The organism is Serratia sp. CY33802 (genome assembly GCF_052169095.1).
Lineage (GTDB): Bacteria > Pseudomonadota > Gammaproteobacteria > Enterobacterales > Enterobacteriaceae > Serratia > Serratia bockelmannii.
The window spans coordinates 1-115,343 of record NZ_JBJNLL010000009.1 but is presented as its reverse complement, the minus strand read 5'-3'; the positions used below and the strand labels follow the sequence as shown (position 1 = coordinate 115,343).

General features: G+C 60.9%; 96 protein-coding genes and 2 tRNA genes (1 of these 98 running past the window's edge). 50 read left to right on the top strand and 48 right to left on the bottom strand.

The window, feature by feature from the left end:
* Both glgB and asd read right to left on the bottom strand, forming a co-directional pair.
* Window positions 1-1,730, bottom strand: partial view of a 1,4-alpha-glucan branching enzyme gene (gene glgB / locus ACJ8HA_RS21405; RefSeq protein ID WP_025304568.1) — the 5' portion only. It extends 457 nt beyond the left edge of the window; only the first 1,730 of its 2,187 coding nucleotides appear in the window; the start codon lies at window positions 1,728-1,730; its stop codon lies off the left edge, out of view.
* A 443-nt stretch (window positions 1,731-2,173) separates the two neighbouring features.
* The gene (gene asd / locus ACJ8HA_RS21400; protein ID WP_016930397.1) at window positions 2,174-3,277 is read right to left on the bottom strand and encodes an aspartate-semialdehyde dehydrogenase; all 1,104 of its coding nucleotides are present in this window, start codon (window positions 3,275-3,277) and stop codon (window positions 2,174-2,176) included.
* A gap of 193 nt (window positions 3,278-3,470) precedes the next feature.
* On the opposite strand from asd, the gene ACJ8HA_RS21395 reads away from it, so the two are divergent.
* Window positions 3,471-4,064 carry a YhgN family NAAT transporter gene (locus tag ACJ8HA_RS21395; RefSeq protein WP_004930825.1) on the top strand — a complete coding sequence of 198 codons (594 nt, stop codon included), beginning with the start codon at window positions 3,471-3,473 and terminating at the stop codon, window positions 4,062-4,064.
* Between the two features lie 30 nt (window positions 4,065-4,094).
* Here ACJ8HA_RS21395 and gntK read toward each other — a convergent pair whose 3' ends face one another.
* The 4 genes from gntK to ACJ8HA_RS21375 form a co-directional block, all read right to left on the bottom strand.
* Window positions 4,095-4,622, bottom strand: coding sequence for a gluconokinase (gntK, locus tag ACJ8HA_RS21390; RefSeq protein ID WP_016930399.1), 528 nt, complete (start codon window positions 4,620-4,622; stop codon window positions 4,095-4,097).
* 101 nt (window positions 4,623-4,723) lie between these two features.
* Entirely contained in the window at window positions 4,724-6,040 is a 1,317-nt protein-coding gene (gntT, locus tag ACJ8HA_RS21385; RefSeq protein WP_016930400.1) for a gluconate transporter, read from the bottom strand.
* Window positions 6,041-6,380: 340 nt separating this feature from the next.
* Entirely contained in the window at window positions 6,381-7,376 is a 996-nt protein-coding gene (gene gntR, locus ACJ8HA_RS21380) for a gluconate operon transcriptional repressor GntR (protein WP_049294955.1), read from the bottom strand.
* Window positions 7,377-7,669: 293 nt separating this feature from the next.
* Window positions 7,670-8,365 carry a pirin family protein gene (locus ACJ8HA_RS21375; RefSeq protein WP_025304570.1) on the bottom strand — a complete coding sequence of 232 codons (696 nt, stop codon included), beginning with the start codon at window positions 8,363-8,365 and terminating at the stop codon, window positions 7,670-7,672.
* A gap of 389 nt (window positions 8,366-8,754) precedes the next feature.
* Between ACJ8HA_RS21375 and ACJ8HA_RS21370 the strand changes: the two genes are divergently transcribed.
* Entirely contained in the window at window positions 8,755-9,270 is a 516-nt protein-coding gene (locus ACJ8HA_RS21370; protein ID WP_025304571.1) for a GNAT family N-acetyltransferase, read from the top strand.
* Window positions 9,263-10,444, top strand: coding sequence for a P1 family peptidase (locus ACJ8HA_RS21365; protein ID WP_099817016.1), 1,182 nt, complete (start codon window positions 9,263-9,265; stop codon window positions 10,442-10,444). Before ACJ8HA_RS21370 ends, ACJ8HA_RS21365 begins: the two co-directional genes overlap by 8 nt.
* A gap of 61 nt (window positions 10,445-10,505) precedes the next feature.
* Here the strand turns inward: ACJ8HA_RS21365 and iolE are convergent, their stop codons facing one another.
* Genes iolE through iolD form a run of 4 tightly spaced genes read right to left on the bottom strand, consistent with a single transcriptional unit; the run spans window position 10,506 to window position 15,382 of the window.
* Entirely contained in the window at window positions 10,506-11,402 is an 897-nt protein-coding gene (iolE, locus tag ACJ8HA_RS21360; RefSeq protein ID WP_019455194.1) for a myo-inosose-2 dehydratase, read from the bottom strand.
* A gap of 59 nt (window positions 11,403-11,461) precedes the next feature.
* Window positions 11,462-12,346 carry a sugar phosphate isomerase/epimerase family protein gene (locus tag ACJ8HA_RS21355; protein ID WP_049205585.1) on the bottom strand — a complete coding sequence of 295 codons (885 nt, stop codon included), beginning with the start codon at window positions 12,344-12,346 and terminating at the stop codon, window positions 11,462-11,464.
* Between the two features lie 31 nt (window positions 12,347-12,377).
* Complete coding sequence (locus ACJ8HA_RS21350; RefSeq protein WP_025304575.1) at window positions 12,378-13,400, bottom strand: Gfo/Idh/MocA family protein; 1,023 nt, start codon at window positions 13,398-13,400, stop codon at window positions 12,378-12,380.
* A 41-nt stretch (window positions 13,401-13,441) separates the two neighbouring features.
* Window positions 13,442-15,382, bottom strand: coding sequence for a 3D-(3,5/4)-trihydroxycyclohexane-1,2-dione acylhydrolase (decyclizing) (gene iolD / locus ACJ8HA_RS21345; RefSeq protein ID WP_025304576.1), 1,941 nt, complete (start codon window positions 15,380-15,382; stop codon window positions 13,442-13,444).
* 545 nt (window positions 15,383-15,927) lie between these two features.
* Here iolD and ACJ8HA_RS21340 point away from each other — a divergent pair.
* Together ACJ8HA_RS21340 and ACJ8HA_RS21335 are read left to right on the top strand one after the other, a co-directional pair.
* Entirely contained in the window at window positions 15,928-17,859 is a 1,932-nt protein-coding gene (locus tag ACJ8HA_RS21340) for a bifunctional 5-dehydro-2-deoxygluconokinase/5-dehydro-2-deoxyphosphogluconate aldolase (RefSeq protein ID WP_442515505.1), read from the top strand.
* Window positions 17,860-18,062: 203 nt separating this feature from the next.
* Complete coding sequence (locus ACJ8HA_RS21335) at window positions 18,063-18,899, top strand: MurR/RpiR family transcriptional regulator (protein ID WP_004930856.1); 837 nt, start codon at window positions 18,063-18,065, stop codon at window positions 18,897-18,899.
* Window positions 18,900-18,937: 38 nt separating this feature from the next.
* Here the strand turns inward: ACJ8HA_RS21335 and iolB are convergent, their stop codons facing one another.
* Entirely contained in the window at window positions 18,938-19,759 is an 822-nt protein-coding gene (gene iolB / locus ACJ8HA_RS21330) for a 5-deoxy-glucuronate isomerase (protein ID WP_025304578.1), read from the bottom strand.
* A gap of 77 nt (window positions 19,760-19,836) precedes the next feature.
* Window positions 19,837-21,342, bottom strand: a complete 1,506-nt coding sequence (locus ACJ8HA_RS21325) for a CoA-acylating methylmalonate-semialdehyde dehydrogenase (RefSeq protein WP_025304579.1) — start codon at window positions 21,340-21,342, stop codon at window positions 19,837-19,839.
* Between the two features lie 556 nt (window positions 21,343-21,898).
* On the opposite strand from ACJ8HA_RS21325, the gene ACJ8HA_RS21320 reads away from it, so the two are divergent.
* Both ACJ8HA_RS21320 and ACJ8HA_RS21315 read left to right on the top strand, forming a co-directional pair.
* Window positions 21,899-23,341, top strand: coding sequence for a sugar porter family MFS transporter (locus tag ACJ8HA_RS21320; RefSeq protein WP_147823712.1), 1,443 nt, complete (start codon window positions 21,899-21,901; stop codon window positions 23,339-23,341).
* A gap of 31 nt (window positions 23,342-23,372) precedes the next feature.
* Window positions 23,373-24,209, top strand: coding sequence for a TIM barrel protein (locus ACJ8HA_RS21315; RefSeq protein WP_025304581.1), 837 nt, complete (start codon window positions 23,373-23,375; stop codon window positions 24,207-24,209).
* A gap of 35 nt (window positions 24,210-24,244) precedes the next feature.
* Here ACJ8HA_RS21315 and fetB read toward each other — a convergent pair whose 3' ends face one another.
* The 3 genes from fetB to ACJ8HA_RS21300 all read right to left on the bottom strand — a co-directional run bounded on the left by fetB (window position 24,245) and on the right by ACJ8HA_RS21300 (window position 26,161).
* Window positions 24,245-25,018: an iron efflux ABC transporter permease subunit FetB gene (fetB, locus tag ACJ8HA_RS21310; protein WP_025304582.1), complete on the bottom strand. Its 774-nt coding sequence runs from the start codon at window positions 25,016-25,018 to the stop codon at window positions 24,245-24,247.
* Window positions 25,005-25,682 (bottom strand): iron efflux ABC transporter ATP-binding subunit FetA, encoded by a 678-nt coding sequence (fetA, locus tag ACJ8HA_RS21305; protein ID WP_442515504.1) that lies wholly within the window; start codon window positions 25,680-25,682, stop codon window positions 25,005-25,007. The genes fetB and fetA overlap by 14 nt, the downstream gene beginning before the upstream one ends.
* A 191-nt stretch (window positions 25,683-25,873) precedes the next feature.
* Window positions 25,874-26,161: a FaeA/PapI family transcriptional regulator gene (locus ACJ8HA_RS21300; RefSeq protein WP_099817019.1), complete on the bottom strand. Its 288-nt coding sequence runs from the start codon at window positions 26,159-26,161 to the stop codon at window positions 25,874-25,876.
* A 1,106-nt stretch (window positions 26,162-27,267) separates the two neighbouring features.
* On the opposite strand from ACJ8HA_RS21300, the gene ACJ8HA_RS21295 reads away from it, so the two are divergent.
* From ACJ8HA_RS21295 to pdxR, 9 genes are all read left to right on the top strand, one after another.
* Window positions 27,268-27,804 (top strand): fimbrial protein, encoded by a 537-nt coding sequence (locus tag ACJ8HA_RS21295; RefSeq protein WP_049209131.1) that lies wholly within the window; start codon window positions 27,268-27,270, stop codon window positions 27,802-27,804.
* An 88-nt stretch (window positions 27,805-27,892) separates the two neighbouring features.
* On the top strand, window positions 27,893-28,444 hold the full coding sequence (locus ACJ8HA_RS21290; protein WP_442515503.1) for a fimbrial protein: 552 nt from the start codon (window positions 27,893-27,895) through the stop codon (window positions 28,442-28,444).
* Between the two features lie 79 nt (window positions 28,445-28,523).
* Entirely contained in the window at window positions 28,524-31,025 is a 2,502-nt protein-coding gene (locus ACJ8HA_RS21285) for a fimbria/pilus outer membrane usher protein (protein ID WP_080440189.1), read from the top strand.
* A gap of 30 nt (window positions 31,026-31,055) precedes the next feature.
* Window positions 31,056-31,799 carry a fimbrial biogenesis chaperone gene (locus ACJ8HA_RS21280; RefSeq protein WP_442515502.1) on the top strand — a complete coding sequence of 248 codons (744 nt, stop codon included), beginning with the start codon at window positions 31,056-31,058 and terminating at the stop codon, window positions 31,797-31,799.
* A gap of 11 nt (window positions 31,800-31,810) precedes the next feature.
* A complete protein-coding gene (locus tag ACJ8HA_RS21275) occupies window positions 31,811-32,422 on the top strand; it encodes a fimbrial protein (protein ID WP_060448478.1) in 612 nt (203 codons plus the stop codon).
* Complete coding sequence (locus ACJ8HA_RS21270; RefSeq protein ID WP_049209137.1) at window positions 32,400-33,344, top strand: fimbrial protein; 945 nt, start codon at window positions 32,400-32,402, stop codon at window positions 33,342-33,344. Before ACJ8HA_RS21275 ends, ACJ8HA_RS21270 begins: the two co-directional genes overlap by 23 nt.
* An 8-nt stretch (window positions 33,345-33,352) precedes the next feature.
* Window positions 33,353-33,883, top strand: coding sequence for a fimbrial protein (locus ACJ8HA_RS21265; RefSeq protein ID WP_230203414.1), 531 nt, complete (start codon window positions 33,353-33,355; stop codon window positions 33,881-33,883).
* Window positions 33,884-33,992: 109 nt separating this feature from the next.
* The gene (locus tag ACJ8HA_RS21260; RefSeq protein WP_043139025.1) at window positions 33,993-34,616 is read left to right on the top strand and encodes a helix-turn-helix transcriptional regulator; all 624 of its coding nucleotides are present in this window, start codon (window positions 33,993-33,995) and stop codon (window positions 34,614-34,616) included.
* Between the two features lie 79 nt (window positions 34,617-34,695).
* The gene (gene pdxR / locus ACJ8HA_RS21255) at window positions 34,696-36,189 is read left to right on the top strand and encodes a MocR-like pyridoxine biosynthesis transcription factor PdxR (protein WP_442515501.1); all 1,494 of its coding nucleotides are present in this window, start codon (window positions 34,696-34,698) and stop codon (window positions 36,187-36,189) included.
* On the opposite strand, the gene ACJ8HA_RS21250 is transcribed toward pdxR, so the two are convergent.
* Window positions 36,186-37,100, bottom strand: a complete 915-nt coding sequence (locus ACJ8HA_RS21250; RefSeq protein ID WP_043139032.1) for a DMT family transporter — start codon at window positions 37,098-37,100, stop codon at window positions 36,186-36,188. The two genes, pdxR and ACJ8HA_RS21250, sit on opposite strands and share 4 nt — an antisense overlap.
* Window positions 37,101-37,397: 297 nt before the next feature.
* Here ACJ8HA_RS21250 and ACJ8HA_RS21245 point away from each other — a divergent pair, with 297 nt between their 5' ends.
* Genes ACJ8HA_RS21245 through ACJ8HA_RS21235 form a run of 3 tightly spaced genes read left to right on the top strand, consistent with a single transcriptional unit; the run spans window position 37,398 to window position 43,770 of the window.
* Complete coding sequence (locus ACJ8HA_RS21245) at window positions 37,398-38,636, top strand: SrfA family protein (protein ID WP_025304595.1); 1,239 nt, start codon at window positions 37,398-37,400, stop codon at window positions 38,634-38,636.
* Complete coding sequence (locus ACJ8HA_RS21240) at window positions 38,636-41,581, top strand: virulence factor SrfB (RefSeq protein WP_442515513.1); 2,946 nt, start codon at window positions 38,636-38,638, stop codon at window positions 41,579-41,581. The genes ACJ8HA_RS21245 and ACJ8HA_RS21240 overlap by 1 nt, the downstream gene beginning before the upstream one ends.
* Window positions 41,578-43,770, top strand: coding sequence for a virulence factor SrfC family protein (locus tag ACJ8HA_RS21235; RefSeq protein ID WP_442515500.1), 2,193 nt, complete (start codon window positions 41,578-41,580; stop codon window positions 43,768-43,770). The genes ACJ8HA_RS21240 and ACJ8HA_RS21235 overlap by 4 nt, the downstream gene beginning before the upstream one ends.
* Before the next feature lie 33 nt (window positions 43,771-43,803).
* Here ACJ8HA_RS21235 and ACJ8HA_RS21230 read toward each other — a convergent pair whose 3' ends face one another.
* Window positions 43,804-44,703 carry a LysR substrate-binding domain-containing protein gene (locus tag ACJ8HA_RS21230; RefSeq protein ID WP_025304598.1) on the bottom strand — a complete coding sequence of 300 codons (900 nt, stop codon included), beginning with the start codon at window positions 44,701-44,703 and terminating at the stop codon, window positions 43,804-43,806.
* Window positions 44,704-44,844: 141 nt separating this feature from the next.
* On the opposite strand from ACJ8HA_RS21230, the gene ACJ8HA_RS21225 reads away from it, so the two are divergent.
* From ACJ8HA_RS21225 to ACJ8HA_RS21205, 5 genes are all read left to right on the top strand, one after another.
* The gene (locus tag ACJ8HA_RS21225) at window positions 44,845-45,855 is read left to right on the top strand and encodes an aldo/keto reductase (protein ID WP_025304599.1); all 1,011 of its coding nucleotides are present in this window, start codon (window positions 44,845-44,847) and stop codon (window positions 45,853-45,855) included.
* Window positions 45,856-45,908: 53 nt separating this feature from the next.
* Window positions 45,909-46,706 (top strand): SDR family NAD(P)-dependent oxidoreductase, encoded by a 798-nt coding sequence (locus ACJ8HA_RS21220; protein WP_025304600.1) that lies wholly within the window; start codon window positions 45,909-45,911, stop codon window positions 46,704-46,706.
* Window positions 46,707-46,742: 36 nt separating this feature from the next.
* Window positions 46,743-47,159, top strand: coding sequence for an SRPBCC family protein (locus ACJ8HA_RS21215; RefSeq protein WP_197769831.1), 417 nt, complete (start codon window positions 46,743-46,745; stop codon window positions 47,157-47,159).
* A 145-nt stretch (window positions 47,160-47,304) separates the two neighbouring features.
* Window positions 47,305-47,721, top strand: a complete 417-nt coding sequence (locus ACJ8HA_RS21210; protein WP_049205612.1) for a VOC family protein — start codon at window positions 47,305-47,307, stop codon at window positions 47,719-47,721.
* Between the two features lie 137 nt (window positions 47,722-47,858).
* Window positions 47,859-48,086 (top strand): hypothetical protein, encoded by a 228-nt coding sequence (locus ACJ8HA_RS21205; protein ID WP_440481210.1) that lies wholly within the window; start codon window positions 47,859-47,861, stop codon window positions 48,084-48,086.
* A 17-nt stretch (window positions 48,087-48,103) separates the two neighbouring features.
* Here ACJ8HA_RS21205 and ACJ8HA_RS21200 read toward each other — a convergent pair whose 3' ends face one another.
* Window positions 48,104-49,303, bottom strand: a complete 1,200-nt coding sequence (locus tag ACJ8HA_RS21200; protein WP_164064071.1) for an NAD(P)/FAD-dependent oxidoreductase — start codon at window positions 49,301-49,303, stop codon at window positions 48,104-48,106.
* A gap of 300 nt (window positions 49,304-49,603) precedes the next feature.
* On the opposite strand from ACJ8HA_RS21200, the gene pitA reads away from it, so the two are divergent.
* Window positions 49,604-51,106, top strand: coding sequence for an inorganic phosphate transporter PitA (pitA, locus tag ACJ8HA_RS21195; protein WP_025304605.1), 1,503 nt, complete (start codon window positions 49,604-49,606; stop codon window positions 51,104-51,106).
* Window positions 51,107-51,179: 73 nt separating this feature from the next.
* Here pitA and uspB read toward each other — a convergent pair whose 3' ends face one another.
* A complete protein-coding gene (uspB, locus tag ACJ8HA_RS21190; RefSeq protein ID WP_016930435.1) occupies window positions 51,180-51,515 on the bottom strand; it encodes a universal stress protein UspB in 336 nt (111 codons plus the stop codon).
* A 433-nt stretch (window positions 51,516-51,948) separates the two neighbouring features.
* On the opposite strand from uspB, the gene ACJ8HA_RS21185 reads away from it, so the two are divergent.
* The 10 genes from ACJ8HA_RS21185 (at window position 51,949) to ACJ8HA_RS21140 (ending at window position 63,087) form a co-directional block, all read left to right on the top strand.
* Complete coding sequence (locus ACJ8HA_RS21185; protein ID WP_025304606.1) at window positions 51,949-52,722, top strand: SDR family oxidoreductase; 774 nt, start codon at window positions 51,949-51,951, stop codon at window positions 52,720-52,722.
* Between the two features lie 103 nt (window positions 52,723-52,825).
* Window positions 52,826-53,734 (top strand): LysR family transcriptional regulator, encoded by a 909-nt coding sequence (locus tag ACJ8HA_RS21180; protein ID WP_025304607.1) that lies wholly within the window; start codon window positions 52,826-52,828, stop codon window positions 53,732-53,734.
* 267 nt (window positions 53,735-54,001) lie between these two features.
* Complete coding sequence (uspA, locus tag ACJ8HA_RS21175) at window positions 54,002-54,439, top strand: universal stress protein UspA (protein WP_004930988.1); 438 nt, start codon at window positions 54,002-54,004, stop codon at window positions 54,437-54,439.
* Between the two features lie 199 nt (window positions 54,440-54,638).
* Window positions 54,639-55,982 (top strand): NADP-specific glutamate dehydrogenase, encoded by a 1,344-nt coding sequence (gene gdhA / locus ACJ8HA_RS21170; protein ID WP_021505207.1) that lies wholly within the window; start codon window positions 54,639-54,641, stop codon window positions 55,980-55,982.
* Between the two features lie 329 nt (window positions 55,983-56,311).
* Window positions 56,312-57,298, top strand: coding sequence for an autoinducer 2 ABC transporter substrate-binding protein (locus ACJ8HA_RS21165; RefSeq protein WP_025304608.1), 987 nt, complete (start codon window positions 56,312-56,314; stop codon window positions 57,296-57,298).
* Window positions 57,299-57,403: 105 nt separating this feature from the next.
* On the top strand, window positions 57,404-58,903 hold the full coding sequence (locus tag ACJ8HA_RS21160; protein ID WP_442515499.1) for a sugar ABC transporter ATP-binding protein: 1,500 nt from the start codon (window positions 57,404-57,406) through the stop codon (window positions 58,901-58,903).
* The gene (locus ACJ8HA_RS21155; RefSeq protein WP_015379367.1) at window positions 58,896-59,885 is read left to right on the top strand and encodes an ABC transporter permease; all 990 of its coding nucleotides are present in this window, start codon (window positions 58,896-58,898) and stop codon (window positions 59,883-59,885) included. The genes ACJ8HA_RS21160 and ACJ8HA_RS21155 overlap by 8 nt, the downstream gene beginning before the upstream one ends.
* 1 nt (window position 59,886) lies before the next feature.
* Window positions 59,887-60,840: an ABC transporter permease gene (locus ACJ8HA_RS21150; protein WP_025304610.1), complete on the top strand. Its 954-nt coding sequence runs from the start codon at window positions 59,887-59,889 to the stop codon at window positions 60,838-60,840.
* A 10-nt stretch (window positions 60,841-60,850) separates the two neighbouring features.
* Entirely contained in the window at window positions 60,851-62,488 is a 1,638-nt protein-coding gene (locus ACJ8HA_RS21145; protein WP_038873847.1) for an FGGY-family carbohydrate kinase, read from the top strand.
* Window positions 62,488-63,087, top strand: a complete 600-nt coding sequence (locus ACJ8HA_RS21140; protein ID WP_442515498.1) for an SIS domain-containing protein — start codon at window positions 62,488-62,490, stop codon at window positions 63,085-63,087. Before ACJ8HA_RS21145 ends, ACJ8HA_RS21140 begins: the two co-directional genes overlap by 1 nt.
* A 28-nt stretch (window positions 63,088-63,115) precedes the next feature.
* On the opposite strand, the gene rsmJ is transcribed toward ACJ8HA_RS21140, so the two are convergent.
* The 4 genes from rsmJ to ACJ8HA_RS21120 all read right to left on the bottom strand — a co-directional run bounded on the left by rsmJ (window position 63,116) and on the right by ACJ8HA_RS21120 (window position 66,914).
* Window positions 63,116-63,862, bottom strand: coding sequence for a 16S rRNA (guanine(1516)-N(2))-methyltransferase RsmJ (gene rsmJ / locus ACJ8HA_RS21135; RefSeq protein WP_173889072.1), 747 nt, complete (start codon window positions 63,860-63,862; stop codon window positions 63,116-63,118).
* An 8-nt stretch (window positions 63,863-63,870) separates the two neighbouring features.
* The gene (prlC, locus tag ACJ8HA_RS21130) at window positions 63,871-65,913 is read right to left on the bottom strand and encodes an oligopeptidase A (RefSeq protein WP_025304614.1); all 2,043 of its coding nucleotides are present in this window, start codon (window positions 65,911-65,913) and stop codon (window positions 63,871-63,873) included.
* A 118-nt stretch (window positions 65,914-66,031) separates the two neighbouring features.
* Window positions 66,032-66,493 carry an HIT family protein gene (locus tag ACJ8HA_RS21125; protein ID WP_025304615.1) on the bottom strand — a complete coding sequence of 154 codons (462 nt, stop codon included), beginning with the start codon at window positions 66,491-66,493 and terminating at the stop codon, window positions 66,032-66,034.
* 16 nt (window positions 66,494-66,509) lie between these two features.
* Window positions 66,510-66,914: an ASCH domain-containing protein gene (locus ACJ8HA_RS21120; protein ID WP_049209147.1), complete on the bottom strand. Its 405-nt coding sequence runs from the start codon at window positions 66,912-66,914 to the stop codon at window positions 66,510-66,512.
* A 135-nt stretch (window positions 66,915-67,049) separates the two neighbouring features.
* On the opposite strand from ACJ8HA_RS21120, the gene ACJ8HA_RS21115 reads away from it, so the two are divergent.
* The gene (locus ACJ8HA_RS21115; RefSeq protein ID WP_004931012.1) at window positions 67,050-67,892 is read left to right on the top strand and encodes a 23S rRNA (adenine(2030)-N(6))-methyltransferase RlmJ; all 843 of its coding nucleotides are present in this window, start codon (window positions 67,050-67,052) and stop codon (window positions 67,890-67,892) included.
* A 130-nt stretch (window positions 67,893-68,022) separates the two neighbouring features.
* Complete coding sequence (gene gorA / locus ACJ8HA_RS21110; protein ID WP_025304617.1) at window positions 68,023-69,375, top strand: glutathione-disulfide reductase; 1,353 nt, start codon at window positions 68,023-68,025, stop codon at window positions 69,373-69,375.
* A 77-nt stretch (window positions 69,376-69,452) separates the two neighbouring features.
* Here gorA and ACJ8HA_RS21105 read toward each other — a convergent pair whose 3' ends face one another.
* The 3 genes from ACJ8HA_RS21105 to ACJ8HA_RS21095 form a co-directional block, all read right to left on the bottom strand.
* Window positions 69,453-70,019 carry a DinB family protein gene (locus tag ACJ8HA_RS21105; RefSeq protein WP_025304618.1) on the bottom strand — a complete coding sequence of 189 codons (567 nt, stop codon included), beginning with the start codon at window positions 70,017-70,019 and terminating at the stop codon, window positions 69,453-69,455.
* A 69-nt stretch (window positions 70,020-70,088) separates the two neighbouring features.
* A complete protein-coding gene (locus ACJ8HA_RS21100; RefSeq protein WP_164100058.1) occupies window positions 70,089-70,940 on the bottom strand; it encodes a PhzF family phenazine biosynthesis protein in 852 nt (283 codons plus the stop codon).
* A 33-nt stretch (window positions 70,941-70,973) separates the two neighbouring features.
* A complete protein-coding gene (locus ACJ8HA_RS21095) occupies window positions 70,974-71,603 on the bottom strand; it encodes a LysE family translocator (protein ID WP_043139101.1) in 630 nt (209 codons plus the stop codon).
* Window positions 71,604-71,742: 139 nt separating this feature from the next.
* Here ACJ8HA_RS21095 and ACJ8HA_RS21090 point away from each other — a divergent pair, with 139 nt between their 5' ends.
* The 3 genes from ACJ8HA_RS21090 to ACJ8HA_RS21080 all read left to right on the top strand — a co-directional run bounded on the left by ACJ8HA_RS21090 (window position 71,743) and on the right by ACJ8HA_RS21080 (window position 75,529).
* Window positions 71,743-73,092 (top strand): aminotransferase-like domain-containing protein, encoded by a 1,350-nt coding sequence (locus ACJ8HA_RS21090; protein WP_148123817.1) that lies wholly within the window; start codon window positions 71,743-71,745, stop codon window positions 73,090-73,092.
* A 161-nt stretch (window positions 73,093-73,253) separates the two neighbouring features.
* A complete protein-coding gene (locus ACJ8HA_RS21085; protein WP_442515497.1) occupies window positions 73,254-73,748 on the top strand; it encodes a molybdopterin-dependent oxidoreductase in 495 nt (164 codons plus the stop codon).
* Complete coding sequence (locus ACJ8HA_RS21080) at window positions 73,745-75,529, top strand: ATP-binding response regulator (protein WP_025304623.1); 1,785 nt, start codon at window positions 73,745-73,747, stop codon at window positions 75,527-75,529. The genes ACJ8HA_RS21085 and ACJ8HA_RS21080 overlap by 4 nt, the downstream gene beginning before the upstream one ends.
* Here ACJ8HA_RS21080 and ACJ8HA_RS21075 read toward each other — a convergent pair.
* From ACJ8HA_RS21075 to ACJ8HA_RS21060, 4 genes are all read right to left on the bottom strand, one after another.
* The gene (locus tag ACJ8HA_RS21075) at window positions 75,519-76,370 is read right to left on the bottom strand and encodes a helix-turn-helix domain-containing protein (protein WP_025304624.1); all 852 of its coding nucleotides are present in this window, start codon (window positions 76,368-76,370) and stop codon (window positions 75,519-75,521) included. The genes ACJ8HA_RS21080 and ACJ8HA_RS21075 overlap by 11 nt on opposite strands.
* Window positions 76,371-76,825: 455 nt before the next feature.
* Entirely contained in the window at window positions 76,826-79,930 is a 3,105-nt protein-coding gene (locus tag ACJ8HA_RS21070; protein ID WP_442515496.1) for an autotransporter outer membrane beta-barrel domain-containing protein, read from the bottom strand.
* Window positions 79,931-80,048: 118 nt separating this feature from the next.
* Window positions 80,049-83,072, bottom strand: coding sequence for an autotransporter outer membrane beta-barrel domain-containing protein (locus ACJ8HA_RS21065; RefSeq protein WP_442515495.1), 3,024 nt, complete (start codon window positions 83,070-83,072; stop codon window positions 80,049-80,051).
* A 478-nt stretch (window positions 83,073-83,550) separates the two neighbouring features.
* A complete protein-coding gene (locus ACJ8HA_RS21060; RefSeq protein ID WP_038630005.1) occupies window positions 83,551-84,189 on the bottom strand; it encodes a TetR/AcrR family transcriptional regulator in 639 nt (212 codons plus the stop codon).
* Window positions 84,190-84,453: 264 nt separating this feature from the next.
* Here ACJ8HA_RS21060 and ACJ8HA_RS21055 point away from each other — a divergent pair, with 264 nt between their 5' ends.
* Window positions 84,454-85,671 (top strand): Tm-1-like ATP-binding domain-containing protein, encoded by a 1,218-nt coding sequence (locus tag ACJ8HA_RS21055; protein ID WP_043142954.1) that lies wholly within the window; start codon window positions 84,454-84,456, stop codon window positions 85,669-85,671.
* A gap of 94 nt (window positions 85,672-85,765) precedes the next feature.
* Here ACJ8HA_RS21055 and spy read toward each other — a convergent pair whose 3' ends face one another.
* Window positions 85,766-86,257, bottom strand: coding sequence for an ATP-independent periplasmic protein-refolding chaperone Spy (gene spy / locus ACJ8HA_RS21050; protein WP_442515494.1), 492 nt, complete (start codon window positions 86,255-86,257; stop codon window positions 85,766-85,768).
* Window positions 86,258-86,793: 536 nt separating this feature from the next.
* Between spy and pdeR the strand changes: the two genes are divergently transcribed.
* Entirely contained in the window at window positions 86,794-88,788 is a 1,995-nt protein-coding gene (gene pdeR, locus ACJ8HA_RS21045; RefSeq protein ID WP_442515493.1) for a cyclic di-GMP phosphodiesterase, read from the top strand.
* A 16-nt stretch (window positions 88,789-88,804) separates the two neighbouring features.
* On the opposite strand, the gene ACJ8HA_RS21040 is transcribed toward pdeR, so the two are convergent.
* Window positions 88,805-89,671, bottom strand: coding sequence for a crotonase/enoyl-CoA hydratase family protein (locus ACJ8HA_RS21040; RefSeq protein WP_025304631.1), 867 nt, complete (start codon window positions 89,669-89,671; stop codon window positions 88,805-88,807).
* Window positions 89,672-90,012: 341 nt separating this feature from the next.
* Here ACJ8HA_RS21040 and yhjD point away from each other — a divergent pair, with 341 nt between their 5' ends.
* The 3 genes from yhjD (at window position 90,013) to ACJ8HA_RS21025 (ending at window position 93,552) form a co-directional block, all read left to right on the top strand.
* Window positions 90,013-91,032, top strand: coding sequence for an inner membrane protein YhjD (gene yhjD / locus ACJ8HA_RS21035; RefSeq protein WP_025304632.1), 1,020 nt, complete (start codon window positions 90,013-90,015; stop codon window positions 91,030-91,032).
* Between the two features lie 329 nt (window positions 91,033-91,361).
* Window positions 91,362-92,684, top strand: coding sequence for an MFS transporter (locus tag ACJ8HA_RS21030; protein WP_016930463.1), 1,323 nt, complete (start codon window positions 91,362-91,364; stop codon window positions 92,682-92,684).
* Window positions 92,685-92,784: 100 nt separating this feature from the next.
* Window positions 92,785-93,552 carry a CDP-diacylglycerol diphosphatase gene (locus tag ACJ8HA_RS21025; RefSeq protein ID WP_025304633.1) on the top strand — a complete coding sequence of 256 codons (768 nt, stop codon included), beginning with the start codon at window positions 92,785-92,787 and terminating at the stop codon, window positions 93,550-93,552.
* Here ACJ8HA_RS21025 and ACJ8HA_RS21020 read toward each other — a convergent pair whose 3' ends face one another.
* A complete protein-coding gene (locus ACJ8HA_RS21020) occupies window positions 93,553-95,592 on the bottom strand; it encodes an AsmA family protein (protein WP_049205996.1) in 2,040 nt (679 codons plus the stop codon). It lies immediately after the preceding gene.
* Between the two features lie 90 nt (window positions 95,593-95,682).
* Window positions 95,683-96,474 carry a cyclic-guanylate-specific phosphodiesterase gene (pdeH, locus tag ACJ8HA_RS21015; protein ID WP_043142934.1) on the bottom strand — a complete coding sequence of 264 codons (792 nt, stop codon included), beginning with the start codon at window positions 96,472-96,474 and terminating at the stop codon, window positions 95,683-95,685.
* 238 nt (window positions 96,475-96,712) lie between these two features.
* Between pdeH and ACJ8HA_RS21010 the strand changes: the two genes are divergently transcribed.
* Together ACJ8HA_RS21010 and ACJ8HA_RS21005 are read left to right on the top strand one after the other, a co-directional pair.
* Window positions 96,713-97,648 (top strand): sugar kinase, encoded by a 936-nt coding sequence (locus ACJ8HA_RS21010; protein ID WP_167324677.1) that lies wholly within the window; start codon window positions 96,713-96,715, stop codon window positions 97,646-97,648.
* Between the two features lie 235 nt (window positions 97,649-97,883).
* Window positions 97,884-98,585, top strand: a complete 702-nt coding sequence (locus tag ACJ8HA_RS21005; RefSeq protein WP_043142927.1) for a LuxR family transcriptional regulator — start codon at window positions 97,884-97,886, stop codon at window positions 98,583-98,585.
* 47 nt (window positions 98,586-98,632) lie between these two features.
* On the opposite strand, the gene ilvC is transcribed toward ACJ8HA_RS21005, so the two are convergent.
* A complete protein-coding gene (gene ilvC, locus ACJ8HA_RS21000) occupies window positions 98,633-100,108 on the bottom strand; it encodes a ketol-acid reductoisomerase (protein WP_127147025.1) in 1,476 nt (491 codons plus the stop codon).
* Between the two features lie 168 nt (window positions 100,109-100,276).
* Here ilvC and ilvY point away from each other — a divergent pair, with 168 nt between their 5' ends.
* Window positions 100,277-101,167 carry an HTH-type transcriptional activator IlvY gene (ilvY, locus tag ACJ8HA_RS20995; RefSeq protein ID WP_004929971.1) on the top strand — a complete coding sequence of 297 codons (891 nt, stop codon included), beginning with the start codon at window positions 100,277-100,279 and terminating at the stop codon, window positions 101,165-101,167.
* 9 nt (window positions 101,168-101,176) lie between these two features.
* Here the strand turns inward: ilvY and ACJ8HA_RS20990 are convergent, their stop codons facing one another.
* From ACJ8HA_RS20990 to ACJ8HA_RS20945, 10 genes are all read right to left on the bottom strand, one after another.
* Window positions 101,177-101,878 (bottom strand): DUF2461 domain-containing protein, encoded by a 702-nt coding sequence (locus ACJ8HA_RS20990; protein ID WP_025304640.1) that lies wholly within the window; start codon window positions 101,876-101,878, stop codon window positions 101,177-101,179.
* A 21-nt stretch (window positions 101,879-101,899) separates the two neighbouring features.
* On the bottom strand, window positions 101,900-102,478 hold the full coding sequence (locus ACJ8HA_RS20985; RefSeq protein WP_025304641.1) for a hypothetical protein: 579 nt from the start codon (window positions 102,476-102,478) through the stop codon (window positions 101,900-101,902).
* Window positions 102,478-103,473: a hypothetical protein gene (locus ACJ8HA_RS20980; protein WP_025304642.1), complete on the bottom strand. Its 996-nt coding sequence runs from the start codon at window positions 103,471-103,473 to the stop codon at window positions 102,478-102,480. The genes ACJ8HA_RS20985 and ACJ8HA_RS20980 overlap by 1 nt, the downstream gene beginning before the upstream one ends.
* A gap of 112 nt (window positions 103,474-103,585) precedes the next feature.
* On the bottom strand, window positions 103,586-105,130 hold the full coding sequence (gene ilvA / locus ACJ8HA_RS20975; RefSeq protein WP_015379394.1) for a threonine ammonia-lyase, biosynthetic: 1,545 nt from the start codon (window positions 105,128-105,130) through the stop codon (window positions 103,586-103,588).
* 5 nt (window positions 105,131-105,135) lie between these two features.
* Window positions 105,136-106,986 carry a dihydroxy-acid dehydratase gene (gene ilvD, locus ACJ8HA_RS20970; protein ID WP_015379395.1) on the bottom strand — a complete coding sequence of 617 codons (1,851 nt, stop codon included), beginning with the start codon at window positions 106,984-106,986 and terminating at the stop codon, window positions 105,136-105,138.
* A gap of 106 nt (window positions 106,987-107,092) precedes the next feature.
* Window positions 107,093-108,019, bottom strand: a complete 927-nt coding sequence (locus tag ACJ8HA_RS20965) for a branched-chain amino acid transaminase (protein WP_033636413.1) — start codon at window positions 108,017-108,019, stop codon at window positions 107,093-107,095.
* Between the two features lie 23 nt (window positions 108,020-108,042).
* Complete coding sequence (ilvM, locus tag ACJ8HA_RS20960) at window positions 108,043-108,300, bottom strand: acetolactate synthase 2 small subunit (RefSeq protein ID WP_038874702.1); 258 nt, start codon at window positions 108,298-108,300, stop codon at window positions 108,043-108,045.
* Window positions 108,297-109,943, bottom strand: coding sequence for an acetolactate synthase 2 catalytic subunit (gene ilvG, locus ACJ8HA_RS20955; protein ID WP_043142918.1), 1,647 nt, complete (start codon window positions 109,941-109,943; stop codon window positions 108,297-108,299). Before ilvG ends, ilvM begins: the two co-directional genes overlap by 4 nt.
* 142 nt (window positions 109,944-110,085) lie before the next feature.
* Window positions 110,086-110,184, bottom strand: a complete 99-nt coding sequence (ilvL, locus tag ACJ8HA_RS20950; RefSeq protein WP_013814970.1) for an ilv operon leader peptide — start codon at window positions 110,182-110,184, stop codon at window positions 110,086-110,088.
* Between the two features lie 133 nt (window positions 110,185-110,317).
* A complete protein-coding gene (locus ACJ8HA_RS20945; RefSeq protein WP_060435232.1) occupies window positions 110,318-111,550 on the bottom strand; it encodes an MFS transporter in 1,233 nt (410 codons plus the stop codon).
* Between the two features lie 341 nt (window positions 111,551-111,891).
* Here ACJ8HA_RS20945 and ACJ8HA_RS20940 point away from each other — a divergent pair, with 341 nt between their 5' ends.
* The gene (locus ACJ8HA_RS20940; protein ID WP_197813123.1) at window positions 111,892-113,415 is read left to right on the top strand and encodes a YifB family Mg chelatase-like AAA ATPase; all 1,524 of its coding nucleotides are present in this window, start codon (window positions 111,892-111,894) and stop codon (window positions 113,413-113,415) included.
* Window positions 113,416-113,442: 27 nt separating this feature from the next.
* Here the strand turns inward: ACJ8HA_RS20940 and ACJ8HA_RS20935 are convergent, their stop codons facing one another.
* Window positions 113,443-113,781, bottom strand: coding sequence for a DUF413 domain-containing protein (locus tag ACJ8HA_RS20935; protein WP_004929946.1), 339 nt, complete (start codon window positions 113,779-113,781; stop codon window positions 113,443-113,445).
* Window positions 113,782-113,900: 119 nt separating this feature from the next.
* On the opposite strand from ACJ8HA_RS20935, the gene hdfR reads away from it, so the two are divergent.
* The gene (gene hdfR, locus ACJ8HA_RS20930; protein WP_197769844.1) at window positions 113,901-114,728 is read left to right on the top strand and encodes an HTH-type transcriptional regulator HdfR; all 828 of its coding nucleotides are present in this window, start codon (window positions 113,901-113,903) and stop codon (window positions 114,726-114,728) included.
* Between the two features lie 268 nt (window positions 114,729-114,996).
* Here hdfR and ACJ8HA_RS20925 read toward each other — a convergent pair.
* Window positions 114,997-115,072: transfer RNA gene (locus tag ACJ8HA_RS20925), tRNA-Trp, on the bottom strand.
* A 51-nt stretch (window positions 115,073-115,123) separates the two neighbouring features.
* Window positions 115,124-115,200 (bottom strand) — tRNA-Asp (locus tag ACJ8HA_RS20920).
* Between the last annotated feature and the right edge of the window lie 143 nt (window positions 115,201-115,343).

Genomic DNA, 115,343 nt, shown 5'->3' with positions numbered 1-115,343 from the left:
TCGCGCCCCTGCGCGAATTCGCAGCCCATAAACAGCAGCTTTTTGCCCGGATGCGCCCACATAAACCCGTAATAGGCGCGCAGGTTGGCGAACTTTTGCCAGGCGTCGCCCGGCATGCGGTCGAGGACCGATTTTTTGCCGTGCACCACTTCATCGTGCGAGATAGGTAACACGAAGTTCTCGGTATAGGCATACAGCATGCCGAAGGTCATCTGGTTGTGGTGATATTTGCGGTGCACCGGATCGCACTTCATGTAATTGAGCGTGTCGTGCATCCAGCCGAGGTTCCATTTGTAGTGGAACCCCAGGCCGTTGGCGTCCGGCGGCAGAGTGACGCCGGGATAGTCGGTGGACTCCTCCGCCAGGGTCACCGCGCCCGGCTGCGCCTGGCCAATAGTTTGGTTGGTATAACGCAGGAAGGCGATGGCCTCCAGGTTCTCGTTGCCACCGTAGTAATTCGGCACCCACTCGCCGTCAGCGCGGCTGTAGTCGCGATAAATCATCGACGCCACCGCATCGACCCGCAGCGCATCGATACCGAAACGCTCCAGCCAATACAGCGCGTTGCCCGCCAGGTAGTTGCGCACCTCGTGACGGCCGTAGTTGTAGATCAACGTATTCCAGTCCTGGTGGTAGCCCTCACGCGGATCGGCGTATTCGTACAGCGCGGTGCCGTCGAAATTCGCCAGGCCGTAGGCGTCGCTCGGGAAGTGCCCCGGCACCCAGTCAAGGATCACGTTGATGCCCGCCTCATGCGCCGCCGCCACGAACGCCCTGAAATCGGCCGGCGTGCCGAAGCGACGGGTCGGCGCATACAGCCCCAGCGGCTGATAGCCCCAGCTGCCGTCGAACGGGTGCTCGTTGATCGGCAACAGCTCGATATGGGTGAATCCCATGTCCTTCACATAGTCGATAAGCTGCACCGCCAGCTCGCCATAGCTAAGCCAGAAGTGATTATCGGTGTGGCGGCGCCATGAGCCAAGATGCACCTCGTAGATGGCGATCGGCTGGTCAAAATCGTTGGCGCGGCGGCGCGCCGGCGTCGACGGCACCCCCTCCGGCAGCGGCGCCACCAGCGAGGCGGTATCCGGGCGCATCTGCGCCTCAAAGGCGTAAGGATCGGCTTTCAGCTGGGTATTGCCGTAGCAATCGACGATTTCATATTTGTACAGCTGGCCGGCCCGCACGCCGGGCAGGAACAGCTCCCAAATGCCGTTCTCACGCCGCAGACGCATCGGATGGCGGCGGCCGTCCCAGAAGTTGAACTCCCCCACCACCGAGACGCGCTGGGCGTTGGGCGCCCAGACCGCAAAACTGACGCCGTCGATGCCATCCAGCGTAACGAGGTGGGCGCCCAGCCGTTCATAGGGACGCAAATGCGTGCCCTCGGCCAATAGCCAACTGTCGATATCCTGCAGCAGCGGGCCAAACCGGTAGGGATCGTCGACAGTCTGTTGGTGATCGCGCCAGCTGACCTGCAGCTGATAGCGGAAAGGATTTTTTCGCCGCGGCACCACGGCGCTGAAGAAACCGCGCGGATCGTCGCAGTTCAGCTGCACCAGCCGCCGGCCGGTTTGCTGTTCTACCAGCCAGACTGCGCCGGCGTCCGGCAGCAGCGCGCGCACCTGCAGACCGTTATCGGTCGCATGCATGCCAAGCAGAGCAAAAGGGTCGGCGTAATGGCCGGAGATGATCTGATCAATCACGTCACGATCGGGAAGTACAGGCATAGTCTTCTTCCTTAGATTAACAGCATGATCTAAGCACGGCTTGTTGGTTATTCCTTGGCCGTTTTGGTCATCATGCAATGCATTCGGACTCTAAAGCGTGATTGCGGTCGGTTATTGACCAATCTTTACTCTGCCGACCTGAATTTCGCTCTTTATGCTTATTTTTTGAAATATTTCAGTCATGGTGAAAAAGTGTTCACCCATGCGTTAAGCATAGCCAATGTCTGTTAAAAACTGCTCAGCATTGCTCAGGAAAATTCTTCATTAAGAAAACTGCCAGCCCGGCGGCGTCTGAATGCGGCGGCCGACGAGGCGATATGCGGGGTGGAGCCCAGTGAAACGAGGCTTGCGGTGACGTTGTCCGACGCGGTGCGCGGCGAACAAAAAGGCGGAAAATAAGGCTTTAGGGGGCTGAAATCAGCCAGCCCCCAGGAAGTGCGGGTTTACAACAGGATGCGCAGCATGCGGCGCAGCGGCTCGGCCGCGCCCCACAGCAGCTGGTCGCCCACGGTGAACGCCGACAGGTACTCTGGCCCCATGTTCAGCTTGCGCAGACGGCCGACCGGCGTATTCAGCGTGCCGGTCACCGCCGCCGGCGTCAGTTCGCGCATGGTCAGCTCGCGGTCGTTCGGGATCACGCGCACCCAGTCGTTGTGCGTCGCCAGCATCTGCTCGATTTCCGGCAGCGACACGTCTTTTTTCAGCTTCAGGGTGAACGCCTGGCTGTGGCAGCGCAGCGCGCCCACGCGCACGCACAGGCCATCGACCGGGATCACGCTGCCGGTGTTCAGAATCTTGTTGGTTTCCGCCTGGCCTTTCCACTCTTCGCGGCTCTGGCCGTTGTCGAGCTGCTTGTCGATCCATGGGATCAGGCTGCCGGCCAGCGGCACGCCGAAGTTATCGGTCGGCAGTTTGCCGCTGCGGGTGGCTTCGGTCACCTTGCGCTCGATATCCAGAATGGCGGAAGCCGGGTCCTGTAGCTCTTTCGCCACGTCGGCGTGCAGCATACCCATTTGGGTCAACAGTTCGCGCATGTGGCGCGCGCCGCCGCCGGAGGCCGCCTGGTAGGTGGCGACCGACGCCCACTCCACCAGATCGTTAGCGAACAGGCCGCCGAGGGACATCAGCATCAGGCTGACGGTGCAGTTGCCGCCGACGAAGGTTTTGATGCCTTTGTCCAGGCCCTGCTGGATCACCGCGTGGTTGACCGGATCCAGGATGATAATGGCGTCGTCCTGCATGCGCAGCGACGAGGCCGCGTCGATCCAGTAACCCTGCCAACCGCTGGCGCGCAGCTTAGGATAGACTTCGTTGGTATAATCGCCGCCCTGACAGGTAATAATGATATCGAGCGCGCTCAGTGCGTCGATGTCATACGCATCCTGCAGCGTGCCTTGCTGGCCGCCGAAGGCCGGCGCGGCAGAACCGTGCTGCGAGGTGGAGAAAAAGACCGGGCGAATGGCGTCGAAATCGCGCTCTTCCGTCATGCGTTGCATGAGAACCGAGCCGACCATTCCGCGCCAACCGATGAAACCAACGTTTTTCATAATATCTGTATCCCGCCCGGATAAGGGCTTATGTAGGTGATAACGAGTTGTGTGCAATATCTCCTCACCTTACAAAATGTCGGCGCGGGCGCAAAGTGAATTTATTCGATGGCTGAGGATTTCTCAGCAATCCTTCTTATAGGCAAGGACGCGGCCGAAAAGGCCGAGGCGTTTTCCCGATCACGAGGTCACCATGACAGAGATGATTTCCGCTACGGTATTGCTGTTTTTAATTATGGATCCGCTGGGCAACCTGCCGATTTTCATGTCGGTGCTCAAGCACCTGGAACCGCGCCGCCGCCGGGTGGTGCTGATCCGCGAGCTGCTGATCGCCCTGCTGCTGATGCTGATCTTCCTGTTCGCCGGCGAGAAAATTCTGGCGTTCCTCAACCTGCGTACCGAAACCGTCTCCATTTCCGGCGGCATCATCCTGTTTCTGATCGCCATCAAGATGATTTTCCCCACGCAGGAGGGGAACAGCTCCGGGCTGTCCGCCGGCGAGGAGCCGTTCCTGGTGCCGCTGGCGATCCCGCTGGTGGCCGGGCCATCGATTCTGGCGGCGCTGATGCTGCTGTCGCACCAGTATCCGCATCAGCTGCCCCATCTGGTGGCAGCGCTGTTGATCGCCTGGGGTCTCTCTGCGGCCATTTTGCTGATGTCGAACCTGTTCCTGCGCCTGCTGGGCAGCAAAGGCGTCAGCGCGCTGGAGCGGTTGATGGGGCTGATTCTGGTGATGCTGTCGACCCAGATGTTCCTGGACGGCGTGCGGGCTTACATGAAGCTGTAGGCGCCTGGCGGCGCCGACAACGGCCCGCGCTCAGCGGGCGGTAACGCGGCGAATATAGGCGAGCGTATCGGCGACCACGCCGTCCAGCGGCTGGTTGATGTCAATCGCTTGCACATCCGGCTCCTGCTCGCCCGGCTCTTCCAACGTGGCGAACTGCGAAACCAGCATCTGCGGTTTGAAGAAGTGACCTTTGCGCTGCTTCAGGCGCTCCTCGATCACCGCCTTGTCGCCTTTCAGGTAGAGGAAATGCAGGTTGCTATTCCCTTCGCGCAGGCGGTCACGATAGCTTTTTTTCAACGCCGAGCAGACCAGCAGCGACACGGGATTGGTGCGTTGCATGGCGAAGATGGCGTCGTTCAAGGCCGCCAGCCACGGGGCGCGATCGTTGTCGTCCAGCGCGTGCCCGGCAGCCATTTTGTTAATGTTGGCGCGCGGATGCAGATAATCGCCGTCCAGCATGGCGGCCTCGGCCTCGTGGGCGACAGTGCTGGCTACGGCGGATTTGCCGCTGCCGGATACGCCCATCAGGATAAATACGTGATTCTGCGGATTGCTCATTGTGTCATGCCCCTATGGGAACTGGCGCGAGCGCGCCAAATGCGTCCCAACTGATAAAGATACTCTGGAACGCCGACGCCCCGCAGGGCGCCGGATAAAGATTATACGACCGTCGCCAGCAGCAGACAGCCCACCAGGCCGCACACCGAGATGATGGTTTCCAGCACCGACCAGGATTTGATGGTTTCCATGATGCTCAGGTTGAAATACTCCTTGAACAGCCAGAAGCCCGGATCGTTGACGTGCGAGAAGATGACGCTGCCGGAGCCGACCGCAATCACCATCAGCTCAGGGCTGACGCCGGTGGTGGCGATCAGCGGCGCGACGATGCCGCCGGCGGTGATTGCCGCCACGGTGGCGGAACCCAGCGCCAGACGCAGCGCGGCGGCGATTGACCAGGCCATCAGAATCGGCGAAACGTTGCTGCCTTCCATCAGGCCGGCGATGTACTGCTCGACGCCGCTGTCCACCAGCACCTGTTTAAAGGCGCCGCCACCGCCGATGATCAACAGCATCATCGCGATGATTTTAATCGAGTCGGTGATGGTGCCCATCACTTCATCCATGGTGCGGCCACGGTTCAGGCCGAAGGTGAAGATGGCGATCAGCACGGCGATCAGGGTCGCCATCACCGGGTCGCCGAAGAACTCGGCGAAGCGCAGCAGGCTGTGGCCCTTCGGCAGCACCATTTCAGCGACCGCGCGCAGCGCCATCAAGATCACCGGCACCAGCGACGTGGCAACGCTGACGCCAAAGCTCGGCATCTCCGCGTCGGTAAAGGTTTTCGGGTTGTACAGGCCTTCCGGCACCGGCTTGTCGATGCCTTTCAGGAAACGGGCATAGACCGGACCGGCCAGGATCACCGTCGGGATCGCCAGCAGCGTGCCGTACAACAGGGTTTTACCCATGTCGGCATGGAAGATGGTGGCGATGGCGGTCGGGCCTGGGTGCGGTGGCAGGAAGCCGTGGGTCACCGACAGCGCGGCGGCCATCGGCACGCCGACGTACAGCAGCGGAATGCGTGCGGAGGCGGCGATGGTGAACACCAGCGGCAGCAACAGCACGAAGCCCACTTCGTAGAACAGCGCGAAGCCGACGGTGAAGCCGGTCAGCACCACCGCCCATTGAATGTGTTTTCTGCCGAACTTGTCGATCAGCGTGGTGGCGATGCGCTGTGCGCCGCCGCAGTCCGCCAGCAGCTTGCCGAGCATGGCGCCGAAGCCCATGATCAGCGCCAGGCTGCCCAGCGTACCGCCCACGCCGGCCTTGATGGAGCCGATGACCTTATCGACCGGCATACCCTGTGCAATCCCGACCGCCAGGGCAACCAGAACCAGAGAGATAAAGCCGTTCAGCTTGAAGCGGATCATCAGCAGCAGCAGCAGCGCTACGCCGCCTGCAACAATCACTAATGGCATAGTTTTTCTCCAACCTTTTATCGCGACTCTCTTTACGATAGGCGTAAAGCGTGCGGTTGTTTTATTTTTAGGCTCTTTCCCGGTGTTTAAGAAGAGCTGTAGGTGTTGTTGAGTCAGAGGTTCAGTCTTGCAGCAAGATGACCGCACACTCGTTGTTACCGGTATCATGATACCGGTAACAACATGAGCGCCGGAACCGGGTAAGCGGCTAAAATTCGCGTTCTGGGACAGAGATCAAACTTATGTCGGCAACGAGCGGCGGGCTTACAGGCGGGATAACCAGCGCGCCTCAGGGCGCGCTGCAAAAAGAAAGGGTGTTAAAACAGAACGTTAAAATGGCTCAGATACTGCCACCGGGGATCACGGTGAAACCGACGTCCACCATGCGTGGGCACACGGTTTCACCGCGCAGCCGGGCCAGCAAGCGCTCGGCGCCGATCTGCCCCATGCGTTCACGCGGCGTCAGCACGCTGGCCAGCTTCGGCACCATCACCTGGCCGATGTCATGGCCGTGGAAGCCGGCGATCGCCATGTCCTGCGGGATCGACAGCCCCTGCCGCTGGCACTCGAAGGCCGCGCCGATCGCCAGGTCATCGTTGGTGCAGAAGATACTGTCGATCTGCGGATAGTCGCGCTGCGCCACGCGCAGCAGTTCACCGCCGGCGGAATAGGAGGAAGATCGCGCGGTCATGATGCTGTACGGCTCCAGGCCGGATTCACGCATCGCCTGCTCATACCCCTGCTGCTTGATGATGGTACGTTCATCCTGACGGGCGCCGAAATAGACCACGTAACGGTGGCCGTGCGCGATGATCTGCTGGGTCATCTGGCGCGCCGCCTCGAAGTTGTTGAAGCCCACCGCCAGATCGATGCACGGCGAGACGCAGTCCATCAGCTCCACCACCGGAATGCCCGCCACCTCGATCATTTTCAGGGTGCGCGGCGTGTGATGGCGCTCAGACAGGATCAGGCCGTCGATATTGTAAGAAAGCAGCGAGGTCAGACGCTCTTCTTCACGCTCCGGCAGGTAGCCATAGTGCGCCAGCATGGTCTGGTAGTTGTGCGCGTCGGTCACGCTTTCGATGCCGCGCAGCACTTCGGCGAACACCTGGTTGGTCAACGACGGCAACAGCACGCCAATCGCCCGGCTGGTGGCGTTGGAGAGGATGTCCGGCGCGCGGTTGGGGATGTAGCCCAGCTCATCCAGCGCGACGGCGATTTTTTGCTGCAGGGCGACGGAAACCTGGTCGGGATTGCGCAGATAACGGCTCACCGTCATCTTGGTCACGCCCACCTTGTCCGCCACATCCTGGAGTACCGGCCGTTTTTTCTTCATTATCAATGAACTGACTAACCATGAATGGGCAGTCATTTTAGCAAAAAAAACGGCGGGCCGATATTGTCGGTTATGCGACGGCCAACGCAAAAAGGGCTCACATCGTGAGCCCTTCATACGCAGACAAAGGGGAAAAAGCGTGGTTTCTCCCCCTTTGTGACGATCAACCGAAAATCAATAAATTGATTTTCCTTGTTTTTATATGTTTTGCCGGCGTTAAGTCAGGCAACGTCGGCAGGCGAGTCACTCACCTCAAGGGCTCACACCGTGAGCCCTTGATATTTACCGCTTAATCACACCGGCGGCAGATCGAACAGCAGGATTTCGCTCTCTTCGTCGGCCTGGATCGTCAGTGCCGATTCATCCCACACCGCGAACGCGTCGCTGATGCCGGCGGTCTGGCCGTTGACCGAGACCTTGCCGCGCACCACCTGGATCCAAACGCGACGGCCGGCGGCGATCGGGCATTCCCCCTGCTCGCCTTTATTCAGCGCCCAACGCGACAGCGTCATATCCTGGAACACCTTCAGCGAGCCGTCACGCGCATCCGGCGACAGCACCAGCTGACGGCCCTGCGGCGCGTCGAACATGCGCTGCTCATAGCGTGGCTCAAGCCCGACCTGATCCGGGATGATCCAAATCTGGTACAGGTGCAACGGACGATCCTGATTGGCGTTGTACTCGGAGTGACGCACCCCGGTGCCCGCACTCATGATCTGGAATTCACCGGCCTGGATCTGCTCCTTGTTGCCCATGCTGTCCTGATGTTCCACCGTGCCGCTCAGCACGTAGGTCAGGATTTCCATGTCTTTATGCGGGTGAGTACCGAAACCCTGCCCTGCATCGATCATATCTTCGTTGATCACCCGCAGCGCCGAGAATCCCATAAAGTTCGGATCGTAGTAATCGGCAAATGAGAAGGTGTGCCAGCTATCCAGCCAGCCATGATTGGCGTGGCCGCGGTCTTCCGCTTTACGTACATAAATCATATTCAACTCTCCTCAATGTTTTTTTACAGTCTAGTCCTGCCAGCAGAATAAGAAAGCGTAAAAAACTCATGCCTCTGTTCAAAAATTTCGATGGAATGAAACAGCGGATGGGCAGCGGATTTGTTGAAGGCGGAAACGGCTGAAAAAGGGCAAAAAAAAAGCCAGCACCCGAGCTGGCTAAGTAAACACTGGAAGCAATGTGAGCAATGTCGTGCCTTCGCAGTGAGAGTATCAAGGGTTGATGCCCTCCCCGGAACGCATCGCAATAATAATCATTATCATTCGCACCTGTAAAGCGTTTTTTTTGACCCGTTGAAATAATATTGACTCAAGGCAGTAAACGGATAAATTCAGAGGTTATTCAACCGGTAAGCAAAAGGAGCAGCGACATGAGCGAGATCGTGATACGCCACGTGGAAACAACGGATGCGCAAGCCCTGCATCATCTTTATTCGCAGACGCCCGTCTACCGCGATACGCTGCAGCTCCCGCTACCGTCCGTCGAGTCCTGGCAGAAGCGACTCGCCAATCCCGAACCGGGCACGCATAACCTGGCGGCCATCATCGACGGGCAGCTTGCCGGCCAGTTGGTTGTGATGCTGAATCAGCGCGTTCGCCGCCGCCACGTCGCCACCTTCGGCATCGGCGTCGATCCGCGCTACCACGGCAAAGGCGTCGGCAGCCGCCTGATGCAGGCGATGATCGACCTGTGCGACAACTGGGCCGCCATCGAGCGCATCGAACTGACGGTGTTCACCGACAACCCGGCCGCCATCGCGCTATACCGCAAGTTCGGCTTCGAGATAGAGGGCACCAGCCGCGGCTATGCCATGCGCGATGGCGTGCTGGTCGACGCCTACCATATGGCGCGTTTGCGTTCCGGGCAGCCGCACGGCGATGCGTAATATTCCCCACCCGCAGGGGCCGCTGTGCCGGCCCCTGCATATCAACCGCCGAACCTTTTTACACGCGCTGGCCGGCCTGACCGCCGCCGTCGGCATATTCTCTCCTCTCACCCCATTAGGTGCCGCTATGCCAACTTCCGCCGCCGGGCGCCCAGGCTCCCGCAACCTGATTACCGATGTGCCCGGCCTGAAGGTCGGCGTGGCTCAGGACAGCCGGGTGCGCACCGGCGCGACGGTGATCCTGCCGGACAGCCCGGCGATTGCCGCCGTGGACGTGCGCGGCGGCGGCCCCGCCACCCGGGAAACCGACGCGCTCGGTGAGGACAATTTGGTACAGACCATCGATGCGCTGACGTTCAGCGGCGGTTCGGTTTACGGTCTGGCGGCGGCGGATGGCGTCGCAGCCTGGCTGGGGCAACAGGGTAAAGGCTACGCGCTGCGCCCAGCACCCGGCGTGCCGGTCTCCCCTATCGTGCCCACCGCCTGCCTGTACGATCTGGCCAACGGCGGCGACAAAAACTGGCAGCTCACGCCGCCGTATCGCCAGTTGGGCATCGAGGCGGTCGGCAAGGCCGGCCTGGACTTTCCGCTGGGCACCGTCGGGGCCGGCTACGGCGCCATGACCGGCATGGGCAAGCTGAAAGGCGGCCTCGGTTCGGCGTCGATCGTGACCACCAACGGCGCTACCGTCGGCGCGCTGGTGGCGGTCAACAGTTTGGGTGCGGTGGTCGCACCCGGCACCCGCGCCTTCTGGGCGACGCCTTATGAAATTAACGGTGAATTTGGCAACGGCGGCGCGGCGGCGCTGGCGCAACTGCATGCGCAGGGTGAAGACGGGATGGTGCAAGAGCCGCAGGGCGGCAGAAAGAACACCACCCTGGCCTGCATCGCCACCGACCTGGCGCTGACGCGAGTGGAGTTGAAACGGGTGGCCATCATGGCGCAAGACGGTATGGCGCGCGCTATTCGCCCGCTGCACAGCCCGTTTGACGGCGACGTGGTGTTCGCCCTGTCCACTGGGCAGCGCGAGGTACAGGGCAGCCGCGAACTGGCGGTGCTGCAAATCGGCGCGCTGGCGGCGGATACCCTCGCTCGGGCGATCGCCCGTGGCGTGCATGCCGCTACACCATGGCCAGGCAGCCAGGTCGCAACCTGGCAAACGCTCGGCGGCTAACGCGCCGCCATCAAAAAAGGGGCGCTGACAGCGCCCCTCGATCTTTATTCACCCTTACCGCTTAAATACCGGCGGTTTCCCGAATATAGCGGCGCGCTTTCACCGCATACTCGAACGGGTTGGCCAGCGCCGGATCCTGCTCGGCCTCCACCACCATCCATCCCTTGTAACCGCGCTCGTCCAGCAGCTTGAACACCGGCCTGAAGTCGATCACGCCATCACCCGGCACGGTGAAGGTGCCCTTCTTCACGCCATCGAGGAAGCTCAGCTTGTTGGCCTTCACTTCCGCCACCACCTCATCGCGCACGTCCTTCAGATGGACGTGGTTGATGCGCGGCAGATACTTCTCCAGGATCGCCATCATCGCCTGCTGGCTGCCTTCCGAATAGTAGGCGTGCCCGGTATCGAACAACAGGTAAACGTCGTCGTTGACCATGCTCATGTAGCGATCGATTTCGGCGGTAGTCTGAATGCCAGTACCCATGTGGTGGTGCAGACACACCTGCATGCCTTTGCCGGCGGCGATCTTCGCCAGCTCGTTGTAACCGTCGGCCACGCGCTGCCACTCTTCATCGCTGAAATACGGCTTCTCTTCGAACACGCCTTTGGTGGTGCCCTGAATGCTCTTGCTCTGCTCGGAGCAGCCAATCACCCTGGCGCCCATGGCATGCAGGAAATTCATGTGGTTGATAAATTCATCGATGGTTTTGTCTTTTTGGCCGTCGGCGAAAAAGGTGCTGAACCAGGCGTTGCAGATCTGAATGCCGCGAATATCCAGCATCGGTTTCAGCACCGCCGGATCGCGCGGGTATTTGCTGCCCACTTCGCTGCCGGTGAAACCGGCCAGCGCCATTTCGCTGACGCACTGCTGGAAGGTGTTTTCCTTGCCCAGATCGGGCATGTCGTCGTTGGTCCAGCCGATTGGCGCGATGGCCAATTTCACGTTGTCTTTATTCATGGTCTGCCTCGGTCCTTGGAGGGCCGCCGGTGCAAATGACGCCGGCGAGCCAAATAAGATTATTTGCCCAACAGCTCTCTTTCGATGCGCTCTCTGGTCGCCACCGCCTGGCTCGGCATCTTTTCCGGATAGCCGAACAGCGAGGTGCAGATGATCGATTCGCCGCCGGCCTTGAAGCTGCGGTTGGCAAATTCCATGTCGCGCAGCGTCTGGAACAGGGCGTCGAAATTCACCTCACCTTCGCCGATGCCGACGTGCTGATGCACCGCGGCGTCAACGCCCGGCGGATTGACGATATAACGGCAATGCTTGGTGTGATTCATGGTGTCGGCAATCAGCACGTGGGAAAGATCGTCCCCGGCGTACTGCAACATGCCGGCCACATCGCCCTGCCCCTTGTCGTAGTAGAAGGTGTGCGGCACGCTGTAGAGGTATTTGACGTGGTCGCTGCGCAGCGATTTCACCAGATCGGCGGTTTCGTTACTCAGCTCGCAGAAGTCCCACGGGTGCGACTGGATCTCCATACGGATACCTTCACGCTCGATGATCGGCAGCAGCTCCTCCATCGAGCGATACCACAGCTCCTCGCAGATCTCCGGCTCGTTGGGGTTGCCGGCCAGTTCGGTGTTGATCACCTGCACGCCCATTTCCACCGCGATCTCGATCATCCGTCGCCAGTTTTTGACCGCCGCCTGGCGGCGATCTTCGCCCGGCCCGGACCAGCGATACACCACGATAAATGAGGAGATCTCCACGCCGGTCGCTTTCAGGGCGTTTTTATACTCCGCCATGATTTCGCGGCTGGCCTTCGGATGCTTGTAAAACGGGTTGATCTGCGGGTGCGGCGACTGCTCGATGTATTTATAGCCCCAGTCCGCCACCTGCTGAACCATTTTGGTCACGCCCAAATCCCGGATAACGTCGACATCAAAAGCGATCTTCATGGTCACTCCTCTGCAATCATGGGTACGGGGTTCAAGCCGATGGCTTGTTGTAAAACGCCGGGCGCGCCGGCAGGGTCACCGGCACGATCTCACCGCTGAGCTGGGCCGCCACACAGGCGTCGGCGGTCACGGCGGCGGCGTAGCCGTCCCAGGCGGAAGGCCCGGTCAGCTGGCCCGCGGCCACGTCGTTGATGAACCCCTGCAGCTCGACGTCATAGGCGTCGATAAAGCGATCCTTCCAGTCGGTCAGGATTTCGGTCGACAGGCGGGCGCCGCTGCGCATCTGCACCGAGGACGGCTCCGGCAGTTTGGCAATGCCGGTTTCCCCCACCACTTCACACTGAATGTCGTAGCCGTACTGGCAGTTGACGAAAATTTCGACGTCGATGCGCGTGCCTTTGGCGGTTTCGAACAACACAATCTGCGGATCTTTCAGGTGCGGGAACGCCTTCGGGCTCTTGCGTGGGAACACCACCTGCACCGACACATAGTCGTCGTCGAGCAGCCAGCGCAGCACGTCGATTTCGTGGATCAGGGTATCGGTGATCGCCATATCGGTGGTGTAGGCCTCGCCGACCGTCGGGTTGCGGTGCGCGCAGTGCAACATCAGCGGTTCGCCGATCTGGCCGCTGGTCAGCACCTGTTTCAGCGCGCGATAGCCCTGGTCATAGGGGCGCATAAAGCCGACCTGCACCAACCGCTTGCCGTGCTTCGCTTCGGCATCGACGATGTTCTTGCAGCCCTGCGCGGTCACCGCCAGCGGCTTCTCGCAGAACACCGGTTTGCCGGCGGCGATGGCCGCAAGCACGAATTCTTCGTGGCTTGGCCCCCAGGAGGTGACCAGCACCGCCTGCACGTCGGCGGCCTTGATCAGATCGTGGCCGTTGTCATACACCCGCGCATCCAGCTGCAGATCGCTCACCACCTTGGCGGCGTTGTCGCGATTGATGTCGTTCACCGCCACGACGCGGGCGCCCTGCAAAACTTTGCTGCAGCGACGGATATGATCGCGGCCGATGGCGCCGGTGCCGATAACCCCAATGTTCAATGTCATTTTCGCTACCCTCTGGAAAGTGTGTTGTGTTCGAAAACGAATCAGTAATCGCGCGCCTTATCGATGTTTTCCTGCAGCTTGCGCGCCACTGCGACGATTTTCTCGCTGTCGGCCACCTGAGCGCCGCCCACGCGCCACCAGCTGAGATACTTGTGCACCATGGTCTTCGGCAGCACCTTGATGTCCAGCAGCGTGGACACGGTCTGCCTGCGGGCGTCGGCCAGCGCATCGAGCAGCTGCTGCTCGGTGGTGACGCGATAGGTTTTACAGCCGTAAGCCGCCGCCAGCATGGCGAAATCGACCGGCACCAGTTTGCCGTCGAGCTTGCCGCCCTCTGGATTGCGGAAGCGGAATTCGGTGGTGTAGCTGTCCATGCCGTGTTCCATCTGCAGGTTGTTGATGCAGCCGTTGGTCATGTTGTCGAACAGCACCACGTTGATCTTGCAGCCTTCCTGAATCGAGGTGACCAGTTCGGAATGCAGCATCATGAAGGCACCGTCACCCACCATCGCGTACACCTCACGCTGCGGCTCGGCCAGCTTGACCCCCAATGCGGCGTTCACCTCGTACCCCATGCAGGAGTAGCCGTATTCCACGTGATAACCGTGCTCGCCGCGGTTGTGCCACACCCGCTGCAGATCGCCCGGCAGGCTGCCGGCGGCGGCCACGATCACGCTGTCCGGCGGGAGCTCGCGGTTCAGCACCCCCAGCACCCGGCTTTGCGTCATCGCCGAGTCGGTCTGAGCGATAAATTCGGCGAACACCCGCTCGCGATCGAGGTGATCGTCGATCTCCGGCACAAAGCCTGCGCCGCTGTATTCCACCGCGTAAACCCGCTCGGTCTCTTCATGCTGGGCAGCGCGCGCCGCGGCGATGGCGTCGCCCCAGCCGGCGCGGTACTCGGTCTGCGTCAGCAGCGCGCCCAGTTCGCTCAGGGCCTCGCGGGCGTCCGCCAGCACCTGCACGCCGTCGAGCTTGCCGGCGTCGAAGGCGCTGACGTTGATATTGAGGAAGCTGACGTCCGGATGTTGGAACAGCCATTTGGACGAGGTGGTAAAATCGGTGTAACGGGTGCCGACGCCAATCACCAGATCGGCCTGTCGAGCCAGCGTGTTGGCCGCCAGGCAGCCGGTTTCGCCGATGCCGCCGAGGTTGAATTCATGATCGCTCGGCACCGCGCCTTTGCCGGCCTGGGTTTCGGCGAACGGAATGCCGAAGCGCTCGGCGAATTCGCGCAGCGCCCGCCCGGCCTGCGAGTACTTCACGCCGCCGCCGCACACCAGCAACGGTTTGCGTTTGGCCGTCAGCAGCGCCAAGGCGTCCGCCAACATGCCATCGGTCGCCGGGCGGCGATCGAGCCGGTGCACGCGTTTTTGGAAGAAATAGTCGGGGTAGTCGTAGGCTTCCCCCTGCACGTCCTGCGGCAGACACAGCGTCACCGCGCCGGTTTCCGCCGGATCGGTCAACACGCGCATCGCATTGATGCAGGCGCTCATCAGCTGTTCCGGTCGCACGATGCGGTCCCAGTATTTGCTCACCGCGCGGAACGCGTCGTTGGTGCTGATGCTGAGATCGTAAGACTGTTCGATTTGCTGCAGCACCGGGTCCGGCTGGCGGGAAGCGTAAACGTCGCCCGGCAGCAGCAATAAAGGAATGCGGTTGGCGGTGGCGGTGGCCGCGGCGGTGATCATATTGGCGGCGCCGGGGCCGACCGATGAAGTGCAGGCGTAGATCTGCCGGCGCAGTTTTTGTTTGGCGAAGCCGATCGCCGCATGGGCCATCCCCTGCTCGTTGCGGCCCTGATGCACCCGCAGATCGCCGCTATCCTGTTCCAGCGCTTGCCCCAGCCCCAGCACGTTGCCGTGGCCGAAAATCGCGAAAATGCCCGCGACGAATTTGGTTTCCACCCCGTCGGCCAGCAGATACTGGTTATCGAGAAATCTGACGAGCGCCTGCGCCATGGTTAGCCTGATCTTGCCCATTTACTCACCCTTTAGATTGAGGGCCGCCCCGGAAAGGGCTCGCGCCGAGCCGACAATCCCGTGTTTGTATTACGCGGCGGCAGCTATTATCTTGAGCAGGCGATGCCCGCTGCTCACGAAGTCGACAACCTGAAACGTGAAGCGATTATAAACAAATATATTTTTCATAAAATCACATTACAGAAGAAACATTTCATTTTGCGATAAAGATCGCATATTACATGAAAAGCCCGTTTCATCTCGTGATTCAGCCTTTACTGGCTTCGCGCCGCGCACCGGCCGATAACAACCGTTACCACACGGGCTGACAGCCTTTTATCCTGATCTAACCCCCTTTTCTGCGCGCGCCCGGTCGCCGTCTTATGGCCGCTTCATCGGCTTTTCCCGTTCTCCTGTCGATGTTTTAAACGCATCACATTTTCGGGGTGTAAATTTCATTCTATATTGAAATTGAAATTTTCATTCCCCATACTATCCACATGCTTCCTGCAGGGCGCCACGCTCGGGCCGCCGCCGGAGTTTTGCTTAAACAGAAGGAAACGGGTATGGCTACACAAGAAAAACAGCTTGATGTCATTTGTCTCGGGCGCATCGCCGTCGATTTCTATGCTCAGCAGATCGGCGCGCGGCTGGAAGACGCCGGCACATTCGCCAAGTACCTCGGCGGATCTTCCGGCAACGTGGCCTACGGCACCGCCATTCAGGGGTTAAAATCCGGCATGCTGGCGCGCGTCGGCGATGAACACATGGGCCGCTTTCTGCGCGAAGAGCTGCAGCGCGTCGGGGCCGATACTCGCTGCCTGATCACCGACAAACGTCGGTTAACCGGCCTGGTGATCCTCGGCATCAAGGATCAGGAAACCTTCCCGCTGATCTTCTACCGCGAAAACTGCGCGGACATGGCGCTGACGCCCGACGACATCGACGAGGCCTACATTGCTTCCGCGCGCGCGCTGGCCATCACCGGCACGCACCTGTCGCACCCGAACACCCGCGCCGCGGTGCTGAAGGCGCTGGAATACGCGCGCCGCCACGGCCTGCGCACCGCGCTGGACATCGATTACCGCCCGGTGCTGTGGGGGTTGACGTCGCTGGGCGACGGCGAAACCCGCTTTGTGGAATCGGATCAGGTCACGCGCGAGCTGCAAGAGGTGCTGCACCATTTCGATCTGATCGTCGGCACCGAAGAGGAATTTCATATCGCCGGCGGCAGCACCGACACGCTGACGGCGCTGAAAAACGTGCGCCGGGCCACGGCGGCCACGCTGGTGTGCAAGCGCGGCGCGCAGGGCTGTTCGGTGTTCGAAGATGACATCGCCGACGACTGGGAACAGGTGAAGCTGCACGCTGGTGTGCGAGTGGAGGTGCTGAACGTGCTGGGAGCCGGCGACGCCTTTATGTCCGGCCTGCTGCGAGGCTACCTGAACGATGAGGGCTGGGATCAGGCCTGCCGCTACGCCAACGCCTGCGGCGCATTGGTGGTCTCGCGTCACGGCTGCGCCCCGGCCATGCCGACCAAACGGGAGCTGGATGACTATCTGCAGCGTGAACAACAGGTCACGCGCCCGGACCGCGACGCACGCCTGAATCACCTGCACCGGGTCACCACCCGCAAGCAACAGTGGCCGGAATTGTGCGTATTCGCCTTCGATCACCGCAAGCAGCTGGCGGACATGGCGCGCGAAGCCGGCGTCAGCGAGGAACGCATTCCGCGCCTGAAAACCCTGCTGTTAACGGCGGCGCAACAGGCTGCCGCGCAGGCCGGCCTCAACGGCAACAGCGGCATTCTGGCCGACACCACCTACGGGCAGGCGGCGCTGAACGAAATCACCGGTCAGGGATGGTGGATTGGCCGGCCGGTGGAGCTGCCCAGCTCGCGCCCGCTGCGCCTGGAGCACGGCAACATCGGTTCGCAATTGATCGACTGGCCGCAGGAGCACGTGGTGAAGTGCCTGGTGTTTTATCATCCGCACGACGCGGCAGAACTGCGCCGCGAACAGGATGAGCTGATCGCCGACGTCTACCGCGGCTGCTGCAAATCCGGCCATGAGCTGCTGCTGGAAGTGATCCTGCCGGACGGCAACGCCGACAAGGACGAGCGCTATTACCTGGAGATGATTGAACACTTCTACCGGTTGGGCATTCAGCCGGACTGGTGGAAACTGCCGCCGCTGAGCGCGGAAAACTGGCAGCAGGTCGGCGCGCTGATCGACGCCTACGATCCCGACTGCCACGGCGTGCTGATCCTGGGGCTCGATTCCCCAGAGGCGGTGCTGAAGGCGGGCTTTGCCGCCGCCGCAGATGCGCGCTGGGTGAAAGGTTTCGCCGTCGGCCGCACTATTTTCGGCCAACCTTCGCGCCGCTGGCTGCAGGGGGAAATCGACGACGCGGCCCTGATCGAGCAGGTGAAACAAAAATACCTGACGCTGATCGGTTTCTGGCGCCAGTACCGTCCACAGGCGGGCGGCACGCACTGACAGCGAGAGCAGGTTCACGTCCCCTTAAGGCCATTTCGCCGCTTTAAGGGGATTTTTTTGCCCATTTTCTGTGAAGTCGCGCAATGTGCGATCGAATAAATCGCTTTTTGAGGAAATGAAATTTCCGCTCCGTCTGTTAAAATACCCTGTCAATATTTCAGGCGTCAGGCCAATGCGCCTTCACCCCACTGCGAGCCGAATGGATGAACAACCCAACTCAACTTTCGCTGTTACAGGACGAGATCCGCCACCGTTATGAAACGCTGAGCAAGCGTTTGAAGCAGGTGGCGCGCTATATTTTGGATAACAGTAACAGCATCGCTTTCGATACCGTTGCCTCCATCGCCGCACAGGCCAGCGTGCCGCCTTCCACCCTGATCCGTTTCGCCAACGCCTTCGGTTTCAGCGGCTTCAACGAAATGAAGCAGGTGTTCCGTCAGCATCTGATGGAAGAGACGGTGAACTATACCGAGCGCGCGCGCCTGTTCCGCCAAACCTCCACCGACGACAACGTCGCGCCAGAGAAGCCGGCGGAGATTCTCAACGTATTCACCATGGTCAACGCGCAGGCGCTGCAGCAGCTGGCGATGCAGATCGCTCCCGAGCAGCTGGATCGCGCCGTCGAGCTGCTCAACAACGCTGAAAACATCTACGTGATCGGCCTGCGCCGCTCGTTCAGCGTCGCTTCCTACCTCACCTATGCGCTGCGCCATCTGGAGCGCCGCGCGTTTCTGATCGACGGCCTGGGCGGGATGTTCACCGAACAGCTGAGCATGGTGAAACCGAAGGACGTGGTGATCGCCATCAGCTATTCGCCATACGCCCGCGAGGCGGTGGAACTGGTGGAATTGGGCGCCAAGCGCGGCGCGCAGCAGATCGCCATCACCGACAGCCAGGTCAGCCCGCTGGCCGCCTTCAGCGACGTCTGTTTCGTGGTGCGCGAAGCGCAGGTGGACGGGTTCCGCTCGCAGGTGGCTTCGATGTGCCTGGCGCAGACGCTGGCGGTCTCGCTGGCGCTGAATAACGCCCGGGACGAGTAAGGCTGACAAAAAAGCCCGGCAAGCCGGGCCTCAGGCGCTTATTGCGCGGCGGGATAGCCGTCGCCGTTAATCCAGGCGTGGTCTTTTTCCCAGGTGAATTTCCACTGCCGCACCGGCCCGGCCATCACGTTGAGGTAATAGTTGTCGTAACCCGCCAGGGTCGCCACCGGGTGATAACCGCGCGGCACTTTCACCACGTCACGATTGTAGACCGGCATGCACTCATCGAGCGTGCGATCGTCGGTATAGACGCGCTGCATGCAGAACCCCTGCTCCGGCTGAATGCGGTGATAATACGTCTCTTCGAGATAGGTTTCGTGCGGTGAGTCTTCTTGATCGTGCTTGTGGCTCGGGTAGGAGCTGGTATTGCCCTCGTCGGTGTAAACCTCCACCACCAGTAGACTGTCGGCCGGCTCGCTGTCCGGCAGAATGTTATGCACCAACCGCTGGTTACGCCCCTTGCCGCGCCGCTCCACGCCGATATCCGCCGGCGTAATCAGCCGTGAAGGCAGGTGGCCGCTGCCGGGCGCGCTGCACACCGCCAGCTCCAGATCGGTTTCTGCCCGCACGTCGATGCGATCGTGGTGCGGCACATACACTGCGTAAGGCGGCGTACGTTCGAACGGGCTCATGCGTTTACCGATATGCGGGTATTCGGCGCGCAGCGTGGCGACGGAGGCGATACCGGCAACCAGCACCAGGCACAGTTCCTGGTCGCCGCATTCCAGCTGCAGCGACTGCCCGGCGGCCAGGCGGTAAACGTCAAAGCCGACATAGCGCCAACCGGCATTTTCCGGCGTCACGTGCTGAATACGCCCCTCGGCATTCGGCGTCTGACATTTGGCAAGCAGTGAAGACATCTCGATTCTCCTGTTAATGACCCGTGCAAAGGCCGCTGCCCCGAAGGAGCAACGGCCTGGCCTGAATATGACAGCGCTTAACCCAGCGTCGGCATGCTGAATTCGGACACCGTCTGCTGCCCGGCCGGCCAGCGTGCGGTGGCGGTCTTCATGCGCGTGTAGAAGCGCACGCCGTCGGTGCCGTGCACGTTCAACGCGCCGAACACCGAGCGCTTCCAGCCGCCGAAGCTGTGGAACGCCATCGGCACCGGCACCGGCACGTTGACGCCGACCATCCCGGCCTGCACTTCCTGCACGAACTGACGCGCGTAGTGGCCGCTGCCGGTAAAGATGGCGCTGCCGTTGCCAAACTCATGGCCGTTGACCGTGTCGATGGCGGTGCGATAGTCCGGCACCCGCACGATGCCCAGCACTGGCCCGAAGATCTCTTCGCGGTAGATGCGCATATTCGGCTTCACATGGTCGAACAGCGTGCCGCCGACGTAGTAGCCTTCAGGGTAGCCCGGCACCTGATAATTGCGGCCGTCGGCCACCAGGGTTGCGCCTTCTTCCACGCCCAGATCGATGTAGCCCAGCACCTTTTTCTGGTGGGCAGACGACACCAGCGGCCCCATTTCATTCTCTTCGCCACCCTGCTGCAAGCCCGGCCCGACGCGCAGCTGCGCGATCAGCGGCTTCAGTTTGGCGATCAGTTTGTCGGCGGTATCGTCACCGACCACCACGGCGATCGGCAGCGCCATGCAACGCTCGCCGGCGGAGCCGAACGCGCCGCCCATCAACGCGTTGACCGTGGCGTCCAGATCGGCGTCCGGCATGACGATCGCCTGGTTTTTCGCCGCGCCGAAGGCCTGTACCCGCTTGCCGTGCGCGCTGGCAGTGGTATAGATATGTTCCGCCACGGTGGAGGAGCCGACGAAGCTCACCGCCTGAATGCGCGGATCGGTGCACAGCTGCGCCGCATCTTCATTGGCGCAGTGCACCACGTTGAACACGCCGTCCGGCAGGCCGGCTTCTTTCAGCAGCTCCGCCAGGCGCACCGAGGCCGAAGGCACCAGCGCCGGCGGCTTGAGGATAAAGGTGTTGCCGCAGGCCAGTGCGATGGGGAACATCCACATCGGCACCATCGCCGGGAAGTTGAACGGGGTAATGCCCGCCACCACACCCAGCGGCTGCATCAGCGAGAAGCTGTCGACGCCGCTGCCGACGTCCGGCGAATACTCTCCCTTGATCAGATGCGGGATACCGCAGGCGAATTCGACCACTTCCATGCCGCGCGTCAGTTCGCCCAGCGCATCCGAATACACTTTGCCGTGCTCGCTGACGATAAGCTCGGCCAGCTCGTCGCGGTGTTGTTCCAACAGCGCCTTGAAATTGAACATGATGCGCGCACGGCGCAGCGGCGTGGTGCGCGACCAGTCGGCGAACGCCCGATGCGCCACGTCGATGGCCTGTTTGACTTCGGCGGCGGTGCTCTGCGTGACGCGCCGCTCAACCTGCCCGCTGGCTGGGTTGTGCACGTCGATGGTTTGATTGCTGCTGCTCAGGCACACCTGCCCGTCAATAAAATTACCCACGGTTTTCATGTCACGCCCTCTTTTCAAGTCCGCTGTCGCCAGGCCACTCACAGGCGGCGCGGCGTTAATCGTCCCGCTCGCCAAACTCCGTCGGCAAGCCGGCTAAATCCTGACCGGATGCAGCAAACTCTATTTCATTGAAAAAAAAGTTTCAAATAAATTGTTTTGAAAAATTTGTTTTTAGTGCGTGAGGTCGCAATTTTGCGGTGTCGATCGGATTGGCGCTTTCATTGTCGTGCCCGGGAAAGCACAACAGCGGCGGAGAAAACAGAGCTAATACACACTGACTTTGCTACAGAAAACCCGCACTGAGCCTGCTCTGCCGTCGTTACCGTCCGCCCCCGAACGCCCAAGGCGCCTGGCGCAGAGGTGACGGTTTTTTTTGAACTGGATCTAAAAATCAATATTCCATTATTCACTAATTATGAAATAAATGTTCTTGTTTGTTCCAGCATTTATCGACGACATCGCCTTGATGACAGGCACGGTTCACACCCTTCCGCTCGCCCTCTTCCCGACACCCCGACCGTGCGGACGGAAGCCAGGATAAAAATCGGAGCAACACATGTCATATCAGCGTAAGCACAATACCGGCTACATATTGCGAATTTGCGGCATCGCCGCCCTGGGCGGCATTCTGTTCGGTTACGATACAGCCGTGATTTCCGGCGCGATTGAAGCGTTGAAAACCTATTTCAGTCTCAGCCCGGCCGAAACCGGCTGGGCGGTCTCCAACGTGGTGATCGGCTGCGTGGTCGGCGCCTTCGCCGCCGGGCCGCTGGCGGCGCGCTGGGGCCGTAAAAAGGCGCTGATGCTGGCGGCGCTGCTGTTCACCGTGTCCGCCGTGGGCGCGGCCTTGGCCCCGACCTTCACCTGGTTCGTCATCTACCGCATCATCGGCGGGCTGGCGGTCGGCATTGCCGCTACCGTGTCGCCGATGTACATGTCGGAAGTGTCGCCAAAAGACATGCGCGGGCGCGCGCTCAGCATGCAGCAGTTCGCCATCGTCTTCGGTCAGATCGTGATTTTCTACGTCAACTTCAAAATTGCCAGCCTCGCCAGCGAAGCCTGGCTGGTGGAAATGGGCTGGCGCTGGATGTTCGCCTCGGGCGTGATCCCCTGCATTCTGTTCTGCATCCTGGTGTTCGTCATTCCTGAATCGCCGCGCTGGAACGTGATGATGGGCCGCGACGATCAGGCGCTGGCGATGTTGACCAAGGTCTCCAACGCCGCCCACGCGCAGAATCTGCTGAAAGAAATCAAAGACTCGCTGCAGCAGGATCAACAGCAGCAGCACCGGAAGCTGAACTACGGCGATGTGCGGGTGCGGTTTATCCTGTTCGTCGGCTGCATGATCGCCATGTTACAGCAGGTCACCGGCGTCAACGTGATGATGTACTACGCGCCGGTGGTGCTGAAAACCGTCACCGAAAACGCGCAGGAAGCGCTGTTCCAGACCATCTGGATCGGCGTGCTGCAGCTGGTCGGTTCGGTCATCGGCGCCATGCTGATGGATCGCATGGGCCGCATTCCGCTGATGCGTTACGGCACGCTGGGCGCCATCGCCGGCCTGCTGCTCACCTCGTACGCGCTCTACACGCAGGCCACCGGCTATTTCGCGCTGTTCGGCATGCTGTTCTTCATGGTGTTCTATGCGCTGTCCTGGGGCGTCGGCGCCTGGGTGCTGGTGTCGGAAATCTTCCCGAACCGCATGCGCGCGCAGGGGATGAGCATCGCCGTCGGCTGCATGTGGGTCGCCAACTTCGCGGTGTCGCAGTCGTTCCCGATGATCAACGACCACCCTTACCTGTTCTCGCATTTCCACGGCGCCTTCCCGATGTGGATCTTCGCCGCCTGCTGTCTGTTCAGCTACTGGTTTATCGGCCGCTATATTCCGGAAACCAAAGGCGTCTCACTGGAAAAAATGGAGCAGGTGGTGATGGCCAAACGCCACCGCCAATCCCTGCCCGACGGCAAGCCGCTGCCGCTGGAAAACGGCAAATCCTGATCTCTCAACCCTGACCGCTGGAGTCATGCCCATGAACATTGCGCTGGACCGCTTCTGCATTAACCGCAAGATCGCGCCGAATCTCAATCTGGACCATTTTTTCCGCCTGGTGAAACGCTGCGGGCTCAGCAAAGTTGAGCTGCGCAACGACATGCCCAGCGGCAAGGTGACCGACGATCTGAGCGACGCGCAGCTCAACGCGCTCGCCGCGCAATACGGCATTGAAATCGTCACGATCAACGCCCTCGGCATGTTCAATCTGATGGATGACCCGGCGGCGCTGCAGCAGCGCGCCGAAGCGTTGCTGGCGCAGGCGCAGGCCATCCACAGCCGGGCGCTGGTGCTGTGCCCGCACTGCAGCGCCGACGACACGCGCAGCGAGCAGCAAAAACGCGACGACACCCTCGCCGCGTTGCGGCTGCTGGCACCGCTGTTTGCGCGCTATGGCGTACAGGGATACGTCGAACCGTTGGGCTTCGGCATCAGCTCGTTGCGATCGTCGCTGCTGACCCAGGCGCTCATCCGCGACTCGGGCGCGCCGTACCGTATCGTGCTCGATACGTTCCACCACTATCTGAGCGGCGTGACGCAAGCCGACTTCGACGCGCAGATCCAGGTGGCGCAGATCGGCCTGGTGCATCTGTCCGGCGTGGAGGACGGGCGGGATAAAGGCACGTTGAGCGACGAAGAGCGCATTATGCTGAGCGAGGGCGATCGGCTAGAGAGCCGCCGCCAGGTACAGAACCTCGAACGCCTGGGCTACACCGGCGTCTATGCCTTCGAGCCCTTCTCTTCACAACTGGACGGCTGGAGCGAGGCGGATATCGAACGGGAAATCCGCCAGAGCATCGCCCTGCTGCAAGGGTAAAAAAACGGCCTCCGCGGAGGCCGTTTTTCATGGCGTTACTTCAGGTTGCCGACCACCAGCTGGTGGCGCTCGTTGTAAAACTTACGGTAGGCCAAATAGCAGGCGATGATGGTTGACAGGCTGGCAGTAGAAAGCAGCATGAAGGTCACCATAATCTGGTATTTGATCGCTTTCACCGGATCGATACCGGCAAAGATCAGCCCGGACATCATGCCCGGCAAGCTGACCAGCCCAACGGTTTTCGCCGAGTCCACGGTCGGGATCAGCGAAGCGCGGATGCTGTCGCGGATCAGCGCCGCCGACGCGAACTTGGGCGTAGCCCCCAGGCTGAGCATCTCCTGAATCTTCTGCTGCTCGCCTTTGAAACGCTGGCCGAGGTTGGTGTAGCACAGCCCCACCGCCACCATGGCGTTACCGGCGATCATCCCGGAGATGGGGATCACCTGCATCGGCGTAAATTCGATTGAGCCGGTCAATACCAGCACCGCCAGCGTCAGCACCGCGCCGGTGGTAATGGCGATAAACGACGTCACGAACGCGTGTTCGATGTACTTGCTGCGTTTCTTGGCGTTGTAGGCCGCGTTAAAGCAGATGAACAGCACCATCAACACGGTGAGAACGGCGTTATCCAGGTCGAAAATATACTTCAGCACGTAGCCGACGATGATCAGCTGCACCACCGCGCGGCAGATGCTCCAGATAATGTCCTTTTCCAGCGCCAGTTTTTCCCGGTGGCTGATCAGGATGGCGACCACCACCAGCACCATCGACAAGCCCAAGGATTCGTTGGTGATGTTATGCTGATTCATGCTGTTGCTCCTGTTGCTCGGCGCCATGCGCGCGCAGGGTGATCACCTCGTTCGCATGCGCTATCTCTTCGGTATCGTGCGTCACCCACAGCACCGCCAGCCGGTGTTCCGCCACCAGTTGATGCACTATTTCGTTGACGTTGCGCTTATTTTCCTCGTCCAACGCGCTGGTGATCTCATCGAGCAACAGCACCCGCGGCATAAACTGCAGGTTGCGGATCAGGGACACGCGCTGCTTCTCCCCGCCGGACAGTTCATTGATGCTTTTGGTCAGCATCGCCTCCGGCAGGCCGAAACGCGCCAGATCGGCCTTCATTTTTCGCTCGGCCGGCGGCTGTTGACGGATCTGGTAGGGCAGCGCCAGATTGTCGTAAACCGTATTGCCGAACAGTGACGGCGTCTGGAAGCAGTAAGAGACCTGCTTGCGATACGCCTCCGGCGACATCTCGTCGATCGCCTGGCCGTCGAAATAGAGCTTTCCGCTGGTCGGATCCATTAAGGAAGAGATGATTTTCAGCAGGGTGCTTTTCCCGCAGCCGGAAGGCCCGGTGATCAGTTTGAACTCGCCTTCACCCAGCGTGAAAGAGACGGAATCCAGGATCACCTGGCTGTCTATTTGATAATGAATATCATCCAATCTCAGTATGTCTTTCTTTTCCTTCATTACGATGCCGGCTCCCTACACCTGTTCCCGTCTGAGCGATAAGTATATGGCCGCAAAAAACATCTTAGCAATGGCTGTGCGGATGGCAGTGAACGAAGAGGGAGGATTGACGGAGCGAAACGCCCCGTCAAATGATAAATTTAATTAATGATTAGCTGTGGGAATAGTCAAAAGCGACCACCAAGGTCGAATCACTCTTTTTTTATCGCTGCCTGTTCGTCGCAGCTGTACCAACGGAGAGAATTGTTGATGCTGCGGTGGGTGCAGTGAACCTTGCCCTCCTTTTCCAGCGCCAGCAGCAGGGTGCGGGTGGTATAAATATTTTCGCCGCATTTATCCGCCAGCTCGCGCGTCTTCGGCCACTGTTCCGGCGGGGGATGATGGCCCCCGGAGCCTTCCACACGCTCCCTGCACAATCCTTGCAACACATCCAGCATCAGCGATTTTCTACTTTCAAACGTTTTCGGCACCTTGGCCATAGCATTCCTCCTGAGTGGTTACTGCTGAGCTCCCCGCTCATGGCTGCACGTCAGCGATGCGCAGGGGGATAAATCACGGCGGTATCCGCGCAAACAGCGTTGTTCCGATAAAATAGACCTGGCGCTGTCGAAAACCGCGAGAATGAATATTTATTAATGAATCCAACCTTTGCAGATAAAATGTCATGCATTGACCCTCGGATTTTTCACTAGGATTTTTCTGTGCAATTTTTTTCACGGTTATCATGGTACGAAGATGTTTAAACAATCCCATAACGAACCGTGAAGAAATAATTATCAACATCGTCAACGCATTCGCCTTACCTCTGCTTAAAGCATTAATCCCAGTAATCATTCCATTGTTCATCCTTTCATTATCACTTAGGTCATTATTATATGATGAACATGGCATTTCCTGCCCTTTTCTGGTTAATCACAATGGGTTAAATAACATAAATGCGTCCAAAAAATAGCATCCAATAAGAATAATCTTCCCTCTGCTATGTTGTTATTTTTTTGTTAAAACCAATTCGGCAACCTAGGAATTGGCGTTGGAACGCCATACGGACAACTAACCACACAAAATTATATAAAACAAATGCTTATGTTTTTCATTTTGTTTCATAAAGAAAATTTTTCAATGGCCGTCAAAGCGTAATATTAGCAAAGCGATATTGTGCATTGTAGGGCAACAGCTATTCCAGTCGATCTAATATCTCGCATAACCTTATTTATACAGTGATTTATTCTGGATAATATTTACATACGATCTATTGGTTTTTGATCTTATATTTAACTTTTTCCTTTTGGTTTTATATTCTGAATTTGACTTATTTTAATAAAATCTATTTCCAAGCAATGCTATTGTTTGCAAGAATATTCCCAGCAAAACGCCATGCCGACATTCGGTTTTTAAAATCAAATAAAACCGACTAAACATCACATAACCATTTCGTTATTGAAAACAAATAACGAAGGGTGTGCGTATTGCCCAAAGCAAAAGGATCTGGCTCCCGTCGCAGCGCAGCTGACAAGGCGTTGCCGCTCTGCGGGGATTTAGGTGTGCTTTTCTTTTTATTTAAATACTCTCTACAGGAACCTGAGAAATGAAACTGAATAAATTAATGCTGGCGACCGTCATTGCTTTTTCCACCGCCTCCGTTGCACATGCGGCACCGACCCCGAACCAGGGCAGCGGCACCGTAACCTTTAGCGGTGAAATTATCGATGCGCCTTGCAGCATCACGCCGGACTCCGTCGATCAAACCGTCCCGATGGGCCAGATCAGCAGCCGCATCCTGGCCAAAGAAGGCAAATCCAGCGCCGAACCCTTCAGCATTGAGCTGAAAGACTGCGCGCTCAACACCATGAAAAACGTCAAGGTGACCTTCACCGGCACGCCGGATGCCGTCAACAGCAAACTGCTGGCGTTGAGCGGTTCCGCCAGCGGCGCGGGCATCGTGATTTACGACCAGTTGCACGCCAAGGACGTTGAGCTGGGCACCGCAACGGACGGCCAGGGCCTGAACGAAGGCAACAACGCCCTGAAATTCGCCGCATACCTGCAAGGTAACAGCGCTTCCGGCGCCGTCGTGCCGGGCAAGTTCACCAGCGTGGCGAACTTTACCCTGGCTTATCAGTAAGCCTCGTTGGGGATGCCGGCACGGGCATCCCCATGCTTAACGACGCCGGCTCCGGCAAAGGAACCGATCTCGACAGGGAGAAGCCAGCATGACCATCCATTGGCGAGGCGCATTGCTGATCGCGCTCAGCATCAGCAGCGCTAGCGCCACGGCGAAAACTCAGGGCCACGGCAAAGTCAGCCTGGGCGGCGAAATCGTCGAAACGCCATGCAACATCGCCGGCGACAGTCTGGATCAAACCGTTGATTTCGGGCTGGTTTCAATGAGCGACGCCGGGCGAGATGCCCAGCCGAGCCTCATCGGAAGCCGCCACCACTTCGCCATCAGGCTGGTGAACTGCGAACTGGCCAGCCAGATAAAGCCCGATTTTATTTATCGCGCGGCCAACCTCACCTTCAGCGGCATCGCGGATAGCCAAGATCCGCAATGGCTCGCCGTCCAAGGCGAGGCGCGCGGCATGGCTATCGAGTTGCTGACCGACGCCGGTACCCCGATCCCGCTCGGCAGCACGACGGCAGATTATCTGATCGTCACCGGCGACAACACGCTGCGCTTTGGCGCCCAGTTGCGCATTCACCCCGACAGGGCACGGGCGGGCGGTTTCAGCTCATTGGCCAAATTTACCCTGTCTTATCTGTAGCCGGTTTTCGTTAGGAACGCTGTACAGCATTACGTATTCAGGTCGTACGGGATGACCTGCTATTAGGCGCGGATTTGCCATGAGTGATCATTCTATGACGTCTTTACTGACAATAAAAAAAACGCCCATCATCGTCATTCTCTCTTTTCTCTGGGCAAAACCGGTCTTTTCCGCCACGGAATTCAATACCGACGTGTTGGATATCGGCGAACGCAGCAAAGTGGACTTATCCCGCTTTTCCGACGCCGGTTACGTCATGCCGGGCACCTATCTGCTGGATATCAAAATCAACCAGAAAACGCTGCCCCAGCGCAGCATTCAGTATTTCCCGTCGCCGGATGACAAGAGCGGCAGCCAGGTGTGCCTGCCGCCTGACCTGGTGGAAAAAATGGCGCTGAAAGAAGATGCGGCCAAAAAAGTCACCCTGTGGCACGACAACCAGTGTGCCGACATTCGCGGCATCAAAGGCGCAACGGTTTCCGATCGCATCAGCGGCGGCGTACTGGCGATCACCATTCCGCAGGCCTGGATGAAATATTCCGATCCCGACTGGACGCCGCCCGAGCAGTGGGACGATGGCATCCCCGGCATACTGCTGGATTACAATCTCAGCGGCCAAATAGGCAAACAGCACCACGACAACGGCACCGCCGAAAGCCTCAGCAGCTACGGTACGTTGGGCGCCAACCTGGGCGCCTGGCGCCTGCGCGCCGATTACCAGACCGACTTCAACCAGCAATACGGCCGCCGCGACAGCAATTTCGACTGGAATCAGATCTACGCCTACCGCGCGCTGCCGATGCAGGCCGCCAGGCTGACGCTGGGTGAAACCTACCTGAATTCGCCGGTGTTCGACGCCTACCGTTTTACCGGCCTCAATCTCGCCAGCGACGAGCGCATGCTGCCGCCCAACCTGCAGGGTTACGCGCCTGAAGTGCGCGGCATCGCCAAAAGCAATGCCCGGATCACCGTCTCTCAGGAAGGCCGCACGCTGTATCAAACCACGGTACCCGCCGGGCCGTTCGCCATCCAGGATCTCAGCAGTTCGGTACGCGGCAAACTGGATGTGAAAGTGGAAGAACAAGACGGCAGCGTTTCCACTTTTCAGGTAGATACCGCCAGCATTCCTTATCTGACCCGCCCCGGCTACGTGCGCTATAACATGGCGCTGGGCAAGCCGTCTGCCTACGATCACCGCACGCAAGGGCCGGTGTTCTCTGCCGGCGATTTCTCCTGGGGATTGAGCAACGCCTGGTCGCTATACGGCGGCGCACTGCTCGGCGGCGATTACAACGCCTGGGCCCTCGGCCTGGGGCGTGACCTGAACCTGTTCGGCGCCCTGTCGGTGGACGCCACGCAGTCGATCGCGCGCCTGCCCGATGAACCCAGCGCCAAAGGCATGTCATTCAAGGTCAACTACGCCAAACGTTTCGACGAACTCAACGGCCAAATCACCTTTGCCGGCTACCGCTTTTCGCAGCGCAAGTTCATGACCATGTCGCAGTACCTGCAGGCGCGCTACGGCGACATTGACGATCGCTACAGCGGCCGACAAAAAGAGTTGTATACCGTCACCGCCAGCAAAACCTTTATGGCGGAGGACAGCGCTCAGGCGATCACCGCTTATCTGACCTACTCACACCAGACTTACTGGGACGCCGGTGCGCAAAATCGCTACGGCATGTCGACCAGCAAGCTGTTCGACTTCGGCGGGATCAGCAACATCACCGCCTCGTTGGCGGCCTATCGCACTCACTATCGGGGCCGCACCGACGATAGCGCGATGCTCAATTTCACCGTGCCTATCGGCGAGCACAACCGCCTGGGCTACGCGCTGCAGGTCAATAATCACGACGTGACCCAAACGGCGACCTACACCGACAACAGCGACATCAACAATACCTGGCAGGTCGGCAGCGGCGTCACCCAGTCCGGCAAACCGACGGCGAGCGGTTACTACACCCATAACGCGTCGTTCGGCACGCTCAACGCCAACGCGTCTTATCAGCAGGGCAGTTACTCCTCGATAGGCGGAACTTTCCGCGGCGGCCTGACCGCTACCCGGCACGGCGTCGCCGCGCACCAGAACGCCGGCAATGGCGGCAGCCGCATGATGCTGGATACCAACGGTGTCGCCGGCGTGCCAATCAACAACGGCCGCGCTTACAGCAACCGCTTCGGGTTGGCGGTGATCTCGGATATCACCAGCTACTACAACACCGATACGCGCATCGACGTCAACAAGCTGGCGGACGACGTTGAAGCCACGCGCGCGGTGGTGCAGGGCACGCTGACTGAAGGCGCCATCGGTTATCGCCACTTCGAGGTGGTGAAAGGCAGCAAGCTGTTGGCCACCATCAAGCTGGCGGACGGCAGCGAACCGCCGTTCGGCGCCACGGTGCTGAGTGCGACCGGACGGGAGATCGCGGTGGTGAACGACGGCGGATCGGTATATCTGACCGGCGTCCAACCGGAAGAACGGTTGGACGTCGCCTGGGAAGGCCGCCGTCAGTGCCACATCGCCATCCCAGGAGCCGCCAAACCGCTGGACCGGCTGCTGTTGCCGTGCGCCAAACCGTAATCCGCAACACATTGAGAGTAGACGAATAACATGAACAAACATTCGATAGCAGTAACCGCGGGCAGCCTGGCGTTGATGACGCTGGCTTCGACGACCGACGCGGCGATCGCGTTGGATCGCACGCGCGCCATCTATGTGAGCGACGCCAAATCGATCAGCCTTAACATAACCAATGAGAACAAAGAGTTGCCATTTCTTGCTCAGGCCTGGATCGAGAATGCGCAACATCAAAAGATCGTTTCGCCGCTGGTGGTATTGCCGCCGTTGCAACGGGTGGAAGCCGGAGAACGCAGCGTCGTGCGCATTACCAAAACGCCGGAAGCTGAGCTATTGCCGCAAGATCGCGAATCGGTGTTTTATTTCAATTTGCGCGAAATTCCGCCCAAAAGCAGCAAAGCCAACGTGATGCAACTGGCGCTGCAAACGCAGATCAAACTGTTCTTCCGCCCGAAGGCCATCGTCGCCCCGCAGGGTGAGGTATGGCAAGAGCAGCTGGTGTTCCACAAAACCGTCGACGGCTTCACCATCGAAAACCCGACGCCGTTCCACATCACGCTGACCGGCATCGCCCGTCAGACGCAGAAGCAAGGCAGTGGCGCGATCGGCGATTTTAAGCCGGTGATGCTGTCCCCCAAATCCAGCGAAAATGTGCGTTTGCGCGACAATGGGTTCGACGCCTTCGTCGTCACCTATATCAATGATTTCGGCGGCCACCCCGAGCTGCGCTTCACCTGCAGCGCTAGCCTCTGCACCGCCGCACCCGGAAAAAAATAAGGAGATACGGCATGGCTGACTTCACCGGCCGCCTGCGGCCTCTGCTGATCGGCGCCTTGCTGCTCGGCAACGGCGCCACAATGGCCTCTCCGCCGGGAGAGGTTCAGGGCACCAGCGGCACCGTCGGTTTTCAGGGCGCTCTGCTGAGCTCCCCCTGCAGCCTGGCGCCGGATAGCCGCGATCAGTCGGTCGATCTCGGTGAGATCGGTACGATCGCCTTCCGGCATGTCGGCGATCAAAGCGCGCCGGTACGTTTTCGTCTCGCCTTTAACCATTGCCTGCTGGGCGCCAGGGCGCTGGCAGACAATCCGGCCGGGATGCGCAATGGCGATGCCGGCCTGCTCTACCTGCGGGGGGAGCAGGCCGCCACGCTGGTGTTCCTCGGTGAAAGCGATCCCGACAATCCGCAGTTGCTGAAGCTGCACGGCGGCGTACAAGGCGTTGGCCTGCGGCTGAAAGATCAACGGGGCCGCGCATTGTCCCTCAACCAACCCGGCGCCCCCTATGTCTTGCAGCCCGGCGGCAATACGTTGTGGTTCAGCGCTCAGTTGGAATCAACCCGTCAGTTCATCGAAGCAAACCAATTCAAAGGAGTGGTGCATGTCCAGTTGGTCTATTTATAAACGCCTGGCGTTGCTGGGTTGCCTGGCGACGCCATTCGGCGCTCAGGCGCTGGAATGCCACCTGAATACCGAGAACGGCATTACCGAAGAGAGCGAGGATATTGGCCGGTTGACAATACCGGCCACCTTACCGGTCGGCAGCCGGCTTTGGACCTCTAAACCGATGAGCCGCGACGTTATGTGCTGGGCGCACTCCAGCAAACCCAAAGGGGAATGGGTTTATTTCTATCCCAATCCGGATAACCGGCAATTCGCCGCCGGCATCTCCATGGGGGTGATTTATAACGGCCAGGATCTTGGCCTGATCAATTCCCGGGTACAAACCGATATGTTTCGTACCCCCAAGCAACGGGAGCTCGGTCACGTCAATTACCAGGTGTATTTGCAAAAAACCGGAGAAATCATCGCGGGAGGCGCCAGCCAGATCGCCGTTTTTCAGCTCGATGGCGTAGGCGGCATCAACGTCCACCCAGGGAAAAATTACCGTTTCACCCTAACCGGGTTGGATAAGATCAAAGTCATCCAGTGCGCCGCGTCGGTGGAGCTTTCAACCCCGGAAGGCGTTGATTTCGGTGAAATCCCCACCTGGAAACCCAATGCGGGCACCGTAGCGAGCAAGGATTTCAGCATCTTGATCCGCAAAAACGGCTGCAGCGACAGCTTCGCGCTGGACGCCAATTTCATGGTGAAAAACGGCACGCTGACCGACGCTACCGGCTTGAATATGGATAATGGTTCAACCTTGCGCATCCACGATAATTCCAACCCCAAATGGATTAAATACAATCAGTTCGACAGTTTCGCCGACATGAATGGTCGCGATCAGGTGCAAAAATCCTACAGCGCCTCATTGCAGGCCACCGGGGAAGGACAGGAAGGCAATTTCCGCAAGACCGTAATCTTGCTGATTAATTATATTTAAGGGGGGTGATGATGAATAGCTATCGGACAATCACCGCTCTGTGCGGCATCGGTTTTCTATTTTCCTCCGCAGTCGCGGCGGAAAATAAGGAAATAGACTTTTTCGGTTCCGTGGTAAGCAGGCCCTGCAATATCGACCCGCAGTCTCTTCACCAAACCGTCGAGATGGATACGGTGTTGATCAAAACGTTGTACCACTACGGCCATACCAACCCCGTGTCATTTTCCATTCGCTTAACCGACTGTAAAACCGCCGTTTTCAAATCAGTCACCGCCACCTTTACCGGCACTGAAGATGCCGAACTGCCGGGCAAACTGGCGATCAACAATGGCGCCAACGGCGCCGCCATCGCGCTGTTCGACGGTGCGGGCAAAGCGATTGATCTGGGTACGCCGGCTGATGCGGTGACATTGCAAGACGGACCCAATGCCCTGAGGTTCAGCGCCTATGTCCAGGCGCGGCCGAGCGCGATTAAAGATAAAACCCTTACCGAAGGCGAATTCACGTCCGTCGCCAATTTTGTGCTGGCGTACCAATAAGCCCGCACCACCCCAGGGAAATCAGGAAAACGACCGGCGCGCGAACGCCGGCAATGGGCCGTCACCGTTCGCTCCGGCGCGGTGCCACGGCCCTTTTAAGGAGCCACCCATGCCAGATATTCGCTTCACGCTGTTCGACAGCGATAACTTCTACCAGCAGGGGCTGCGTCTGCTGCTGCAGGACTATCTGCACTCCCTGAACGAATGCCAGCGTCTGTACCCGCAGTTCTCGCCGCTGGCGCTGCAGGCGTTGGATAACATCGAAATCGTGTTTCGCACGCCGGAAGAGCGCTGGGGTTGCGCCTGCTGCTACCAGAGCGCCTACGGCATCCCGCGCCAGCGGCAGCTGACCCTGCTGATCCTCGACGACACGACCCAGCAACAGGTGAAAAACCTGCCGCCGCTGTTCAGCATCCATCGGCGCGATTCGGCCTATGCCATCCGTCTCAAGCTGCAGATGGCGCTGGAAAAGTTCATCCAGCATCCGTGGGTGGCGCTGCACGCCGCCGGCCTGTGGAAATGCCAGGCCTGCCGCATCGCCGCGCTCAGCCACTGCGAAAAAAAGGTGCTGGGTTTGATGAGCAGCGGCATGTCCGCCTGCAGCATCGCCGGCCTGCTGCAGCGCAGCCAGAAAACCATCAGCGCCCATAAGCGTTCGGCGATGCGCAAGCTTAACGTGCGTAAAAACAGCGAGTTGAATAAGGTGCTGCTGAATCAGCGGGGGCTAAGCTGAGCGACAACAGGCTCGCGAGTGATATCAGAGTGGTTTACTCTGAATACTCATTTTTGTACTGCAAAGCGAGCCGGAATACATGCCCAGAACAGCCCAAGTCGTTGACGTCCCCGCCCTCGGCGAGATTGACCGCCAGGCGGGGCAGCTTAGCCACCAGCTGGCGCAGGCCCTGCGCCGGGCTATCCACAAAGGCGATCTGAAAGCGGGCGATCTGCTGCCTTCGACACGCCGGCTGTCGGCGGCGCTGAATCTGGCGCGCGGCACGGTATTGGAGGCCTTTGCTCAGCTGACGGCGGAAGGCTTTCTCGAACCGCAACCCGGTTCCGGCACCCGGGTTGCCCACTATCAGGCGCCGCGCCGCACGCCACGCGCCACGGTACAGGCGAGTTCGGCGGTAGCGGTTCCGCTTTCTTCACAGGCGCAGCATCTGGCGCGCTTCGCCGCCCAGGTGCGGGCGCTGCCGCCGGTGCCGTTCACCGTCTCGGTGCCGATCGGCGATACCGCGCCCGACGATATCTGGCGGCGGCTCGGCAACCGCATCCGGGCGCGCGGCCCCGGCGCCCCGTCGGGCTACGGCGATCCGCTGGGCGCGTTGCCGCTGCGCGAAGCCATCTGCGACTATGTGCGCCGTTCCCGCTCGGTAAATTGCACGCCGCAGCAAATCCTCATCACCGCCGGCACCCAGCAAGGACTGTATCTGGCCGCGCAGATCCTGCTGGACGCCGGCGACAGCGCCTGGGTCGAGAACCCCGCCTACGCCGGCATCACCGCCCTTTTTAACAGCCTGTTTCGCGATCGGCACATGATCAGGGTACCCGTCGCTAACGACGGCATCGACGTCGCCGCCGGCATGCGTCTGGCCGCCGACGCCCGCGCCGCCTTTGTCACGCCGTCGCATCAATACCCGCTGGGCATGCCGATGAGCATGGCGAAAAGAAGCGCCCTGCTGGCCTGGGCCAAAGAGCGGCAGGCCTGGATCGTGGAAGACGATTACGACAGCGAGATGCGCTACGCCGGCCACCCGTTCCCCTCGCTACAAGGGTTGGCGCCCGAGCGGACGCTTTATCTCGGCACCTTCAGCAAGGTGCTGTTCCCTTCGCTGCGGCTGGGTTACGCCATCGTGCCGCCGCCGCTGGTCGACGCCTTTTGCGGCGCGCGGATCCTGATGGATCGTCACCCGCCCAGCGCGGATCAACACGTACTGGCCGCCTTTATCGCCGAAGGGTATCTCGACCGGCATATCCGCAAAATGCGCGGCGTCTACGCCGAGAAACGCCGGGTGCTGATCGAGGCGATCAACACGCATATCCCCGCCGATTTGGCGGTAGTGCAGCCCTGCGATCAGGGCATGCACATGGTGCTGTGGCTGAGGAAAGATCTCGATGACGTGCGGGTCGCCCAGTGCGCCAACGAAGCCGGGTTGGCGCTGCGGGCGGTGTCGCCGATGTATGCGCCCGGCCACGGTGAGCCGGGTCTGGTGCTGGGATTGGGCGGTTACCATGATCGCCAGGTACAGCAGGCGGTGAAACGGCTCGGCGAAGTGATCCTGGCCTGCGCCGGCAGCGGCGCCTAGCGGGAAAAACGCTTGGCGCCGAACACGCAAACCACCACGCCGGCCATCACGGCGATCATCATCGGCTGAACGGTTTCCTGCAGCAGCCAGGCCGCCAGCATCAGGCCGAAGAACGGCTGCAGCAGCTGCAGCTGCCCGACGGCGGCGATGCCGCCCTGCGCCAGGCCGCGATACCAGAAGATAAACCCAATCCACATGCTGAACACCGAGACGTACACCAGCGACAGCCAGGCGGCACCGCTGACGGCAGGCCAAGTGGCCGGCGCCGCCCACCACGCCGCCACCAGCGTCAACGGCAAGGCGACCACCAGCGCCCAGGAGATCACCTGCCAGCCACCGATCCGGCGCGACAGCACCGCCCCTTCGGCATAACCCAGACCGCACAGCAGCACCGCGCCGATCATCAGCGCATCCCCCTGCCAGGCACCGCCGCTTTCCTGGCTCAGCGCGAACGCCCCCACCAGCGCGGCCCCGATACCGGAAAAGGCCCAAAAAGCGGGCTTGGGCCGCTCTCCGCCGCGCAAGACGCCAAAACCGGCGGTCGCCAGCGGCAGCAGGCCGATATACACCAGCGAATGCGCCGAGGTGGTGTGCTGCAGCGCCAGCGCCGTCAGCAGCGGGAAGCCGATGACCACGCCGAGCGCCACAAACAGCAGCGGCGGCAAATCGGCCCACGTCGGCCGCGCCTGGCGGGTGATCAGCAACGCGCACAGGGCCAGCAAGGCGGCGATCGCCGCCCTGACCGCCGTCAGAAACAGCGGATCGAGCTCCAGCACCGCCACCCGCGTGGCGGGCAGCGAGCCGCTGAAGATAATCATGCCGAGGAAGCCGTTCATCCAGCCCTGAGCGGAATGCCCGACAACGGGATGAGCGGGGGTAACAACGAGAGTTTTTTCAGACTGACTGTCCATGATGCGAACGCTCCGCACGCCTGAGGCATACCGAAATCGGCAACCCGCGAGGCGAGGTCATAGTGAAAGAGAACAGCATTCCCCGGCGTCGCTTGCCGGGGTTGCGTTCTATTTTTCAGATAAAGCGGCTCACGGACAGGTCCAGATAGCGAGATTTTCACTGTGCCGGTTGCCAAAGCGCATCGCTAACGCCGAAGAAGGGCGTTTTTCGGGCTGTCCTTGGCCGTTTGGCGCCGCCGCCTGCGGGGTATCATGGACTTTTATGCGTTTTTGCAGAACAGGACAAGGTGCGGTGCCGTGGTGAAACCCTTCTTACGCAGTGGCAGTTTGGATGATGTGCTCGCTTTAGGCGAGAACGGGCAACCGATCTACGCCTGCGCGCAGCAGCTTCGGGAAACCCTGCGTCTTCGCCGGCAGCCGCAGGCCGCCGACTGTCTGGCGATCCCCCAGCCGAACGAAAGCGGCACCCGCATCGACTGGTATGCGCCCTTCCCGGGAAAGGTGACCTCCTGGCTGGCGGCAAGCGACGCCCAGCGCGCGCAGGCGGTGCGCCACCTGGAACACTGTCTGGCGACCTTCCGCAGCCTGACGGAACAGACCCGGGCGACCGATCATCCCAGCCACCGCCTGTTCGGCGCGCTGCTGGCCAAAGCGATGCATATTCCCGATCCCAACCACGTCTACCTGGTAGACGACCGACCGGTGCTGACCTTTTGGGGCTTTATCAAACCGCAGGCGCAGAGCCCGGACGATCCGTTAGCCTGCCTGCGCCCGCTCGAATCGGAAGTGGAAAAACCGGCGCCGATCGCCGCCGCACCACGCAAGCCGGCCGTTGTTGAACCGGCAAAACCAACACCGGCCGCCGAGCCTGAACCGGTGCTCGCTCCGGCGGCCCCCGTCGAATCCCCTGCCGTCGTGCGCCCGCGTCGGCGCCACGCGCTGTGGCTGTTACCGGTACTGCTGTTAGGCAGTGCGGCGCTGGCCGCCTGGCTGCACCGCTCACCGACGCCGCAACCGGCGATGCCGGCTGAGGTGCACCCTCCGGCACCACCGGAAAAAACCGCCGCGCCATTGCCTAAGCTGCGCTTGCCGCTGGCGCACGCCACGCTGATGCCGCCGCCCCCGGCGCCGACCATCCCGCAACCGCTGGACAAAAATGCGCTGGTGCTGCCACCCGAGGCGGTGAAGGCTGGCTCCACCCGTTTCCTTAACGGCAAATGGCGCGCCACGGTGGCGCTGAAAGATCCGATCACCGGCAAACGCCCCAGCCTGCAATACCGCCTGAACGCGGGCAAAGGCAACGCCATCATCGCCTACGGCGACGGCGTCACCTGTCGGGTCGCGGTCGAAGCCGGCCTGATGCAGTCCGGCAATCTGGTGATCAACAGCCGCACCAAGGCGCGCTGCAGCGACGGCAGCCGCTATCAGATCCCGGAAATCGTCTGCCGCCAAGGCGAGACCGGCGCGGCGGAGTGCACCGGCCGCTACGATGCGGACACCACCTATCCCATGACGTTCAAGCGCGAGAGTAAATGATGCTGGCCCCCCTCACTGACTACAAACACGGCATTACGCTGATTCAGGACAGCGGCATTCAGTTTCTGGACTTTGCCCTGACGCCGCGGCTGGACGCCGAGTTTCCCGGCAAATTCGTGCGCAAGACCGCCAGCGGCCCGCTGCTGCGCCTGCAATGGGAGGCCGAGAGCGGCAAATACCAGTTGCCGGCCGTGGGCGACCAGGCCGCCGAAGTGGTGCGGCCGGAGTTCAGCTATCCGCTGCAGCAGTCGCTGCACCTGCTGGATAAGCTCTGGCTGCCGTTGCCGTTCCTGCGCTACACCACCTCGGGAATGTTTTTATCGGGCCCGGATAACTGGGCACGTCTGCAGGTGGTGCAGTTGGATGAGCCGGATCAGGACGGTAACCTGCTGCGCGTGGTGCTGGCCTTCGACACCCGCGCCGCCGCGCCCGGTCAGGAAGCATTGGCGCCGGGCGAAAGCGATCTCGGCACCGGGCTGAACTTCACGCTGGCGCACCGCAACCACGAGCTGGGCGAGTTCCTCGACCTGACCTGGGTGGACGGCTGGCTGCGCGAGGCGTTCAGCCAGCGCGCCGCCGAGCGGGAACAGCGCGCCGAGGCGGAGATCAACGCCGGGCTGAAAACCTTCGAGTATCAGGCGCACTACCTCAACCTGTTGCACATGCTCGGCCATCAGCTGACGGTGCCGCAGATAAAAATGGTGGCGGCGACGCTGCAACAACCGGCGATCGACGTCGATCTGGTGCTGGACGTCGGCAATTCTCACACCTGCGGCGTGCTGGTCGAGGACCATCCGGAAGAGAGCAACGGCCTGAAGCAAACCTATGAGCTGCAGCTGCGCTCGCTGTCCGAACCGCATCAGGTCTACAACGAACTGTTCGAGAGCCGGGTGGAGTTTTCTCGGGCCGCGTTCGGCAAGCCGCATCTGTCCTTCCAGAGCGGACGCGACGATGCCTTCCAATGGCCGTCCATCACCCGCGTCGGCCGTGAAGCCGCGCAATTGGCGCAGCGACGCGAAGGGCATGAAGGCATCACCGGCATCTCCAGCCCACGGCGTTATCTGTGGGACGAAGAGCGCTATGCGCCCGGCTGGCGCTTCAACGAGCGGCACGAGCCGATGGCCGCCGCCGCGCCGTTGACCACCCTGATCAACGATGAGGGCGTGCCGCTGTCCGCCCTGCCGACGGCCGAACGGCTGCCGGTGTTCGCCGCCCATTACAGCCGCAGTGCGGTGATGAGCCTGATGTTGAGCGAGCTGTTGGCGCAGGCGCTGATGCAGATCAACAGCATCGCCCAACGCAGCCGCATGCCGAACGCCGCCGCCCCGCGCCGTTTACGCGCCATCATCCTGACGCTGCCTTCGGCGATGCCGAAGCCGGAGCGCGAGATCTTCCGCCGCCGCATGCAGGAAGCGATTGGGCTGGTATGGAAAGCCCTCGGCTGGCACCCGCAGGATGCGCCGTTCAACGGCGAGCACACCCGCTTCCCGGCGCCGCAAGTGCAGATCGAGTGGGACGAAGCCACCTGCGGCCAGATGGTCTATCTGTACAACGAAACCCAGGTGAACTTCGCCGGCCGCACCGACGCCTTCTTCGCCGCCATGGCGCGGCCCGATCGGCCGCTGGCGCCGGGTGAACAGCCCGGCAAGACGTTGCGCATCGCCTCCATCGACATCGGCGGCGGCACCACCGATCTGGCGATCACGCACTACTCGCTCGATGACGGCGTAGGCAACAACATCAAAATCAACCCGCGCCTGCTGTTCCGCGAGGGCTTTAAGGTCGCCGGCGACGATATCTTGCTGGACATCATCCAGCAATTTGTTCTGCCCGCCGTGCAACAGGCGTTCGAAGCCGCCGGCGTGAACGCCGCCGCGGCGCTGATGGACAAACTGTTCGGCAACGAAGGGCGCATGGACGGGCTTTCCACCCTGCGTCAGCAGGCCGCGCTGCAGATCTTCATGCCCGCCGGGCGCGCGCTGCTCGGTGCCTATGAGCAGTACGATCCGCTGGACAGCCGGGCGGAAATCGCCGCCAACCTCGGCGATCTGCTGCCGCAGCCGCCGACGCCGCAGGTGCTGGCGTTTATCAACGGCGAAGTGCAGCGCGAAGCCGACAGCGACGCCTTCGATATTCTGCACACCCCGCTGGTGACCCGCCTGGCCGATCTGCACGCCGCCTTCTTGTCCGATCGCATCGGCATCGGCCGCTGCCTGCGCCTGCTGGCCGAAGTGGTGGCGCTGTATACCTGCGACGTGCTGCTGCTGACCGGCCGCCCGGCGCGCTTCCCCGGCGTGCAGGCGCTGCTGCGCCACCTGCAGCCGCTGCCCGCCAGCCGCATTCTGCCGCTCGAGGGGTATCACACCCGCAGCTGGTACCCGTTCAACAAACGCGGCCGCATCGACAACCCGAAATCCACCGCTGCCGTGGGCGCCATGCTGTGCCTGCTGGCGATCGATCTGCGGCTGGAGAGCTTTTACTTCAACGTCGGCGATTTCCAGCCCTACTCCACCATTCGCTATCTGGGCATGCTGGACGGCAACAACATGCTGGCGGACGATAACGTCTATTACCGCGATATCGATCTGGATCGCGCCGATTTCGCGCTCGATCCCGCCGTCAGCTTCCAGCTGCGCGGCCCACTGCGTCTGGGCTTCCGCCAGTTGGACAACGAACGTTGGCCGGCCTCCCCGCTCTATACGCTGACCATCAATGACGCCCAGCTGGCGCGCAAGCTGGCCGGCGACGCGGTGATCGGCCTGCGTCTGGCCATCACCGCCAGCGCCGAACAGGGCGCCGAAAGCGTCAAGATCGCGCAGGCGGTGCTGGCCGACGGCAGCCCCGTCCCGGCTCACCACCTGCAACTGAAACTCAATACCCTGGCTGCCAGCGCCTCCGGTGCGACCCACTACTGGATAGACAGCGGGAGCATTTACCCACGATGAAAACGCACACCTTTGCCCCAGCGGCTCCGAATAACGCGCTCAGCGCCGGCATTGTGCAGGCGATCGACTGGGTGGACGCCACACGCCGACAATCCGCCCGCCTGGAGCGGGAAGCCGATCGCCTGACGCTGCGTCTGCGCGGTTGCCATAACCGCGCCGTCCAGTTGGAAAACACCCGGCCTGCGCAGGTCGCCATCGGTTTGTATGGCCACAACGCCGCCGCCAAGGCCCATCTGCTGGCGGCGCTGGCGCCTGGCGCCAAACGCTTCAACGCGGACCTGTCGCTCGCGGTGCGCTACTGCACGGCGGCCGAAACGGGGCCCGCCGATTATCCGATCGCCCTCGCGCTGCTCAACGAAGCGCAGTGGTTGGCCATTACGATCGACGCCGCCGCGATGCGCGGCTTTCGCCCGGACTGGGACGCCCGCGCCATCGCCAGCCATTTGCAAGCGTTGGCGCGCCACCGCCAAGCCGTCGCCCTCGATGGCCTCGATGGCAACGCCGTGCTGGCGCTGTGGGACAACCAACGCCGCCACGGCGGCAAAGAGCAACCCACGCTCGACAGGCACTTCTGGCCGCAGGCCGTGGCGCTGGCGCCGCAGCTGAGCATCGACGATCGCGCGCGCCTGTTTGCACCGCTGTGGGGAGAGGAGGCGACGTTGACGGCGCGTTATCGCCAGTTGGCGCACGCGCTGCATACCCTCGGCGGCAGCCGACAGGTTCATGCCCCGCGCCACGCGTTGGCGCTGCTGACCGCAAGCGCCGCACCGGAAAACGCCACGATCGCCGTCATGACCGAAAACGGCGATGAACGGGAGATCGCACTGAGCGATCTGGCCTGGCTGACCGCAGAAGTGACCACCCTGCTGCCGCAAACGGCGCAGGCAGGCTTGCCCGCCGACGTGGCGCTGATCGACCTGCCCGGCAGCCGCAGCTGTCCGCAGGCGGAGCCGGCGCAGCGTCTGCAGCAGGCGAAGCGCGCCCATTTACTGGCCCGTTGCGCCGACGGCCTGCACGCCAATCTGCTGCTGGTGACCGATGCCGCCGCCACGCCGCAGGACGCCGCGCGCGTCGGCCAGGCGCTCGGCGATTGGGTCAACCACACCCAGGGGGAAACCCCGGCGCTGCGCCAACGCCGCAAGCCCGGTTTAATCTGGGCAATCACGCCGTTCGACTCGCGTCAGAAAGGCAAAGCACGGCCCGACGACGCCGTCCAGCGTCAGGTCGGCGAGCCCGGCGACAGCTGGGCCACGCTGCTGGCGCTGGATGAACAGGACTGTCGCCGCATGGTGAACTACCTGGCCGCTCAGGCGCGTCCGGCCCACAAGCAAGCGCGCCTGCTCGAACAGCGTGAGGAATTGCAGCGCGAGCTGACGGAAAGCCTGCTCGGCAACTGGCTCACCGCCGCCGATCCGCACGCGACGCAGCAACGCGCGCAGCAGCTGCTGCGCGCACTGCAGGCACAGGCCGGCCGCCACGGCGAACTGCTGGAGCGGTTGCTACCCCAGCGCGATACGCTGCGCCAGCTTTATCAGCAACAGCAGCACACCGCACCGGTTCCGACGATGGCGCCTTCACCGTTCGGGCTGGATATCGATCTGTTCGGCGAGCAAGACCCTGCGGCGCCCGGCGAGCAGCCCGCATCGCCTTTTGCCGCACGGATCTTCGCAGACTGGGTCAATCATCTGCGTGCGCTGCCGGACAGCCGCCGGTTGCTGGATCTGCTCGGCGTCGAGAAACCACACCTGGAATTGCTGGTCGATGCGCTGATCGGCGCCGCCTGCCGCCTGCGGCTCGACGACGAACTGGAGCGCGCACTGTGCGCCGGGGGCCTGCCGGAACAGGGTGAAGATCGGCAGATCAGTCAGGCGCTGGCGCTACTGGGCGACTTCGTCGCCTGGCTCGGCTTCCCGCGGCGCGATGTGGCAACGCGCCCCGAAAGCCGCGTCAATCCCGGCCAGCCGATCTTTACCCCGCCGCCGCAGCCGGCGGTGGATTGGAGCGGCCAGCAGCGGCTAACCCGGCTGGCGCCGACGCCGACCAAGAATACCGCGTTTTATATCTATGACTGGCTGATCGGCCTGCAAACCCTGCTGGCGGAGAATGCCGCGCAGGCGCAGCCCGCGCTGGCAGACGAGCAGCGCGCCGACCTGGCGGCGATCGTCGCCACCCTGCGCGCTGTGCCGTAGCGGGCGCAATCCGGGCCGGGCGCCGCCGCGTAATCAGTGGCAGGCCGGCCCGGCCGACATCACTTCGCGAAAATGGGTGACCAGCGGGCGCAGGTTGGCCTTGTGCCACACTGCCCACAGCTGCGTGGTGTATTGCATCCAGGGCAGCTCGCGCAGCACCACGCCCTGCGGCGCGTTATGCCGCAGGCTGTGCTGGATCAGCGTCATCCCCAACCCGGCGGCGACCAGCCCCAGCGCGGTCAGCGGCTCGCCCGCTTCCAGCCGAATATCCGGATCAAACCCGGCCTTCACGCAGGCCGCCACGAAGTCGTCGCGCGAATGGGCATCCTCTTTGTGGATCACCGAGATCCAGGCCTGATCGGTGAGATCCGCCGGCTGCAGCGTCTCCCTTTCAGCCAGCGGATGCGTCTGCGGCAGGGCCAGCAGCATGCGATCGTCTAACACCTGCGTATAGTCCAAATCCTGATCGTCGCGATCCGGCGCCGTATTGACCAGCGCCACGTCCAGGCTACGCTGCCGCAGCCCTTCGAGCTGCATGGAAGAAGGCTGACTGTAAAGCACGATGTGCACATCCGGCCGGGACACCCGCAGCGCCCGCAATGCGTTCGACAAAACGCCGGAGTGCATCGCATTTTCGATATAGCCGATGCACAGCCCGCCGTCTTCCCCCCGTCCCAGGCGGCGCCCGAGCGACTCAAGCCGGTTGGCGTGCGTCAATAGCGCGCGGGTTTCGGCCAGAAACGTCTGGCCGTCGGCCGTCAGGCGGATGCGCTGCTGATTGCGCTCAAACAGCATCAACCCGAGGCGCTCCTCAAGCTGGGAAATCTGCCTGCTCAGTGGGGACTGGGAAATGTGCAGCCGTTCGGCGGCGCGGCCGACGTGCTCCTCTTCCGCCACCGCGACAAAGTATTTCAACTGACGTAAATCGATCATGTGAGACCTCAAAGGACTTAACTTAGACGAATTATGTCCTATCAAGTCACAACTTGCCACGTTATCTTTAGCCTCGTGACGGGGCAGACAGGTATGAGCCCCATAAGTTTCCCTGAAAAGATAACGTATTGAGGATCGACTATGAGCATCAAAAATATTTTACCCGGCAAGATCGGTTTGGGCGGCGCGCCGCTCGGCAATATGTTCCGCAACATCCCGCAAGAGGACGTGCAAGCCACCGTCAGCGGCGCCTGGGATCTGGGCATCCGCTACTTCGACACCGCGCCGCTCTACGGTTCCGGCCTGTCGGAAATCCGCATGGGTGAAGTGCTGTCGCAATACCCACGCGACGAGTATGTGCTGAGCACCAAAGTGGGCCGCATCATGCTGGACGAAGAAGAAGACACCTCCGCCCGCGATCTGGGTGAGAAAGGCGGTTTGTTCGAACACGGTTTGAAGAACAAGATCGTCAACGACTACTCCGCCGACGCCACGCTGCGTTCCATTGAAGACAGCCTGAAGCGCCTGAAAACCGACCGTCTGGACATCGTCTGGATCCACGATCCGGCCCAGGACTTTTACGGCGACAACTGGATTGAGCAGTTCAACATCGCTCGCACCGGCGCTTTCCGCGCGCTGACCCGTCTGCGTGAAGAAGGGGTGATCAAGGCCTGGGGCCTCGGCGTCAACCGCGTCGAGCCTTGTGAACTGGCGCTGGGTCTGAGCGAAACGCAGCCGGATGCCTTCCTGCTGGCCGGCCGTTACAGCCTGCTGGATCATGAACGCGCCCTGCAGCGTTTGATGCCGGAAGCCCTGGCGAGCAACGTCGACATTGTCGTCGGCGGCCCTTACAACTCTGGCGTGCTGGCCGGTGGCGAGCACTACGAATACCAGAAAGCATCCCCGGCGGTGTTGGCGAAAGTGGCGCAAATCAAGGCGATCGCCGCTCGCTTCCAGGTCGACGTCAAAGCCGCCGCGCTGCAGTTCTCGCTGGCTAACCCGGCGGTCGCCGCCGTGATCCCCGGTTCGAGCCGCCCTGGCCGCATGGCCGAAGATCTGGCTGCGCTGGACGCCGTTATCCCGGCTGAATTCTGGGCCGAAATGCGCCGTCAGAAACTGGTGGCCGACAACGCGCCGCTGCCGATTCGTTAAGTTTTATGGGGCCGCATCGCCCCATTACCCCCATTAACTCGATGAGATACATGATGAAACTGGATCTATCAGGCAAAGTCGCCGTCGTCAGCGGCTCCACCTCCGGCATCGGCCTCGGCATCGCGCGCGGGCTCGCCAAAACGGGCGCCACCGTCGTGATCGTCGGCCGTCAGAAAACCGGGGTCGATAACGCTATCGCCGACATCAGCGCCAACGTGCCCGGCGCGCAGGTGCGCGGCGTGGTCGCAGATCTCGGGACGGAACAAGGGGCTGCCACCCTGTTCGCCGCGGAACCGAAAGCCGACGTGCTGATCAACAACCTGGGCATTTTCAACGATAAAGACTTCTTTACCGTGCCCGACAGCGAGTGGATGCACTTCTATAACGTCAACGTCCTCTCGGGCGTGCGTCTTGCGCGCCACTATGCGCGGAGCATGACCGAGCAGGGTTGGGGACGCATTATTTTCGTGTCGTCCGAATCCGGCGTCGCCATCCCGGCGGACATGATCAACTACGGCGTCACCAAAAGCGCCAACCTGGCGGTGTCTCACGGCCTGGCGAAACGCCTCGCCGGCACCGGTGTGACGGTCAACGCCATCCTGCCGGGGCCAACCTTTACCGAAGGCCTGCAAGAAATGCTGGCGGATGCGGCGGCCAAATCCGGGCGCAGCGCACGCGATCAGGCCGACGAGTTCGTTAAAACCGAACGCCCAAGCTCCATCATTCAGCGCGCGGCGGACGTCGATGAAGTGGCCAACCTGGCCGTTTACCTCGCGTCTCCGCTGTCTTCGGCCACCACCGGCGCGGCGCTGCGCGTTGACGGCGGCGTCGTAGATACGCTGGCAATGTAACCCTGTATCCGAAACCGATATTAAGAGAGAAAGAAAATGGCTACTACATCCGTCTCTATGGACATCCCGGCATCTGCCGACACCGTATGGCAACTGATCGGCGGCTTCGACGCCTTGCCTGACTGGCTGCCGTTCATCCCAAAAAGCGTCGTTTCTGAAGGCGGCCGCGTGCGTACCTTAACCACCGCCGACGGCGGTATCGTCATCGAGCGGCTGGAAGCGTTCGACAACCGTCAACGCAGCTACAGCTACTCCATCATGCAAGCGCCGTTCCCGGTGGTGAATTACCTGTCCACCCTGTCAGTGCACGCCACCGACGACGCCAACGTGGCGCGCGTGGAATGGTCGGGCAGCTTCACGCCGGTCAACATCAGCGACGACGAGGCCATCGCCCTGTTCAGCGGCATCTACCAGGGCGGCCTGGATGCGCTGAGCGGCAACTTCCCTCGTTAACGCTTGAACACTTAAGCCCCACGGTCGATGGCTGCACCCATCGGCCGTTTTTTTTTGGGGTTTGGGTGCACAAGCGGGCACGCCGCGCAGCAGGATAAATCCGTCATCGCCGCTTATGCTGTAAAGGAGATGTTCATTTGAGGAGATGACCGTGCGCCCCTTCAACTTGCAACGGCTGGATCATGTGGTTCTGCGCGTGCGCGATATGCAGAACAGCCTGCGTTTTTATACCCAGATCGTCGGCTGTGATATCGCCAAACAGCGACCGGATTTGGGGCTGGTGCACCTGCGCGCCGGTGCCTCCATGATCGACCTGGTGGACATCAATGGCGTGCTGGGGAAAAAAGGCGGCGAAGCGCCCGATCCTCATAGGCAAAATGTCGATCACGTCTGCCTGCGCATCGATCCGTTCAACGAAGAGGCGTTGTTGACCTATCTGCGATCGCAGGGGATCGGCGTTGATCCCGCCGAATCGCGCTATGGGGCGGAAGGCGACGGGCCGTCCATTTATTTCAGCGATCCGGACGGTAATCGCGTGGAATTGAAAGGGCCGGCGGGATGAGATTAACGGGCCATAGATAATGGAGCCTTATCGGCCCCATCTGTTTGAACGCCACGGGTAGGTGTTCCACGCACCAACAATAAGCTGCTAGCTTATGGTTCTATCGATGTCATTGGCTACGAGAGGCGCTGCCCCATATGAGAAAACCGATCGCCTCGGTGATTTTTGTCCTGGTATTCGCTGTCTTGCCGAACATCATTCCCTCTCGGCTGCTGCTGACACCGGACATGGCGTGGGAAATGGTTCACAAGTCTAATGAATGGGGTCTCGACGATCCGCAAGCGCTTTCGACAACCTGCCTGCTAATGCTTTATGCAGCTGTCGCGGGGTTGTGTCTGCGTTTTATGCCAAAAAAATCGGCCTAACCCGTCACTGCTGAACGTTAACGCCCCTGCGCTGCCAGTGCCTGGGCGCAGGCCCAGGCCGAGCTCCAGGCCCACTGGAAGTTGTAACCGCCCAACCACCCGGTCACGTCCACCACTTCGCCGATAAAGTAGAGCCCCGGCGCCTTGTGGGCTTCCATCGTCTTGGAGGAAAGTTCGTTGGTGTCGACACCGCCGAGCGTCACTTCCGCCGTGCGGTAGCCTTCGGTGCCGTTCGGCTGCACGCGCCAGTTCTGCAACAGATCCACCAGCGCCGCCTGCTGCGGCGCATTCAGCTGCTTCAGCGTCGCCTCCGGCAGTTGTCCCAGGGTCTGCAAGCATTCCACCAGCCGCTTCGGCAAGTGCAGCGCCAGGGTGTTTTTCAGGCTTTGGTTCGGGTGCTGCAGGCGCTGTTCATCCAGGAAGCCCGCCAGATCCAGCTCAGGAAGTAAGTTAATGCTCACATACTCACCCGGTTGCCAGTAGCTGGACAGCTGCAATACCGCCGGGCCGGACAGGCCGCGATGGGTGAACAGGATGCTTTCACGGAAGCTGACGCCGTTCTCGGCGGTGATCACCGCCGGCACCGACACGCCGGACAGCGTCTGCACATGCTCCAGCAGCGGTTTATGCAGGGTAAACGGCACCAGCCCGGCGCGCGTCGGCAGCACCTTAAGGCCGAACTGCTCCGCCAGCTTGTAACCGAACGGCGACGCGCCCAACCCCGGCATGGATAATCCGCCGCTGGCCACCACAAGTGAGCGAGCGCTCACTTTTTCACCATTCAGCGCCAGCGCGTAGCCATTCTCGGTTTTATCTACGCCCAGCACCTCGCTGCGCAGGCGCATCGTCACCTGGCCCAGCTCGCACTCTTTGACCAGCAGATCCACCACCTGCTGCGCCGAATCGTCGCAGAACAGCTGCCCCAGCGTTTTTTCATGGTAGGCGATGCCGTAACGGTTGATCAGATCGATGAAGTCCCACTGGGTGTAGCGCGCCAGCGCCGACTTGCAGAAGTGCGGGTTGTTCGACAGATAGGCCGCCGGTTCGGCGTACATGTTGGTGAAGTTGCAGCGCCCACCGCCGGACATCAGGATCTTGCGGCCCGGTTTTTTGCCGTTGTCGAGCAGCAATACGCGGCAACCGAGTTGCCCCGCCTGCGCGGCGCAAAACATGCCGGCGGCGCCCGCCCCAATCACTACGACATCAAACTGTTCCACCTGAGCCTCACTTATCAAAACCACAATCGCGACAAAAGAGCGCCATATTACGCCGTTTCGCCGCCGGTCACCGCCAAATTCACGGCGGCAGATTGTAAAGCCCCGGCGGCGCCAACGCCATAGTAAGAAAATATTACAGAGGTCAGAGCAGATTAACGCGTTGATATTCCATATTTTTGTTATAGGCGCGTCATCGTTTCGTCATGTCCAAATCAAAAAAACGTCATATTTTCCTTTTCCCCGGCCCCGGTTGTCACTGATAATGCGCGGCGTTCATGTCCACAAACTGGCGTAACGCTTATGCTGCATTTGTTCGCTGGCCTGGATTTCCATACCGGCCTGATGTTAATTCTCGCATTGTTGTTCGTGTTGTTTTATGAAGCCATCAACGGTTTTCATGATACGGCCAATGCGGTCGCTACAGTTATTTATACCCGCGCCATGCGCTCGCAACTTGCGGTCGTGATGGCAGGTTTGTTCAACTTTCTTGGCGTAATGCTCGGCGGTTTGAGTGTTGCTTACGCCATCGTCCACTTGCTGCCTACCGATCTGTTGTTGAACGTCAGTTCAGCACACGGATTAGCCATGGTCTTCTCCATGCTGCTGGCGGCAATCATCTGGAACCTCGGCACCTGGTATTTCGGTTTGCCGGCCTCCAGTTCCCATACGCTGATAGGCGCAATCATCGGTGTCGGTTTAACCAACGCCCTGATGACCCACACCTCGGTCGTGGATGCGCTTAACGTCCCGAAAATGATTGGCATTTTCCTTTCTCTGCTGTTCTCGCCGCTGGTCGGCATGATGGTAGCGGGAGTGATGGTGTTCGCCTTGCGCCGCTATTGGAGTGGCACCAAGAAACGCCAGCGTATCCACATGACCCCTGCGGAACGTGAAAAGGTCGACGGCAAACGCAAGCCGCCGTTCTGGACCCGTATCGCGCTGATCCTGTCGGCGATTGGCGTCAGCTTCTCGCACGGCGCCAACGACGGCCAGAAAGGTATCGGCCTTATCATGCTGGTGCTGATCGGCGTTGCGCCGGCCGGCTTCGTGGTCAATATGAATGCAACCGGTTATGACATCACCCGTACGCGTGATGCCGTGACCCACCTGCAGCAATATTACCAGCAGCACGGCGACGCGCTGTCGCATGCGGTGTCGCTGACGCCGCTGGTGCCAAGCCCGGATGACGAAGCCGCGCCTGGCAAGCCTGCCGAGTTCCACTGCGACAGTTCGCGCGCCATGCCGGCGATCGAGCTGGCTCAGGGCATGCTGACCAACCTGCAAAGCTACGATCAGCTGACGGTTGACCAGCGCAGCCACCTGCGCCGCCTGCTGATGTGCGTGACCGACACGGCGGATAAAGTCGCCAAGCTGCCGGAAACCTCATCCGCCGACCAGCGTTTCCTGAAGAACCTGCGTCAGGATCTGCTGCAGACCGTCGAGTACGCGCCGATGTGGATCATCGTCGCCGTCGCGCTGGCGCTGTCGCTCGGTACCATGGTGGGTTGGAAACGCGTGGCCACCACCATCGGCGAGAAGATCGGCAAGAAAGGCATGACTTACGCCCAGGGCGTATCGGCCCAGATGACCGCGGCGCTGTCTATCGGCGTGGCGAGTTATACCGGCATGCCGGTCTCCACCACCCACGTCCTCTCTTCGGCGGTTGCCGGGACGATGATCGTGGACGGCGGCGGCGTGCAGAGCAAAACCGTGAAGAACATCCTGTTGGCCTGGGTACTGACCCTGCCAATCTCGATCCTGCTTTCCGGTGCGCTGTATTGGGTTGCGTTGAAGCTGATCTAAGCGATAAGCATCATGAGGAAGGCGGCCCCAGGGCCGCCTTTTTTTTGCCTGCATCAAGGGAAACAGGAAGGCATTAATACCAGATCATCAGCGCTATCAGGCTGATGACCACCAGGCCGCACAGGGCCGAGGTCAGCATAAACTGCCCGCGCACCCGCTCGCAGCGGCGGATAAACTCCGGATCGTGATGCTCGACATAGCGCTGCGCGAAGATATAGCGCACCAGCCTCAGCTGCTTGCTGGGTTGCCCGTGGGCGGTGAAAAAACCGCCGCCGTCGACGTACTGGTACAGCAACGGGTCACAGCCGCGCAATACCACCAGCAACGCGCGCAGAGAAGAGTAATACCGCACCATGTTTACCACACACACCACACATAAGGCCCAAAACAGCGCGACGGTACTGATCATGATTACCCCCTCAAGGCGTTGTTATCCGCGGCCTTCCGCCGGGTCCAACCGCCCTACCTCATTACCCGATACTCTGCTGGAGCTTACCGCTCTCATCCCCTTTTTTGCCTGCACGGACCATGCCCATAACCCACCGCCTCCGGAGACGTTACCGCACCGCACAGAGAGATTTGCACGGCGTGGTTCCACTCAGAGGGGAAATGATGAGGCCCATATCCATCATTGTAGGTTAATGAAACGCAAACTGGCCTGAGCAGTGGATAAAATTTACCGCCCTGTGCCGAAAAGTCACCTGCCGGGACGTTATAAGCGATAACCGCCCGTTTTCGATTAGGCGGTTTTTATGGATAGTCTATCCCGCGCCACGCCGCTGATCTTTCCCCCCACGCTGGCTAGACTCAGGTTTCCGTTACGTTCATCCAAGGAAACTGTTATGGCAAACCATTCAATCAAGGGAAAAACCGTCCTCATCGCCGGCGGCGCCAAGAACCTCGGCGGGCTGATCGCGCGCGATTTGGCTGAGCAAGGCGCCAAAGCGGTGGTGATCCACTACAACAGCGCCGCCTCCAAAGCCGAAGCGGAGAAAACCGTCGCCGCCATTCAGGCCGCCGGTGCGCAAGGCGTCGCGCTGCAGGCCGATCTGACCACCGCGGGCGCGGTCGAGAAGCTGTTCGCCGATGCGGTCGCCGCCGTCGGCAAGCCGGATATCGCCATCAATACCGTCGGCAAGGTGCTGAAAAAGCCGATGGTCGACATCAGCGAAGCCGAGTACGACGAGATGACCGCGGTCAACGCCAAAACCGCGTTCTTCTTCCTGAAAGAGGCGGGCAAGCACCTTAACGACAACGGTAAAATCTGCACGCTGGTCACCTCGCTGCTCGGCGCCTTCACGCCGTTTTACGCCGCTTACGCCGGCACCAAAGCGCCGGTGGAGCACTTCACCCGCGCCGCCGCCAAGGAGTTCGGCGAGCGTGGCATCTCCGTGACGGCGGTCGGCCCCGGCCCGATGGACACCCCGTTCTTCTACCCGGCTGAGGGTGCGGACGCCGTGGCCTACCACAAGACGGCGGCGGCGCTGTCGCCGTTCAGCAAAACCGGCCTGACCGATATCGAAGACGTGGTGCCGTTCATCCGCCATCTGGTCAGCGACGGCTGGTGGGTAACCGGCCAAACCATCCTGATCAACGGCGGCTACACCACCAAATAAGTTCGACGGGGGGCGGAGATGCCCCCGCACCTGCTCGCGCGCAACCCCGTCATACGGCTACACTCTCTGTCAGAAACGGCGCCAAGGAACAGCAGGTCACGAGATGGACAGATTCAATCAATACCGCGTATTCGTGCAGGTGGCGGAAATGGGCAGCTTTATCCGGGCGGCCCACGCGCTGGAGGTGCCGCGCGCCTCGGTGTCCGCCGCCGTGCAACAACTGGAAACGCAGCTGGGCGTGCGCCTGCTGCACCGCACCACGCGGCAAGTGCGGCTGACCGCCGACGGCGAACAGCTGCTCGAGCGGCTGCGCCCGCTGCTGGCCGAGGTGGAAGACATCGATCAGTCGTTTCAGGCCAGCCAGCGGCAGGCCTCCGGGCGGCTCAGCGTCGACGTGCCGAGCCGCATCGCTCGCCGGTTGATCGCCCCGGCGCTGCCTAGCCTGTTGCGGCGCCACCCTCATCTGCAACTGGTGCTCGGCTCCGCCGATCGCGCCATCGATCTGGTGCAGGAAGGGGTCGACTGCGCGGTGCGCGTCGGCGATCTGCACGACAGCAGCCTGGTGATGCGCCCACTCGGCCATATCGCGCTGATCAACTGCGCCAGCCCTGCCTACCTGAGCGAATTCGGCCATCCGCGCCAGCCCGCCGACCTCGCTGAGGGGCACTGGAGCATCGGTTACGCCTCGCCCAAAACCGGCCGCGAATCCCCCTGGGAATACCTGACCGACGACGGCCATACGCAACGCCTCGAACTGCCCAGCCGGGTGGTGGTCAACAACGCCGAAAGCTATATCGCCTGCTGCCGCGCCGGGCTGGGGCTGATGCAAATCCCGCGCTACGACGTGCAACACCTGCTCGACGCCGGTGAACTGGTGGAAGTCCTGCCCGGTTACCGCGCCGCCTCCATGCCGATCGCCCTGATCTATCCCCATCGCCGCCAGCGATCGCGCCGCCTGGCGGTGTTTCATGAGTGGTTTGAAAGCCTGCTGCAGCCGCATCTGGAGCGCTGATTGCACATTTAGCGCTATACTTTGTTTAATAACGCTTATAATTCAAGCGGTCAGACCGTTAAAGCCCGCATAACCCATAGGCTTTTACGCCGCGCGGGTGTACAACGAAAAGTATCGGGCGGAGAGATTTTCGATGCGGCGCAGTGTGATCGCCCCAACATATCATTGCGTTATCCGAATGATACTATGGAACCAAAAGCGCCAGGCGGGTAAACGGAACGCCTGCTAACCCTTTTTAATCGGCATGTTTATGGAAGGAGTATTCTTATGGCTTACAAACACATACTGATCGCGGTGGACCTATCCCCGGAAAGCAAGATCCTGGTAGAAAAAGCCGTCTCGATGGCGCGGCCGTACAACGCTAAAGTTTCTCTGATCCACGTCGATGTCAACTATTCCGACCTCTATACTGGCCTGATCGACGTCAATCTCGGCGACATGCAAAAACGCATCTCTGAGGAAACCCATCAGGCGCTGACCGAGCTGTCGCAGAACGCCGGCTACCCGATCACCGAGACCCTGAGCGGCAGCGGCGATCTGGCGCAGGTATTGGTCGATGCCATCAAGAAATACGACATGGACCTGGTACTGTGCGGCCACCATCAGGACTTCTGGAGCAAGCTGATGTCTTCCGCTCGCCAGCTGATCAATACCGTGCACATCGATATGCTGATCGTGCCGCTGCGCGACGAAGAAGACGAATAAAGTAAGCGCTTGCTAACTTAACTACCCAACGCCCGCGCCCTGCGGGCGTTTTTCATGCCGCCACGCCGATTAATCGCTTGATAATCAACCGCCCTCCGATGATATAGTCGCTAAAGACACAACATCCTCCCCCGGGCATCATCGACACCCAAATCTATAAGAAATAGCGGGGGAAACTTAATGCGAAAAGGAGTTATCCATGGAATATGCCGTATCGGTAGAGTCTTTCCTGTCCTCGTTACAACGCCATAACCCCCACCAGCCGGAATATCTGCAGGCGGTGCGCGAAGTGTTCACCTCGCTGTGGCCGTTTATCGAGCGCAACCCGCGCTATCGCGAACAGGCGCTGCTGGAACGCCTGGTAGAGCCCGAGCGCATCATTCAATTCCGCGTCAGCTGGGTGGACGATCGCGGCCAGGTGCAGGTCAATCGCGCCTTCCGCGTGCAGTTCAACTCGGCCATCGGCCCCTACAAGGGCGGCATGCGTTTCCACCCATCGGTAAACCTGTCGATCCTGAAGTTCCTCGGCTTTGAGCAGACCTTCAAGAATGCGCTGACTACCCTGCCGATGGGCGGCGGCAAAGGCGGCTCCGATTTCGATCCGAAGGGCAAAAGCCAGGGCGAGATCATGCGTTTCTGCCAGGCGCTGATGACCGAGCTGTACCGCCATCTGGGGCCGGACACCGACGTGCCGGCCGGCGACATCGGCGTCGGCGGCCGTGAAGTCGGCTTTATGGCCGGCATGATGAAGAAACTGTCCAACAACACCGCCTGCGTATTTACCGGCAAAGGGCTCTCCTTCGGCGGCAGCCTGATCCGCCCCGAGGCGACCGGCTACGGCCTGGTGTACTTTACCGACGCCATGCTGCAGCGCCACGGCCTGGGCTTTGAGGGCATGCGGGTGGCGGTGTCCGGCTCCGGCAACGTGGCGCAGTACACCATCGAAAAAGCGCTGGAGCTGGACGCGCGCGTGATCACCGTGTCGGATTCCGGTGGCACCCTGGTGGACGAAGACGGCTTCACTACCGAGAAGCTGGCACACCTGGCGGAGATCAAAAACCAGCGTTACGGCCGGGTGGCGGACTACGCCCGCGAACGCGGCCTGACCTATCTGGCGGGCCAGCAGCCGTGGAACGTGCCGGTGGATATCGCCCTGCCGTGCGCCACCCAGAACGAACTGGATCTCGAGGCGGCGCAGACGCTGATCCGCAACGGGGTGAAGGCGGTGGCGGAAGGCGCCAACATGCCGACCACCATCCAGGCCACCGACGCCTTCCTCGACGCCGGGGTGCTGTTCGCACCCGGCAAGGCGGCCAACGCCGGCGGCGTGGCCACCTCGGGGCTGGAGATGGCGCAAAACGCCGCGCGCATCGGCTGGCGGGCGGAAAAAGTGGATGTACGTTTACAACATATCATGGCGGATATTCACCATGCCTGCGTGGAATACGGCGGCGAGGGCAAGCAAACCCACTATGTACACGGCGCGAATATCGCCGGTTTCGTCAAGGTCGCGGAGGCGATGCTGGCCCAAGGCGTGCTGTAATCCGTCGTAAAGGTGATCTTGTTCACACATCGATTAAATGCTTCAATGCCGGCCTCTGCGCCGGCATTTTTTTATGCCTTCACGCCATCAGAATGATGCAATTTAGTTAAATAAAAGTTAATAAATAGTTAATTAATGCCATTTAATTGGTAGTAAATTTACCACCACCAGATAATTAAACATTTATTTAACATCAAATACGCCAATATTTTACTTAAATGTGTGCAGATCACATTTCATTAACTTCAGCTACGCCCCCTCTTCCATTCCTTTGTAATCTTCAGCGGTGGAAAAACCGCCACCCCTACAGATAAAAAAAGGTACAGCTAATGAAATTTAACCTCGCATTATTAAATGCATGTGTGGTTTCTGCGTGCATGTTATCGACAACACCTGTGTTCGCCGCTGATAAGTATGAGATTGCCGTAGTCGCCAAAGTGACCGGCATCCCGTGGTTCAACCGCATGGAAGTGGGCGTCAACGAAGCGGCGAAAAAACTCGACGTCAACGCCTACCAGACCGGCCCTTCTACGCCGGATCCGGCCGCGCAGGTCAAGGTGATTGAGGATCTGATCGCCAAGAACGTCAACGCCATCATCGTGGTGCCGAACGACGCCAAGGTGCTGGAACCGGTGCTGAAAAAAGCGCGCGACAAAGGCATCGTGGTGCTGACCCATGAATCCCCGGACCAGCAGATCGGCCAGTGGGACATCGAGACCATCGACAGCGAGAAATACGCGCAGGCCAACGTCGATGAGCTGGCGAAAGACATGGGCGGCAAAGGCGGCTATGCGATCTACGTCGGTTCGCTGACCGTGCCGCTGCACAACGCCTGGGCCGACTTCGCCATCAAATACCAGAAAGAAAAATACCCGGACATGTTTGAAGTCACCTCGCGCTTGCCGGTGGCGGAAAGCATCGACAAATCCTACGCCACCACGCTGGATCTGATGAAAACCTATCCGCAGATGAAGGGCATCATCGGCTTCGGTTCGCTCGGCCCGATCGGCGCCGGCCAGGCGGTGGCCAAGAAACGCGCCAAGGACAAAATCGCGGTGGTGGGCATCGCCATGCCGGCGCAGGCCGCCCCTTACCTGATGCGCGGCGACATCAAGAAAGCGCTGCTGTGGGATCCGAAAGACGCCGGTTATGCGCTGGTGACGGTGGCCGACCAGCTGTTGCAGGGCAAGGAAGTGAATAAGGACCTGTCGATCGAGGGCCTCGGTAAGGCCGACGTCGATATGGAACACAAAGTGATTCGGTTTAATAAGATTTTGGAAGTGACCAAAGACAACGCCAAATCGCTCGGATTCTGATTTTTCGCGTAATTTCGCCACACCGGGAAAGAAGTTAAACCCTCGTAGGGGCGCAGCGTTGCTGCGCCCAGGGCTTCGGCCGCTACGCAAGCACAGGTTAACGTTATGACAGCCTCCCCCGCATTTATCACCCTGGAGAATATCAGCAAGCGATTCCCAGGCGTGCTGGCATTAGACCAGATCAACCTGACGCTGAATAAAGGCGAAGTGCACTGCCTGGCCGGGCAAAACGGCTGCGGCAAAAGCACCATTATTAAAATCATCTCCGGCGTCTATCAGCCGGAAAAAGGCGCCAACATTTCGCTGGAAGGCAAACTCTTCCACGCCCTGACGCCGCAGCTGTCCGGTTATTACGGCATACAGGTGATCTACCAGGACCTGTCGCTGTTCCCTAACCTGACGGTGGCGGAAAACATCGCTATCCACCGTTACCTGCCCGGCGGCCACTTCTGGGTGCGCAAGCGGGTGATGCGCCAGACGGCGCTGGACGCCATGGCACGGGTCGGCGTACACATCGATCCCGATAAAAAGGTGGAAAAATTGTCGATCGCCGATCGGCAGCTGGTGGCGATTTGCCGCGCCATCGCCGCCGAAGCGCGGTTGGTTATCATGGACGAACCGACCGCCTCGCTGACCCGCCAGGAAGTCGACGGCCTGCTGCGGGTGGTTAACGAACTGAAGGCGGCCGGCATCTGCGTGGTGTTCGTCAGCCACAGATTGGATGAAGTGATGGAAGTCGCCGATCGCATCAGCGTAATGCGCGACGGCAAGCTGGTGGGCACCTGGCCGGCCAGCGAACTGGACAGCCATGAACTGGCGTTCCTGATGACCGGCCAACGCTTCCATTACAGCCCGCTGCCCCCGCTGCCCCCGGCTGAACAAGCGCCGCTGCTCGAGGTGCGCAACCTCAGCCGCGGCGAAAAATACCGCAACGTCAATCTGGCGCTGCGCGGCGGCGAGATCGTCTCGATCGTCGGCCTGCTCGGCGCCGGCCGCACCGAACTGTGCCTCAGCCTGTTCGGCATGACGCGGCCAGACAGCGGCGAGATCCGCATCGAGGGCCACACGGTGCAGCTGCACAACAACCGCGAAGCGGTGCGCCACGGCATCGGCTATGTGTCGGAAGATCGCCTGACGCAGGGGTTGATCATGGAGCAATCGATCTACGACAACACCATCGTCACCGTCTTCGATCGGCTGCATACCTCGCTCGGGCTGCTGGATCACGCCAAGGCGACCGAGCTGGTCAACCGGCTGATCCGCGATTTGAACATCAAGGTGTCCGACAGCGCATTGCCGGTGAAAACCCTGTCCGGCGGCAACGCCCAACGTATCGCCATCGCCAAATGGGTGGCGACCCAGCCGAAGATCCTGATCCTCGACTCGCCTACCGTCGGCGTGGACATCGCCAACAAAGAGGGGATCTACCAGATCGCCCGCGATCTGGCGCAGCTGGGCATGGCGGTGCTGATGATCTGCGACGAGATCCCGGAAGCCTATTACAACAGCCATCGGGTGATGGTGATGCGCAAGGGCGAACTGATCGCCGAATTCGCGCCGCACCAGAGTACCGAACAACAGATCGCCGAGGTGGTGAATGGATAAGTCATTATTGGCCCGCCTGGCCGGGCGGCACGAGTTTTATCTCGGCCTGTTGGTGCTGCTGCTGGCGATCGGCCTAAGCGCCGGCACCGATGAGTTTCTGACGCTCGGCAACCTGACCGACGTCGCCACCAGCTACGCCATTCTCGGCATTCTGGCCTGCGGGCTGTTCGTGGTGCTGATCGCCGGCGGCATCGACATTTCGTTCCCGGCGGTCACCGCCATCGCCCAGTATGTGATGGCCAGTTGGGTGATCCAGCACGGCGGCAGCTTCCCGCTGGCGTTCGCCCTGGCGATCGGCGTCGGCCTACTGCTCGGGCTGGTGAACGGTTTCCTGGTGTACTGGCTGAAGGTGCCGGCGATCATCATCACCATCGCTACCCTTAACCTGTTCTACGGCCTGCTGGTGTATGCCACCAACGGCACCTGGCTGTACGGCTTCCCGGACTGGTTCATGAACGGCATCAACTGGTTCTCGTTCCAGGGCGCCGACGGTTACGACTACGGCCTGACGCTGCCGCTGCTGTGCCTGCTGGCGACCATCGTCGTCACCGGCGTGCTGATGAACCGCACCCGGCTGGGGCGCCAGATCTACGCCATGGGCGGCAACCGCGACGCGGCGTCGCGCCTGGGGTTGAACCTGCTGCGGCTGCACTTCTGCGTCTACGGCTATATGGGCATTCTGGCCGGCGTCGCGGCGGTAGTGCAGGCGCAGATCACCCAGTCGGTGGCGCCCAACTCGCTGCTCGGCTTCGAGCTGACGGTATTGGCGGCGGTGGTGCTGGGCGGCACCAGCATGAGCGGTGGCCGCGGATCGTTGACCGGCACCCTGCTCGGCGTGGTGCTGCTGGCCTTCCTGCAAAACGGGCTGACGCTGCTCAGCGTCTCGGCCTATTGGCACCAGGTGTTCAGCGGCGCGATCATTTTGATCAGCATCAGCACCACCGCCTGGAACGAAAAACGCAAGCTGCTCAAGGAGATCTGACATGACGCAGTTAACTCGGTTGATCCCAAGCGATCGGATCATTCGTCTGCAGGGCGCGATCATCATCGCGGTGGCGCTGCTGTTCGCCGGTCTGCTCGGATCGCGCTTCTTCAGCCTTGGCAACTTCCAGTCGATCGCCTCGCAGCTGCCGATCCTCGGCCTGCTGGCGCTCGGCATGGGCATCACCATGCTGACCGGCGGCATCAATCTGTCGATCATCGCCGGCGCCAACGCCTGTTCGCTGGTGATGGCGGCGATCATCGTCAGCCATCCCGACCAGCCGCTGTTCCTGGTGCTGGCGCTGCTGGCCGGCCTGCTGGTGGCGGTGGCGATCGGCGCACTGAACGGAGTACTGGTGGCCTGGATCGGCGTTTCGCCGATCCTCGCCTCGCTCGGCACCATGACCCTGATCACCGGCCTGAATATCCTGCTGTCCAACGGCGCGGTGATCTCCGGCTTCCCGGCGGCGATTCAATTTCTTGGCAATGGCGCCGTGCTCGGCGTGCCGGTGGCGCTGATCCTGTTCCTGCTGGTAGCGGTCGGGCTGTGGCTGCTGCTGGAGCACACCACGCTGGGCCGCAGCCTGTACTTGATCGGCTCCAACGAGCAGGCCACCCGCTTCAGCGGCGTGAACACCGCGCGGGTGCAGATCGCGGTGTATATCCTGTCGGCGCTGCTCGGCTGGGGCGCCGCCCTGCTGATGATGGCCAAGTTCAACTCGGCCAAGGCCGGCTACGGCGAATCTTATCTGCTGGTGACCATTCTGGCCTCGGTGCTGGGCGGCATTAACCCGGACGGCGGTTTCGGCCGTATTCTGGGGCTGGTGCTGGCGCTGATCGTGCTGCAAATGTTGGAAAGCGGCCTCAATCTGCTGGGGGTCAGCAGCTACCTGACCATGGCCCTGTGGGGCGGCGTGCTGATCCTGTTTATCGCGTTACAGAATCGAAAAGCCTGAGGAGAAAATAATGGCAAGCTATTTTATTGGCGTAGATGTGGGCACCGGAAGCGCGCGCGCAGGCGTATTCGATCTCAACGGCCGCATGGTCGGCCAGGCCAGCCGGGCCATCGATCTGTACCGGCCGAAGGCGGATTTCGTCGAGCAGTCGTCGGATAACATCTGGCAGGCGGTGTGCAATGCGGTGCGCGACGCGGTCAACCAGGCCGACATCAACCCGATCCAGGTCAAGGGGTTGGGCTTCGACGCCACCTGTTCGCTGGTGGTGCTGGATAAAGAGGGCAAGCCGCTGACCGTCAGCCCCTCCGGCCGCACCGAACAGAACATCATCGTGTGGATGGATCACCGGGCGATCGCCCAGGCCGAGCGCATCAACGCCACCAAACACCGGGTGCTGGACTTCGTCGGCGGCATTATCTCGCCGGAGATGCAGACGCCGAAACTGCTGTGGCTGAAACAGCACATGCCCACCACCTGGGCCAACGCCGGCTACCTGTTCGATCTGCCGGACTTCCTCACCTGGCGCGCCACCCAGGACGCCACCCGTTCGCTGTGCTCGACGGTGTGCAAGTGGACCTATCTCGGCCACGAGCAGCGTTGGGACAAGAGCTACTTCCAGCAGATCGGGCTGGAAGACGTGCTGGAACACGACGCGGCCAAGATCGGCAGCGACGTTAAAATGATGGGCGAGCCGCTGGGCCACGGCCTGACTCAGCGCGCCGCCAGCGAGATGGGGCTGATCGCCGGCACGGCGGTGAGCGTATCGATAATCGATGCCCACGCCGGCACCCTCGGCACGCTGGGCGCCACCGGCGTCTCCGGTGAGGTGGCCGACTTCAACCGCCGCGTCGCGCTGATCGGCGGCACCTCCACCGGTCATATGGCGATGTCGCGCACCGCGCGCTTTATCGGCGGCGTCTGGGGGCCGTATTACTCGGCGATCCTGCCGGAATACTGGCTGAACGAGGGCGGCCAGTCTGCCACCGGCGCGCTGATCGACCACGTCATCCAGTCGCACCCGTGCTACCCGGAGCTGCTGGCGCAGGCGAAAACCCAGGGGCAGACCATCTATGAGGTGCTGAACGCCATTCTGCGCCGCATGGCCGGCGAGCCGGAGAATATCGCCTTCCTGACGCAGGACATTCACATGCTGCCGTACTTCCACGGCAACCGCTCGCCGCGCGCCAACCCGACGCTGACCGGCATCCTGACCGGGCTGAAGCTGTCGCGCACGCCGGAGGATATGGCGCTGCACTACCTGGCCACCATTCAGGCCATCGCGCTCGGCACCCGCCACATCATCGAAACCATGAACCACAGCGGCTACAGCATCGACACCATCATGGCCAGCGGCGGCGGCACCAAGAACCCGATCTTCGTGCAGGAGCACGCCAACGCCACCGGCTGCGCCATGCTGCTGCCGGAGGAAAGCGAAGCGATGCTGCTCGGCGGTGCGATGATGGGCACCGTGGCGGCGGGCGTGTTCGACACCTTGCCGGAGGCGATGAGCGCCATGAGCCGCATCGGCAAGACGGTGACGCCGCAGACCAACCAGATAAAAAGCTACTACGACCGCAAATACCGGGTGTTCCATGAGCTGTACAACGACCACATGAAATACCGCCGGCTGATGCAGGAGGAGGCGTGATGCAGCAGGAATGGCGGCAGGCCGTGCAGGGTTGGCAAACCTACAGCCAGGAGCTGGCGCAGCTGGGCGAGCGCCTCGACGCGCGCACCTGGCAACGGCTGCTGGCGCTGCTGACCGACTGCCGCGGTAAAATCGCCGTCACCGGCGTCGGCACCTCGGGGATTGCGGCGCGCAAGATAGCCCACATGCTGGCCTGCGTGGAACGGCCGGCGATCTACCTCGACGCCACCGGCGCGGCGCACGGCGATCTGGGCTTTCTGCGCGCCGACGATCTGCTGATCCTGATCTCGCGCGGCGGCAATTCCGACGAGCTGACCCGCCTGCTGCCGACGCTGCAGGCCAAGGGGGTGGCGCTGATCGCGGTGACGGAAAACCCGCACTCCGCCATCGCGCAGGCGGCGCAGCTAACGATCGCCACCGGGGTGCAGAAGGAGATAGATCCGCTGAACATGCTGGCCACCACCTCAATTGTGCTGGTGCTGGCGATCTTCGACGCCGCCTGCGCCTGCCTGATGGCGCGCAGCGGTTACGACAAGGAGACCCTGCTGGCGGTGCATCCGGGCGGCGGCGTGGGGAAAAGTTTGCGGGAGGAAAACTGAGGGCCCGACACAGCGGGCCCGGCTGACATTACAGCGGCATGTAGATATCGAAACGGTGGCTTTTGGTCAGCGTGGCGGCGTGCGCCGGCACGTCGGCCAGCGGCGGCGCGTAGTCCGGGCGTTTCACCACCACGCGCTTGGTCGCCAGGCGGCGCGCCGGCTCCAGCAGGCCGTCGGCGTCATCGTCGCTGCCCACCAGCGATTGAAACACCCGCATCTCTTTCTTCACCAGCGCGCTTTTTTGCTTGTGCGGGAACATCGGATCGAGATACACCACCTCGGGGCGCGGGCTGAGATCCACCAGCGCCGTCAGGCTGGAGGCGTGCAACAGCGTCAGGCGCTCGCGCAGCCACGGGCCGATTTCCGCATCCTGATAGCCGCGCTGCAGGCCGTCGTCCAGCAACGCCGCCACCACCGGATTGCGCTCCAGCATCCGCACCCGGCAGCCCAGCGCCGCCAGCACGAAGGCGTCGCGCCCCAGCCCCGCGGTAGCGTCCACCACGTCCGGCAGGTAGCTGCCCTTGATGCCGACCGCCTTGGCCACCGCCTCGCCGCGGCCGCCGCCGAAACGGCGCCGGTGCGCCATGGTGCCGGTGACGAAGTCGACATAGATCCCGCCGAGCTTCGGCTCGTCGCGCTTACGCAGCTCCAGCCGTTCCGGCGTCAGTACCAGCGCCATCGGCGCATCGTCGTCGGACACCAGCCGCCAGCGCTGCGCCAAAACAGACAAGGCGCCGGGATCGGCGCCTGCTTCACACAATAAACACACGCTCACGTGTCGGGTTATCCTTTAATGCCGTAATGGCGCAGCATAGCATCCAGCTGCGGCTCGCGGCCACGGAAGCGTTTGAACAGCGTCATCGGCTCTTCCGACCCGCCGCGCGACAGGATGTTGTCGAGGAAGGATTTGCCGGTTTCGGCGTTGAAAATCCCCTCTTCTTCGAAGCGCGAGTAGGCGTCGGCCGACAGCACTTCCGCCCACAGATAGCTGTAGTAACCCGCCGCGTAGCCGCCGGCGAAGATGTGGCTGAAGGCGTGCGGGAAGCGGCCCCAGCTCGGCGAAGGCACCACCGCCACCATTTTCTTCACTTCCGCCAGCGTCGGCAGGATCTGCGCGCCTTTTTCCGGGCTGTATTCGAAGTGCATGCGGAAATCGAACAGGCCGAACTCGAGCTGGCGCAGGATGAACAGCGCCGCCTGGTAATTCTTGGCCGCCAGCAGCTTGTCGAGCATGGCCTTCGGCAGCGGCTCGCCGCTCTGGTAGTGGCCCGAGATAAACGCCAGCGCTTCCGGCTCCCAGCACCAGTTTTCCATAAACTGGCTCGGCAGCTCGACCGCATCCCACGGCACCCCGTTGATGCCGGAGACGCCGGCGGTATCGATCTGCGTCAGCATGTGATGCAGACCGTGGCCGAACTCGTGGAACAGCGTAGTCACTTCGTTATGGGTGAACAGCGCCGGCTGGTCGCCCAGCGGACGGTTGAAGTTGCAGGTCAGGTAAGCGACCGGTTTTTGCAGCGTGCCGTCGGCCTTGCGCAGGCTGCCGACGCAGTCGTCCATCCAGGCGCCGCCGCGTTTGTTCTCGCGGGCGTACAGATCGAGGTAGAAGCTGCCGCGCAGCTCGCCGTCGGCGTCGAACAGATCGAAGAAGCGCACGTCCGGATGCCAGGTTTCCACGTCTTTACGCTCTTTGGCGGTGATGCCGTAGATGCGTTTCACCACTTCGAACAGCCCTTCCACCACACGCTGTTCCGGGAAGTACGGGCGCAGCTGCTCGTCGCTGATGGAGAACAGGTGCTGCTTCTGTTTTTCGCCGTAGTAGGTGATGTCCCAGGCGTCGAGCTCGTCCACGCCATAGTGCTGTTTGGCGAAGGCGCGCAGCTGTGCCAGCTCCTGCTCGGCCTGCGGGCGGGCGCGCTTGGCCAGATCGCTCAGGAAGCCGATCACCTGCTCCGGGCTTTCCGCCATCTTGGTCGCCAGCGACTTGTCGGCGTAGGTGTCAAAGCCCAGCAGCTGAGCCAGCTCATGTCGCAGCGCCAGCGTTTCCGCCATCACTTCGCTGTTGTCCCATTTGCCGGCGTTCGGCCCCTGATCGGAGGCGCGGGTGGCGAAGGCGCGGTACATCTCTTCACGCAGCGCGCGGTTGTCGGCGTAGGTCAGCACCGGCAGGTAGCTCGGCATGTCCAGCGTCAGCAGCCAGCCGTCCTGCTCTTTGGCCTGCGCCATCGCCTGTGCCTGCGCCAGGGCGCTCTCCGGCAGGCCGCTCAGCTCGGCTTCGTCGGTAATCAGTTTGCTCCAGCCCATGGTGGCGTCGAGCACGTTGTTGCTGTAGGTGGAGCCCAGCTCGGACAGGCGTGCGACGATCTCGCCGTAGCGCTGCTGTTTGTCCGCCGACAGGCCGATGCCCGACAGCTCGAAGTCGCGCAGCGCGTTGTCCACCGCCTTGCGCTGCGGCACGCTCAGCGTCTCGAACGCCGCGCCCTCTTTGAGGCTGCGGTAGGCCTGGTACAGCCCTTCGTGCTGGCCAACCCAGGTGCCGTACTCGGACAGCAAGGGCAGCGCCTGCTCATAGGCGGCACGCAGCTCCGGGCTGTTTTTCACCGAGTTCAGGTGCCCGATCGGCGACCAGATGCGCGACAGGCGATCGTCCGACTCCGCCAACGGCTGACACAGATTGTCCCAGGTGAACGGCCCCGGCTGCGCGACCACGCGCTCTACCGCTGCGCGGCAGTCCGCCAGCGCGGATTGCACCGCAGGCACGATATCTTCAGGGCGGATCGCCGAGAACGGCGGCAGGGAAAACGGGGTCAGCAACGGATTTGTCATAGGGCAGTCCTGGTTAGCGTTGGGGCCCGCCACGGGGGCGAGCCTTAAAATGCGTATGAATCTCTAACATGGAGCCAGGCAACAGGAAAATCAATGCCCGGCGTTGATCGTTCGTGCCTTAAACGGCGCATTGGCGAATGCGGGCGGCCAGCGCCGCCAGCTGTTCGTCGTCGGCGCGCGCCGCGTCGTGGGAGGAGATATAGCCTTCGTAACGTGCGAAAAACTTCGGCGAGGTCGATTCGATCGGCCGCCACTGTTCCAGCGACGCGGTGCCGTGCAGCGGGATCAGTTTGGCGTGCACATGGTCAACGCCGTAGCCCTCGAACACCATGCCGCAGCGGCCGACGTCGTCGAACGCGCGATCCAGCTGCTTTGCCACCCGCTTGGTCGCCAGCATCAACGCGCTCAGCACCTCGTCCGGCAGGTCAAAGGCGTAGCTCGGGTGGTGCGCCTTGGGGATCACCACGCTGAAGCCGTCGGTGTTGGGAAAGATGGACAGGAACGCCAGATGGTCGTCGTCTTCCCAGATTTTATGGCACGGCGCCTTGCCCGCCACGATGTCGCAAAAAATGCAGCTCATCCTTTCTCCTTGTGATTCACAGCGTTTCAACCCATTCGAACTCTTCGAACACCAGCCACATGTCCGGCGCAAAGCTCCCCTCGCGGGTAAAGAATGCCTGATGCCCCTGGCGCCAAAACGCCAGGCTTTTGTCGCCTTCGCCCTCTTTGGCCGCCATCTCGGCGGTCACCTGGTCGTAGCGCACCAGGCGCAGCGCCAGGGTTCTGATCACGCAGGCCGGTTCGCCGCGGCCATCGAGAACGATGCTGTAATCGCCGATCCGCGGGGTTTGTTCCCGACGATAGCTCGCATAGGAACTGCAGGTGGCGGTTTTATCCCCGCTCAGCACCAATCCCAGCAGTTCGTCGGCTAACGCCGGGCCGTCGCCGAACGCCCAGCGCGCCGCGTCGGGGTAATTCGCCAAAATCGCCTGTTTGCTCATCGTCCTGTCCCTTTCTGTTAACGTCTGCGGCAACGGAGTCCGGTTTTTCCCGGCCAGACAGTTTATACTGTGCAGATTATAAGCCTTATTGCATTGAATGCTCCGTCTGCGGAGCACAAGGAACCGCCACCCGTCATGTTAAGTTATCGCCACAGTTTCCACGCCGGCAACCACGCCGACGTGCTCAAACACACCGTTCAGAGCCTGATCATCGAGTCGCTGAAGGAAAAAGAGAAGCCGTTCCTGTACCTGGATACCCACTCGGGCGCGGGCCGTTATCAGCTCAGCGGCGAACACGCCGAGCGCACCGGCGAATACCTGGAAGGCATCGGCTTGCTGTGGCAACGCGACGATCTGCCGGAAGAGCTGGCGGCCTACATGAGCGTGGTGCACAACTTCAACCGTTCCGGCACGCTGCGCTACTATCCCGGTTCGCCGCTGATCGCCCGCCAGCTGCTGCGCCCGCAGGACAAAATCCACCTGACCGAGCTGCACCCGAGCGACTACCCGCTGCTGCGCAGCGAGTTCCAGAAAGACGAACGCGCCAAAGTGCAGCGCGCCGACGGCTATCAGCAGCTGAAATCCCAGCTGCCGCCCCTGTCGCGCCGCGGCCTGATCCTGATGGACCCGCCGTATGAAATGAAGACCGATTACCAGGACGTGGTCAAAGGCATTCAGGAAGGCTACAAGCGTTTCGCCACCGGCACCTATGCGCTGTGGTACCCGGTGGTGATGCGCCAGCAGATCAAACGTATGCTGCGCGATCTGGAAGCCACCGGCATTCGCCGCATCCTGCAGATCGAGCTGGCGGTGAAACCCGACAGCGATCAGCGCGGTATGACCGCCTCCGGCATGATCGTCATCAACCCGCCGTGGAAGCTGGAACAGCAGATGAAAAACGTGCTGCCGTGGCTGCACAAGGTGCTGGTGCCGTCGGGCATCGGTCACCATCTGGTGAACTGGGTGGTACCGGAATAATCCCCATCAGGGCGCGGTTTGCCGCGCCCTGCGTCCACCTATCGCAGCCATCGACGCAATCTTTGCGACAAACCCCGGTCAGGCGTTAAACTCTTACCCTCTTCAAATTCACAACTCATGGAAATCCCAGATGACGAAACATTACGATTATCTAGCAATTGGCGGCGGCAGCGGCGGTATCGCATCGATCAACCGGGCAGCCATGTATGGCCAAAAGTGTGCGCTGATTGAAGCCAAAGAGCTGGGCGGCACCTGTGTAAACGTGGGTTGTGTACCGAAAAAAGTCATGTGGCACGCGGCGCAGATCGCCGAGGCCATCCATCAGTACGGCCCGGACTACGGCTTCGACACCACCGTCAACGCCTTCGACTGGAAGAAGCTGGTCGCCAACCGCACCGCCTATATCGACCGCATTCACAACTCCTACGATAACGTGCTGGGCAAGAACAAGGTCGACGTGATCAAAGGCTTCGCGCGCTTCGTGGATGCGCACACCGTGGAGGTGAACGGCGAGACCATCACCGCCGACCACATCCTGATCGCCACCGGCGGCCGCCCGAGCCATCCGGCTATTCCGGGTGCGGAATACGGCATCGACTCCGACGGCTTCTTTGAGCTGGACGCCATGCCGAAACGCGTCGCCGTAGTCGGCGCCGGCTATATCGCCGTGGAGATCGCCGGCGTGCTGAACGCGCTCGGCGCGGAAACGCACCTGTTCGTGCGCAAGCACGCGCCGCTGCGCAGCTTCGATCCGATGATCGTCGAAACCCTGGTGGAAGTAATGAACACCGAGGGGCCGAGCCTGCACACCGAATCGGTGCCGAAAGCGATCGTCAAGAACGCCGACGGCAGCCTGACGCTGCAGCTGGAAAACGGCAAAGCATTCACCGTCGACTGCCTGATTTGGGCCATCGGCCGCGAACCGGCGACCGACAACCTGAACCTCGGCGTCACCGGGGTGAAAACCAACGAGCAAGGCTACATTGACGTCGATAAGTTCCAGAACACCAACGTCAAAGGCATCTACGCGGTGGGCGACAACACCGGCGCGGTAGAGCTGACCCCGGTCGCCGTGGCCGCCGGCCGCCGCCTGTCCGAGCGCCTGTTCAACAACAAGCCGGACGAGCACCTGGATTACAGCAACATCGCCACCGTGGTATTCAGCCACCCGCCGATCGGCACCGTCGGCCTGACCGAGCCGGAAGCCATCGAGAAATTCGGCGCGGACAACGTGAAGGTGTACAAATCCTCCTTCACCGCCATGTACAGCGCCGTGACGCAGCACCGCCAGCCGTGCCGCATGAAGCTGGTGTGCGCGGGTAAAGAAGAGAAGATCGTCGGCCTGCACGGCATCGGCTTCGGCATGGATGAAATCCTGCAGGGCTTCGCGGTGGCAGTGAAGATGGGCGCCACCAAGAAGGACTTCGACAACACCGTGGCGATCCACCCGACCGCGGCGGAAGAGTTCGTCACCATGCGCTGAGGCGCAACCTCGCCGGGTTTCGGCGCGTAACAGGCCAGGCGCGAAAGCGTCTGGCTTTTTTATTTCTCTCGCTCGCCTCACCGCGCCTGGCGGTAATGATCGCGAAGAAACACCGGCAAATCGTTCGCCGGCGAGGCGAAGGGTACTTGATAGAGCATATCGCCGACAAAACCGCGATGATAGGTAGCGTGGTTGACGACATGCAGCACGATTTCCTGGCGCGTCATCCGGCCTTCCCCCCCGCCGACGAACTCGAAATGTACCACCTGCGCCAGCGCCTCGGGTGACCAGTTGTCCACCTGTTCGATATACCAGCGGTCCATTTCCTCCACCGCACACCGCAAGTCGTCAAGCGCAGGCGTTTGCTCGGTGTTGCGCGCGAGGTAGCCATGTTTTCGACCTTGCAGATGGTGCCTGAAGATATCGTCCACCACGTACACATGATTTAAGGTATGCACCATATTGCCAAAACGGGTCGGCCGCTGCCGTAAGGCTTCACCGGCCGGCAAGGACATCACGGTGTCAAAGGTCAGCGCATTCGCCCACGCTTTGTAACGTACCAGCATTTTCAACGTTTCGGTGACCGTCGTCGGCTGCGTAATATCAGCTTCGACAGGGGTATCGTTTGGTGGCATCGCAGACATACTGTTCACTCCTTATCATCGGATGAAAATCGATATTCCGTTCAGCCGCACACAGTGCGGCGACGCTTTCTACGCCGGGCCAATCCCTTGCAGCCGCCCTTCGACCTGAGTGCGCGTATTGCCGCCCACCCAAATCCGGCCGCTCTCGTCGTGGGTGATATGCACGCGCCCGTTGCGCCCACGGCAGCGGCCCTGGGCGGCGATATAGCCACCGCTGACCACGCCGCTTGCGAACAACCACTGGGCCAGCGAGGCATTGAGGCTGCCGGTGACCGGATCTTCGACGATAGCGCCAAGATGATCGCTCAAAAAGGCGCGAACTTCGAAGGCTGCGTCACCATCGGCATGTGGGCCGACGACGCCAATGTCCACTCTGCGCGGCCAGCTTCTCGCCGGCGTCAGGGAAAGCACCCGCTCGGCGCTGGCCAGCCGGATCCCCAGCCACCCCGGACCGTTATCGATCCAGGCGGCATCGAGCGCCTCCTCAGGCGCGATACCTAAAAACTGCAGCGCGTCGGCCAACGTCTCTTCTGAGGGCGCCCCGGAGCGAATCAACGGCGGCGCGGCAAAACACAGCCGTCCTGCCTCGCGGCGAATGCTCACCAAGCCCGCCCCGCATTCCTGGATGATCTCCGCCCTATTGCGCGGCATCCCCTCCGCAGTGAGCCAGGCATGACAACTGCCCAGCGTCGGGTGTCCGGCAAACGGCATTTCACGATCCAGGGTGAATATCCGCACCCGGTAATCCGCCTGGGGGTGCGTCGGCGGCAGCAAAAAGGCCGTCTCCGACAGGTTGAACCAACGCGTCAAACACTGCATGTCTTCCGTCGACAACGCTCCGGCGCCCGTGATCACCGCCAACGGATTGCCGGCAAGCGGCCCGGCGCCAAAGACATCCACCATCTGCATGCCAAAAACCATCGCTTCTCTCCTCAGGTTAACGCCGGGCGTTCATTACCCCCGCGATATCAACAGCTCCAGGCCCGCCAAAGCGAACAGCAGCGCAAGCGTTCCTTCAATCCAGCGCCTCACCCGGGTGTAAAACGCGATCATCGGCGCCGTTGAGAACAGCAGGGCATACCCCCCGAAAATCGTCACGCCGAGCAGCGCGCAACCGCCAATAATTGCCGGTAAAACCTGCTCAGGCGCGCCTTGCCGCAATCCCAGCGACATGATCGCCATCCAGGACATGATGGCCTTGGGATTGCCGAGGTGCATCAGCACGCCCTGCCGATAAAGCGCCCGATAAGGCCGCGCATCGCGCCCTGCGGCCATGCCCGGCGCCGCGGCGGACGTCCGTAACGCGGACTTTCCAGCGCGCAGCGCCAGATACAGCATATACACGCCGCCAACGATTTTGATGGTCCACAGCGCCTGCGCATACGTGGCCAACACGGCGGAAAGGCCGGTCGCGGCCAACATCGCCCAGCACAGCGATCCGGTCATCACGCCGGCGGCCAGCACCAATGCGGGCCTGCGGCCGTCACGCATCGCCACGCCCATGATCGCCATGTTGCTGGGGCCGGGGCTGGCGGTAGCGAGGAGATAGGCGCCGTAAACCAATGCAAGCTGACTGACCATCATGGAAAAACTCCGCTGGCCCGCCTTACGGCCGAGCCGTTGTTGAAAACGCCGGGACTCCTCACCAACATAGTATGTGTTACACTTTTCGCCTATTTAAATAGTGTCACGTGACACTATATTCTTTCTCCGGAGAGCGACCATGCGGCTTCAATCCCCCTGGCAACCCCGCCTGGCCAACGTGGAAGCCACTACCGTCGAACGGCTGGTGCTGGCGTTGGCTGACGACATTATCGAGGGCAAGCTGCAAGGAGGCGATCGTTTGCCAGCACACCGCCCCCTCGCCTGGCAATTGGCGATCGGTCTGGGCACGGTGACCAAAGCCTACGCCATCCTGGAACGACGCGGGCTGGTCCGCAGCGTGAAGGGGCGCGGGATGTTCGTGGCGATCCGCCGCGCCCGTGAAGAACGTGAAATCGATCTCTCGTCCAATGCGCCGCCGGCGATGCTGACTGACCGTTTGCTGGCACGCACGCTGGCCGGCATCGCACGGAAAATGGATGCAGATCATCTGAACCTCTATTCCCCTCCGACCGGGCACTTGGAACATCGGCGTCTGTTGGCCCGCTGGCTGGAAAACGCCGGCGTCACGATCGAACCGTCGCACCTGGCGCTGACCAGCAATGCCCGTCAGGCGATTTCGTTGGCATTTGACCTGGCCTGCGGGCCACGCGGGACGATACTGACCGAGAGGCTGACCTACCCCGGCGCGATCGCGCTGGCCCGACGTAAAGGCCATCGCCTGATCGGCGTGGAGATCGATGCGCAAGGCATGGTGCCGCAGGCGCTGGCGAGCGCGCTCGAGCGTGTCTCCTCCGGCCATATTGCGGTCTATCTGACACCGACGCTGCATAACCCGACGACCGCCACCATGAGCGCCGAGCGCAGGCGGGCTATCGTCGAGATATGCCGGCAGGCGAATGTCTGGATCATCGAGGATGGCGTGTATGCCCTAGGGCATTCAGCAGTGCCTGCGCTCGCGACGTTGGCACCCGAGCGGGTGTTCCATGTCAATGGCCTGTCGAAAACGCTCGGCCCGGGGTTGCGGATCGGTATGCTGACTCTACCGCCCGACATGCAAACCGCGGCGGAAGAAGCCTTGCAAGATATTCCCTTCGCACCTTCGCCACTGTCTTGCGCCGTGGTGGGGGAGTGGTTGTCCAGCGGCGCGATCGAGGTGATACCGCAAGCGTTGCGCCATGAGGCTCAGCGAAGAGTGCATCTGGCTACCTCGATATTCGATGCCGACGAATGCGTATCGCATCCCGACGCTTACCATGTCTGGCTGCCGATGCCGCGCGAAACCGCCGAGTCTGTGGCCGCCGCCGCCGCGTTGGCGGGCGTTAAAGTCACGCCGCCGGCCGCGGTCATGGTCAATGACGGCAAAAGTGAATCGGGTATTCGCCTGTGCCTGGGTTCCCCCTCACTGGACGAGCTAACGGCAGGCCTGACGCAGCTGGCCCAGCTGTTGAAAGCACATCGGAACGGCTGACAAACGGAAGGGAAAGGTTACGCGCACGGGCCGACCGACCCAGACCTGTTCTTTTTGTGCGGTTTACTATTCCCTTCGCACCCGCCTGCTTTTTCTGCCATTATTCTGCCTGATAAATTAGCGGGACTGATACAACCTCCCCGCGCCTCTGGAGAACACCGATGCTGTTCAAACTATGCAAAGCCCTTGCGATAGCCTGCGTGGCCCTGATTATCGCCCAGAGCAGCGCCCTCAGCTTTACCCTGGAAGTGGCGGGCAAGATCGACAACGTGACCGACCCGGTCAACAAAAGCTATCTGTTCACCGATAAACAACTGTTGGCGATGCCGGTGCGCAGCATCACCACCTCCACGTCCTGGACGCCGCAGAGAAAATTCGAAGGGATTTCGGTGGCCGATATCCTGGAGCGCGTCGGCGCCAAGGGCGAGACGCTGACCTTCTACGCGCTGAACGATTATTACATCGACGTGCCGCTGTCCGACGTCACGAAATACAACATGATCCTGGCCTACAAGATGGACGGGGAAATGCTGAAGCTCAGAAACTTCGGCCCGCTGTTCCTGGTGTACCCGCGTGACGCCGCCGGGCCTGAACTGAACTCGCCGTTGTACAATTCACGCTTTATCTGGCAAGTCGACAGGATCGTGATCAAATGAAGCTGACGACCTTTAAGAACGGCAGCAGGCTGGCGATCCCGGCCATCTTTGCCGCGCTGTTTTTAGTGGCTTCGACCGTCACGCTCTATTACTACAGCGCCACCCTGTCGAAGAAAGGGCTGTATGCCATCGCCGGCACGCAGGAGAACTACTCCTGGTCGATCGCCAAGTTCTCCATCAAGCTGGCGGAGTTCGACACGCTGGTCGAACAGCAAAGTCACGCGCCGCAGGTGGACAACGACAACCTGCGGCTGCGGTTCGAAATCCTCTATTCGCGTTTTTACGTGCTGGAAACCGTCTCCGAATCGACCCAGCCGCTGTACGCCGAGCCGGGCTACCCGGAAGTGGTCAAACAGATGCGCCTGCAGATGGATCGCATCGATAAGCTGCTGGACAGCCCGAAAATCGACTTCGACCAGGTTTTCGCGGCCATGAAGGCCATCAAGCCTTACTCCATCGAAATGGCCAACCTGACCGACCATGCCGAGGTGAAGCAGCGCACCGCCGCCTATGAGGACTACATCGAGAAGCGGCACATTATTTTCTATGGGCTGGTGATCGTCATGTTCTCGGTGATCGCGCTGATCGCCATCACCCTGATCGTGTTCCGCCAGCAGCGGCTGACCATTCGCCAACAGGCCAAGGCGATTGAGGCGGAGAAAGCGACGCGCACCAAAAACGCCTTCCTCGGCGCTATTGGCCACGAGCTGCGCACCTCATTGCAGAGCGTGATGTCGGCCATCGACGTGCTGGTGAATACCCGTGTGTCGGCAGAGCATGCGGACACCTTCCAGCGGCTGGAGACCGCCGCGCAGCAAATCGAAAGCCAGATGAAAGATCTGACCGACTACGCGCACCTCGACAGCGGCATGATGGAATTGCGCATCGTACCGTTCGACGCGCAGAAGCTGATCGCGGAGACCGCCAACGAAATCGCCACCCTGACCCGCAAAGAACAGGTCAAACTCAGCTGTGAAGTGGAATGCAGCCACCTGCTGGTGCACTCCGATCCGCTGCGCATCCGGCAGATTATCGTCAACCTGCTGACCAACGCCTACAAGTACACCGAAAGCGGCAGCATTACGCTGCACAGCTGCCTGCGCCGCCAACCGGGCGGCAGTTCGTTGATTATCGAAGTGACTGACACCGGCATCGGTATCGAAAAAGACCAGCTCGATCAGATCTTCAAGCCCTTTACCCAGTTGGATCAGTCGCATACCAAGCAGTACGCCGGCGTGGGGATGGGGTTGGCGATCGTGCACGGCCTGGTGACGTTGCTTAACGGCACCATCACGGTGTACAGCGAAATCAAGAAGGGCAGCACCTTTATCGTCAGCATTCCGGTGCAGATCAGTGAAGACGAACGTGCCGACGAGCCCGCCGCCGCCAATGCCTCTCTGCAGCATAAGCCGCAGCAGGTTCTGGTGGTGGATGACAACAAGTCGGTGGGTGACGCCTTTGCGGCGCTGCTGGACAAGCTGGGTTACCAGCACGAACTGTGCGACTCGCCGGAACGCGCACTGCAGAAGCTGCTCAGACGTCCTTACGATGCGCTGTTGCTGGATTTGCAGATGCCGGGCATCGACGGCGCTGCTCTGGCCAGGCAGCTGCGCAACCGTCGCGGCCCCAACCGCCATGTGCCGATCATCGGCATCAGCGCCTACACGCCGGAGCAGTTAACGGCGGATCAGCGCGCCCTGTTCGATAACTACCTGATGAAGCCGGTTCGACTGGATGCGCTGTCGAGCGCGCTGGCCGAGGTGTTCCCCGCTAAAGATTAAAACAGCGTTGCAGTGCGGCTTCGATCACATGGAGCCGCACCGGTTTTTCATAAGGGCCGAGCACGTCGTACTCGCGCATCGCCTGAGCGATTTCCGATTCGCGTCGGTCGGTGCCCAGTTCACCGGTCAGCACCAGTACCGGCGCGTCCGGATTGTCGGAGGCGCGGATGGTAGCGATACAGCGATCCGCCGTTTCCTCACCGATCAACCAGTCCACCACGTAACCGTCGAACAGGCTTTGCTGCAACGCCTGACAGAAACTGTCGACGTCGTAAAACGCCACCGCGTTGAACCCGCAGCCACCCAGATACTTGGCCAGTTCATCGGCCGCCTGATGCGAATCGTCCAATACCGCGATGCTCAGCCGCTCGTCGTCGCCGAAGCCGGGCCGGATTTCGATCAGATCGACGCCGTAACGCGGGCCTGCCGGCGCCTCATCGGTGCGATAGATATGCCACTGCCCTTCCACGCGCAGCGCCACAAATTCCGCCGGCCGCCCGGCAGGAAGCTCGTCGCCGATGTGCCCGACGCAAGGTATCGCCACCCCCGCCACGACAAAGATGGCATCGCGCGCCATGTTTGGCTCGGGAGTCTCGTGTTCGGCGCTCAAATCGGCGATCGCCGCCGGCGTTTCTCCGAGCGCGGCCGCGACGCTGTTGATCTGTTCCAGCGTCCAGGGGCTTTGCCCTTTCAGTTTGCGGTGCGCATGTGAAAAACTCAGATCCAAGATGCGGCTGAGCTCGCGGGCATGCTGACGTTTTCCAATCCCGTAATGTAAAAACAGCTCCCTGACCCGATTGGCAATCGACTGTGAATCGAATTTTTGGTGATTGTTATCCATTTGTTCCTTCGATTTTTTTTACTGATTTATCAGTCGTTTTGATTATTTCCGCTGAAAAAGCCACATCTAAAACTAGCATCTGATGCAATTATGCGTTAAAAACGTTGCTTGACATACCATGTTGCATCGTCAAACATGGTATCAAAAGAGACATACAGCAATACACTATAAAAAATAACACCAGCACGTTTTTTAATAATAACCATAGTAACACCAGGGAAAATTTGTTCCGTTGCCGCTACTGAGACGATGATCACATCGCTCGGACTGCACAAGCAAAACGGGGCTTGAGCCTTTAGCGCTAATCTGTTTTACCCACTTTTGAGCCGGGATCCGTCAGGGTCCCGGTTTTTTATTGCCCTGGCGCCGCGCCATCATACGGACTCACCCCGCAGCCGCAAATAAAAACGGAGCCGGCATGCCGGCTCCGTTGTCATTGTGATGACCGTTGAAGGTCAGAAGCGCCAGGTGAAGCCGGCGTTGACGCTGTTGTCCTGATGGTTTTGCGACAGCAGTCCGCCGTAGCCCAGCGACAGCGTGGCATTCTCGTTCACCGCCACTTCCGCCCCTGCCTTCAACACCATGCCGTCACGCGACACCGGCACGCTGTCCACCACGAACGGCGCGTTGCCGCCGTTGAACCGCAGCCCGGTGCCACGGCCCAGCCCACCGTACTGGTGCTGCCACCCCAGCTCGCTGCGCAGCGCCACCGTCGTGCCCGGGGTCACCTGCCACGCGGTGTCTGCACGCAGCCCCAGCGTCGACACCGTCGCGTCGGTATGCTGCTTGTCGCCGCGCAGTGCCGCCGCGCCGCCGCTTTCCGCGATGCCGTTGTTTTCGAAGTTCACGTACGCCAGGTTGACGAACGGCTCCAGGTTCAGCCACTCGCCCTGCACGCCGTAGCCCGCTTCCGCGAACAGCTGCTCGGTGCGCGCGCTGTACTTCGCCGTGTCACGGTCCGACTGCATCCCGTAGTTCACCGTCCGCTTGGTGTCGATGCGGTGCCAGGTGTAGCCCGCCCCGCCGCGCAGCGCCAGCGCCCCGAACTGCTTGTCGCCGTACGCCGCCAGGTGGTAGTTGTCGCTGTCCGCCTTCGACCCGTAACCGCCGTGCAGCGAGGTGCGGGTGTAGCCGGTCGCCACCCCCAGTCGCCCGTCGCCCGCAACCGCCGAGTCCAGCCCCACCAGCACCCCGTAGGTCGAGGCCTGATAGCCGGTGGCGTTGGCGTCGCCCGACGCGTGGTCCCACGCCCCCAGCAGCTGCGCCCAGGCGCCGTCCTCGTCCGCCTTGATGGCCGACGAGCTCGCCAGCCCTTCCGCCTGACGCAGACGACCGTTCAGCGCCTCACGCAGGTAGCGGCTGTCGTTCACCAGCGCCGAGGCGATATCCGCATGGATTTGCCCCGACAGCTGACGGAACGCCTGCCGCGCTTCGCCCGCCGTGCCGCTGTTGAGCAGGCTCTCGTACACCGGGTTGCCCGCCGCCAGCGCATCCGCCGCCGCCGCCACCGCCCGCTCGTTCGAGGTCTGCGCCACGCTGGCGAAGCTCGTGCCGTTGCGCCCGACGCTCAGCGTCACCCCGGCCGGCTGGTAGCTCAGCCCGGTACCGAGGAACAGGTAGTTCGGCGCCACCGCGTCAAACTGCCCGCTCACCCCCTGCTGCGCGCTCAGGATGGTGTACTGCTGGCCCAGCAGGCTGCGCACCTCGCTTTGCGTCAGCAGGTTGGCACTGTTCTCCAGCGTCACCGCCACCTCACCGCCGCCGATCGTCGCCGCTCCGCTGCTCTGGATCCGATCGCTCTGGCCGTTCGGCCCCACTTCCACCGCGTAGCGCGAGCCCGTTTCGAAGCTGACGTTACCCGCCACGTTCAGGGTGCCGATCGAGTTGCCCGGCGCCACGGTGCCGCCATGGCGGGCGGTCAGCGAACCGACTGTGCCGCTGCCGCCGACGATGCCGCCGCTCTGCACGCTGACGGCCGAGGTGACCGAGCCGTTGATCGCCAGCCGACCCTGATTGACCAGCGTCGGGCCGGCATAGGTGTTGGCACCGGTCAGTTCCAGGGTTCCCGCGCCCTCTTTGGTCAGGCCGCCGTGACCGGAAATGTTGTTGGAGTAGATTTCCCATCCACAGTGGACATCATCACATTTCCTGGCGTGTAGCGTGCCGGCATCCACCTCGGCGCCCATCCCCGGAATATTGGCGACAAACTGGGTCGGGCCGTAGGCCACGCCCGTCGGATCCGGGATGCGGAACTCCGCAGGAATATCTTCGACGGTATAGAACATGCCCGGGCCGTTGATGGCCTTGCCCAGGTTGATCATCCCCCAGCCGTAGAGCGCGTCGATGCCCGGCGCACCCATGTCGGTGGCGGTGGTTTTCAGCACGTCGGCAATCTGCGCCGAGCTCATGTACGGGAAGCGCTGCAGCAACACCGCCACCGCGCCGGTCACGTGCGGCGTCGCCATCGAGGTGCCGTTTTTATTGCCGTAGTCCGACACCAGGTTGGCCGGATCGGAACCGTTGGCCACGGTGCTGTAGATTTTGCTGCCCGGCGACGAGACGCAGAAGCTGGCGGTATAGCCGCAGCGGGAAGAGAAGCTGCTGATAGTATAAGGCACGCTGTTGGTCGATGCCGCATCCTGCGCCACGCTGGCGACCGACAGCCAGTTCGGCGCGATGTCCGGCACGAAGTAGGCCAGCCCGCTGATCACATCCGGCTGGTTGTAGTTGCCGTCGTTGCCGGCGGCGAACAGCACCAGAATGTTTTTGCGCGCCGCATCGATCGCGCCCTGATAGCCTGCGCCGGCCAGGCTGCCGAGCAGCGGTTTGACCTGATCGAATTGTTCCTGCGCATCCTTCAGCTCAAAGTGCAGCGCGTTAGGATCGCGGCCGCCGTCGGACAGGAAATCGGGAATACTGACGCCCCAGCTGTTGTTGATCACCCGTGCACCGCTGTTGATCATCGCCTGCCAGCCGGCATTGGTGACGGCGCCGTCCAGGCCGAGGAATTCGCCGTAGGCCGGGCCGTCGTTATCGTTATCGACGCTAATCACCTGCGAATCGAAGGCCACGCCGTGCATGCCGATGCCGTCGCGGTTCGCCGCGCTGATCCCCGCGACGTGCACCCCGTGATTGCTCAGCATGCCCTGCGAACCGCTGTAGAAGTGGAAGGTGCCGTCGAAGTAAAAACGATCGCCGGCGTTAATCCCCGGCCGGTGTGGATCGGTATAGGCGCGGTAGCCCTCGGTGACGACGTTGATCAGTTTGCCGTCACCGGCGAACTCGGGATGACGGTTGACCGGAGTGTCGAAAATGCCCACCTTCTGCCCTTTGCCGGTGTAGCCGGCGGCGTAGGCCTCATCGGCGTGGATCGCCCCCAGCCCCCAGTTGGCGTTGAATTCGGCGCTGCGCCAGCTGGCCGGATCGCCGGGTTGGCCGTTCACCTCGTGCGGCGCCGCCTGTGCATACCCCGCCAGCGCCATGCAGCAGACCAACGCGTTCAGCCGCCACGGCGAGCGGCGAGCGTTTCCTTTGCTATCAAAACCCATTGTTGTTGTCATTTCCTTACCTTTTGCTTGTTATTGGCCGACGCCCCAGGTGCGCCGGGTTCTCATTAGCAGGATGTGAAAAAGGAACCGCCCGCAGACGGTTCCCGTACAAGGATTGAGTCGATGTTGCTTAGAAGCGCCAGGTGAAACCGGCGTTGACGCTGTTGTCCTGATGGTTTTGCGACAGCAGTCCGCCGTAGCCCAGCGACAGCGTGGCGTTCTCGTTCACCGCCACTTCCGCCCCTGCCTTCAACACCATGCCGTCACGCGACACCGGCACGCTGTCCACCACGAACGGCGCATTGCCGCCGTTGAACCGCAGCCCGGTGCCACGGTCCAGACCGCCGTACTGGTGCTGCCACCCCAGCTCGCTGCGCAGCGCCACCGTCGTGCCCGGGCTCACCTGCCACGCGGTGTCTGCACGCAGCCCCAGCGTCGACACCGTCGCGTCGGTATGCTGCTTGTCGCCGCGCAATGCCGCCGCGCCGCCGCTTTCCGCGATGCCGTTGTTCTCGAAGTTCACGTACGCCAGGTTCACGAACGGCTCCAGGTTCAGCCACTCGCCCTGCACGTTGTAGCCCGCTTCCGCGAACAGCTGCTCGGTGCGCGCGCTGTACTTCGCCGTGTCACGGTCCGACTGCATTCCGTAGTTCACCGACCGCTTGGTGTCGATGCGGTGCCAGGTGTAGCCCGCCCCGCCACGCAGCGCCAGCGCCCCGAACTGCTTGTCGCCGTACGCCGCCAGGTGGTAGTTGTCGCTGTCCGCCTTCGACCCGTAGCCGCCGTGCAGCGAGGTACGGGTGTAGCCGGTCGCCACCCCCAGCCGCCCGTCGCCCGCGACCGCCGAGTCCAGCCCGACCAGCACCCCGTAGGTCGAGGCCTGGTAACCCGTGGCGTTGGCGTCGCCCGACGCGTGGTCCCACGCCCCCAGCAGCTGCGCCCAGGCACCGCCCTCGTCCGCCTTGATGGCCGACGAACTCGCCAGCCCTTCCGCCTGACGCAGACGCCCGTTCAGCGCCTCACGCAGGTAGCGGCTGTCGTTCACCAGCGCCGAGGCGATATCCGCATGGATTTGCCCCGACAGCTGACGGAACGCCTGCCGCGCTTCGCCCGCCGTGCCGCTGGTGAGCAGGCTCTCGTACAACGGGTTGCCCGCCGCCAGCGCATCCGCCGCTACCGCCACCGCCCGCTCGTTCGAGGTCTGCGCCACGCTGGCGAAGCTCGTGCCGTTGCGCCCGACGCTCAGCGTCACCCCGGTCGGCTGGTAGCTCAGCCCGGTGCCGAGGAACAGGTAGTTCGGCGCCACCGCGTCAAACTGCCCGCTCACCCCCTGCTGCGCGCTCAAAATGGTGTACTGCTGGCCCAGCAGGCTGCGCACCTCGCTTTGCGTCAGCAGGTTGGGGCTGTTCTCCAGCGTCACCGCCACCTCGCCGCCGCCGATCGTCGCCGATCCGCTGCTCTGGATCCGATCGCTCTGGCCGTTCGGGCCCACTTCCACCGCGTAGCGCGAGCCCGGCTCGAAGCTGACGTTGCCCGCCACGTTCAGGGTGCCGATCGAGTTGCCCGGCGCCACGGTGCCGCCATCACGGGCGGTCAGCGAACCGACCGTGCCACTGCCGCCGACAATACCGCCGCTCTGCACGCTGACGGCCGAGGTGACCGAACCGTTGACAGCCAGCCGCCCCTGATTGACCAGCGTCGGGCCGGCATAGGTGTTGTTACCGGTCAGCACCAGGGTGCCGATGCCCTGCTTGGTCAGGCCGCCGTGGCCGGAGATGTCGTTGCTCCAGAAGTCCAGGCCGCAAAGATCGCTGCTGCAGACGCGCTCGGTCGGTTTACCCTTGTCCAGCACCGCGCCGACGCCCGGCAGATCGACCACGAACTGGGTCGGGCCGTAGGCCACGCCCGCCGGATCCGGAATACGGAACTCTTCGGGAATATCCTCAGCGGTCACCAACATGCCCGGGCCGTTGATGGCTTTGCCCAGGTTGATCATCCCCCAGCCGTAGAGCGCGTCGATGCCCGGCGCGCCCATGTCGGTGGCGGTGGTTTTCAGCACTTCCGCCACCTGCGCGCCATTCAGATACGGGAAACGCTCCATCAGCACCGCAACGCTGCCGGCCACGTGCGGCGCCGCCATCGAGGTGCCGCTTTTATTGGCATAGCCGGTCGTCAGGTCGTCCACACCGGTGCCCGCGATCACCGAGCTGTACACCCGGGTACCCGGTGCCGAGACGCACAAACTGGCGGTATAGCCGCAACGGGAAGAGAAGGTGCTGATGCTGTAATCACCGCTATTGGTGGGATCCTGCAGGCTGGCGACCGACAGCCAGTTCGGCGCGATGTCCGGCACGAAATAGGCCAGGCCGGCCATGGCATCCGGGTTGTTGAGGTTACCGTCGTTGCCGGCGGCGAAGATGGTGACCACGCCGCTGCGCGCCGCGTCGATCGCGCCCTGATAGGCGCCACCGGGCTTGGTGCCCAGGATCGTTTTGATCTGATCGAACTGCTTTTGCGCATCGTTCACCGTGAAGTGCGGATAAGCCGGGTCATACCCGCCTTCATCGAATTTCTCGGTGATGCCGATGCCCCAACTGTTATTGATGATGCGCGCGCCGCTGGCCACCAGCGCCTCCCAGCCGGCCTGGTAAACCGCGCCGTCGTTACCGAGCACAATGCCGTCCTCCGGGCCGGGGTCGCCGTTTTCTGCGCTGATGATCTGCGCGTTGAATGCCACCCCATGCATGGCGCCACCGTCGCGGCTGCCGGCGGCGATGCCGCCCACGTGGGTGCCGTGCGAGCCTAATTTGCCGCTGGAGTCGGTGCTTGGCGTACCGTCATAGCGGAAGTCATCGCCTTTTTTCACTGGAATATAGGGATCGGTGTATTCGCGAGTGCCATGGGTAACCAGATTGATCACCTTATCTGGGCCGGAAAATTCGGGGTGCTTGGCGTAGACTGGCTGATCGAAAATACCGAGTTTGATGCCTTTTCCGGTATAACCGGCGGCGTAGGCTTGGTCGGCGTGGATCGCTCCCAGCCCCCATTCCGCGTTGAACTCACTGCTGCGCCAACTGGCCGGATCGCCCGCTTTGCCGTTCTCTATATAGCTGGAGGCCTGCGCCCCGCCGATCGCCGTCAGGCAGATCAGCATCGCGCTCCATTGTGCGCGATGAACTCCGATTTCAGGCCAGCCGAAGGCCGCCCGAGCGGATTTGACTCCTCTAAGTTTCTTCTCCATCCCAGATACCGTCCGTTGTTGTTTGCAAATGTTTTATAAGATTTTTTGTGTAACAGTTTGGTAACACCAAATAAATAAAGCACAACAATCTCAAGTGCGCTTAATGTGTCACTCGGCAGTTCGGCGGGGGGAGAGAACGTTTCAGGGGTGAATCAGGCCAACGCCAATAAGAAATGGCAATGACGTTTGCCGGTAGCGAAGCGGCGATAACAAGTGAGAGGGAAAACCTTAATACGCTGATAAATAAAAATATAAACAAAGATCGAATGAAGGAGATGGCCGCCTGAAAAGTGCTTAACAGGCGTCTTTTATCACTTTTAATTATAAATTTTGCCAATATTCACTCAGTGAATTATGCTGGTTTTTCACTCGGTCATCGGCAAAAATTGGATTATCCTGCTGATGTTTTTTTGCGGTTCGTCGCGTCCTCTTCCGCCTGACGCAGGATGGCTTTGGCCATCCATTGCGTGACGTCCTGAATGCCCTCAAGTTCCAGCCCCCAGATATCTTTCAACACCAGGAATACCTCCGAGCCGTAAATCAGCGAGAAAGCATGAATCACTCTCTGTAGAGAATCCGGCGGCAGTTTGCCCTGCAACGGTTCTACCGCCAGCGCCAACAGACGCTTGCGGTTGCCGCGCACGAATTTTTCGCCCGGCGTGGCGTGCGCCCACTGCTGCAAAGAGAGCTGCAGTGCCGCACGCAATGCTCCCTCGTGCCGTTCCATCTGAGGATAGGCGAAGGTCAGCAACTGCTGGATACGCTTCAGGGCATCGTCGTCCTGCGGGCGCCATTCCAGAATAGGCCCCAGGCTTTCCGCCACCACGGCGCTAATCAGCGCACTCTGGGTCGGAAAATAACGGTAGGCGGTCGCGCGCGATACCTGGGCATGCGCCGCCAGCTCGGTGATCGAAGGAAACGCCCCTTCGTCATACAACGCCATCGCGCTGGCCAGCAACAAACGGTAGGTTTTTGCCCGTGTGGAAGTCAGTGAAGGATCGAACGGGGTGGGAAAAGCATTTATCGGCACTTAAACCTCATACATCTGCACACGCTTGCGCAACAGAGGATGCGCCTCTGTCGACTGACTGCCGGCAAAGCGCCGGCCACGTTGAAAAGCTCAAAAATGAGACAGGAGTCCCATTTTGCACTGAGCTGCCCTTGCAAAAATGATACTGCCGTCTCATTATGTAAATACATTAATCAATTTAATTTAAATGCCAACACCAGGGCACCCTAAAAAATATAATAAAATGATTTTTAAATAAAAATTAGAAACACCCCAGGAAGACACATGAAAGAAACTTCAAATTTTGTCTATATTGCTACCACAGCAGATACGAAAGGACAAGAGTTGGAGTATGTACGGCGGCTAATCGCTGCCCTGAATTTACCCACGCGAACCGTCGATCTTTCCACTCGTCGCTTGCCGTTTGACTCCCCGGCCGATATCGGTCCAGAGGACGTTGCTCGCCACCATCCGGCAGGCGCCGGTGCGGTCTTTTGCGCCAGTCGCGGCCAGGCGATCGCCGCTATGGCGACCGCTTTCGAACGTTTTATCCTGACGCGCCGCGATATCGCCGCCTTGCTGGGTCTGGGCGGCTCCGGCGGCACCGCCATCATCACGCCGGCCATGCAGCAGCTGCCGATTGGCCTGCCGAAAATAATGGTCTCAAGCATGGCGGCAGGAGACGTTTCCGCCTATGTCGGCGCCAGCGATATCAACATGCTGTATTCGGTCACCGATCTCGCCGGTCTTAACCGCATCTCGCGACAGGTGCTAGGCAACGCGGCACGCCAGATAGCCGGCGCAGTGCACTTCGCCGCCGTCGACTATCACGACAACAAACCCGCGATCGGCCTGACGACGTTTGGCGTCACCACGCCCTGCGTTCAGGCGTTGGTGGCCGAACTGGGAACACAATGGGATTGTCTGACGTTTCATGCGACTGGCAGTGGCGGCAGGTCGTTGGAAAAACTGATCGATAACCGCCAACTGCACGGCGCCATCGATTTGACCACCACCGAAATGGCCGATTACCTGTTTGGCGGTGTGCTGCCCTGCAATATGGATCGTTTCGGTGCCATCGCGCGTACCGGCATCCCGTGCGTGCTCTCCTGTGGCGCGATAGACATGATCAACTTCGGCGCGCCGAATACGGTGCCGGCTCGCTATGCCAACCGTCTGCGTCACCATCACAACCCGCAAGTGACGCTGGTGCGTACCAGCGCGCGGGAGAATGCGTTAATGGGGCGTTGGATGGGCGAAAAAATCAACGCCTGCGCGGGCGAAGTGCGTTTCGTTATCCCGACAGGCGGCGTATCGGCTTTGGATGCGCCCGGGCAACCGTTCTGGGATCCGGCGGCGCTGGCCGCCTTTACGCAGGCGCTGGAAGAAACGGTGCACGCCACCGACAAACGCCGGTTGATAAAAACGCCTTATCATATTAACGACCCGTGCTTTGCGCAGGCCGTTGCCGAACATTTCCAGCACATTGTCGGCGGAGAATGATTATCACTCACGACAAAGTCTGCCGGCGATAACGCCACATAGAAAAAGGGCCAGACAAATAGCCTGGCCCTTTTTTACTCACCGCGAGCGGATATTACTGACCGGAGGACATCTGCTCCTTCATTTTATTCATGTGGTCCATCATCTTTTGCTCGCGTTTCTGATAATTCTCATTGTATTGTTTTTTCTGCTCAGGCGTCAGCAGGTTATACATTTTATTTTCCGCTTTGGCGCGTTCCAGCATGCGTTCGGATTGTGCTTTGCCGATCGCGTCAATTTGCGCCTTCACCTTCGCTTCGTCAAAGCTGTCGGAAGCGACCAGATTGTGCAGCGCCTGGCGTTCTTCTTTCATGCCCGGCCCGCGCTTCTGGTGCGACTCTTTCATGATATCGCGCATCTGCTGGCGCTGCTGCTCGGTCAGGTTCAACCCGGCGAACGGGCCGCCTTTACCTTCACCCTTGTGATGCATCATTTTCATCGGCGCCGCATCCGCCGCCGGGGCAGCCACCGTATCGGCGGCGAACGCCGCGGAAGCAGAACCCAGAGCCAGCGTGGAAGCAATAAATAAAGCCGTCAATTTACGCATAATCATTTCCTTAAAAATTTTTCTTCATCAGGAGCGCTGTACGTTAACAGGCTCATTCGTCGTCGGAGATAATAATAGGCTGATAAAATTCAAGTAATGCGAGGGTGTGTAAACTTTTTAAAACCCGTCTCGGATTTATTCACCAATTATGAGAAAACTATGAAGATGGCGTTTATTTGATGGAAATTTTAATTTCTCGGCAAAAATCCCCCCGGTGGAGTTATTTTTCCGCTTTCCCCTCACCGCTATAATTTACTCGCCAGCACGGCAATCTTGCCTCAACCGTTTTCCGATAGCAGGGGGAAGTCAGTACAAGCATCACAGGATCCGATGTTCTCCTACACTTTAAGGCAAGCGGCCGCCGGGCGACGTTTACACCGCAAAACTAATCATTGCTTATATAATAGTTTCCATCACCCGTCCCGCCTGCAAAAACCTGTTATATGATGCACAGATGCGTACGGCGATCGCTTTCGGGCCAACAGGCTGCCCGGAGCTGCGCCGACCGGCCGCCCGTGCTCTTTTGAGGAATCATCATGCCCGCAGACCAAGGCCCTGAGCTTCTTAACGCCCACTTCGGCACCCAAAGCCCCCACTGGCGGCTGGCGTTTGACAGCAATGCCCTGGAGCTGTCCGCCGTTAAGGGCAAAGCCCACGTCGCGGTGGCACTCAGCGCCATGGACGCGGCGAAAATTCGCCGTCTGAGCGGCGTAACCGCCAGCCTTGAGCTGACCATTACGCTGGCCGGCGAACCGCTGCATCTGCATCTGGTCGGGCGCCGCGTCAACAACCTCGAATGGGCGGGCACCGCTTCCGCCTTCAGCGACACCCCATCCGTGGCGCGCGATCTGGTGCACGGCCTCTCCTTTGCCGAGCAGGTGGTGTCCGAAGCCAACTCGGTGATCGTGATCGTCGATCAGCACGGCCGCATTCAGCGTTTCAACCGGCTGAGCGAGGAGTACACCGGGCTGCACGAACACGAGGTGATCGGCAAAAACGTTTTCCAGCTGTTTATGAGCCCGGAAGAAGCCGCCGCCTCGCGGCGCAACATCGCCGGCTTCTTCCGCAACGGATCGTCTTATGAGGTGGAGCGTTGGGTAAAGACGGTCAAGGGCGAACGGCTGTTTCTGTTCCGCAATAAGTTCGTGCACAGCGGCAGCGGCAAGAACGAGGTGTTTTTGATCTGCTCCGGCACCGACATCACCGAAGAACGCCGTGCGCAGGAACGGCTGCGGGTGCTGGCCAACACCGATCTTATCACCGGCCTGCCTAACCGTAACGCCATCCAGGATAAGATCAACCACGCCATCGCTACGCGCAACGAAGAGAGCTTCGGCCTGGTGTACCTCGATCTCGACAACTTCAAAAAGGTCAACGACGCCTACGGCCATATGTTCGGCGATCGGCTGCTGGTCGAAGTCGCGCTGGCGATCCTCGGCTGCCTGAGCCCGGATCAGGTGCTCGCCCGCCTCGGCGGCGACGAATTTCTGGTGCTGGCGCCGCAAACCGATCGCGAGCGCCTGCAAACGCTGGCGCAGCGCATTATCGACAGGCTGAAAACCCCTTTCCGCATCGGCCTGATTGAGGTGTATACCGGCTGTTCGATCGGTATCGCGCTGTGCCCGGAGCACGGCAACGATCTCGACAGCCTGATCCGCAGCGCCGATACCGCCATGTACGTCGCCAAGGAGCACGGCAAACGCACCTATACCGTCTTCTCGCCGGAGATGAACAAACGCGTCGCCGAATACATGTGGCTGGACACCAATCTGCGTAAAGGGCTGGAGCAAAATCAGCTGGTGTTGTATTACCAGCCTAAAATCGACGCGCGCAGCGGCGAAGTGCACAGTGTGGAAGCGCTGGTGCGCTGGGATTCGCCGGAGCGCGGCCTGATCCCGCCGCTGCAGTTCATCTCCTACGCCGAGGAGTCCGGCCTGATTGGCCCGCTGGGCCAATGGGTGCTGCAGACCGCCGCCAGCCAGGCAGCGCAGTGGCAAGAACAGGGATTGAACCTGCGGGTAGCGGTCAACCTCTCCGCCCGGCAGTTGGCCGACGACGGCATCGTCAACGACCTGCTCGGGGTGCTGCGCCACCATCGCATGGCCCCCTGTCTGCTGGACTTCGAGCTGACAGAAAGCAGTCTGATTGAAGACGAGAACCGCGCGCGCGCGCTGATCACTCGGCTACGCGAACTGGGCGCGCAGGTGCATCTCGACGACTTCGGCACCGGCTATTCGTCGCTGGCGCAGCTGGCGCGTATTCCTCTGGACGCCATCAAGCTGGATAAAAGCTTCGTGCGCGGGGTGAATTTCAATCCGGTATCGCAATCGCTGGTACGCGCGATCGTCGCAGCGGCGGAGGCGCTGGCCTTCCGGGTGATCGCCGAAGGGGTGGAAACCGAGAGCGAAAATCAGTTCCTCGACGAAGTTGGCGTGGACGAAAAGCAGGGCTTTCTGTTTGCGCGGCCAATGCTCCCGGAACAGCTGGAGCATTGGCTGCAGTCCTATCGCCCGCGCTCACCTTCCGCGTGAGGCGGGCGCGTTAACGTTAGCCGGCACGACGCAGGTTCAGGGTGTGGCGATCCTGCAACATCACCAGCCGCTCGATGTAGGCGCGATCTTTTTCCTCAATGGTGAAGGCCGAGTGGACCCAATCCTCGGTAATATCCATCAGCTCGGAACGCGTCAGTTGCAATACGCGCTGACGCGCCCGCAGCATGGCGCGCATGCCGTTGAGCTTCGGCCGGATGGTATCGATGAAAGTGCGCGTCGCCATATAGGCATCGCCGGGCTGGAACAGCTGATCCACCAGCCCGCGGCTCTCGAACCACTCTGCGGTGTGCGACTCGCCGCCCCAAATCAGCTCCTCAGCCAAGCGCATGCCCGCCTTGCGCGCCACCAGCGAGTAACCGCCCATGCCGGGAAACAGGTTGAACGCGATCTCCGGGAACCCCATGCGCGCATTGTTCTGCGCCAACACGAAATGGTGCGCCAGCGCTGCTTCAAAGCCACCGCCCAGCGCGCTACCTTCAACCATGGCAATGCTGACCGCGCCGGTGTCGAAACCGCGCGCAGCGGCATGCACACAGTCGATGCAGGCCCGTGCGTAGGCCATCATCGCCTCGCGCCTGCGGTTTTTGATCGCTTCGGCGAAGAACTGCAGATCGCCGCCGACGTTGAACATGTTCGGCACCAGCGAGCCGGTGACCCAGAAATCGAATCGCAGCGAAGACTCCTTCGCCGCCTGCGCCAGCGTCATGATGTCTTCGATCAGCGCCTGGTTGAAGCAGGGGCGGGGCGCAGCGCGCAGCAGCATCCACATGATATGCCTCTCCTCTTCATAGTAGGCGGAAAGCTGCGACAGATTGCCCGCTTCGGTAAACGGACGGCAGGTGGGGTGATTAAGCAATTTCATAAGACCTTCCAGTTTTTCTGTTGATGACGGATGAGACCGTTCCAGCCCCTACGGCTGCAGCGGAGCGGCAGTCGGTAAAGCGCGACGCCACATCATGAGTAAACGCTTTCTCGCCGACGAAACAGATAAAAATTGGAGGTAGGGAAGTGAAAAAAACCGAGGCGCCACGGGCTTTTCATAGGAATTTTACCTATCGCGCCATCGTCGGCATTTCATGCCAGGCGCTAACGCGTTAAGCTCGGAAATTGACCGTTTGCCGCCCCGGCGCTCAAAACGCCGCGAGGCTTTGGCTATAATCAATACGGATACATGCCGTTTAACGTTAAGGAAATCGTGAAGTAATGCCTACAGGACCAGACCAGGAACGCCGCCAGCCCGCACAAGACACGCCGCCGAAGCCGCTTATCGCCATCAAGACCGGCCATGAGACCCTCGACCGCCGCATTGGTGGTTTTTCACGTCTGATTGAACGCATCAAAGCCTGGCCGAGCGTTGCGCACCTGCTGCGCGCGGCCGAACGCTTTAACGATCGGCTGGGTAGCCAGTTCGGCGCCGCCATCACCTATTTTTCATTCCTCTCGCTGATCCCGATCCTGATGGTGTCATTCGCCGCCGCCGGTTTCGTGCTGGCCTCCAACCCGGATCTGCTGGCCCGATTGATCAACCGGATCGTCGGCAGCATCAGCGATCCAACGCTGGCCAGCACGCTGAAGAACACCGTCAACACCGCCATTCAGCAGCGTACCACCGTGGGGTTGACCGGTCTGGCGCTGGCGCTCTATTCCGGCATCAGTTGGATGGGCAACCTGCGCGAGGCGATCCGCGCACAGTCGCGTGACGTCTGGGAGCGCAATCCGCAGGATCAGGAGAAAATCTATTTCAAGTACACCCGCGACTTCATCTCGCTGACCGGCCTGGTGGTCGCGCTCATCATTACGCTGTCGCTGACCTCGGTCGCCGGATCGGCACAGGCGGCGATCGTCAACGCGCTGGGGTTGGACGGCATCGAATGGCTGCGGCCGGCGTTGACGACGATCGCGCTGTCGATCTCGATTTTCGCCAACTATCTGCTGTTCCTGTGGATTTTCTGGATGCTGCCGCGCCACAAACCGAAGAAAAAAGCGCTGCTGCGCGGTACCTTGCTCGCCGCCATCGGATTTGAGGTGATCAAGTTCGTGATGACGATGACGCTGCCGCAGGTGGCGAAATCGCCTTCCGGCGCGGCCTTTGGCTCGGTGATCGGGCTGATGGCGTTCTTCTACTTCTTCGCCCGTTTGACGCTGTTTTGTGCCGCCTGGATCGCTACCGCCGACTACAAAGGCGACAAAGCCTTGCCGGAACGCGAGCCACCGGCCCCCTGAAGCCACGCAATCGTGCCGGTGTTATCGCACACGCCGGCACTTTCCTCTGGTTAATAAGCAAAAACCCAGTCAATCCCTCTAAATCATGCGGCATGACATTCGGAAAACCAGCATAACAAACTACCCATTCACTTTTCTTTCCCGTTTTTACAGCCATTCCCTCTGTATGAAACCCATTTCTCAACGTTTAACGCTACAGAAAAGAAGCCCGGTAAAACATTAGTCTTTTTAACCGGTTAGCGGCGGCGCAGCCCAGAGTTACAGCGTTGAAAAGGCGGAATGCTGTCACTAAGATGGATTTTTACCCCCTCCAACAATAAGAAATAGATATGCAAGCCACCATCGCACCCCCACTCGACGCCGACGACGCGTCTACACCGGTGAATTCCCGCGGGAAAGTCATCGTCGCCTCGCTGGTCGGCACCGCCATCGAGTTCTTCGACTTTTACATCTATGCCACCGCCGCGGTGATCGTGTTCCCGCACATCTTCTTCCCGCAGGGCGACCCGACCACCGCGACGCTGCAGTCGCTGGCCACCTTCGCCGTCGCCTTTGTCGCGCGGCCTATCGGCTCTGCGCTGTTCGGCCACTTCGGCGATCGCGTGGGGCGCAAGGTGACGCTGGTCGCCTCGCTGCTGACCATGGGGATTTCCACCGTGCTGATCGGCCTGCTGCCGAGCTATGAAACCATCGGCATCTTCGCCCCTATCCTGCTGGCGCTGGCGCGCTTTGGCCAAGGTCTGGGGCTGGGCGGCGAATGGGGCGGCGCCGCCCTGTTGGCAACGGAGAACGCGCCGGCCAAAAAGCGCGCGCTGTACGGCTCCTTCCCCCAGTTGGGCGCCCCGATCGGCTTCTTCTTCGCCAACGGCACCTTCCTGCTGCTCTCGTGGCTGCTGAGCGACCAGCAATTTATGGAATGGGGCTGGCGCGTGCCGTTCATCCTCTCCGCCGCATTGGTGCTGATTGGCCTGTACGTCCGGGTGTCATTGCATGAAACGCCGGTGTTCGCCAAAGCGGCCAAGGCCGGCAAACAGGTGAAAGTGCCGCTCGGCACGCTGCTGAGCAAGCATCTGAAAGCCACCATCCTCGGCACCTTCATCATGCTGGCGACCTACACGCTGTTTTATCTGATGACGGTCTATTCGATGACCTACGGCACTGCGCCGCAGCCGCTGGGGCTCGGTTACTCCCGCAACAGCTTCCTGTGGATGCTGATGGTGGCGGTGATCGGTTTCGGCGTGATGGTGCCCATCGCCGGCCTGCTGGCGGACGCGTTCGGCCGTCGCAAGACCATGATCGCCATTACCCTGCTGATGATCGGCTTCGCGTTCCTGTTCCCGACCCTGCTGGGTTCCGGCAACCAGGCGCTGGTGATGGGCTTCCTGCTGTGCGGCCTGAGCATCATGGGGCTGACCTTTGGCCCGATGGGCGCGCTGCTGCCGGAGCTGTTCCCGACCGAAGTGCGCTATACCGGCGCATCGTTCTCCTACAACGTCGCGTCTATTCTCGGCGCGTCCGTGGCGCCTTATATCGCCACCTGGCTAGCGGCCCACTACGGGCTGTTCTACGTCGGCATGTACCTGGCGGCAATGGCCGGGTTGACGCTGCTGGCCCTGCTGCTGATGAAAGAAACCCGCCACCAGTCGCTGTGATCCCCTGCGGCCCCCTCACTGCGGGGGCCGCACGCGTTGTTCGTTTCCTGTCATAAAACCGGGCTATGCTGGATGTTTATCTCGGTAACAGGATCGGCCGATGTCTCTGCGTCGTGGGGTATTTGTCTGCGTTGCGCTGCTGGCGGCTCTCGCCATCGCGCTCTATTACGGGTTGAAGCCCGACCATCCCGATGCGCTGTGGCGCATCGTCAGCCAGCAATGTCTGCCCAATCAGCAAGCGCATGACAACCCGGCGCCCTGCAAGCAGGTGGATGTGCAGGCCGGCTTCGTGGTGTTTAAAGATCGCAACGGACCGCTGCAATACCTGCTGATGCCCAGCGCCAAAATCACCGGGATAGAAAGCCCGGCGGTGCTGGATGCCGCCACGCCGAATTTCTTCGCCCAGGCCTGGCGCGCGCGCCACGTGATGGCGGAACGCTATGGCAAACCCATCGACGACGGTGATATTTCACTGGCCATCAATTCGGAATATGGCCGCACGCAAAACCAGCTGCACATTCATATCTCCTGCCTGTTGCCGGCGGTAAAACAGCGCTTGGCGCAGATCGGCCCCGATTTCATCGAGCAATGGCAACCGCTGCCCGGCGGCCTGTTGGGGCATGACTATCTGGGGCGGCGGGTAACCCCTGCCGAGCTGGAGCAACAGGGCGCCTTCCGCCTGTTGGCTGCCGGCCTGCCGCGCGCCGACGGGCGCATGGGCAGCTTCGGCCTGGCGATGACCGCGCTGCCGGACGGCGATTTCCTGCTGCTGGCGACCGAACGCAGCCTGCTGCCGTTCACCCTGGCCTCGGCGGAAGAGATCCAGGATCACGACTGCCGGCTGCTTACGCCACCGCCGCGCGCCTGATTATTTTTTGCCTTTCATCTCCCGCAGGATCTGCCCGCACTGGTTCTCCTCGCCGCCTTCACTGGGCGAGACCAGCGCCAGCAGCGCCGCCGCCGGCGTCAGCACCGCCCCCAACGCCACCGCCGCCGCGCCGCGCGCGATCAGCGGCCCGGCTTTCACCCCGGCGTCCGGGTGCTTGAAGGTGCCTTTCACGTACAGCGGCGATCGCAGGGTCAGCACGCGCATCCCCTTGCTTTCCGGATCGATGGATAAATCCAGCCGCTCTGTGGCGAGGTTAGTGTTACCGGTGATGTTGATCACCGCGTTCTCGGTGTCGAACACGAACAGCCGCGGCGCGGCGACGCCGCTGCGGATGCCGACGTCCGCCGCCGCGCAGTTGATGCCTACCACGTCGTCACCGAACAATTGCGCCACCAGATAGTTGCCGACGTTCAGACCGAGGATCTCCATCAGGCTACGGCTGATCACCCCGTTATTGATCAGCAGGCGCAGATCGCCGTTGCTGGTCGCCAGCAGCTCGGCCACTGAATTACCGCTGCCCGTCAGCCTCGCGTCGCCGTTCATCTGCCCGAGGCTGCGCTTCATCGCCGCCACGTTAGGCAATAGCTGTTTGAGCTGGAGTTTGCGCGCGTGCATATCTACCTGGCCGCGCATCGGCTTTTTGCCGCCGTCGAGGCGCACCACGGCGTTCAGGCTGCCGCCCGCCATGCCGAAGCGCAGCGGATCCAGACGCAACTCGCCATTGTTCAGCTTCAGGTGCGTGGCCAGATCGCTCAGCGGTAAATCGCTGCCGCGCTCGATGCGCGCGGCGGCAAACTTCACGTCCGCATCCATCTTGCTCCAGCTTTGCGTATCGAACTGTTCAACCGGCAGCACCTTATCCGCCGGCTGGCGGCTCTTCTCGCCGCGGCCGGCTTTGGCAGCGTTGGAATCCGCGCCGATCAGCGGCGCCAGATCCGCCAGCCTCAGCTGCCGGGAGCTCACCGCGCCACTCAGCGTCGGCCGCGGTTTAGCGGCAACGTATTTCAAGTCGCCATGAATGTCGCTGTCGCCGATTTTGCCGTCGAATTTCTGATATTCGAACACGGCGCCGCCCGGCTGGTGCAGGCGGGCAATCAGATGGCCATCGGTCGCATACGGCGGCGTGTTCGGCAGCAGCACGCCGGTCAGGCCATAGAGATTCCCCAGGCTTTCACCGGAAAATTTCAGCTGCACGTCCAGGCCGCCGAGGTTCAGCGGATCGGACAAGGTGCCCGCCACCGCCACCCGGGTGCTGCCGGAGCGCACGTCGGCCTGCAGCGGGAACGGCAGATCGGCGCTCTGCAGTGACAGCATGCCGCCGATCTTGCCGCTGCCGCTCAGCGGTTCGCCGTTATATTTGCCTTTCACCTGCCAGCCGAAAACATAATCGGGTGTAGCGACCTTGCCGCCGCTCTGTTTGCCGGTCACTTCACTGAACGGCAGCGGTTTGCCGAGCGGATCGATAACGGCGCGGAAATCCGCCTTCAGCGTGGCGTCTTTAAAGGCGATCTGTCCCTTGTCGAACACGATATCGTGCACAGTGAACGACCAGGCGGAAGGCGGCTGCTTGGGATCCTGGCCGCCGGCCAGGTCAAACGTCCAGTTGTTGTCGCCGTTGGCCAGGCGTTGCAACGACGCATTCGGCTGCTTGAGCCAGATGCGCGGGATCAGCAGTTCTTTCCTCAGCAGCGCCAGCGGTGCGATGCTGGCGTCGACGCGCTGCAGCGTCACCATGCTGTCGCCGGGGATGTTTTTCGGATTACCCAACCACACGTCTTCGGCGTGAATATGCGGCCAGGGCACCCAGGCGCGCCAGCCGCCCTCATCCGGGTTACGCGACCAGTCGACGCCCAGATCGCCGCGGATGGCGAAGGGCCGCCGCAGTTCGGCCGACACCTTGTCGTTGATGGTGGGCTTGAGTCGATTCCAGTCGAAGGTGGCGATGAAGATCGCCAGCGCGGCGAGCACCAGCAGCACAATGCCGCCCAGCCAGCTGAAAACCTTTCCTGTTCTTGTCATAGGGCTCCCTCAGCACATAAACCGGGCTGCCGAATGAAAGGAAAAGGAATGAGCAGCCCCGTTTAAGCCTAGCTGAGGATAGGCCGGAGTTCACGCCGGCGCGCCGGGCGCGGCAAACAGCGTCGGTACGCTGTGTAAAGTTTCAAAGCACGCCGGGCGGGAAAGATAGTAACCCTGCGCGGCCAACGCGCCGGAACGCTGCACCAGCCGCCACTCCTGTTCGGTTTCCACGCCTTCGACGATCACCCCGTCGCTGTGCTGATTCATCATCTTGATCAGGGTGCCGAGCAGCTGTACGCCCTCTTCCGACTGTTTGAGCAAGGTGAACAATTCGCGCGCCACCTTGATGTATTGATAGCGCCAGGCGCCGACGGCGGAGAAGTTGGCCAGCCCGCTGCCGAAATCGTCCAGCCACAACCGTTCGCCGCCGACGATCTGCTGTAACGGGCGGTTTGACGCCGTTGCGGCTTGCTCCACCAGCTCGAAGCGCAGGTAGGGCATCTCGGCGATCTGCCGTTGCAACGCATCATGACGCTGCAACGCTTGCAGCGCCATACCATCGATATTGACCGACACCATCACCGCGTGGCGAATGAACAACGCCTGCCAGCGCTGCAACAGCGCCAACTGCTCCTGGATCACCCGCAAACGCTGGGCGACGCCGAGCGAGGCAAAATACTGTTCCGGGGATTGCCGTTTGTCCGGCTCATTAGGGTGATACACCGCCGTCAGCAGTTCCACCGCCAGCAACGCGCCGCTGGTGCGATAAATCGGCTGGAAGGTATACAAGCGCCGGCATTGCCGCCAGTAGCGCCGCGATTTGGCGCAGGCATAGAGGGCAAAACAGGGCGCCAGCAGACCCGAGATCAGGTTGGTTATCATCGGTACTATCGCCGTGGCGGGGAAGTGAGAGCGCTGCCGCTGTTTCTTTACCCAGCTTATCGGCCGCGCCGCGTAAAACTTTAAGCACGAATTACCGCAGGCTTTCCTCTTCACCCTGTTGGCGTTGGTCGATCGCGATCATAAAAAATTAAAACACTGTTTTAATTTATTGACTCCCTGACCGCCTTATGTGGAGACTGGCGGCTGTTGCTTCTTCTTTAGCCAGGGCTTATTGACGATGACTATCCGAAATCTCGCCGTGATCGGCGAATGCATGATCGAGCTGTCACAGCAGGGCGCACAGCTGACGCGCGGCTTTGGCGGCGATACCCTCAACACCGCCGTCTACCTTGCCCGCCAAATGCCGGAACAGACGCTGCAGGTGCATTACGTCACCGCACTCGGCACCGACAGCTTCAGCGGCGAGATGCTGCTGGCCTGGCGGCAGGAGAACATCGAAACCGGGTTGATTCAGCAGTTGGACAACAAACTGCCGGGCCTGTACGTGATCGAAACCGACGCCGCCGGCGAACGCACCTTTTACTACTGGCGCAACGACGCCGCCGCCCGGTATTGGCTTGCGGGACCGCAGGCCGACGCACTGTGTGCCCGGCTGGCGCAGTTCGATTACCTGTATCTCAGCGGCATTAGCCTGGCGATCCTCGCGCCTGCCGACCGCACGAAGCTGCTGGCGCTGTTGCGCCGCTGCCGCGCCAACGGCGGCCAGGTTATCTTCGACAACAACTACCGTCCGCGCCTGTGGCAAAGCCGTGAGGAAACGCAGCTGGCCTACCGCGAGGTGCTGGCCTGCACCGACATCGCCTTCCTGACGCTGGATGACGAAGCGTTGCTGTGGGGAGCACAGCCGGTTGAACAGGTGGTGGCACGCACACAGGCGCTCGGCGTCGGCGAGATCGTTATCAAACGCGGCGCGGATGCCTGTCTGGTGTTCAGCGTGGAGGGAGAGCGGCTTGAGGTACCGGCGATCGCACTGCCGCCGGAGCGCGTGGTGGATACCACCGCAGCAGGCGACTCTTTCAGCGCCGGTTACCTGGCGGTACGCCTGAACGGCGGCAGCGCCCAGCAGGCGGCGCAGCGCGGCCATCTGCTCGCCGCATCGGTGATCCAACATCGCGGCGCCATCATTCCCGCAGCAGCGATGCCCAACCAATAAGACGACGGCGAGGTGACCTCGCCGCCGGCGCAATGGCTCCCAGACGTATTGATGAGAGGATGATTGAAGAATTTCCCTGGCGTTGGCTTATTGATACCCAGAACTGCTAAGCTCAGGTCTTGGCATTGCCGACTTTTTGAATTTATTAGCCGAGTATAAATTTCAATCCGCCGCACTGACTAGCTGGACTTTGGTGCAGGTCGGGCTGAATCGCCGAACGACAGGGAGGTTACCGATGGCCGTCGCATTCGCCAACGCCGTCGCCGCAAGACTGCATCTGGACAGCCGGCTGCACGCCTTCGGCAGATTCAAATATGCTTATTTGACCTTCAACAAACACCATCCCGATCGCCATCTGTTGGTATCGAGCTACCCGCAAGAATGGCTGAACATCTACAGCGACAATCGCTATCAACGCATCGACCCCGTCGTGCGCGCCGCCCATAGTCGCTGCGCGCCCTTTATGTGGCACGACACCCCAATCACCACCGAGGATCGGCATTACCGGAAGATCTTTAGCCAGGCACGGGAGTACGACATCGTGCACGGCTGCAGCTTTGTTTTGCACGATCACGACAACAACCTGGCGATCTTGTCGATCAGCGCGACGGCGGCCGATGACGCCGAACTGCGGCAGCTGATGGAAGACGAAAGGGCCAACCTGCAGATGGTCTTGGTCGATACCCACCAGCACGCGCTGACATTGGCCAATGCCGAGGCGAACCGGACGGATCGACTCTCGCCGCGCGAAGGGGAAATTCTCTATTGGGCCAGCCAGGGCAAAACCTACCACGAGATCGCACTGATCCTGGGGATCAAAACCCGTACGGTGAAGTTTCACATCGGCAATGCGGTGCGTAAGCTGGGGGTCACGAACGCCAAACACGCGATCCGGCGCTGTCTCGAGCGGCAGCTTATCGCACCGCCGGAAGCATAAAAAAGCCGGCATCGCTGCCGGCTCTTTGTGCTTTGCCTTGCGGAAAATCAGCCCGCGACGGCGATGCGTTTCATGTCAGTCATGTAGCCACGCAGTTTACGGCCAACGGTTTCGATAGGGTGGCTGCGCACCGCTTCATTCACGTCGCGCAGTTGCGCGTTGTCCACCGCCGTACCCGCCACGGCTTTGCCCAAATCGCCCGTCTGCAGAGTGGTCATGAAGTCTTTCAGCAACGGCACCGCCGCGTTGGCGAACAGGTAGTTGCCGTACTCCGCGGTATCGGAGATGACCACGTTCATTTCATACAGACGCTTACGCGCAATGGTGTTGGCGATCAACGGCAGCTCGTGCAGTGACTCGTAGTAAGCCGACTCTTCGATGATACCGGCATCGACCATGGTTTCGAACGCCAGCTCGACGCCTGCTTTCACCATCGCCACCATCAGCACGCCATGATCGAAGTACTCTTGTTCACCGATCTTGCCTTCAAACTGCGGCGCATTCTCGAACGCGGTTTTGCCGGTCTCTTCGCGCCAGGTCAGCAGTTTCACGTCGTCTTCCGCCCAGTCGGCCATCATGCCGCTGGAGAAAGCGCCGGAGATGATGTCGTCCATGTGCTTCTGGAACAGCGGTGCCATGATGGTTTTCAGCTGTTCGGACAGCGCATAAGCACGCAGCTTGGCCGGGTTGGACAGGCGATCCATCATCAGGGTGATACCGCCCTGCTTCAGCGCTTCGGTGATGGTTTCCCAGCCGAACTGAATCAGTTTCTCGGCGTAAGCCGGATCGGTACCCTCAGCAACCAGCTTGTCGAAGCACAGCAGCGAACCCGCCTGCAGCATGCCGCACAGAATAGTCTGCTCGCCCATCAAATCGGATTTCACTTCAGCGACGAAGGAAGACTCCAGCACGCCGGCGCGGTGGCCGCCGGTCGCCGCCGCCCAGGCCTTGGCGATCGCCATGCCTTCGCCTTTCGGATCGTTTTCCGGGTGAACCGCAATCAGAGTCGGCACGCCGAAGCCGCGCTTGTACTCTTCACGCACTTCGGTGCCCGGACACTTCGGCGCGACCATCACCACGGTGATGTCTTTGCGCACCTGCTCGCCCACTTCAACGATGTTGAAGCCGTGGGAGTAACCCAACGCCGCGCCGTCTTTCATCAGTGGCTGCACCGCACGCACTACGGAAGAGTGCTGCTTGTCCGGCGTCAGGTTGACCACCAGATCCGCCTGCGGGATCAGGTCTTCGTAGGTGCCGACCTTAAAGCCGTTTTCGGTCGCCTTGCGCCAGGAAGCGCGCTTCTCGTCGATCGCTTCTTTGCGCAGGGCATAGGCGACATCCAGACCGGAATCGCGCATGTTCAGCCCCTGGTTCAGGCCCTGGGCGCCACAGCCGACAATCACCACTTTTTTACCTTTCAGGTAGCCGGCTTCGTCAGCAAATTCGTCGCGCGCCATAAAGCGGCATTTACCCAATTGCGCCAACTGCTGACGCAGGTTCAATGTGTTGAAATAGTTAGCCATGGTGGTACTCCGGTTTGATGTTGTCTTGCATTGTTATTTTCATTCCCCGCCCTGTCTGTGCGGAGATTCGTTAAACTCAATGTATAACAGGAAATGCGTTGCTTAAATTGATATATTGAGAACGTGACATTGCAATTTTTGCAACACTCTCACTGCGAGCGTATCGATATGGATTTACGTGATTTAAAGCTGTTCTTGCATCTGGCCGAAAGCCATCACTTCGGGCGCACCGCCAAGGCGATGCACGTCAGCCCGTCGACGCTCTCCCGCCAGATCCAGCGGCTGGAAGAGATCCTCGGGCAGCCGCTGTTCCTGCGCGATAACCGCACCGTGCAGCTCACCGACGCCGGCGAACAGCTGAAAGAATTCGCCCAGCAAACGCTGCTGCAGTATCAGCAGCTGAAGCACTCGCTCGGCCAGCACGGCCCTTCGCTGAGCGGCGAACTGCGGCTGTTCTGCTCGGTGACCGCGGCGTACAGCCACCTGCCGCCGATCCTCGATCGCTTTCGTGCGCAGCACCCGCTGGTAGAGATCAAGCTGACCACCGGCGATGCCGCCGACGCGGTCGACAAGGTGCAATCCAACGAGGCCGATCTCGGCATCGCCGGCCGGCCGGAAACGCTGCCCGCCAGCGTGGCGTTCACCAAAATCGGCGAAATTCCGCTGGTGCTGATCGCGCCGGCGCTGCCCTGTGCGGTGCGCAGCCAGGCGTTCGCCGACAAGCCCGACTGGGCCGAGATCCCCTTCATCCTGCCGGAGCACGGCCCCTCGCGAAAACGCATCGAGCTGTGGTTCCGCCGCCATCGCATCAGCAATCCGCTGATTTACGCTACCGTCGGCGGCCACGAGGCCATCGTGTCGATGGTGGCCCTGGGCTGCGGCATCGCGCTGATCCCAAGCGTGGTGGTGGACAACAGCCCGGAGCCGGTACGTAACCGCATCTCGCAGCTGGATAACATCTCGATGGTCGAACCGTTTGAACTGGGGGTCTGCGTTCAGAAAAAGCGCCTCAGCGATCCGTTGATCGACGCCTTTTGGCGGTTACTGCATCCCCGCTGACGCGGGGTTTCAAAGGTCTGCCGGATCGATCTGCTTCATCGTCTCTACCTGCATCAACCAGTGGTAGAGCGGCTCAAGCTGCAAAAATGCCCCGGCCAGCAGCGGCGCCAGATCGGCGTTGAACAGCTTTTCCACTTCGCTGTCCGTCACCATCACCGCAAACGACTTGCGGTTGTACCAGGTGGCGATCTCCGCCGCCTGTTCCTTCACCAGCGGGCGCTTGTAGCGCTCGCCCACCAGCTCGAACGGCGGCCGGCAGCAGGCGGCCACCTCCAGGAAAGGCTGCGGCCGCTGCCTCAGCGTATGGCGGAACAGATCCATGGTCGGCTTGTTGGCGCTGTAGTAGCCGAGCCCATAGCGCAGCATGTCCGGCCCCAGTTCGAAAAAGTAGACCGGCGCGTCTTTCCAGTCTTTACTCGGGCGCTTGAACGTCAGCCACATGCGGCTGCGGTAGCGCGATTTATCGTGAGAAAACCGCGTATCGCGATGAATGCGCGACAGCGTTTTGCCGATCGCCGGGCGGGTCTCGAACTGCGGGTCGATCGCCAGCATGCCGGGAGCCAGTTGCTCCACCAGCGCGCGAAACGGCGCCAGCAGCTCGCGATCGTAGATGTCGCGATTGCCGTCGAACCAGGCCTTATCGTTCTCGATCCGCACCTGCTGCAGGAAATTCAGGCCCTGCTGGCTAAAGCCGGAGAAAGGTTGCGTCATAAGTTTTTCCGTTCTGACGGTTTATCGGGTGTTGCGCAGATCTTCCCTCTGCCAACGGCGTTTGATAAACACGCGCCGACGCGTGCGGAAATAGGCGACATACAGGTAGAACGCCGCCCGGTTACTGAACAGCGCACCGCCAACCACGCCCCCCAGCAGCAGGGCGCCGGTGGCGATCCCGGTCATGCCCGCCGCCCACGCCGCCGCGGCGCCGAGGCAACACAGACCGAGCATGCCAAGGTAATATTGCAACAATACCACCCCGCTGTTTTTACCCTGCACCAGTTGGAACAGGATCAACGTCATCCACACCGCCACGATCGCGCCGCTGCCCATCAACACGGCGGCGGAGGTCTTGCCGCTCCAGGCGGCCGCCACATCCGTGACCAGACCCATCACGCCCGCCAGCCCCAACGTCAGGCACACCATCAGCAACATGACATTGCCGACGCCCGGCGGCGACAGCCGCTGGCCCGGCGTCATGAAATGCTGCTCGAGCTGCGCATCCACACCGGCGAAAAGTGCGCGATCGCGCGCCGCGATTTGGCTTTCCATCTCCCGACCCTGCACGATCAGGCGTTTAATCATCCACTCCGCCATTACCTCACCATCTGCGGCAATTTCTGCATAATGCCCACAAAATACTGCCCGGTGGTTTTCACATTCACCGGCGCCGACAGGGTGCCGCTGATGCCGCTGCCGACAAACGTCAACGCGTTATTGAGCGCCGAGTGCAATTGCTGGCGCAGCCCGTTTTGGATCGCTTCCGTCGGGTAGCGTTTCGGATACAGGCCGTTCTTCACCATCTCTTTCAAGACGTTGTTGGAAATTCCCGGATTTTCCGCCCGAATGATGTTTTCGGTCAGTCGCTTCCTTTCGCTGCGGGGCATGCTTTTCAGCCACTCCGTCGCCTTGCGCGCCGAAATGCGGCGCATGGCACGATAGGTCATCGTCGCTTCCTTCAGGGCAGCCCCGGCGCTGGCCAGCGAGATCACATCGAGCACGGTACTGGTGGCGATATACCACTGCTCTGAATCGAGCTGAGCCAATTCATCGCCTTTCCCGTCATAAAGCTTGTTGACGCGGTACAGCCCATTACCGCACTGCAACGCGCTGGCGGCCATGCCGGCATAGCCCAGATAAGCCACCGCTGAGCTGGTACCGCCGGTAAATGGCACGGCGACGCTGCCCGACGCCAGTAAAAAGACCGATACCAGCAGCGTTCCACACGACAGCGCGGCCGAGGCCAGCTCTTTGCTGACGCTGGGTTTGCTCAACGCTTCCGACAGCGTATTGGTCGCGGCAACGCGCGAGGTATGAGCCACCGTTTTGCTGATGACCACGTGGGTAACCTGCGAAGCGTTCGAGTAACCGGTGTGCTGCGTCGGGCGGACTAAAAATGAGTTTTGCCCGTCGGAAAAAATAATTCCCACGCCATGAAAGGCGAGGCTGCAGTCCAGCGAGTCCTGCAAGGCTTGCAGATTAATATCGCGATAGAATTCTTGTACGCCGGTATTGCCCAACAGGCGGGCAAACTCGGCGTTGGTCAAATCGTCTTCGGGAGAACCGAACGGCGTAGAAAAAGCAGTTTTCATTGTCGTGCATCCCTATACGTCAGAAGTTTTGGCAGTATAAAAATGCACGACAAAATCACAACCGCGCAACCCATAAACTGACTCATGCGTCACGGTTACTTATCAATCCGACTCACCCCTGCAAAAAGAAGCGGAACGCCGGGTTGTCGGTTTCATCGTGGCAATCGTAGCCCAGCGCCTGCAGGTGCCGCTCGAATTCCGGCTCGGATTGCGCCAGTTCGAAGGCCGCCAGCACCCGGCCGAAGTCGGTACCGTGGCTGCGATAGTGGAACAGCGAAATGTTCCAGTGCGTGCCCAGCGTTTGCAGGAACTTCAGCAGCGCGCCCGGCGACTCCGGAAACTCAAAGCTGTACAGCCGTTCGCGCAGCGGCTTCGACGGACGCCCGCCCACCATGTAGCGCACGTGCAGCTTGGCCATCTCGTCGTCCGACAGATCCACCACCTGGTAACCGTCGGCGTTGAGTTCGTCGATGATCTCCCGCCGTTCGGCGTGGCCGCGCGTCAGCCGCACGCCGACGAAAATGCAGGCGTTGTCGGCATCGGCGTACCGGTAGTTGAATTCGGTCACCGAGCGGCCGCCCAGCAGTTGGCAGAACTTGAGGAAGCTGCCCTGCTGTTCCGGAATGGTCACCGCCAGCAGCGCTTCGCGCTGTTCACCCAGTTCGCAGCGCTCGGAAACGTAGCGCAGCCCGTGGAAGTTGAGGTTGGCGCCGGACAGCACGTGCGCCAGACGCTCGCCCTGAATATTGTGCTGCTGGACGTACTTTTTCAGCCCCGCCAAAGCCAGCGCGCCGGAAGGTTCGGCAATGGCGCGCACGTCCTCGAACAGATCTTTGACCGCCGCGCAGATGGCGTCGCTGTCCACGGTGATCACGTCGTCCAGATACTCACGGCACAGGCGGAACGTTTCGTCGCCGATGCGCTTCACCGCCACGCCTTCGGCGAACAGCCCGACGCGCGCCAGATCCACCGGATGGCCGGCATCCAGCGCCGCGCGCAGGCAGGCGGAGTCTTCCGCTTCGACGCCGATCACTTTGATCTGCGGCATCAGCTGTTTGATCAGCACGGCCACCCCGGCGGCCAAGCCGCCGCCGCCGACCGGCACGAAGACCCGATCCAAATGCGCGTCTTGCTGCAACAGCTCCATCGCCAGCGTGCCCTGCCCGGCGATCACCGTCGGGTGATCGAACGGCGGCACGAAGGTCATGCCCTGCTGTTGGGAAAGCTCGATTGCCTTCGCTTTGGCCTCGTCGAAATTGGCGCCGTGCAGCAACACTTCGCCGCCGAAGCCGCGCACCGCATCCACCTTGATGTCCGCGGTGGACACCGGCATCACGATCAGCGTTTTGATCCCCAGCCGTTTACCGGAGAAGGCGACGCCCTGCGCGTGGTTGCCGGCCGAAGCCGTCACGACGCCGCGCGCCTTCTGCTCTTCGTCCAGCCCGGCGATCATCGCATAGGCCCCGCGCAGCTTGAAGCTGTGCACCGGCTGGCGATCTTCGCGCTTCACCAAAATGGTGTTGCCGAGACGCGAAGAGATTTTGCTCATGGCCTGCAACGGGGTGACCTGCGCCACCTCGTAAACCGGCGAGCGCAGTACCGCTCGCAGATATTCCGCGCCGCAGGGGGCGCTGGGTAGGGGTTGAGAGACCGCCATGCTGCTTATCCCCCCAGTTTGCTCTTGTCGCGCACCGCGCCTTTGTCGGCGCTGGTGGCCAACGAGGCGTAGGCGCGCAGCGCGAAGGACACCTGACGTTCACGGTTTTTCGGCGTCCAGGCCGCGTCGCCGCGCGCCAGTTCCGCCTCATGCCGCGCCGCCAACTCCTGCTCGCTGACATCCAGCTGGATGCCGCGATGAGGAATGTCGATCGCGATCATGTCGCCGTCCTGCACCAGGGCGATCAGGCCGCCGTTGGCCGCTTCCGGCGAAGCGTGGCCGATGGACAACCCGGAGGTGCCGCCGGAGAAACGCCCGTCGGTGATCAGCGCACACGCCTTGCCCAGCCCCATCGATTTCAGGTAGGTGGTTGGGTAAAGCATTTCCTGCATGCCCGGCCCGCCTTTCGGCCCTTCGTAGCGAATCACCACTACGTCGCCCGCCACCACTTTGCCGCCGAGGATCGCTTCTACCGCGTCGTCCTGGCTTTCATACACTTTGGCCGGGCCGCGGAAGGTGAGGATTTCTTTGTCCACGCCGGCGGTTTTGACGATGCAGCCGTTTTCCGCCAGGTTGCCGTACAGTACCGCCAACCCGCCGTCCTGACTGTAGGCGTGCTCACGGGTGCGGATGCAGCCTTCCTTGCGGTCGGTGTCCAGCGAATCCCAGCGGCAATCCTGAGAGAATGCCTGCGTGGTGCGGATACCAGCCGGCCCGGCGGAGTACATTTTCTTGACGCTTTCGTCGCGGGTCAGCATCACGTCGTAAGCTTCCAGCGTCTGCGGCAGGGTCAGCCCCAACACGTTGTTCACCTCGCGGTTCAGCAAGCCGGCGCGATCCAACTCGCCAAGGATGCCGATCACGCCGCCGGCGCGGTGCACGTCTTCCATGTGATATTTCTGCGTGCTCGGCGCCACCTTGCACAGGTGCGGCACTTTGCGCGACAGGCGATCGATGTCTTCCATGGTGAAGTCCACCTCGCCTTCCTGCGCCGAAGCCAGCAGGTGCAGCACGGTGTTGGTCGAGCCGCCCATGGCGATGTCCAGCGTCATGGCGTTTTCAAACGCCGCCTTGTTGGCGATATTGCGCGGCAGCGCGCTTTCGTCATCCTGCTCGTAATAGCGTTTGGTCAGCTCGACGATGCGCTTGCCGGCGTTGAGGAACAGTTCCTTGCGATCGGCGTGGGTGGCCAGCAGCGAGCCGTTGCCCGGCTGCGACAGGCCCAGCGCTTCGGTCAGGCAGTTCATCGAGTTGGCGGTAAACATGCCGGAGCAGGAGCCGCAGGTCGGGCAGGCGGAACGCTCGATCTGCTCGCTGTCGGCGTCGCTGACGTTCGGGTTCGCACCCTGGATCATCGCGTCTACCAGATCCAACTTGATGATCTGGTTGGAGAGTTTGGTTTTGCCGGCTTCCATCGGGCCGCCGGAAACGAAGATCACCGGAATGTTCAGGCGCAACGCCGCCATCAGCATGCCTGGGGTGATTTTGTCACAGTTGGAGATGCACACCATCGCGTCGGCGCAGTGGGCGTTCACCATGTATTCGACCGAGTCGGCGATCAGCTCGCGCGACGGCAAGGAATAGAGCATGCCGCCGTGGCCCATGGCGATGCCGTCATCCACCGCGATGGTGTTGAACTCTTTGGCCACGCCGCCGGAGGCTTCGATCTGTTCGGCGACCAGTTTGCCCAGATCGCGCAGATGCACGTGGCCCGGCACGAACTGGGTAAAGGAGTTGACCACGGCGATGATCGGCTTGCCGAAATCGGCGTCGGTCATCCCGGTCGCGCGCCACAATGCGCGGGCACCCGCCATATTGCGGCCATGGGTGGTGGTGGCGGAACGGTACTTAGGCATGCTCTTTTCACTCCAAATGTATTTATGACAGGCGGCGAACGAACCGCCTGGATATTCTTATCTTGTCTGTCTTGTCGTCCGCCACGCGGCGCGGCGAGCCTTGTCGTTACGGGTTTACCGGATCCAGCCAACCGTATTTGTCTTCGGTCTTGCCGCTGAACAGGCCGAAGAACGCCTGTTGGATCTGTTTGGTCACCGGGCCGCATTTGCCGATGCCGACCTGAATGCCGTCCACGCTGCGCACCGGCGTGATTTCCGCCGCGGTGCCAGACATGAACACTTCGTCGGCCAGGTACAGCGATTCGCGCGACAGCACCTGCTCACGCACTTCGAAGCCCATGTCTTTCGCCAGCTTGATGATCGCGTCACGGGTGATGCCCGGCAATGCCGAAGAGGTGAACGGCGGGGTGTAAATCACGCCGTCTTTCACTTCAAACAGGTTCTCGCCCGCCCCTTCGGAAATGTAGCCGTGCACGTCGAGCGCGATGCCTTCCTGATAGCCGTGGCGACGCGCTTCGCTGCCCACCAGCAGGGAGGAAAGATAGTTACCGCCGGCCTTGGCCGCAGTGGGGATCGTGTTTGGTGCGACGCGGTGCCAGGAGGAGACCATCGCATCGATGCCTTGATCCAGCGCTTCTTCACCCAGATAAGCGCCCCAAGGAAACGCCGCGATAATCACGTCCGTTTTGTAACCGGCCGGCGGGTTGACGCCCATGCCGACATCGCCGACGAACACCAGCGGGCGAATGTACGCGCTGACCAGGTTGTTCTTGCGCAGCGTGGCGCGGCAGGCTTCCATCAGCTCGTCAACGCTTTGCGAAACCGGCATGCGGTAGATTTTCGCCGAGTCGTGCAGGCGCTGCATATGCTCGCGATGACGGAATACCACCGGCCCCAAATGCGAGTCGTAGCAGCGTACGCCTTCAAATACCGACGTGCCGTAATGCAGCGCGTGCGACATCACGTGCACTTTGGCCTCGGCCCAAGGAACCATCTCACCATTGAACCAAATGTAATCGGCTTTCTTTGTCATTGTTATTTATCCTTCTCGGCGCCTCAGGCGCGTATTTGTTGTGATGTTGGCTGCTGGATCTCGACGCAGGAGACGTCCAGCAGTTTGCTTAACTGAGATGACAACAGGGCGACCGGACGCGGGCTGGCAACGGTCAATTCGATATTGATGCTGTCGGCGTTGGCCGGGGAAACCATATTCATAGCACAAACCTGAAAGCCGCGATGACGCACGACCCGCAATACGCGCTCTAACATTTCGGGGCGAAAACGCGCCTGGATCGAGAGTTGATGCTGCATCATGATATTTCCTCCAACATGGTTTCGTTACCGGCGCCCGGCGGCACCAGCGGCCAGACGTTTTCGAGTTCGTCGATAGAGACCTGCAGCAGATAAGGGCCCTCGGTATTGAACAGCGCCTCGAGCGCGCCCTCCACCTGATCCTTGCGGCTGATGCGCTGGCCGGGAATGCCGAAGGCGGCGGCCAGCATCAGGAAGTCGGGGTTATCGGACAGGTTGGTTTCGCTGTAGCGGCCGTCGAAGAACAGCTGCTGCCATTGGCGCACCATCCCGAGACGCTGGTTGTCCAGCAGCACGATCTTCAGCGGCAGCCGTTTGCGCTTAATGGTGCCCAGTTCTTGCACGTTCATCATGAAGGAGCCATCGCCCGAGACGCAGATCACCGTATCTTGCGGACGCGCGATCTGGGCCCCGACCGCCGCCGGCACGCCGAACCCCATGGTGCCGAGGCCGCTGGAGGTGATGAAATTCTCCGGGCGCTCGAACGTCATGTGCTGCGCGCTCCACATCTGGTGCTGGCCGACGTCGGTGGTCACCACGCTGTTGGCCGGCTTGCGGGCGGACAGCTGGCGCAAGAACAGCGGCGCGTAGATCGGCTGGCCGGGGTGATCGTAGCGGCAGACGTGCTCGGCTTTCAGCGCCATCACCTGCTGCTGCCAGGCGGCGATGTTCAGCGGGCGCTGCAACGCCGGCAGCAACGTTTTCAAATCGCCTTGCAGGGCGACATGCGCCTGGCGCAGCTTGCTCATCTCCGCCGGGTCGATATCCATGTGGATCACTTTGGCGTGCGGCGCGAAGGCGTTCAGCTTGCCGGTCACGCGGTCATCGAAACGCGCGCCGACGGCGATCAACAGATCGCACTCCTGCACCGCCAGGTTGGCAGCCTTAGTGCCGTGCATGCCCAGCATACCGAGGTACAGCGGATCTTGCGCATCCGGCGCGCCCAGCCCCTTCAGGGTGGCGACGTTCGGCATGCGGGTCACGGCGATGAACTCGCGCAGCGCCGGCACCGCCTGGGCCATGCCCACGCCGCCGCCGACGTACAGCATCGGTTTGTGCGCCTGCGCCAGCAGCTCGGCCGCCTCTGCCAACGCCGCCGCCGGGAACGCCGGCGCTTCATCGACCGGCATCAGGTGCGGATGCAGGTCGCCCTGCGCCAGCTGGATGTCTTTCGGGATATCGATCAGCACCGGGCCGGGACGGCCGCCGGCGGCGATGGCGAACGCTTCCGCCATGATGCCCGGCAAGGCGTCCAGCGATTCCACCAGGAAGCTGTGCTTGGTGCAGGCCAGAGACAGGCCGAGAACATCGATCTCCTGAAAGGCATCGGTGCCGATCAGCGCGGACCCCACCTGACCGGTGATGGCGACAACGGGAACGGAATCGAGCAGCGCATCAGCCAGGCCGGTGATCAGGTTGGTGGCGCCGGGGCCGGAAGTGGCGATACAGACACCGACTTTGCCGGTGGCGCGGGCGTAGCCGATGGCGGCCATGGCGGCGCCCTGTTCATGGCGGCACAGCAGGTGTTCCACGCCGCCGTCGTACAGCGCATCGTACACCGGCATGATTGCCCCGCCCGGATAGCCGAATACGGTATCCACCCCCTGCGTACGCAACGCTTGAACTACCCACTGAGCGCCATTCATGGTTATTTCCCCGCCTTACTTCGACAACCGCAGGATTTTGTTCTGTTTTTCATGCTCTGCCCCTTGCTCCACTTTTCTCTTGCCAATAAAAAACCCCCGGACCTGACGGTGCGGGGGTTCTCTTGCGATTCCGGCTTGTTTGCTAAGCCTTTCTTCGTCCAAGTGCAGCCCCGCACGGTGGGATAATAATCACCACCACGCTAATCACGACTAGGCTAATCACTTGGGCAAAGGCTTTCATAATGGGTTTGTTCACTGTGCTCATTCAGAACTAATGCTTACAGAGGTACCACAGCCGCGCGCGACATGACAACACTTTTTTTGCGTTATTATTCGGCGCAATCTGGTCATACCTCACGCGAATCGCCTCTCTTTCACACGTTGGCGCGCACGCCCGGATTTCTCACCGCGTCGGTGATCGCCTTGCCGCGCGTATCCTTGCCGAAGAACACCAACAGGGCGATCGCCACCGCCACCGTACCGGCAACGATCGCCATCGCCAAGCCGTAATTATGCCCATGATGCTCGGCGATGGTGGCTTGCAGCGTAGCGTTGACCGAGGCGATCAGATTACCCAGCTGGTACACGAACCCCGGCAGCACCGCACGGGTGTTGGCCGGCACCAGTTCGGTCAGGTAGGTCGGTATCACGCCCCAGGCACCCTGCACCATGAACTGCATCAGGAAAGCGCCGATCCCCAACATTAGCGAACCGCTGGAAAATGCCCACAATGGGATCACCGGTAAGGCCAGCAACGCGGCGATAATGATCGCTTTTTTACGACCGATTTTTTCCGATAATGAACCGAAGAAAACGCCACCGATAATTGACGCAATATTGTAGCTAATGGCGATGATACTGACGGTTTTAGGGTCGAAACCGTGCTGAACTTTCAGAAACACCGGATACAGATCCTGCGTGCCGTGAGAGAAGAAATTGAACGCCGCCATCAGCAGCACCAGATAGCAGCATAGCTTCCAGTGGCTCTTCAACACCGGCAATAAAGCCGTACTTTCTTTGCGCTCACGTGCCGCCAGCCACACCGGCGACTCCTGCACGCAATAATAAATAAACGGCAGCAGCAGGATCGGCGCCGCGCCGATAACGAACATTCCGCGCCAGCCGACCGTTTCGAACAGCAGGCCGTACACCACCGCCGCCAGCAGATAACCGAACGGATAGCCGGCCTGGAAAATGCCCGACATCAGGCCGCGCGAGCGGTCCGGTATGGTTTCCATCGCCAATGACGACGCCACACCCCAGATACCGCCCATCGCAACGCCGTACAACACTCGTAACAGCAAGAAGACCGTCAACGAGGGCGCGGCGGCGGAGAGCAGCTCAAACACCGAGAAGAAGACGATATTCAGCATCAAGATCGGTTTGCGGCCATATTTTTCCGCCGCACGCCCGAAGATCAGCGCGCCGATCGGCCGCACCGCCAGCGTGAGCAGAATAGCCAACGTGACCTGTTCCAGACCGACGTGAAAAGATTGCGCGATGTCGCTGAGTAAAAATACCAGCACGAAAAAATCGAAAGCGTCGAGCGTCCAGCTTGAAAAACTGGCAATTGCCGCGTTGCGTTGCAGCGGGGTCCAACCAAACATAGTGTTATCCCTACCGTAGAGTACGAAGTCAGGAGGTTTAGCGGCTGCCGGGCAGACTGCGGCGGCGGTCGGAGTGTGTTAAAGAAGTGATTTTTCTTTTAATCAATTGTTAAATACACCCGTTAACCCTATGGTTGCAATGCGTATGGGCCGCTAATGTGTTGCAGCCTTCAGCGAATTGTTAATGGGTATTGCCGCAGGTTGCGAGGCGGTTCGCACAATCTCGTTCAATTCGATGAAAATCAGTGATTATGCTGCGAGTTTCATGGAAAAAATGCCAAGAACGCCGCGCGGTACCTGGATAAATCGCGCATCATGCCGCCCTCAGCAAGGAGAGCGATATGTCACTGGCGGTAATCTATAGCCGCGCCATCATCGGCGTTCAGGCCCCTTCCGTGACGGTGGAGGTGCATATCAGCAATGGCCTGCCCGGCCTGACGCTGGTCGGTCTGCCAGAAACCACGGTAAAAGAGGCGCGCGATCGGGTGCGCAGCGCCCTGATCAACAACGGTTTCACCTTTCCCGCCCGGCGCATCACCGTCAATTTGGCACCGGCCGATCTGCCGAAAGAAGGCGGGCGTTACGATCTGCCGATAGCGCTGGCGATCCTCGCCGCCTCCGAGCAACTGCCCCTCGCACCGTTGGCACGCTACGAGTTTCTTGGCGAGCTCGCGCTGTCCGGCGCACTGCGTGCGGTCAGAGGCGCCATCCCGGCGGCACTGGCGGCGGCTGACGCCGGGCGACAATTGATCCTGTCGACGGACAACGCCGCCGAGGTCGGCCTGATCGCACAGTCACAATCCCATACCGCCCAACACCTGTTGGAGGTCTGTGCTTTTTTACTCGGCCAGGGCGAACTGCCGGTGGCCGTCACACCTCCCGCAGCCGGCAATGCGTACGAAAACGCCGATCTGCGCGACATCATCGGCCAGGAGCAGGCCAAGCGGGCGCTGGAGATCGCCGCCGCCGGCGGGCATAACCTGCTGCTGATTGGGCCGCCGGGCACAGGCAAAACCATGCTGGCCAGCCGACTGACGGGCTTACTGCCGCCGCTGACGGAGCCTGAGGCGCTGGAAAGCCTGGCGATCGCCAGCTTGCAACACCCTGTTCTTAGCGCTCTGCCATGGCGCCAGAGGCCGTTTCGCGCGCCGCATCACAGCGCATCGATGGCGGCATTGGTCGGCGGCGGCTCACTGCCGCGTCCGGGCGAGATCTCGATGGCGCATAACGGCGTGCTGTTTCTCGATGAGCTACCGGAATTCGAGCGTAAGGTCCTGGATGCGCTGCGCGAGCCGTTGGAATCCGGCGAGATCGTGATTTCACGCGCCAACGCCAAGGTCTGTTTCCCTGCCAGAGTACAGTTGATCGCGGCAATGAACCCCAGCCCGACAGGGCATTATCAGGGGTTGCACAACCGCGCCTCGCCGCAGCAGGTGTTGCGCTATCTGGCTCGGCTGTCAGGGCCTTTTCTCGACCGTTTCGATCTGTCTATCGAAGTGCCGCTGTTGCCGCCGGGTACGCTCAGTAAGCGGCAAACGCAGGGAGAAAGCAGTGAGCTGGTTCAGGAAAGAGTGCAACTGGCACGCGCCCGCCAGCTCGAACGCGCCGGTAAAGTCAATGCGCTGTTGAGCAACCGCGAAGTAGAACGGGATTGCGTGTTGCAGCCGGCAGACGCCGAGTTTCTGGAAGCGACATTAAACGCGTTAGGGCTATCGGTACGCGCCTGGCAGCGCATCCTGAAAGTGGCTCGCACGCTGGCGGATTTGGCGGGAGATACTGAGATCGACAGGCGCCACCTCAGCGAAGCGCTGGGCTATCGCAGTATGGATCGTCTGTTGTTACAGCTGCATCGCAGTCTGGAATGAAAATGGGGCCCGCAGGCCCCATCGTCTTTAGTCTTCGCTGTCGCTGTAATCTTCCACTGCGTCAGCCTGCGGTTTACCGCCGGACAGAGTATGGAATTTCTTCGGGCGACGTGTGCGCGCCAGATATTTAGCCCATACTTTTTCCTGCTCGGTAGCCGCTTCGCGCTCACCTCGGCACACTGCGACGAACAGCTGTTCTTCTTCAGTCGCTGGCTGGCGTTTACCCGAGTCCAGCTCGTTAAACGCGTAGCCGAAACGCTCTAGCAATTGCGCCTCTTTAATGGTGAAATCGCCGTGACGGGAGAACCCGCGAGGGTAATGTTTATTATCAAAAAAACGATTGGTCGTGGTGAAGCTATCCGCCATCTGACACGCTCCTAATTCTCTTATGGCCGTGCTGTTTATGGCGCGGAGTATTAGATAGGCTTGACAGCGTGTAAAACAAAACATTTAAATCTTAACGACAAATTTTTTTGGAGATAGGTGTGGATACCGAATTACTGAAAACCTTTTTGGAGGTCAGTAGAACGCGTCACTTTGGCAGAGCCGCAGAATCTTTGTACTTAACGCAGTCTGCGGTCAGTTTCCGCATCCGTCAGTTAGAAAACCAGCTGGGCGCAAATTTATTTACCCGTCATCGCAATAATATCCGCCTGACGCCTGCCGGTGAGCGGCTTCTGCCCTATGCCGAAAGCCTGATGAACACCTGGCAGTTGGCGAAGAAGGAGGTCGTGCGTTCGCTGCAACACACCGAGTTGTCGATCGGCGCTACCGCTTCGCTGTGGGAGGCCTATCTGACCCCTTGGTTGCAGGCGCTCTATCAACAACGCGAGGCGCTGCAGCTCGAAGCCAGGGTGGCATTAAGGCACTCTTTGGTAAAACAACTGCATGAAAGGCAGCTCGATTTACTGATCACCACCGAACCGCCGAAGATGGACGAATTGGCCAGCCAACAGATGAGCAATTTCTCATTACGCCTGTTCTCATCCGCGTATCGTGACAAACAGGCCCCAATGCCCTACATCAAGCTGGAATGGGGAGCCGACTTCCACCAACAGGAAAGCCGCATGTTGGAAGGTGATAACGTGCCAGTCCTCACGACTACCTCCGCTCATCTGACGCGTCAGTTGCTGGAAACCACGGGCGGATGCGCTTTCCTGCCCAGCCAGTGGGAAAAGGAGTATCCGCAGCTGGTGGCCACTACTGAGATCCCGCCGATTATCCGCCCACTGTATGCCGTCTGGTTGCAAAACAGCGATCAACAGCCTTTGATTCGGCAATTACTTAAAATACCTTTAAATACCGCAGCCTAAAGCATTATGGCGGCCTTAAATGCCGTCATCGTGGTAATGACTGTCTATCATGCCAAAAGCCGCCCATCGCCTTCTGAGAGAAGATAATGCAAAACGATAAGAGAATCCGGAGGCGTGCAGGGTAAAGCTCGGAAGAACATGAAGCAGCCAGGATCGGGCAAACCTCGGCATATAGCGTCAAAAGCGCTCTTTTCCAAAGCGGGAATGCACTAAGGGAAGGGATAATAGGTAAAAAAAAACCCTTTGCTTTCGCAAAGGGTTCTTAATATGGCAGGGGCGGAGAGACTCGAACTCGCGACACCCGGTTTTGGAGACCGGTGCTCTACCAACTGAGCTACGCCCCTAAATCTCGCTTAACATTATACCTGCTAATAAAGCAGGCATAATTAAATAAGTGGCGGAACGGACGGGGCTCGAACCCGCGACCCCCTGCGTGACAGGCAGGTATTCTAACCAACTGAACTACCGCTCCACCGATTCTTTTACGTTGCATCTCTCGATGCCGGCAAATTCGCGCTTTGCGATTTGCGCATTACCAGTCGTCACACTGATAACGTTTATTTGATGCCTGGCAGTGTCCTACTCTCGCATGGGGAGACCCCACACTACCATCGG

Coding starts and splice junctions, on each gene's coding strand:
- fetB (WP_025304582.1), bottom strand. CDS start 25,018: ATGAATCAGCATAACATCACCAACGAATCCTTGGGCTTGTCGATGGTG.
- spy (WP_442515494.1), bottom strand. CDS start 86,257: ATGCGTAAATTGACGGCTTTATTTATTGCTTCCACGCTGGCTCTGGGT.
- ACJ8HA_RS21040 (WP_025304631.1), bottom strand. CDS start 89,671: ATGAAATTGCTTAATCACCCCACCTGCCGTCCGTTTACCGAAGCGGGC.
- uspB (WP_016930435.1), bottom strand. CDS start 51,515: ATGATCAGTACCGTCGCGCTGTTTTGGGCCTTATGTGTGGTGTGTGTG.
- ACJ8HA_RS21335 (WP_004930856.1), top strand. CDS start 18,063: ATGAACAACCCAACTCAACTTTCGCTGTTACAGGACGAGATCCGCCAC.
- ACJ8HA_RS21160 (WP_442515499.1), top strand. CDS start 57,404: ATGACAGCCTCCCCCGCATTTATCACCCTGGAGAATATCAGCAAGCGA.
- ACJ8HA_RS21125 (WP_025304615.1), bottom strand. CDS start 66,493: ATGAGCTGCATTTTTTGCGACATCGTGGCGGGCAAGGCGCCGTGCCAT.
- ACJ8HA_RS20935 (WP_004929946.1), bottom strand. CDS start 113,781: ATGGCGGATAGCTTCACCACGACCAATCGTTTTTTTGATAATAAACAT.
- ACJ8HA_RS20980 (WP_025304642.1), bottom strand. CDS start 103,473: ATGAAAACTGCTTTTTCTACGCCGTTCGGTTCTCCCGAAGACGATTTG.
- ACJ8HA_RS21185 (WP_025304606.1), top strand. CDS start 51,949: ATGGCAAACCATTCAATCAAGGGAAAAACCGTCCTCATCGCCGGCGGC.
- ACJ8HA_RS21010 (WP_167324677.1), top strand. CDS start 96,713: ATGACTATCCGAAATCTCGCCGTGATCGGCGAATGCATGATCGAGCTG.
- ACJ8HA_RS20990 (WP_025304640.1), bottom strand. CDS start 101,878: ATGACGCAACCTTTCTCCGGCTTTAGCCAGCAGGGCCTGAATTTCCTG.
- asd (WP_016930397.1), bottom strand. CDS start 3,277: ATGAAAAACGTTGGTTTCATCGGTTGGCGCGGAATGGTCGGCTCGGTT.
- ACJ8HA_RS21020 (WP_049205996.1), bottom strand. CDS start 95,592: ATGACAAGAACAGGAAAGGTTTTCAGCTGGCTGGGCGGCATTGTGCTG.
- ACJ8HA_RS21140 (WP_442515498.1), top strand. CDS start 62,488: ATGCAGCAGGAATGGCGGCAGGCCGTGCAGGGTTGGCAAACCTACAGC.
- ACJ8HA_RS21090 (WP_148123817.1), top strand. CDS start 71,743: ATGCGGCTTCAATCCCCCTGGCAACCCCGCCTGGCCAACGTGGAAGCC.
- ACJ8HA_RS21210 (WP_049205612.1), top strand. CDS start 47,305: ATGACCGTGCGCCCCTTCAACTTGCAACGGCTGGATCATGTGGTTCTG.
- ACJ8HA_RS21240 (WP_442515513.1), top strand. CDS start 38,636: ATGCTGGCCCCCCTCACTGACTACAAACACGGCATTACGCTGATTCAG.
- ACJ8HA_RS21080 (WP_025304623.1), top strand. CDS start 73,745: ATGAAGCTGACGACCTTTAAGAACGGCAGCAGGCTGGCGATCCCGGCC.
- iolD (WP_025304576.1), bottom strand. CDS start 15,382: ATGGGCAAGATCAGGCTAACCATGGCGCAGGCGCTCGTCAGATTTCTC.
- ACJ8HA_RS21115 (WP_004931012.1), top strand. CDS start 67,050: ATGTTAAGTTATCGCCACAGTTTCCACGCCGGCAACCACGCCGACGTG.
- iolB (WP_025304578.1), bottom strand. CDS start 19,759: ATGTCTTCACTGCTTGCCAAATGTCAGACGCCGAATGCCGAGGGGCGT.
- ACJ8HA_RS21055 (WP_043142954.1), top strand. CDS start 84,454: ATGAAAGAAACTTCAAATTTTGTCTATATTGCTACCACAGCAGATACG.
- gntK (WP_016930399.1), bottom strand. CDS start 4,622: ATGAGCAATCCGCAGAATCACGTATTTATCCTGATGGGCGTATCCGGC.
- ACJ8HA_RS21270 (WP_049209137.1), top strand. CDS start 32,400: ATGTCCAGTTGGTCTATTTATAAACGCCTGGCGTTGCTGGGTTGCCTG.
- gorA (WP_025304617.1), top strand. CDS start 68,023: ATGACGAAACATTACGATTATCTAGCAATTGGCGGCGGCAGCGGCGGT.
- ACJ8HA_RS21215 (WP_197769831.1), top strand. CDS start 46,743: ATGGCTACTACATCCGTCTCTATGGACATCCCGGCATCTGCCGACACC.
- ACJ8HA_RS21220 (WP_025304600.1), top strand. CDS start 45,909: ATGAAACTGGATCTATCAGGCAAAGTCGCCGTCGTCAGCGGCTCCACC.
- ACJ8HA_RS21370 (WP_025304571.1), top strand. CDS start 8,755: ATGAGCGAGATCGTGATACGCCACGTGGAAACAACGGATGCGCAAGCC.
- ACJ8HA_RS21395 (WP_004930825.1), top strand. CDS start 3,471: ATGACAGAGATGATTTCCGCTACGGTATTGCTGTTTTTAATTATGGAT.
- ACJ8HA_RS21165 (WP_025304608.1), top strand. CDS start 56,312: ATGAAATTTAACCTCGCATTATTAAATGCATGTGTGGTTTCTGCGTGC.
- ACJ8HA_RS20985 (WP_025304641.1), bottom strand. CDS start 102,478: ATGGCGGAGTGGATGATTAAACGCCTGATCGTGCAGGGTCGGGAGATG.
- ACJ8HA_RS21075 (WP_025304624.1), bottom strand. CDS start 76,370: ATGGATAACAATCACCAAAAATTCGATTCACAGTCGATTGCCAATCGG.
- ACJ8HA_RS20940 (WP_197813123.1), top strand. CDS start 111,892: ATGTCACTGGCGGTAATCTATAGCCGCGCCATCATCGGCGTTCAGGCC.
- pdxR (WP_442515501.1), top strand. CDS start 34,696: ATGCCCAGAACAGCCCAAGTCGTTGACGTCCCCGCCCTCGGCGAGATT.
- ACJ8HA_RS21320 (WP_147823712.1), top strand. CDS start 21,899: ATGTCATATCAGCGTAAGCACAATACCGGCTACATATTGCGAATTTGC.
- ilvD (WP_015379395.1), bottom strand. CDS start 106,986: ATGCCTAAGTACCGTTCCGCCACCACCACCCATGGCCGCAATATGGCG.
- ACJ8HA_RS21105 (WP_025304618.1), bottom strand. CDS start 70,019: ATGTCTGCGATGCCACCAAACGATACCCCTGTCGAAGCTGATATTACG.
- pdeR (WP_442515493.1), top strand. CDS start 86,794: ATGCCCGCAGACCAAGGCCCTGAGCTTCTTAACGCCCACTTCGGCACC.
- pdeH (WP_043142934.1), bottom strand. CDS start 96,474: ATGATAACCAACCTGATCTCGGGTCTGCTGGCGCCCTGTTTTGCCCTC.
- ACJ8HA_RS21275 (WP_060448478.1), top strand. CDS start 31,811: ATGGCTGACTTCACCGGCCGCCTGCGGCCTCTGCTGATCGGCGCCTTG.
- gdhA (WP_021505207.1), top strand. CDS start 54,639: ATGGAATATGCCGTATCGGTAGAGTCTTTCCTGTCCTCGTTACAACGC.
- ACJ8HA_RS21295 (WP_049209131.1), top strand. CDS start 27,268: ATGAAACTGAATAAATTAATGCTGGCGACCGTCATTGCTTTTTCCACC.
- ACJ8HA_RS21375 (WP_025304570.1), bottom strand. CDS start 8,365: ATGATTTATGTACGTAAAGCGGAAGACCGCGGCCACGCCAATCATGGC.
- uspA (WP_004930988.1), top strand. CDS start 54,002: ATGGCTTACAAACACATACTGATCGCGGTGGACCTATCCCCGGAAAGC.
- gntR (WP_049294955.1), bottom strand. CDS start 7,376: ATGAAGAAAAAACGGCCGGTACTCCAGGATGTGGCGGACAAGGTGGGC.
- ACJ8HA_RS21095 (WP_043139101.1), bottom strand. CDS start 71,603: ATGATGGTCAGTCAGCTTGCATTGGTTTACGGCGCCTATCTCCTCGCT.
- ACJ8HA_RS21365 (WP_099817016.1), top strand. CDS start 9,263: ATGCGTAATATTCCCCACCCGCAGGGGCCGCTGTGCCGGCCCCTGCAT.
- iolE (WP_019455194.1), bottom strand. CDS start 11,402: ATGAATAAAGACAACGTGAAATTGGCCATCGCGCCAATCGGCTGGACC.
- ACJ8HA_RS21120 (WP_049209147.1), bottom strand. CDS start 66,914: ATGAGCAAACAGGCGATTTTGGCGAATTACCCCGACGCGGCGCGCTGG.
- ilvY (WP_004929971.1), top strand. CDS start 100,277: ATGGATTTACGTGATTTAAAGCTGTTCTTGCATCTGGCCGAAAGCCAT.
- ACJ8HA_RS21290 (WP_442515503.1), top strand. CDS start 27,893: ATGACCATCCATTGGCGAGGCGCATTGCTGATCGCGCTCAGCATCAGC.
- ACJ8HA_RS21205 (WP_440481210.1), top strand. CDS start 47,859: ATGAGAAAACCGATCGCCTCGGTGATTTTTGTCCTGGTATTCGCTGTC.
- prlC (WP_025304614.1), bottom strand. CDS start 65,913: ATGACAAATCCGTTGCTGACCCCGTTTTCCCTGCCGCCGTTCTCGGCG.
- ACJ8HA_RS21285 (WP_080440189.1), top strand. CDS start 28,524: ATGAGTGATCATTCTATGACGTCTTTACTGACAATAAAAAAAACGCCC.
- ACJ8HA_RS21280 (WP_442515502.1), top strand. CDS start 31,056: ATGAACAAACATTCGATAGCAGTAACCGCGGGCAGCCTGGCGTTGATG.
- ACJ8HA_RS21065 (WP_442515495.1), bottom strand. CDS start 83,072: ATGCTGATCTGCCTGACGGCGATCGGCGGGGCGCAGGCCTCCAGCTAT.
- pitA (WP_025304605.1), top strand. CDS start 49,604: ATGCTGCATTTGTTCGCTGGCCTGGATTTCCATACCGGCCTGATGTTA.
- ACJ8HA_RS21225 (WP_025304599.1), top strand. CDS start 44,845: ATGAGCATCAAAAATATTTTACCCGGCAAGATCGGTTTGGGCGGCGCG.
- ACJ8HA_RS21350 (WP_025304575.1), bottom strand. CDS start 13,400: ATGACATTGAACATTGGGGTTATCGGCACCGGCGCCATCGGCCGCGAT.
- ACJ8HA_RS21100 (WP_164100058.1), bottom strand. CDS start 70,940: ATGGTTTTTGGCATGCAGATGGTGGATGTCTTTGGCGCCGGGCCGCTT.
- ilvG (WP_043142918.1), bottom strand. CDS start 109,943: ATGAATGGCGCTCAGTGGGTAGTTCAAGCGTTGCGTACGCAGGGGGTG.
- ACJ8HA_RS20965 (WP_033636413.1), bottom strand. CDS start 108,019: ATGACAAAGAAAGCCGATTACATTTGGTTCAATGGTGAGATGGTTCCT.
- ACJ8HA_RS21145 (WP_038873847.1), top strand. CDS start 60,851: ATGGCAAGCTATTTTATTGGCGTAGATGTGGGCACCGGAAGCGCGCGC.
- ACJ8HA_RS21315 (WP_025304581.1), top strand. CDS start 23,373: ATGAACATTGCGCTGGACCGCTTCTGCATTAACCGCAAGATCGCGCCG.
- ACJ8HA_RS21260 (WP_043139025.1), top strand. CDS start 33,993: ATGCCAGATATTCGCTTCACGCTGTTCGACAGCGATAACTTCTACCAG.
- ACJ8HA_RS20945 (WP_060435232.1), bottom strand. CDS start 111,550: ATGTTTGGTTGGACCCCGCTGCAACGCAACGCGGCAATTGCCAGTTTT.
- ACJ8HA_RS21085 (WP_442515497.1), top strand. CDS start 73,254: ATGCTGTTCAAACTATGCAAAGCCCTTGCGATAGCCTGCGTGGCCCTG.
- gntT (WP_016930400.1), bottom strand. CDS start 6,040: ATGCCATTAGTGATTGTTGCAGGCGGCGTAGCGCTGCTGCTGCTGCTG.
- ilvM (WP_038874702.1), bottom strand. CDS start 108,300: ATGATGCAGCATCAACTCTCGATCCAGGCGCGTTTTCGCCCCGAAATG.
- ACJ8HA_RS21005 (WP_043142927.1), top strand. CDS start 97,884: ATGGCCGTCGCATTCGCCAACGCCGTCGCCGCAAGACTGCATCTGGAC.
- yhjD (WP_025304632.1), top strand. CDS start 90,013: ATGCCTACAGGACCAGACCAGGAACGCCGCCAGCCCGCACAAGACACG.
- ACJ8HA_RS21025 (WP_025304633.1), top strand. CDS start 92,785: ATGTCTCTGCGTCGTGGGGTATTTGTCTGCGTTGCGCTGCTGGCGGCT.
- ACJ8HA_RS21325 (WP_025304579.1), bottom strand. CDS start 21,342: ATGAAAACCGTGGGTAATTTTATTGACGGGCAGGTGTGCCTGAGCAGC.
- ACJ8HA_RS21250 (WP_043139032.1), bottom strand. CDS start 37,100: ATGGACAGTCAGTCTGAAAAAACTCTCGTTGTTACCCCCGCTCATCCC.
- ACJ8HA_RS21235 (WP_442515500.1), top strand. CDS start 41,578: ATGAAAACGCACACCTTTGCCCCAGCGGCTCCGAATAACGCGCTCAGC.
- ilvL (WP_013814970.1), bottom strand. CDS start 110,184: ATGAAAGCCTTTGCCCAAGTGATTAGCCTAGTCGTGATTAGCGTGGTG.
- ACJ8HA_RS21340 (WP_442515505.1), top strand. CDS start 15,928: ATGGCTACACAAGAAAAACAGCTTGATGTCATTTGTCTCGGGCGCATC.
- ACJ8HA_RS21355 (WP_049205585.1), bottom strand. CDS start 12,346: ATGAAGATCGCTTTTGATGTCGACGTTATCCGGGATTTGGGCGTGACC.
- ACJ8HA_RS21230 (WP_025304598.1), bottom strand. CDS start 44,703: ATGATCGATTTACGTCAGTTGAAATACTTTGTCGCGGTGGCGGAAGAG.
- ACJ8HA_RS21150 (WP_025304610.1), top strand. CDS start 59,887: ATGACGCAGTTAACTCGGTTGATCCCAAGCGATCGGATCATTCGTCTG.
- fetA (WP_442515504.1), bottom strand. CDS start 25,682: ATGAAGGAAAAGAAAGACATACTGAGATTGGATGATATTCATTATCAA.
- ilvA (WP_015379394.1), bottom strand. CDS start 105,130: ATGGCGGTCTCTCAACCCCTACCCAGCGCCCCCTGCGGCGCGGAATAT.
- ilvC (WP_127147025.1), bottom strand. CDS start 100,108: ATGGCTAACTATTTCAACACATTGAACCTGCGTCAGCAGTTGGCGCAA.
- ACJ8HA_RS21300 (WP_099817019.1), bottom strand. CDS start 26,161: ATGGCCAAGGTGCCGAAAACGTTTGAAAGTAGAAAATCGCTGATGCTG.
- ACJ8HA_RS21155 (WP_015379367.1), top strand. CDS start 58,896: ATGGATAAGTCATTATTGGCCCGCCTGGCCGGGCGGCACGAGTTTTAT.
- ACJ8HA_RS21180 (WP_025304607.1), top strand. CDS start 52,826: ATGGACAGATTCAATCAATACCGCGTATTCGTGCAGGTGGCGGAAATG.
- ACJ8HA_RS21265 (WP_230203414.1), top strand. CDS start 33,353: ATGATGAATAGCTATCGGACAATCACCGCTCTGTGCGGCATCGGTTTT.
- ACJ8HA_RS21030 (WP_016930463.1), top strand. CDS start 91,362: ATGCAAGCCACCATCGCACCCCCACTCGACGCCGACGACGCGTCTACA.
- ACJ8HA_RS21070 (WP_442515496.1), bottom strand. CDS start 79,930: ATGACAACAACAATGGGTTTTGATAGCAAAGGAAACGCTCGCCGCTCG.